The organism is Photorhabdus namnaonensis, from assembly GCF_001684335.1.
Lineage (GTDB): Bacteria > Pseudomonadota > Gammaproteobacteria > Enterobacterales > Enterobacteriaceae > Photorhabdus > Photorhabdus namnaonensis.
The window spans coordinates 340,306-430,496 of sequence record NZ_LOIC01000072.1; the positions used below are offsets into that span (position 1 = coordinate 340,306).

Sequence of the window (90,191 nt, forward strand, 5' to 3'; positions counted from 1 at the left end):
CTCTGCTTTTAACCAGCCATCCGATCCGCGGTTAACTTCAACATCCAGTTCCAAGTAGTTACGGTAATCCAGCAGCTCTTCACCGATGGTTTGCGGCAAGCGCTGCCCCATATCCACTTGCGGATTCAGACGCTGATAAAGTTTTGCCATTGCTTCCGAGAAGGTTAATCGCTGGCTGTTAAAGAGATCCTGATGCTGTTCTTGCTGTTCAGAAAGCACATCCAGCAATATCGCGTGGCTTTCACGCACATTGACATTCAACCGCACACCACGAACTTGTCCGAAAGAAACAGCTTGTAGCCCTTGGTTCAACATTCGGATTCGGTTCTGCTCGCGCTGAATGGTTTTGCGGATAATATTCGCCACACTTTTCGAGCTAATCGCTAATTTCTGCTCGCGGGCAGTCAGCTCTTCCGTCAAACGAGCCAGCTCGATTTCCATCTGTTCAATGGCATCAACCGGATCGTCAGTGCGGATAATATCTTGACGAATACGTTCACGCAGGTGCTGATAAACAGCAATGAAAAACTGAATTTTACGTTCAGGACATTTCGGATCTTCGGACAAACGCAGCGCATCGCGTAGATGTTCGTTATCAGACACCGCCAGACGTAACGCACCCAATGCCTTATCCGACATGGAACGTAATGCGCCACCCTCCATATACGCCAGTTCACGACGATGCAAGCGACGCTCAACGCCGTTATCTTTCACCATGCGCATTACCGCACACCAACCCGCTTTAGCCGAAACCACCTGTTCACGGATTTGATGGTAATCGCGTTCCAGTTTCCGCAGTTTTTTCTGCAAGCTTTCCATCTCCGCTTCACAAAAAGCGATCTGCTTCTCAAGCTGGTTGACTCTGGAACGGTTAGTACTGAGCGCTTCATGCAGTCGATCACGGCGCTCGCGAGCACGCATTTCTGCATTCGCATCCGCCTGAACACCAATCTCTTTCATCTCCTGATGCAGCTCTTTCAGCATATCTTGTTTGGTTTCGTAAGAGCTTTTCAGAGATGCCAGCACTTGGTTAAATTGGGAATATTGCGCTTGCTGTTGACGTAGTTGTTCGCGAGCGCGGCTGCGGTCCGATTCTGCATGTTCCAGACGCTGACGCAGTTTGTCATTCAGATCCGCATTTTCGTTGAGCATCCCGGCAGAATCACTGTAGCTAAAATGCGCATGGCGCTGTACCACTTCCACCAGCGCGAAAGCTCGTTGTTTAGCCTGATGCTGGCTCTGTTTAGCAGTTTCATAGTCCTGTTGCAACTGCTCATGCTGCTGTGGATCACTTTGCAGAACCGCAACCATCGGTTCTAACTTCGCCAGTGCCAAACCGTGTTGTTGCAGGAAACGAGCCGCTTCTTGCGCTTCATCCAACTCTTCGCGCACTTCTTCTACGCGATCGATTAAGGTTTCATCCAGCAATAACGTGACTTGAGGGATCAGACGATTTAATGCCGTCAGGCTCTCTTTAGCCTGAGTATATTGCTGGCGCTGCTGTTGAGTCTGCTCTTCAAATCGGGATAATTCACGCTCCAGTTCCGTGTGATTCTGCCTCAGTTCGCGGATTTCCGCTTCCGGATCGGTATCAAATGCAACAGAGAGGTGTTTACCCACAAACTGACTGAATGACTGATGCGCACGCTGGATTTTCTGCACATCAAAAGAGAGCGTGGCGTAACGTTCCGCCAAAGTGTCGCGCTCCAGACTCAAGGCTTCTAAACGATTTTCTCTAGCGGCACGACCAAACAACGGCAATTCAGGATAACGAGAATAACGCCATTGACGGTCGGAAGATTTGACCAGTACCGCATTAGTCTGCTCTTCGGCATTAAATACGCTGTCATCAAAGGATTGCGGATCACCTTCAATTAAATAGAGATCTTCCGGGCAATCTTCCAGCGTTTCAAGATGCGGACGCACCAAGGAAAGATCGGGCACCACAATGCCGTGGCGTGCGGGTCCATACAGGGCGGAGAAGTACGGCGCATCATCAATGGTGATATCGTCATAAATCTCTGACAACAAAACCCCGCCGAAACGTTCCGCTAACGCAATCATCCGGCTATCTTCCGCACCGCTTGGTTGACTGAGACGTTCAATCTGCTGTTCCAGATCACGTTTTTGCGCCGCAACTTCATCACGTTCTACCGTCGCTTCACGCTCGCGTTCAAGCAACTGCTGCATATATTCCGTCACGTCATTGCTGCTTGCCAGTGTCTCCCCACTCTGTTCGCACAGTTGATGCAGAGTATCCTGCGCAGCCAGCCAGACCGGAGCGCGAGCAGTTAATGATTGAATTTTCTGTTTCAGTTGTTCAAGCGCCTGACGCATCTCCATACGGCGTTCACCGCTTTCATTAACGCTTAGGCTCAGTGCTTCCTGACGGGCTTCAAGTTCATCCTGTAACCCTTCCAGATCTTCGGCCTGATATTGCCGCCCCTGACGTTTGCAAAATTCGTTTAGTAAACGCTCTGCATTTTGTTGGTTGTTTAGGCGCTGTTCCAGTTCAGACAATCGCATTCGCAATGGCTGCACCCGATCCGCCAGATGTTGCTGTGACGGCCAATCACGCAGTAATTCACGAGCATTCTGCCACGCTTCACTACGGCTGGTTTCGCCAACGATGTTTTTAACCAGTTGATACGCTTGTTCGAACTGATTATGCGCCGCGTCCGCAACACTTAATTTCTGTTCCAACGCCAACAGGGCTTCTGTCGCCTGCCGCTCTTTAGCCTGAAAAGTTTCCAACCATTTTTCCGCATTATCGGCGGAAAGATCCGGTAACCGGCAAAGTTCACGAGCACGTTCCAGCGCTTGTAGCGCTTGTTGATACTGAATTGCGCGGGTTTGCTGAACATCCAGCGCCTGCTGGTAATCCGCCAATTGGCTTTTCAGCTCATCGACTTCTTGTTCTGCCGCTTCTGCTCTGGCTTCATACTCAGCCTGTAGCTCTCCCGCTTCTTCAACAACCTCTGTCTGTTCTTCCAAACGGTAGGAAAGTTCTTCCAGATCCCCCTGATAACGATCGATTTTTTCCTGCTGACGCATGGCGGTTTGCACCAGATTCAGGTGGTCACTAGCGGCCTGATAATCCGTTTCTAAATCGTCAGAGGCGCCATTCTGCTCAGTCAGCTCCCGTGCTATCTCTACATGGCGATACTGCTCGGTTGCCAATTGCCTATGGCTGCCAAACAGTTCTCCACGTAATGCCAATGCTTGATCCAGATAGGTACGCCGCTCATTGGCATGGCGCATATAATCAGCGGAAACGTAAGAAGTTGCTTCGGTGATCAAATGTTTGAATAAATCGCGATCAGATTGAGTTACCCGGATAGCTTCCAGTGTTATTCGGTTTTCACGCAGCGCTGCTTCCATATCCTGAAATGCCTTGCGAACACCGCTGTTTTCCGGCAGCAAGTAATCGCGCAGGGAACGGGTAATGGCGCTGGAGATACCCCCGTACAGGGAAGCTTCGATCAGACGATAGAATTTACTGCGATCACTCGCTGAACGCAGGCGTTTAGGTATTACACCCAAATCAAACATCAGCGCATGATAATCGGTGATGGAGTTAAATTGTTTGAACTGCACGCCTTCCATTTCATCAAGGCGATCTTTTAGTTCATTGAGCGGCAATACACGCGCTTGTCTTTCACCAACATTCTCAGTCAGTAATTGAGTCGGCTGGATCGCGGTTGGCAAGCCTTGGATCATAAAAGCTTTGATATCAACTTTACGGTCACGCCCCGCGACTTGTTGCAACCTCACCCCAACGATGACCCGCTGATGCCGAGAGTTAATCACATCCAGCGTTGAATAACAGACCCCAGCACGCAACTTGCCGTGCAAACCTTTATCACGAGAACCGGAAGTAGCGCCAGCTTCGGTGGTGTTACGGAAATGCAACAAGGTTAAATCAGGGATCAGCGCGGTGACAAAAGCCGCCATCGTGGTGGATTTACCCGCCCCATTGCCGCCCGACAAGGTGGTTACTAATTCATCAAGATCAAATGTTCTGGCAAAAAAACCATTCCAGTTAACCAGCGTCAGTGAACGAAATTTACCGCGTTCAATCATGGTTGTTCATCTCCCGCATCTTCTGCTGAGTTATCCGGTGTTTCATCATTTTCACTATCATCAAGCGACAAGCCGCCTTCAACCGGCATTGCTTCACCGTCACGGATCATCCTCAGTTGGACTTCACGAGGATCGTCGCCACTGCGTACATCCGCACCAAAACGGAATACCGCCTCAGTGATGGTAAATTTATTACTGTCATTTGGTAGGATATAGACCATACCCAGACGACGCAGACGGTTTAGTGTCGTGCGCACTTTTTCCTGCAATTTCTGTTTATCTAAATCGGAACCGGAAGAACGCTGGTTGACAAACTTCATCAACTTGCCCTCATCGGCCAATGAGATCAGCTCTTCGTACAACTCTTGAACCGTAAAAATCCCCTGATTAGCCAAGCGTTCCGGGCTGAGATAGAGATAACAGAGGATTTTTCCCACCATCATATCCAACTCTGATAATACCGAGCGCGGGATCAAGGTCGTTGAACGGGGACGCAGATAGAAGAAGCCTTCTGGCGCACGGATCAACTCCACATTATAGCGGGCGTAAAATTCCTCCAATTGCTCCTGAAAATCCATCAGATAAGCATGGTTATCAAGATCATCTATCCCGATATGACGACCTGCACGAAGTTGGCTATCCAGTTCCGGGAAAAGTGAATTGGCTAACGCCTGTGCCAGTTTAACTGGCATAAATTGTTCAATATGTGTCGATGACATGTGCCTGTACCTTGGCTCCGTAATCATTAATCGCTAACCATTCCGCTGGCAACCCAGAGAAATCCGCTTCTGCCACACCCAATCGTACAGCCTGATCCACCAAAATACGCGCCACATCAAAGTGACGAGAGAGCGGATGCTGAGCAAGGTAATCCCTTAACACTGCACCTAAATCCAGTGGGCGCTGTTCCTGTCGATATATCAACAGCGCTTTTTCAATCATTTCTGCCAGCTGTTCGTTTATTTCACTGAATTCTTCATATTCCAGTTCTAATGGCAGTTCACCCGTCACCTCTTCATTGCGTAACGTCAATTCTTCGTCCCGCATATCGAACAAACGTTCGGCGTTAGCAATGGTGAGGGTCCACGGATTATCAAAATAGTGTTGAACTGATTGACGTAAGCGCTGAGAGAAAATCCGGTTTTTATCCATATCAATCGCAGTACGGATAAATTTGTGAACGTGACGATCATAGCCAATCCATAAATCAATCGCCTGCTGACCCCAACTGATAATACGGTCCAATTTGCTTTGCAGATCAAATACCAGTTTATCAACCAGTTCTGATCCGCCGCTGTCCATGTTGGCTTCCTGAATACGCAGCAAATTAGCCTGTAATTTATCTCCGGCCGCTTCTAGTGTGTCCTGGAGTTCCCGCAACGTACCTGATGTTTCGGATAACAGTTGCTCACAGTTGGCAATCGCTGCCTGCCAATCTTGATTCAGCAACGCCGCAATATCTTCTTTAACCGAGCTTTGCTGCTCGTCCATTACGCGCTGAGACATGTCGATGCTGTCGAATATTTCTGCGACAGAATATTTCAGCGGCGCAAAAACATTACGGTGCCAGTGAAATTCATCTCCCCCTTCTTCCGCCGCTTCCGCAGCCCGGTGCAACTCACTCGCCACCACCGAAAGTTGCATCGAAAGACGTAAGGTAGAAAATTCCCTCTGACGAATGTAGTAGTCACTGATACCCATCCCAAGCGGGGTTAAGCGATAAATTGCATTGCTCTCGGCCAATTCACTGGTAAAACGGTTAAGAATTTTCTGACGCACCATATCATTGATGGCATTGTTGGCCCGCACAGCGACAGATTCTGTGGTCTGCTCAAATCCTTTGCAAACTTCACGAAAGGCATCAACCAGCTCCCCTTCGCTCATCTCGCCATCCAGACGCTCACTGTTCAACACCGCGATGGCCATCAGAAAAGCCAACCTTTCTGCGGGCAGGGAGATGGAAAAATCGTTTTTCCTAGCCCAAGACACCAGTTCCGGGACAGTCTGGGAATATTCACTCATAATTTGTCCTCTAAACTGTTAAAGCTGGCCTGCGTGCCATGACATGAATGTAGCGCCCCAGGCTGATATAAGGCTCCTGTCGGCAATAACGCTGTTCCAATTCCAGCAACGCCGGAAAGTTTTCGCTCTGTAATTGGCGATTTTGCAAATAATCGTGAAAAACACGCACACCGGTTTTACCGGTAATCGTCATATTTAATTCATCAAGCCATTGATATACCTGTTCAGGCGCCAATGGATTCTGAGGCGATAATGAACGTTTTCTGCGACGTTGTATATTGGGCGTCGCCAAATGAAAATTACCTAAAATAGCATTACGCATCACCAAACCATTGACATTGTAAAACATTAAAGATAGAGCGCCACCCGGATTAATGATATTCATTAGCACTTCTATTACATATTTCTGATCGGTAATCCATTCCAGCACTGCATGAAATAATACCAAATCTACTGGCTGCTCTATATATTGGCTAATTTCCTGTACTGGGCTTTGTATGAATTGCATATTTTGGCTGACCCCTTTTTCTTCCGCGGCCAGCCTTGCCCGCTGGATCATCTCTTCTGATAAATCACACAATATCACTTGATGACCCAATGCAGCTAATTGACATGCCATATTTCCCTCACCACCACCCGCATCTAAAATACGCAGTGAACGCTGAGGTAATTGAACCAGTAATTCGCTGATATCCTGCCAGACAACGGCTTGCCTGATTTTACCTTTGGTTGTGCCGTAAATATTACGAGAGAATTTGTCTGCAATATCATCGAAATTGCGATCCCGCATGAAAAACTGCCTCACTAATGGAATAGATTTGATTTATCTGTTGAGATTTTATTACGCTGGCTGCTATTTTGGCACAGCATTCGTTGATATAACCACTTTTGACGACAAACTGTGAACCACATGGCTATAATTCAACCAAATTAAGGCAAATAAATGCAATTTCTATTTAAAAAGTACTTGGGTGCAATGGTAATGCCTCTGCCATTAATATTGCTAATTTCACTTGCTGCTTTATTACTGCTGTGGTTTACCCGTTGGCAAAAAACAGGAAAAACAGTTCTGACATTCAGTTGGCTCACGCTACTTTTGCTAAGTTTACAACCTGTTGCCGATAAGCTGCTGTTACCACTGGAATCGGTTTATGCTAAAAGCGCCACATCTGATCCCAATCAGATCAATCCACCGGTTGATTATATCGTCGTTCTTGGTGGCGGCTTCACTTATAACCCAAATTGGGCGCCCAGTTCAAACTTACTTAACAACAGCTTGCCGCGAGTAACAGAAGGCATTCGCTTATATCGCCTGAACCCCGGCTCTAAAATGGTCTTTACCGGTGGTAAAGGAACGACTACTAAAAGCAGCGCGGAAGTCGCCGCTATCGTAGCACAATCGCTCGGCGTGCCCGCAGAAGATACGATCGCACTGACAAAACCAATGGATACTGAGCAAGAAGCCAATGAGGTTGAGAAACTGATTGGTAAACAACCCTTTATTTTAGTGACTTCCGCCAATCATATGCAGCGAGCGATAACTTTCTTTCAACAGCATGGGTTAAACCCCATTCCCGGCCCGGCTAACCAATTAGCGATCACTTCACCATTACGCCCTTGGGAAAAATATCTGCCCTCGGCTTACTTTCTATCCCATTCAGAGCGGGTATGGTATGAAACTTTAGGCACCCTCTGGCAACGCATTAAACCTTCGAAAGATTTGGAACAGCCACAAAAATCAGAGCATTCTCAACCGAAATAATCCTAAAGCTACTTCTTGAAGTCAAAATGATGGAGAAACGAAAGCGCAATAGAAATAAATAGCAATAAATGAAGCGCTTTCGTTAATCCAAAAATAAATTCAAATTGCTAATCAGTCTCAGTAAACACTTTTCTGACTGCGACCAGATCTTCCAGGGTATCAACGCCTACTCCCGGCGTTTTTAATGCAATTCCCACATGAATTTTCTCGCCGTACCAAAGTACCCGCAGTTGTTCCAGCATTTCAATTTGCTCCAACGGGCTTGGCTCCCATTGTACATAACGACGGATAAAACCCGCACGGTAAGCATAAATACCAATATGACGCAGGAAATTATCCCCAATCGTTTCCCGCGATTGAATAAAACGGTCACGCTCCCAGGGAATGGTCGCTCTGGAGAAATAGAGCGCATAACCCTGTTTATCCATCACGACTTTCACTGTATTAGGGTTAAAAGCTTCCTGTGCATCATTAATCTGCACGGCCAATGTTGCCATTCCCGCTTTACAGCCCGCCAAATTTTCTGCAACCTGTTTAATAATCTCTTCGGGAATCAGTGGTTCATCACCCTGAACATTAACGATAATTTCATCATCGGCAAATTGATATTTATCGATAACCTCAGCTAACCGTTCAGTACCAGAATGGTGATTTTCGTTGGTTAAGCAAACCTCACCACCGGCAGCCACAACCGCGTCAACAACGTCATGATTATCTGTTGCTACAATGACGCGTTTAGCACCTGAACGCTTCGCCCGCTCCATGACGCGAATAACCATCGGTTTACCGTGAATATCCGCTAAAGGTTTACCGGGTAACCGGGTTGAAGCAAAGCGGGCTGGAATAATAACGGTGAACATGCCTTATTTTTCCTCATCCAGAGGTAATTCACGAGCTTCGTGATCTAACAGAACGGGAATACCATCACGTACAGGAAACGCAAGTCGATCCAACTTACAGATGAGTTCACAATTCTCTTTATCGTAGCTGAGTTTTCCGTTACATACAGGACAGGCAATAATTTCAAGTAAACGGTGATCCATACATCCTCCAATTATGGAGCTTTAATTTAGTGCAACTTAGTGCGGCCCAGAATAACATAAGCTTAGTATCATCGTTAACTCTTGTTATTTGATCTTTCGATCCCTTTCCCAACATCATCCTCTGAAAAACCAAGTAAGTTGATGAAAGTCCAAAACCATCTCGGTAGACATAATTGGCACAAACCCTAATTGCTAATAAATCATCAATATAGACAACAAACAAAAACCGGAGAGTAAACGCCGTCGTCAAAAATGACTCACTTCGCTACTCTCCGGGTTTTACCAAAGGAACGTTCAAAAAAACGATTACCTTTGTTTGCATATGGTTCAATGCTTCCTCTTTACCATTTAAAGAATGGCAATAAAATAGCTTGATTTTGATAGGGTTTCAGAATGCTATCACATCTGCTGCGGTTAAATCATAACCTTTGCGAATAATTGAAAATTCTACATCCTGCCCTTCTGTGAGTGACTTGTTTTTTGTATTAGCAATCGCTTTTCTATTGACGAATATGTCTTGTCCCCCATCCTGTGGAGAAATAAAACCATATCCTTTATGCTCATCAAACCATTTCACTCTACCCATCTTTAATTGTAATGTCATAATAACTCCCCCATTTATCCATCTCACAATAATTTAATTTATTGTTTTTGATGTTTTTTTACCCTTTATTCAATTTTCGAATAGAACCTCATCTCAGTTTCAATACCTTGACCTTGAAATACATTTCATTCGAGTAGTGCATCGTTTAAGTAACAGATACGAGCGAATATCCTACCAGAATCGTACATGTCTGAACCAAGAATACACAATAGTCGTTTATCCTTAATGGATAGTTTTAATATCAGTTAACAATGGCGAAAAATCAAATAAATCTGAAAAATTACTGAAATTGTACGAATTGTTGGCAAGGAGGGAACCGTTTTGGTAGGGAGCGGAAGGGCAATCTCCCTGTTGATTATCATCGGCTTACTGCCGGCTCACAAAGGCCGCTTTGATTAAAACATAAAATTTACTTAATATTTTTATTCATCTCCAATAACGAACAGATCTTGTTCAACATTATCTCTCCCTTTTCCTGAGGTAACCGAGCATCTACTGGTAAATACCACCAATTTAGCTGAGCAAAACTAAAACACTTAACCGCATCCTTTTCTGTCATCAGTAAATTCTGGTTGGTATCAGCCAGATGGCACAATTGATCTTGTGTGTACTGTTGATGGTCGGCAAATGCATACTCCTTTTGCAGGTCAGCGCCTAACTGTTGCAAGGTCGCAAAAAACCGTGGTGGATGCCCGATTCCAGCCATAGCAACAGCGTGAGGTATCAGATTCACTGCGCGTTTTTCACCACTAACCATATTTACCGCCAGTCCACCAGCCAAGGTCATGGATAACTCGCCCGACCAAGGCGTACCACCGTTGGTAATAATGGCATTAACTCGATTCAATCGCCCAGATAACTCACGCATTGGGCCAGCCGGAAGCCACCAACCATTACCAAAACGGCGCACACCATCAATAACCGCAATTTCAAAATCTCGCTGCAAAGCATAGTGCTGTAAACCATCGTCAGTCACGATAATATCCAATGGCGTATCCGCCAGTAATGCTTTCACTGCTTCAACCCGTCTTGGTGCAACTGCCACAGATGCGGCTGTTCGACGATGAATTAATACCGGTTCATCACCGGCCTGAGCCGTGGTGACATTTTCAGTCACCAACAGAGGATAATTTTCTGCTTTCCCCCCATAACCACGGGAAACAACACCAACCCGGTAACCTTTTTGCCGCAACCGCTCCACCAGCCAGATAACCACCGGCGTTTTACCATTACCGCCGGCAGTTAGATTACCCACGACCACAACAGGCACAGGCGCTTTCCAAGATTGACTCAAGCCTGTTTTATAACTCAACCACCGTAAGCCACTTATCAGCCCATAAAGGGCTGAAAAAGGTAATAACAGTAAATAAAGCCGTGAGCGGCCTGACCATATGCGCTCAATCATTGCCCAAATTGCATCCGATGTAGTTGTGAGTAAACACCATTTTGTTGCTCCAGCAAAGAGAGGTGATTACCTCGTTCAACAATATGCCCATCTTCAATCACCAGAATTTCATCCGCTTTTTCAATGGTTGAAAGACGATGTGCAATAACCAGCGAGGTTCTGTTTTTCTGCAATTCATCCAATGCCGCCTGAATTGCCCGTTCAGATTCCGTATCCAACGCCGAAGTTGCCTCATCAAGAATCAGCACCGGAGAATCACGCAATAAAGCACGCGCGATAGCAATACGCTGACGCTGACCACCGGAAAGCAATACGCCATTTTCACCGATCATGGTATCAAGGCCATTATCCAACTTCCTGATAAAATCCATTGCGTAAGCCATCTCAGCCGCCCTCTCAATCTCTTCACGGCTATATTGGTTTTCACTGGCATAAGCAATATTATTCGCTACCGTGTCATTAAATAAATGCACATTCTGCGATACCAGAGCAACCTGTCCACGCAAAGAAGAGAGCGTATATTCCCGTAAATCATGGTCATCAAGCAGAATACTACCTTCATTGACATCATAAAAACGGGTCAGCAAATTCGCTATTGTGGATTTACCCGAGCCAGAACGCCCAACTAAAGCAACAATTTTACCCGCCGGGATATGCATAGAAATGTTTTGTAGCGCCGGTAGCTCCTTGGTCGGGTAGCAAAAAGTCACATTACGGAATTCAATATTACCGTCCGCTTTTTTAAGCTCCAATTTGCCATCATCTTTTTCCTGTTCCATATCCAGAATAGCAAACAGAGTCTGGCAGGCCGCCATGCCCCGCTGGAATTGCGCATTAACATTCGTCAAAGATTTTAACGGACGCATCAGCGCAATCATTGATGAGAATACCACGGTAATTTTACCCGCAGTCAGTGTGTCCATAATCTCCGGAAAACTTGCCGCATAGAGAACAAAAGCCAAAGCAAATGAAGCAATAAGCTGAATAATCGGATCAGAAATTGAGGAAGCAGAAACCATCTTCATGCCTTGTTGACGCATATGGTTACTGACTTTATTAAAGCGCTCAGTCTCTACTTTCTGCCCGCCGAAAATGAGCACTTCTTTATGCCCTTTCAACATCTGCTCAGCGCTGGCAGTGACTTGCCCCATACTGTTCTGCATATTTTTACTAATATCACGAAATCGCTTCGATACCACGCGAATCACTAATGACACGATCGGCGCAATCACAATCAGGATCAGAGATAATTGCCAGCTATAGTAAAACATCAAAACAAACAGGCCGATAATGGATGCCCCTTCCCTGACCACAGTAATCAGCGCACTGGAAGAGGAGGAGGCCACCTGTTCAGAATCGTAAGTGATACGGGAAAGCAGAGTCCCTGTAGATTGCTGATCAAAAAATGATACCGGCATCCCCATCATATGGCTGAACAGATGACGACGCATCTGCATCACCACTTTACCGGAGACCCAAGAGATACAATAACTTGATACAAACCCGGATAGCCCTCGCATAATCATTAAAGCAATCACAATCAGCGGCATCCATTTCAGTACATCACTGCTTGCTTTGCCGAAACCTTCATCAAGTAAAGGCTTAAGCAATGAAAGCATTAACGTATCACCGGCAGCATTAAGGATCAGTGCAACCGCAGCAACTACCAGCCCAATCCTAAACGGAGAGATAATTGGCCATAGTCGGCGAAACGTCTGCCAGGTAGAAAGGTCTTTATCATTCATTATTGAGTTACCAACACAAAAGAAATAGCGGGTTATTCTACTCATGATCACCACGAATACCAAACCACTGATGATACCAACGTGACATAATTTGTTGCCTATAGCTCATCATTTCAACATGATCGCCATAAAAATAACCCGTTATCTGCCCGGATACTGCGGTACTACGCCATTCTGCCCCGGCTTTACGATAACGTCGCTGCACCTTAACCGAAGGGAGTCGCCACGGGCTATAACGTGCAACAGAGACCAATGCATATTGTGGTGAGACAGTATGAATAAAAGCGGCTGTAGATGACGTATTACTACCATGATGTGGAACTTGCAATATGGTCGATTTTAAATTCTCTTTTTCTATTCCCAATAGCTTATATTCCCCTTGTTTTTCCAGATCTCCGGTCAAAAGTAAGCTATGTTTGCCATCATCTACCCGAATGACACAGGATTCGTCATTGCCTGCATGTAATGATCTTACCGGCGGCCATAATACACGGAAGCTCAACCCTTGCCAGCGCCACTGTTCACCGCGTATACATGGAAGATGTCGCTGATTGATTAAAGAACTTCTCACAGCAATACCAGGATATTTTTGTTGTAAGAATTCCAATCCGCCCGTATGGTCGAGATGATTATGACTGATAATAATCTGCTCTGGCGTTAATCGATGCCAACGCAAATAAGGGACAATCACTCTTTCAGCCATACTGCCGGTTTCCCAACGATTACCGGTATCAAAAATCAGCGCTTTGCCATCTTTTTCAATGATAACCGCAAGCCCATGCCCAACATCCAACATAGAAAATCGCCACAGATATTCTTCGTTGCGCCTCAAATAGCAGAGCATTATCCCCAAAGCAATAACAATCAGTAACTTATATGATTGCCACCAAGCAAATCGCCAAATAATGACAACAAACCAACCAATAAACGTTATTAAGAAGGGAAAACGGCCAGTTTCACTCCATGACTGTTGCAAAACTGGCAAAGGAATTAAAGAGAAGGTTACAGAGTAATCGACTAATTGCCATAATAAAGCATGAATAAAGGAACAAAAATTGCTTATTAATGCCAGCATAATCAACGGAACAGTAATAAAAGAGATAATTGGCACCGCCCAGAAGTTAGCCAATAAAGCAGAAAAATTGACGCCATGAAATAATAATAGCTGGAGAGGAATAAGCATCAGCATCATACCCATCTGCATATATAACCCTCGCAACCATATCCATTTCCAACCATAACGAAATGGCTCAATCAACGGCGCCCAAAAGAACCAAAACATTAACGCCATCACAGCAAAGAAAGAGAGCCAAAAGCTATCAGAAAGCACAGTCAGGGGATCAAATAAGAGAATCATTGCGGCTGTCCACAATGCCCACTGCCAAGGGAAACAAAGAATATTTTTATAACGTAAATATAGCCAGAGCGTTAAACCTAGTAATGCACGAATAGCCGGAATGCCCCAACCCGATAACCAGACATAATTTATTGCCACTATCCAACCAGTAATCAATGGAAATCTGTGCCCTATCCAATGCACGGGAAAGAAGAGTTGTAATAATCTTGCCATCCACCAACCAAACATACTGGCAACGGTAATATGCAACCCGGAAATAGCCATAAGGTGAGCCGTACCTGTTTGTTGCAATAATAAATTATCCTCCTTACTTAACCACTGACGCTCACCGAATGCTAATGCCATCGCAATGCCACTATGCTTCAATTCACGAATATCCGGCGCAATATGAGTGACCAATCGCTGACGTAAGTTACATTCACCGTCAATTAATTCCGCTTGAATGACTTTCCCTGTTAAAGGTCGGCGGATAGCCAATGCCCTACGCTGGCTATCATATCCACCTTGATTTAGCTGACTATGAACCGGTCGCAATTTCATTTTCAACAGCCATTCTTGACCAGCACACAGAGATTCGGGCGAAATATCCCAAGAAGCGGAAACATGCAGTGGCGGAAAAACAACTCTGTTTTCATTCTCAATAATACGCAGGATAACCCTGCCTTTCTCTTCATTATCTAATGATAAGCTTTCAATAATAACCCGAGATAAATGCACTTTCTCACTAAAATAGGTTATCTGTTCAAGCAGATGATTTCCCTGCCAGCACCCAATAAGAAATGCCAGTAATGAAATTGAAACCATCCGGCAAAGACAAAATGGTAAGAATAAACAGAATAACGCCAGTAATAGCAATGCAATAATCTGCCATTTCTGTGGTAATTCAGGTAAAAAAAGCAAGGGTACAATACCGATAATAATAGCTATTGCAGCCTGATTCACGCTAATGACTGGTATAGGTTGTTTCCAATTTATCGTTATCTTATTTATCAAAACTGAAAACCACATCCTTATTCATCCTTACCCTTTTATTTTCCCAACAGAGTATTCTTTATTTTTTACCATACAGCCAGAAGCACAAGAAAAATTATCAAACACCTTCGCAGATTAATTCCAGGCTAACAATGTTTTCAAAAATATATGCGAACAGCTTCGCAAATACAGAAATTTCCACCTGACAATTACCTACCAAATGTTATATTGATAGCAAATGCAACATTGCAATACTGATATCAAATAAAATATTTCGTAAGGTTTCGTCCGCATTCCCATTACAGACATAAATAAACATTCCAAGCCATTAGAAACTCACGATAAGTTACATTATTCACTTATTATTATAATTAAATATCAAGTTCATTTTTGAAATTATTAACCAAGCCTATATACCCTATGGATTTCAAGATGCATCGCGGCGGCAAGGGAACGAATCCCCGGGAGCATAGGTAACTATGTGACCGGGGTGAGCGAGCGCAGCCAACAAAGAGGCAACTTGAAAGATGACGGGTATAAAACAATGAAAATCACTATTACCAGACATTACCTCAGCTATTGAACACTCAATTAATGAAACTACTTAAATGATTGTTCACTTCTTGTTTTGTGATTAAGGTCGCATTGATTAAATTTAAATAATATTAAATTAATATTTCCATTCTGTTTTTATATGGAAAACAATCAAAAAATCATGTTAAATACAATAAGGTGGTTTTTATGAAAAACAAAATAATTGTATCTGACTCTCTGCAAGAATATCATCTTACTAAATTATTTAATGATGAAGTGTTAGCAATCCATATAAAGAAATATGTTGATAGCTCTCTTGCAAACAAGCTCTCGGATTTTTTCCTCTCCCACGAAAATCTAGAATGTCATCCTCATGATTTGAAAAAAGGAGATGAAGTTGTTTTAGTTGATTACGGTGTTGATAGAATTGGTCCATCTTACAATACAACTTTTGGTAAATCCAAAGATAGCGATAGCTATAAAAAATACTTTGAAAATGCGTTACCCGCCATCAGAAACGTCAGAAATTTCTGTGCGCCAATGTTAGCCCCTTTCGATAAATTTCGTTTAGAATTGGATGAAATATGGTACGCCGGGGCCAGTATTGCCAACTTTGAAGGTAAAAAGATGCATGCAGGTATTGCCAGAGTGATGAACAGGCCAGAACGCTCTTTTATGGTTGAAAAGCAACCTCATTTTGATGGCCTTCAACAACAATCGGTCAATTTGTTGGGGCAATTCTCAGTGAATATCTATATAAGCATGCCTGCAACTGGAGGAGAGCTAGAGCTGTGGGATGTTCCTGAAATCCCCATTACTGAGTTAATAGAAGATAATGCAGAAAATGATTGGCGAGGTACGCTTCCGCCATCCGTCCTTATTAAACCAGAACAAGGAGATTTGATCATAATAAACACCAGAAAACCCCATGCTATTCGTAGTTTTCCCGAGGGGTGCAGAATATCATTACAAAGCTTCATTGGATTATCACTAAATAAACATCTTATGTTATGGAATTAATTATATGGTTGATGTAATCAGTACATTAGGAACATTTTTTCTTTTAGGATTGGGAGCTGCGGCTCCCGTTGGCCCTATAAATATCGAAATTATGCGTAGACACTTGAATATCAGTTGTCTTCACGCAGTGGTTTTTGGTTTAGGCGCCTGTTTTGCCGATATAATTTATTTGTTACTCTTAGGTTTTGGTATATTGCAATTGTTTTCCAATACTATTTTCATGCCTATTTTGGGTTTTTTAGGGGCATTAATGGTCATTTGGTTTGGTATTACCAGCTTCATAAATAAGAAAAATGAGGAAAATATCAATATCATCTCCAAACCCTATCATAGGCAATTTTTTGATGGTGTATTGTTAACACTATTAAATCCATACAATGTTATTTTTTGGCTGTCTGTCAGTGCACAACTCAACAACATTGCATCAAGTAAATATAGTTTAGCTATTGGCGCAACAGGAACAATTATTGGCGTTATTGTTTGGGTTGCCTTTATTAATACTGTGATATTCTTCTCCAGGAAAATGCTCAGTCACCGTGTTATCAAGTTTATTAATTACACCAGCGGTGTGGTTCTCATTATGCTTGGAATCTATTTCTTTTCATATTCAATAACATTATTTAATCTGAAATTTTCTTAAGTCAGGAAATGCTATGCCTGAGGGTCCAATAACGTTTAGTCAAACGAAATTTTGTGGGAATCCTTAGGCATTAATTCTAGAATTTGCTGATAAAGCCCCGGTAGAGCACTGTGGATCGTTTTCCAGACAATCTCAAGATCCACCTTGAAGTAGCCATGAGCCAAAGCGTTACGCATCTGGTAAGCAAACGACAATGGCAATTCAGGGTTAGCAATGGCGAAATCGGGATAATGTTTCCCAATGTTGTTACTGGCCTCGCCGATGATCTCGAAGTTGCGAATCACGGCATCCTGCACCAACCAGTTGTTAAGGAACGCCATTCGTCCATGTCTTCCGTATAGCTGTCGATACGCTTGATGGCTTCGAGGATGTGCGCCAGATAGTCGACAAGGCGCTGCTGATCACGGCTCATACAGGCACCGCCTCGGCAAGAACAACAGCCCTGAATTTCTCTGGTAGTGCCTTCGGGGTCAGCACATCCACTGGCACACCGAGCAGTTGCAACAACTCGTGCCGGATAGCGCCAATGTCAAAAAGAGTGGTTTCCGGCGTCGGGTCAATCAGGATGTCCAAGTCACTGTCCTCAGTGTCATCACCGTGTATAACAGACCCGAAAACACGGGCATTACGGGCTCGATGAGACTCCACTACGCGACGGATGGCCTCCCGATTAGCAGCTAAGGCTATTGATGGTTTCATGCCATTAACTCCACAACAAAATCTGGTTTCATAATATGGGGGTACTAAGGGGAAAGCAATACTAAGGCCCGCTTTCCATCCGTAATGTCGGTACCAAGTACCAGGCTGGTTATTCTTTAAAACCCAGTTTACCATTTCTGGCTCGCCATTCTTTTACTACTTTAAGCACACCTTCTGGGCTATCTTCAATGCCATCTTCAGGATAATACAATAAATCTGTACCTCCAGGATATTCTGAGACTCTCACAATATTGTTTACGATTGCATAGTGCTCTGCCTCAGAAGAATATTTCCCCTCGAAGATCATGCTAATTAATTCTAAAAACTCCGTTTCAGTATATTCTTCTAACTTACTTTTTAATTCCATCCTATTTTTCCTCTTTATTAGAATGAATTTCAATATGTCGCTTCGGAGTGATTACTCGCAGATTATCGAGTCCATAAACAGAGCCATCATCTTTAATAAACTGAACATGATGTATTTCATATTTTTGTCTACTACCTACTTGCTCTAACTTTGGTGAATAAGGAGACAAACCGTTTTTCATATCTTCTTGATTGGTTCTTTTAAGTTACTTAGACAACTCAGGATCATTACCAACCTCTTTCCAAAACGCCCTTCTGAAATCATCGAAGTTATTAAATGTCCTTCCTCGCAACTTATCCGCTATCTGACTGGGAATCGATGCGCCCATATCTTGTCCTGCAAGATTTAACCAGTTACCTTCAACTTTTTGTCCTCGACCAGTGACCACTCCCGGTTGATTTCGAGGGGTATTAAACATCACATAGATCGGTTTAATACCTAAATTGGCTGGAAATACCAGAATATAATCACGGAAATCCTTCTCTTCTGGTATGGGCAGCGATTCAATATCGCTACCCATTTTATCTGGAATCGGTAATACCGTTATCTGAGACGGAATAAACGGCTGTTCCTCATTCCCGGTATGCGGTGGAACCTTGAATTCCTATTCGTTTGGTGTCCATAGAATCGTTGACCGATTTTCTCCCGGTTCCCAGAACTCGTAATTACCGGTGGCCGGATTTAGTTTCATCATACGAACCGGCACTTTATCCAAGCCACTTTCCGGGCTGACGTGATACCCTTCAACTGTCATCCTGCCGCTTTTTTCATCTCTTATCCAGAGAAAACGAATACGGGTCGACGCTTTACCAAACTGTTCTGCAATTTCACTAAGATAATGAAGTTGATTGATGCTGGTAATTCCTCATGTTTTATAACACTTTTGACACATTTTTTTATCAAAAGCGAATATCACGCATAAATTTGAAACCAATGACGATATTGATTTTGCATGCAAGTGATTTCTGGGGACACAACGTCAAATTGACAGGATTATAGGGTAGGTTTTCTCAGTATAAAAATCAGCTCTTTTTATATGGGCCTTAATTAGATAAAAGTGCCGACCAAAAGGCCAGCACTTTATTATTGACCTAAAACAGCGCCGAAACTCTGTTTAGAATAAGCAATAACTTGTTATACCCGTCATCTTTCAAGCTGCCTCTTTGTTGGCTGCGCTCACTCACCCCGGTCACATAGTTACCTATGCTCCCGGGGATTCGCTCCCTTGCCGTCGTGATGCAACTTGGAATCCATAGGGTATATCTTCAAACTTAATCGTAAATATTCACGCGATCACGCAACTCTTTGCCAGGTTTAAAATGGGGAACGTATTTACCTTCCAGTTCCACTTTATCACCGGTTTTAGGGTTACGGCCTACGCGCGGAGCACGGTAGTGAAGAGAAAAACTGCCGAATCCGCGCACTTCTATACGTTCACCATCCGCCAATGTTATTGCCATATGGTCGAGTATTTCTTTCACTGCATCTTCAACGGTTTTGGCCGAAATATGAGATTGCTGGCCAGCAAGTCTTTCAATTAATTCAGACTTGGTCATGAGTACCTCCCTAAACTACCGCACCTGGATAACACTTACGTGTTATCCACCGTTATTCACTTGAATTATTCGCCTTTCGCTGCTTTGAAAGCTTCAGCCATTGCATTGTTTGCAAAGTTTGCGTCTTCTTGTTTGTTCACAGAAGCGATAGCGTCTTTTTCGTCAGCTTCGTCTTTCGCGCGAACAGACAGGTTGATAACGCGGTTTTTGCGATCAACACCAGTATATTTAGCTTCAACTGCATCACCTACGTTCAGAACCAGCGTTGCATCTTCAACACGGTCACGAGAAGCTTCTGATGCACGCAGGTAGCCTTCAACGCCGTCAGCCAATTCTACTGTCGCACCTTTAGCATCAACTGCGGTAACTTTACCAGTGACAATAGCACCTTTCTTGTTCACAGACAGGTAGTTATTGAATGGATCTTCCGCTAGTTGTTTGATGCCCAGAGAGATACGCTCACGCTCCGCATCTACTTGCAGAACAACAGCCGCGATTTCATCGCCTTTTTTGTATTCACGAACTGCTTCTTCTCCAGCAACATTCCAGGAGATGTCAGACAGGTGAACCAGGCCATCAATGCCGCCATCCAGACCAATGAAGATACCGAAGTCAGTAATAGACTTGATCTTACCTTCAACACGGTCATTTTTGTTGTGAGTTTCAGCAAACAGCTGCCACGGGTTAGCTTTACACTGTTTCAGACCCAGGGAGATACGACGACGTTCTTCGTCGATATCTAGAACCATAACTTCCACAACGTCACCAACGTTAACCACTTTGGATGGGTGGATGTTTTTGTTGGTCCAGTCCATTTCTGAAACGTGTACCAGACCTTCAACGCCTTCTTCGATTTCTACGAAGCAGCCGTAATCAGTCAGGTTAGTTACGCGGCCAGTCAGTTTAGTGCTTTCTGGATAACGCTTAGCGATTGCTACCCAAGGATCTTCGCCCAGTTGTTTCAGGCCCAAAGATACGCGGGTACGCTCACGGTCAAATTTCAGTACTTTAACTGCGATTTCATCGCCCACATTGACGATTTCACTTGGATGCTTAACGCGTTTCCAAGCCATATCAGTAATGTGCAGCAAGCCATCAACGCCGCCCAAATCAACAAATGCGCCGTAGTCAGTGAGGTTCTTAACGATACCTTTAACTTCCATACCTTCTTGCAGGTTTTCCAACAGTTGGTCACGTTCCGCACTGTTTTCAGATTCGATAACAGCACGACGAGAAACCACGACATTGTTGCGTTTCTGATCCAGTTTGATGACTTTAAACTCAAGCTCTTTACCTTCCAGGTGAGTTGTATCACGAACTGGACGAACATCAACCAGAGAACCAGGCAGGAATGCACGGATACCGTTCAGTTCAACAGTAAAGCCGCCTTTCACTTTGCCGTTGATGATGCCGGTAACAGTTTCTGCATCTTCGTAAGCTTTTTCCAGCATCAGCCACGCTTCATGGCGTTTTGCTTTCTCACGAGACAGAACAGTTTCACCGAAACCATCTTCAACAGCGTCTAGAGCAACATCAATTTCATCACCAACCTGGATTTCCAGCTCACCCTGAACATTTTTAAACTGTTCTACAGGAATAGCGGATTCTGATTTCAGACCTGCATCAACCAATACAACGTCTTTATCAATAGCAACAACGATGCCGCGAACGATAGCACCTGGACGAGTTTCAATAGATTGCAGGGATTCTTCAAAGAGTTGAGCAAAAGATTCTGTCATGTTAATGATCTTCAAGATTTTAATTTAACGTCCATTTAGCTTCCCGCCGAATGGGGTTGTTTTACATGCCCCGCTACGATTCCTGTAACAGGGTTTTTAGTTTGCGGAAAAATTCTCTACCCGCGTACCCAATTTTTAGTACATCGTCACCAATTATAAGCTAAAAACTTAAAATCGTTCAGGTAATTGAAAGAATTTTTTTCGCATAATTTAGCGCCCGGTCGATAACTTCCTCGATAGACATACTGGTTGAATCCAATATTAATGCATCTTCAGCCGGCGCTAATGGTGCAACTGCCCGGTTACGGTCACGGTAATCACGTTCCTGTATCTCGGACAAAAGACATTCAAAGTTAACACTAAAGCCTTTTTCCTGCAACTGTAGCATACGTCTGCGTGCGCGTTCTTCTGCGCTGGCATCAAGGAATATTTTCACTGGGGCATCAGAAAACACCACGGTTCCCATATCACGGCCATCAGCAATCAAGCCCGGTGCGACCCGAAAAGCACGCTGACGCCGCAACAAGGCTTCACGAACTCGTGGGAAAGCAGCCGCCTGCGAGGCAGTATTACCGACCATTTCGGTGCGGATCTCATTACTAACATCCTCGCCCTCAAGCATTACACTGAGCTTCCCCTTGCCAGGGACAAAACGTACATCAAGATTAGCAGCCAGAGGAACTAACGCATCTTCAGACTGGATATCCACCTGATGATGAATTGCGGCTAGCGCCAACACTCGATAAATAGCGCCTGAATCAAGCAGTTGCCAGCCTAAAGCCTCTGCCAATGCCTGGCATAACGTTCCTTTACCTGCACCGCTTGGCCCATCAACAGTTATTACTGGGGCTATCGCCACCATTATTGTTCTCCTTTAGCATGGCAAGTTCACACTTCACCAGATGCTGAATATTTACTCAATAAAATAATCAATATCTGCCGTTTATTATATGCACTCATAGAGTGAACGAAATAAGCGCATGCCATGTAGATAGATTTTGCTCAAAGAAATACGCTTTATTGAATCATAATAATCGATAATTATGACTTTCGCTGGCTTAATCTCTCCAATTGATCGAAATAATCGGGAAAAGTCTTTGCTGTACAACCTGGATCGAGAATGGTAACCGACGTATCGGACAGCGCCACCAACGAGAAACACATCGCCATTCTGTGATCATTATAGGTGCCAATTTCAGCAGGTAATAATATTGGCGGCGGTGTGATGCGAATGTAATCAACCCCCTCTTCCACCTCTGCACCGACTTTACGTAATTCAGTTGCCATCGCATGGAGCCGATCCGTCTCTTTTACCCGCCAGTTGTATATATTGCGAATGACGGTCTCCCCTGCCGCAAACAACGCCGTGGTTGCAATGGTCATAGCAGCATCAGGGATCTCATTCATATCCATATCAATGCCAGTAAGGGTGCCACGTTCACATTCAACAAAATCATCGCCCCAACGAATTTTCGCCCCCATTTTCTCCAGCACATTGGCAAATTTGGTATCCCCTTGCAGGCTATGTTTACCAATTCCGGTCACCCGCACAGTGCCACCTTTAATTGCTGCTGCCGCCAGAAAATAGGAAGCAGAAGAAGCATCACCTTCAACCAAATAGTGACCAGGAGAAACGTATTGCTGTCGGCCTTTAATATGGAAAATCTGATATTGCTCGTGATTTACACTAATACCAAAACTTTTCATTAATGCCAGAGTGATATCAATATAAGGTTTGGAAACCAATTCCCCTTGAATATAAATCTCAGAATCATTTTCTGCCAGTGGCGCAGCCATCAGCAATGCGGTCAGAAATTGGCTGGAAACACGACCATCTACCGTTACTTTGCCGCCGATAAAACCGCTTTTGATATGTAACGGTGGATAATTTTCCTGCTCCAGATAATCAATTTCCGCCCCCCCTTGACGCAACGCATCCACCAGGTGACCAATCGGGCGCTCTTTCATTCGGGGTTCACCAGTAAGAACAACGTCATTTTTGCCCAGGCACAACGCGGCGGTTAGGGGACGCATTGCCGTGCCGGCGTTACCCAGAAACAGTTCTACAGGCCCTTTATGGGTAATTAACCCACCAATACCATCAACTTCACAACAAGTACGATCATCAGATAAACGATAACTGACACCCAACGCAGCCAAAGCATTGAGCATATGGCGAATATCATCACTGTCCAACAAGTTAGTTAAGCAGGTAGTGCCTTTGGCAAAAGCCGCCAGTAATAGCGCACGGTTAGAAACACTTTTCGACCCTGGCAGGTTAATAGTTCCACTAATGGAGGAAATAGGTTGTAACATCAGGGATTGCATAAATAACAGGCTCTCCGATTCTCGATTACATTTAATTATAAGTGAGTCATTTTTACGTTCGAGGAAATATTTTTTACCTTGAATAGACCGGGAACCGTTGTTCCCGGTAATGGTTGGCAAATTAGCCGTTACGACGCTCAAAATCAGCCATAAAATCAACTAAAGCCTGAACCCCTTCTATCGGCATCGCATTATAAATAGAAGCACGCATACCGCCGGCAATCCGATGTCCTTTCAGTGCCTGCAACCCTTGAGCATCAGCCTCTGCCAGAAATTGGCTATCCAGTGAAGCATCAGTCATCTGGAACGGCACATTCATCAGGGAACGATTTTCAGGAGCAACCTGGTTGCGATAAAAATCACTGTTATCAATCGCGCTATAAAGCAGTTCAGCCTTAGCCTGATTACGCTTCGCCATCTCTTGTACCCCGCCTTGCTCTTTCAGCCATTTGAAGACCAATCCCGAGAGATACCAGGCAAACGTCGGCGGTGTGTTGAACATGGAGTCATTCTCCGCCAAAACAGCATAGTCAAAAATAGACGGGGTTTCTTTGCGGGCTTTGCCTAATAAATCTTCACGCACAATAACCAATGTGAGACCCGCAGGACCAATATTCTTCTGCGCTCCCGCATAAATCATACCGTAACGACCCACATCCAATGGTCGGGAAAGAATAGAAGAAGAGTAGTCGGCAATAATCACTTTATTATCATCAAAATCTGGCTGTTCATGAATGGCGATACCATCAATGGTTTCATTCGGGCAATAATGAACATAAGCCGCATCATCGCTTAATGACCATTCACGCATTGGTTTAACGCTTTTCAAGCCATTAATTTCGGTTTTGATATTAATCACATTCGGCGCACAGTATTTTTTGGCTTCTTTAACTGCACATGCAGCCCAATAACCGCCATCAATATAATCGGCTTTAACATTATCACCCAACAAGTTCATCGGAATAGCAGCAAATTGACCGCGGGCGCCACCATGACAGAACAATACTTTATAGTTTTCAGGCACTGATAATAGATCTCGCAAATCGTTTTCAGCCTCCTTTGCTACCGCGATAAACTCCTTACCACGGTGACTTATCTCCATAATTGAAGTCCCAATACCATTCCAGTTGCATAGCTCCTGTTCAGCTCTACGCAATACTTCAACCGGTAACATAGCGGGACCTGAACTGAAATTATATACCTGATTCATTTACCTCACCTTATTCTGACGAAATAACAATGATTGATAGCAATAAATAATCTGATATACCGGTTGTACCATTCCCATTTCATTGCTGCAATGGTTATTCAAACGTTGAACAAAACTATCGCAAAAATAGCCAATAAACTTGTTCATTCAGCGCTATTACAGGTGAACCACTTATTTTTTACCTTTTTTATCTACAGCTATGAGAGGAAGGAATAATGTGAATGGCGAATCGGGTAAAGCAATAAATCCATGATGTCGGTAAAATCGCACTGCATTATCATCTTTTGCATCAACAAGCAGCGCATAAGACGCAATTTCGGCACGAATGGTCCTCTCAATAGCATCAGCTAGCAATGCTCCACCGAGTCCCTGACTTCTAAATGCCTGATCAACGGCCAACCTCCCCATCCGTACTGCCGGCACTGTTGGGTATCGTGGCAATTTCTTAATAGTAGCCGTAGGGAGGTTGGTCAACTGGATACCGGCAGCAGCCAGAGTATAATATCCCGCGACCCGGTGATCATGAAGCGCAACAAAACAAGCTGCTACGCGGCGTCTAACATCCTGACCAACCTGTCTCTGAAAGTAACCATCTAGAAATTCTGAACCACTGTAGAACGAATCACGATCATGTTCTTCGTTGAGTTGCATAACATCAAACATCGTGGAGATCATTCTGATCGTAACAAAGAGCGGCGCCGTGCGAATGCACGTTCAAGCGCTGGAGTAGGTTCCGGTGGATTCAGCAATGCCTGCGCAAAACATTGCTGATCGGCCAGAGACAAACGAAGTACTTCTGACTGCTCAATTGCGCGCTGCGCGGCATCTTGTGCAGCAGACACAACAAAATCAGTCATAGTACGTCCTTGAATTTCAGCGGCCCGTTTAATCAGGGCATGTAGATCAGGATTCATTCGCGCCTCAAAACGCGCGGTGGAAGTAGCCATAATAGACCTCGACTAAAATTATCCGGCAAATTTCCGTACAAATAATATTTTAGCTACTTTTTGAGCAGAATGCTACCTTCAACTACTAGTTCTAATCAGTGCAGTCCCTTGCTTAATACAAACCAGATTACATTTAACATCCCTCACTCCAAATACTACAGGGCATAGAGCGCGGAACTCCGTCACCTGCTCACCCTATTGTTATCTCTGAATCACGAATCAATATTTCACAAACATCTCGTGAATTTTCACCGGATCACGTGTTTCAGTCAGCGCTAATTGTAATAGTACTCTGGCCTTTTGCGGATTCAGACGTTCAGCAGCGACAAAGCCATGCTTGCTATCATCCACTTCCGCATCCTGAGTAACATATCCGACCGGTACACGGCTTGCTCTGACAACCACAACTCCATCTTTAGCCGCTTGGGCCAAGGTATCGAAAATCGCCTTGTACATATTACCGTTGCCCACACCGGCGCTGACAATGCCTTGGTAACCATCTTTCAGCAGAGCTTTCGCCGGCAGATCAGACGCATTGGCGTAGTTATAAACAATGCCTACTTTCGGCAATTTATCGAGTTTACTGACATCAAAAATAGCCTGACTGGCTCTCGGTTTAGCGTCTGCGTAATAATTGACTTTGCCATTATGAACGAAGCCCTCAGCACCCGCATTAATTGGCTGGAATGCCTGAACTTCGGTGGTGCTCATTTTCACCACAGCGCGCCCACTGATAACCGCATCATTCATTGCCATCAACACACCACGTTTGGCTGATGCTTGATCACTGGCAACCACCACAGCGTTATACAGATTTAACGGGCCATCGGCGCCAAGCGCCGTAGATGGGCGCATCGCGCCAACCATGACTATCGGCTTCTGGCAGTGGGTAGTTAGATCGAGGAAGTAAGCGGTTTCTTCCATCGTGTCAGTACCGTGGGTGATAACAAAACCATCGGTTTTGTCACAATCAGCGTTGATTCTTTTCGCTAGCGTCAACCACACCTGATCATTCATATCCTGCGAACCAATACTAACTACCTGCTCACCTTTTAGGTTGGCGATATTTTTGATCTCAGGAACAGCATTGACTAATTCATCAATAGCAACTCTTCCAGCAACATAATTGGATTGGATTGTAGACTTACCGCCACCCGCAATCGTCCCTCCTGTCGCCAAAAGTGTAATATTTGGTAAAGCAAAAGCAGAACCACTAATTAATGCCAATAAACTGGCTAAAACTGTGTGTTTCATCTTTTTCATGCTTCTTCCTTAATAAAAAATATCCTGCTAGATTATGGATGATGATAACAATAAATCTGTGATACATACCAGACTTTAGCTACTGAAAAAAAACTCGTATGATGAGCGCCCCATAACAAGCACTCATAAGTGAATACCATGACGCAAACCTTTATTCCCGGCAAAGACGCCGCACTGGAAGACTCAATCAACCGTTTTCAACAAAAACTGCAACACCTTGGTTTTAATATTGAAGAAGCTTCATGGCTGAATCCGGTTCCCAATGTCTGGTCAGTTCATATCCGTGACCGCGATTGTCCTCTCTGTTTTACCAATGGCAAAGGCGCCAGCAAGAAAGCCGCTCTAGCATCTGCTTTAGGGGAGTATTTTGAACGCCTGTCAACCAACTATTTTTTTGCTGATTTCTATTTAGGAGAGGCTATCGCTAACGGTGATTTTGTCCATTATCCCAATGAAAAATGGTTTGCTTTACCGGACGATGATTCCTTACCAGAAGGCATTCTGGATGACCGGTTACGTAAATTTTATGATCCTGAGAATGACTTATGCGCAAGTCAGTTAGTTGATTTGCAATCAGATAATGAAGAGCGTGGTATCTGCTCACTGCCGTTTACTCGTCAATCTGATCATCATACCGTCTATATTCCGATGAATATTATTGGCAATCTTTATGTTTCCAATGGTATGTCAGCCGGCAATACTATGAATGAAGCCAGAGTTCAGGGACTATCTGAAGTTTTTGAACGCTATGTGAAAAATCGTATTATCGCCGAAGGCATCAGCCTGCCAGAAATTCCTCAGGAAGTAATGAATCTTTATCCTGGTGTTGTCGCTGCTGTCAACAAATTACAGGATGAAGGTTTCCCGCTCTATTGCTATGACGCCTCCCTCGGTGGGCAGTTCCCGGTTATTTGTGTAGTGCTGTTTAATCCTAATAACGGAACCTGTTTCGCCTCTTTTGGCGCGCACCCTGAATTTGGTGTGGCACTGGAACGTACTGTGACCGAATTATTACAAGGCCGCAGTTTAAAAGATTTGGATGTATTCAATGCGCCCACTTTCGATAATGAAGAAGTGGCAGAACATACCAATCTGGAGACTCACTTTATCGATTCAAGCGGTTTAATCAGTTGGGACTTGTTTAAACAAGATGCTGATTACGCGTTCACTGACTGGAATTTCAGCGGCACGACAGAAGAAGAGTTCACCACTTTGATGGAAATTTTCAAACAATTGGATGCCGAAGTTTATATTGCTGACTATGAGCATCTCGGTGTTTATGCCTGCCGCATTCTGGTTCCGGGGATGTCTGATATTTATCCTGTAGAAGATTTACATCTTGCTAATAATACGATGGGAACCCATCTTCGGGAAACTTTATTAGCATTACCGGATAGCCAATGGCCAGCCGAAGAATATCTGGCACTGATTGAACAATTAGATGAAGAAGGTTTGGACGATTTTACCCGTGTCCGTGAATTGCTTGGTATTGCGGTGGGTAAAGATAATGGCTGGAGCAATTTACGTGTCGGTGAATTGAAATCCATGTTGGCACTGGCTGGCGGTGATTTGGAACAGGCTTTAATTTGGATAGAGTGGACCCAAGATTTTAACGCCTCAGTCTTTACCTCCGAACGCGCTAATTATTATCGCTGTTTGCAAACATTGCTCTTACTTGCTCTGGAAGAGAATAAAGAGCCGACACAATATTATCAAGCATTCGTAAAAATGTACGGGCAAGATGCTGTCGAAGCAGCATCAGCAGCTATTTCTGGTGAACACTGTTTTTATGGCCTGTGGTCAGTTGATTCAGATTTAAAATCACTGCCCGCTCATCAGGCTTTATTAGCTGCTTATGAGAAACTGCAAAAAGCAAAACGCGATTTCTGGAACGAAAAATAGAATTGTAGAAAAGACAATTCATAATTAAAAGTAAAATTCAGGTTAAATTAAATTTATTCTCAACAACAAATAAACAACAATTTAGCCTGTAATTTTACTTATCAAACTTCCTACCAACAGATTAAATAAAAAAAATATAATAATTTTTAAAGTTTTTTTAATTTCATTAAAATCAATCAATTAACTAGAATTTTAACCATTTTTATTTCCCAAAACCGAGTCTACTCTCAGGGGATTATGATCTATATCAAGTTTCCCCCTTAAAGCCTTTGTTACTATCGTTACGTACCGTAACTTATTAATGATAAAGAGAATGTTGGTATGAAAGCTGACACCCCCTTTAACCTATTACCACCTGCGGTAATGACACAAATCGCCAATGACATTGGTATTTATAAAACGACTAAATCTGTCGCCATTACTTATCTGTCAGCAATAACTGCCGGGGTTTTTATTTCCATTGCATTTGTCTTTTATATTACCGCGACTACAGGAACCGTATCTGTCCCTTATGGACTGGCTAAATTAGTTGGCGGTATCTGTTTCTCCCTTGGATTAATGTTAGTTGTCGTGTGTGGCGCAGATTTATTTACTTCCACTGTGCTAACGATTATTGCCAAAGCAACTAGACGTATAACCTGGTATCAAATGATTAAAAACTGGATTAACGTTTATCTCGGTAATTTAATTGGCGCGTTATTTTTTGTCGCCATTATCTGGTTTGCCGGTCAATATCGTATTGCCGACGGATTGTGGGGCTTAAATGTCTTGCAAACAGCAAATTATAAAATGCATCATTCTTTTATTGAATCGCTATTTTTAGGCATTCTCGCCAATTTAATGGTTTGTCTCGCTGTTTGGATGAGTTATGCCGGACGTAGTTTAATGGACAAAATATTTGCCATGATTTTGCCAGTAAGCATGTTTGTTGCCAGCGGCTTTGAGCACAGTATTGCGAATATGTTTTTAATCCCGCTTGGTATTATTATTAAGTATTTCGCACCAACTGAATTCTGGATTAATGTGGGTGCGACACCTGAACAGTTTCCTCAACTCACCATTTCACACTTTATTACTGACAATTTAATTCCAGTTACTATTGGCAATATTATCGGCGGCGCCGTTTTGGTAGGTTTAACTTACTGGTCAATTTATCTGCGTAGTGGGCAAAAACATTAATTCGCTCCCTTATTTAGTTTCTCAAAAGTTCGATTATTATAAAGGTAGAAGTATCATGACTGAATTAAATAAAAAATTCTCTGTCGCATGGCAAGGTTTTAATCAGGGGGATTGGCAGAATGAAGTCAACATTCGTGACTTCATTCAAAGAAACTATACGCCATACGAGGGTGATGAATCTTTCCTGACAGGTTCGACAAAGGCGACCGATATCTTATGGGAAAAAGTCATGGAAGGTATCAAAATCGAAAACCGCACTTACGCACCGGTTGATTTTGATACTGATGTTGCTGCTACTATTACCTCCCACGATGCAGGTTACATCGAAAAAGATCTGGAAACTATTGTTGGCCTGCAAACGGAAACCCCATTAAAACGTGCGCTGATCCCATTTGGCGGCATCAAAATGGTGGAAGGCTCATGTAAAGTTTATGGTCGGGAACTCGATCCTAAATTGAAGCAGATTTTCACTGAATACCGCAAAACGCATAATCAGGGTGTTTTTGATGTTTACACGCCAGATATTCTGAAATGCCGAAAATCCGGGGTTCTGACCGGTTTACCTGATGCCTATGGCCGCGGTCGCATTATTGGGGATTACCGTCGCGTTGCGGTATACGGCATCGATTTCTTACGTGATGATAAATTAGCTCAGTTCAATTCATTGCAGGAAAAACTGGAAAACGGTGAAGATCTGGCAATGACGGTTCAATTGCGTGAAGAAATTACTGAACAGCACCGCGCTCTGGGCCAGATTAAAGAGATGGCGGCTAAATACGGCTATGATATTTCTAGCCCCGCCACTGACGCTAAGGAAGCGATACAGTGGACCTATTTCGCTTATTTGGCGGCGGTTAAATCTCAAAATGGCGCCGCGATGTCTTTTGGTCGCGTATCCAGTTTCCTGGATATTTACATCGAACGGGATCTGCAAGCAGGTAAGTTGACAGAAGTTGAAGCACAGGAATTGATCGACCATCTGGTGATGAAACTACGTATGGTGCGTTTCCTGCGTACCCCTGAATATGACGAACTGTTCTCCGGCGACCCAATCTGGGCAACAGAATCGTTGGCAGGTATGGGATTGGATGGCCGCACACTGGTGACTAAAAACAGCTTCCGTTTCCTGAATACCCTATACACGATGGGTCCATCCCCAGAACCCAACATGACCATCCTGTGGTCCGAAAAACTGCCAATAAATTTCAAAAAATTCGCGGCAAAAGTGTCTATCGACACCTCATCTTTACAGTATGAGAACGATGATCTGATGCGCCCCAACTTCAACAATGATGATTACGCTATTGCTTGTTGTGTCAGCCCGATGATTGTGGGTAAACAGATGCAATTCTTCGGCGCCCGCGCGAATCTGGCGAAAACCATGCTGTACGCTATTAACGGCGGTGTGGATGAAAAACTGAAAATGCAGGTTGGCCCGAAAGAAGAACCTATGAAAGATGCGGTGCTGGATTACGATAAAGTGATGGCCCGCATGGACCACTTTATGGATTGGCTGGCAAAACAGTATGTTACCGCATTAAACATCATTCACTATATGCATGATAAATATAGCTATGAAGCCGCACTGATGGCGCTGCACGACCGAGATGTTTACCGTACTATGGCCTGTGGCATTGCCGGTTTGTCCGTCGCCGCAGACTCGTTGTCTGCCATCAAATACGCCAAAGTGACACCGATCCGTGACGAAGATGGTTTAGCGGTTGACTTCAAGATTGAAGGTGAATATCCACAATTTGGTAACAATGACTCACGCGTCGATGATATTGCTTGTGATCTGGTTGAACGTTTCATGAAAAAAATCCAGAAACTGAATACTTATCGCAACGCGGTACCGACACAATCCGTTCTGACCATCACTTCTAACGTAGTATATGGTAAAAAAACCGGCAACACCCCTGACGGGCGTCGTGCCGGCGCGCCATTTGGACCTGGTGCCAATCCAATGCATGGTCGCGATCAAAAAGGCGCCGTCGCCTCTTTAACCTCTGTGGCTAAACTGCCCTTCGCCTATGCGAAAGACGGTATCTCTTACACCTTCTCTATCGTACCGAATGCGTTAGGAAAAGATGATGAAACACGCAAAACTAATTTGGCAGGTTTACTGGATGGTTATTTCCACCATGAAGCTGAAATTGAAGGTGGTCAACATCTGAACGTCAACGTGATGAACCGTGACATGCTGCTCGATGCGATGGAAGACCCGGAGAAATACCCTCAACTCACCATCCGGGTATCGGGTTATGCCGTGCGCTTCAACTCATTGACTAAAGAGCAACAACAAGATGTGATCACCCGTACCTTCACCCAATCTATGTAATAATTTATTAACAAAGGCCCTGAATTCTGGGGCCTCTATTCGCTTATCCTGCCAGTTTTGGAGCAAACCTGTTATGTCGGTACTTGGTCGTATCCACTCTTTCGAATCCTGTGGCACTGTTGATGGCCCCGGTATTCGGTTTATTGTCTTCTTTCAGGGCTGCCTGATGCGCTGCCTCTATTGCCATAACCGCGACACATGGGATACCCACGGCGGCAAAGACGTGACTGTTGAAGAGTTGATAAAAGAAGCGACAACCTATCGTCACTTTATGAACGCTTCCGGTGGAGGTGTTACTGCATCGGGTGGCGAAGCAGTTCTTCAAGCTGAATTTGCACGTGACTGGTTCCGAGCCTGTCGTGCCGAAGGTATTCATACTTGTCTTGATACTAATGGATTTGTCCGCCGCTATGGTCCGGTTATTGATGAATTGATGGATGCAACCGATCTCGTTATGCTCGATTTGAAGCAACTTAATGATGAAATCCATCAGAAATTAGTCGGTGTTTCAAATCATCGCACCTTGGAATTTGCCCGTTATTTGGCTAAACGTAACCAAAAAACCTGGATCCGTTACGTCGTGGTTCCAGGTTGGTCCGATGATAATGAATCTGTTCATAGGCTAGGTGAATTTACCCAAGATATGAAAAATATTGAAAAAATCGAGCTTCTGCCTTATCACGAACTCGGTAAACATAAATGGATTACTATGGGCGAGAAATATCAATTAGAAGGAGTGAAACCACCTGCAAAAGAGACAATAGAGAGAGTTAAAAATATTTTGGAAAGTTATGGTCATAAAGTTATGTATTAACTAGATTATTTAATTTCCATCTCTGAAATGACGTTTAAAAACAGAAGGAAAAACCGTCTTAAATATCGAACCCTAGCTTGCCAGGATCAAACAGTATGCACAAGTGGATTATAGTATTTTGGATGAAAGGGTTTATTAAAAATGGACTTCAAATTAAGCAAAGATCGTAATAGAAGCAGTGAATATTATTCAACAATGAGTGGTCTTGCAGCTAGGTTGGTAAATGAGTCAGCATTATCTTCAGCAAAATTTATTAAAGATAATATTTTAAGAATGAAATTTCAGAATGAAGTCAAATCATTCACTCATCACCAAATTGAAATTATTAATAGCTCATCATCCGACTCATTAAAACAGCAAGAGGTCGCCTCAGAAGATAAAGCTAATCACCCCATTTTTTCATTCCAGAAACGGCATTTTAAAGTTGCAATAACACCTTCATAATATCAATGGCTTTTAATCATTGCATTATGTGGCAAGTTCCCCAGTATCAGAATTTGTAAATTTTGATACCTTACAACAAATTGAGGTTTCGACGAAACAGAACGAGTCATGTTTCCACAAACAACTCACCTAATCGCGTTCCCCATGCTCTTAGAGTGTCATGTCGCCCCTATGAAGTTGTTTCAGTCTGATTTCAGCTTCGCCAGGCAAATGTAAAAGTCCCCTGTATAGCCATCATCCTGAATAAGAACAAAAATGCCGATCTTGAATATCGGCATTTTTCTGTGAAAGAGAAAATTAATTTAATGCTTTAACGCTTCAATTTTATCCCGGCTCAGTCCGGTACTGGTGACAATAATGTCCAGACTGACGCCATGCCGTAATAAGGCACAAGCCGTTTCCAGTTTACCTTCCTCCCTACCTTCAACTCGGCCTTCAACTCGACCTTCAGCTCTGCCCTCAACTCGACCTTCAGCTCTGCCCTCAACTCGACCCTCAGCTCGACCTTCCTTTCTACCTTCAGCTCGACCTTCTGTTCGACCTTCTGTTCGACCTTCTATTCGGCCTTGCTCGCGCCCTTTTTGTTCAAGCTGTTCTGCAATAGTCATCAACATCGTTTCATGCTCCGGAGATTGTTCAATCAGTTGATGGACAAATTGGGAGAGATCCGGCGTATGTCCATTCAGTAAAATATAGCGTAACACCACATTGCGCTGCTCGGTTGTATTATAACCCGCATTCAAGAGTTCCACCAATTGGAGAAGCCATTCCTGCATATCCCGGCAGCGAATATGTTTTTGCACCAGCTCCAGCAGGGCAACCCCTTTATGCGTCAGGATCTCTTCATCGCTGAGTACACTGACGTCCACCAACGGAAACGCCTGGCAGTATAAGCGGGCAGCCTGTTCGGGTAGCGTAAAACAATCCAGCCACCAGTTTGTGTAAGGATACGGCCGAACCTCCCCATGATAAAACAGCAGCGGCGCCACCAAAGGGAGTTCAGTATGACCTTTTTTCAGGTGAGCCTCCATAGCTGACATGGCATAATACATCAGCCGCCAGGCCATCAACGGGTCAGGGGTGGACTGATGTTCAATCAGACAATAGATATAGCCCTGTCCCCGAACCGTTTCAACCGAGTAGAGCACATCACTGTGCAGTTGACGTAAATGCCGGTCCACAAAACTGCCGGGTTCCAGTTTCAATGTGGCTAAATCACACAACGACTGGATCTCTTCGGGCAGATAAAGGGATAAAAATTCTCTGGCCGTTTCGGGCCGCGTTAAAAAATGTTTAAATAATGCATCATGATGAGGCCGTTGTTTTTCTTTCTTTACCACAATCGTTTCTCTGTCTTATCAGTTAGTCATCGCCACTTATTATCAAAGCTATAATCTCGCTGGAAAACCCGCAACCAAGTTACCAAAAACATCTTGCCATATTTTCTCAGGCAGGTCTTTACCGAGTGCATTAATATAAGAGCCTAAAGAATCAAATATCAGAAAAGAAAAAACGAGGAAACATTATATTCACAACAACGCTAATAATAATAAGCTTATCAAACATCGAAAAAAATCAAAGCATTAATTTATAGAAAAATAATTACATCATACTTTTCTTAAATGCAAAAATACATCCAGAAAATAAATAAAGAAATTAGTATTTTCATTGAAGAAAATTTATAATGAATTTTTCTAATAATCCTACGTCCTAAAACACGCTAAAAAAGTATCCTTACAAGTAAAAATAAACCTTGACTTATAATTTCAACTGTATACTTTTAGTACATAACGCTATGTTAAACTAAATTTCAAAGAAACAGGTTACTCATTATGGATGCTTTAGATGAATTTTACGAAAGAAATCCTTCGGCTAGAGGATACTTGGATAACAGTACCAATGAAGAAAGAAAACTCCTAAAAATTCAAATGGATAAACAAAATGAGTTGATGATGCTTATGAACCGAGTTGCCGATAAATATGTAAAATGGAGTCTGGCCAAAGACCATTTTATCGGTGAAGTCATGGCTTATTGCCAAGAAAACACATCAAAGATAAATACCGGGGAGATCTCAATCTCTGAAGCAATAGCTTTATTAGACGAAGAAATCCGATCATTAGAAGAGCAAGATTCAATGCTTTCTCAAAAGAGTGTAAGGCAAGCCATTGTTGTAAAGAAAAAGATAAACAGTGAAAATGCTAAAAGTAGGAATAATGAGACAGTTAATTTGATTGTCTCATGGATTGGATTTGTATCTGGCAGTATACAACTCATTGGTGGATTTCTTGCTATTGATAGCGGTGTTGGAGCAGCACTTGGAGCACCATTGATGGCTCATGGCTTCAATAATATTGTTGAAAGTGGTTATTATATCCTTTATCGCGAAAGCTATACTGGGCCAGTTAAATTCATCTATGAAGGGGTTGGAGAAAAAGTTTTTGGAATGGATAAGCGCAATGCTGATGTGGTATATACATCGGTTGATGTTGGTATGTCTATTAATGGTTTTTTTGGTTATAAGCTTGAACCAGACAATCAAAGATTATATCGGTATATAAATGCTGATCTGCTTATTGGCTTAAAACGACGAGGTATAGAAACGATGAATTACAAAGAGATAGCTTTAGAGATTTTCGGTGACGCAAATACCATTTTTGGGCAATATAGATCATATTGAAGGAAGATATAGAATGATAGACTATTTATATATTATTTTTTCTTTACTTGCACTCTATCCATTATATTGTGCTTTTAAGAAACTTTTAATTCCCTATGATGTTTACATTAACCTTTTAGCTATATTACTTATGATGGCGTCTAATATTTTTCATCTAAATGTTGCCTATACTGGTCAAATTCCATTTCTTAGTGTATCCACATCAGATAATGATTTTATGCTATACACTTCTTTTATACTATCTTTCTTGTGTACCATTACATTTATGATCGCATGCGGCAAACATTATAGGAAAAACAAATGGTAATTTTGCCGGTAAAATAGTGTTATTTTACCGGAAAATAAATTAATAAACGCGATCATCCCAAATACTATAAGCACTTGTCCCTGCTATATGATGAGTCCATGTGATACTCTTATAACGTAAAGATATCGTTTCCTGCGGCTGTGCGCCAGCATGTGTTATCGAATGGGGGTGATAAACAGCTAAATCAACTATCGTCGCCTCAATTACCTTTATAGTGTAATACAATTCCTGAATCCCGAATTGACTCGCTCTGTAAATATCAAAGATACCGTCCAATATTTCATTTTCTGACATCGCTATTCCCAAAAGCGGTGACGATTTATCAACAGGCTTTTTAAATGTTATCGGATGGTGCCTGGCATACTGATCCCAAGTTAAAGAGTGATTAAGGTTATATATGAATATCTGATCTTTACGATCTAACTGACCTTTATTTCCTATTGAATCTATCGATGAACAACCTGCCGATATCAATCCCTGCTTACGGCCCTTTAAGGTTAAATAGATTAAATCTGACATATGTGCTCCTTCTTAACGTTAAAATGCCAACTACTAACTATTAGTAGAGATTTCCATTCTACAGAAAAAAACACCCGATGGAATTAAAATTATTCCGATCATATGGGTTAGAAGTTAATTAAATTCAGCCATCAGTTAACATTGAAACACTTTGTTACAATTATTATCAATTTGATACAACTAAAAACAATTAGCAACAATTTGTAGGAAATTATTTATATTTTCTGGTCGTCACTTATATTTAACACTTGTTGAATAATGGAATTAATATAATATGTTTACCTAATCTCTCAATCTGACTGCATCTTCCGAGGTGCAGCCAAAAAAGCGATTTAAAATATTATGAATCAACAAACTTAATTGGAAAATTATATGGACAATAAAAATCTAAACTCAAACTCCAATGTTATGCCTGACGACAGTCAGGAAATATTTATTCCTGATGGTCAGTCCCTCAATAGCACAGAAGGTGTGAAATGGATTGGTCAAGCATGGCAACTCGCCAAGGATAAATGGGGCATGTGGATACTACTCTATATTATCTATTCTATATGTATAGCTGGTTTCGTGCTTATACCTTTTATTGGAATATTTGCAGGGCTTTTGAACCCAGTATTTATCGGCGGTATAATTGCTGTGTGCGAAAAACAGAGAACTACCGGAGAATTCGAACTGGGGCTGTTATTCAACGGATTCCAGAAAAACTTTGCGTCACTGCTCGGCGTTGGCGCTTTAACGCTTGGTATCATACTCCTCGGTGTTATCGCACTGTTTATTGGCGGTGGTAGTGCCGTACTTCATATCCTATTAGCCGTTCAGCATGGTGAAATCTCAGCCGAAATGCTTGAAAATGGCCTATCTTCATTACTTCTTAGTCTCTTTATTCTGATGGTTTTCTTAATTGTGAATGCCGCATTGACTTGGTTTGCGCCAGCACTAATTGTCATCCATAATCTGAAATTTGATGCTGCCATATCAATGAGTTTAGCCGCAGTGAGAAAGAATCTATTACCCGGTTTATTATTCTTTATCACCTCCGCGATCATCTTCATAATCTCGATAATGACTTTTGGTTTAGGTTTTCTCATCTCTATACCAATACTTTTAGTTAGTTATTACTCCTCTTATCGCAGCATTTTTATCGGTAAGGAGAAATCATCAACATTTTAATCGGCTAAAAGATATTTAGGTTGGCAAGCCTCGCTATTTAAAACGAGGTTTGTTTTTTTATGATGGGAAAACTCCTGCCATTTTTCCCTCTTAACCCCGTTTGATTGCCATTATAGGTTGAATTTTTACCTCAAAGCATCAACCATTTAAGGATCATTTAAAACGAGTAAAAAAATCCAAAGTTATACTCATATTGGAAGAAAAAACATCAGGAAAAACAAGGTTTAAATTGATTAATAAAGTGGCAAAATGATAAATCCCGCATTAAGTAAACTTGCTTAAACAAAAGATTTTACATAGTCGTAATACGCTTTCGAAAAATCAGATAAATCATTAAAATGGGCCAGAAAACCCTTAGATTAACCAGATTAACCGCAAAAAATAAAAAATTTTGACAATATTAAAAACTATTAAAGAAATGGGCCTTGATTTTAATATCATTAATGCCAGATTTTAAAAAAGTACAGGCGCTAAAAACAGCCTATTCCCCGTCGTGTTTAATGCATTTATCGACGATTTTATCCCCCCGATCATTTTACATTTATTTAAACTGCCATAACCATTTAAAAGCACGAACACAGAGAGATTAAGGTTTTTATGTGGCAGGAATATTTAACTATAGTGCAATTTTTTATAAAGGTAGTTAATTACACTTAATCTAAATCTATTAACCATTAATAAAGAACTGAAAAGAAATCAGCATACAAAGGAATATTACCCAAATAGATTGATATTAAGGTGTTTTCTCGCCACTATTTTATGCAGAAAACCATAAAAATAACCTAATAAAAAACGGATAAAACGGTTAATGTGTCTGGATTTAAGCCCTGAAAAAGAAAGGGATTATTCGAGAAAACATAAAGGTATATTTTTATATCATCATGCTATTTACTGGTTGATTTATCAAGATAAGGTAAAGGTAAAGGTAAAACAGAACCAGTAAAGATAAAAAAAGTATGATTAATGTTGGTTAAACGTAAAACATGATGTTTAATAGTGATTAAATTTAATAAAAAGCGGATGTTAAAAGTGGTAAAAAATGGTTAAAACCTTATGCCAATTAAAATCTAAGATTAAAACAACGGTTTTTAATAACAGCGTAAAACCTTCCCTTGATAAAGCTTATCAGTGAAAATAAAAACTGATTTATTAATGCTTATACAACCCAGAAAATAAGGATGTGAATAGGTTAATTAAACAATCTGTTTTTCCAAAAGAAACGATTTTGATAGCGCTTTCAACCACAAGAGTAAATTTTTTCATAACTAGTTAAATAATCGATAATGAAAAACCGGCATTGAAAATATAGATATTAATTAAGTTCTATAAAATAACATTCAATATATTACAGAGATAGCTTAGTTATTTAAGTAATAATAAAACCATTTTATCAAGTTAAAAAACAAACAGCGAAATATTGCTTATAAATCTACCACTTTATTGGATAATTACTCCTATTTAGTACTTGTTGGTTAATAAAATTAATATAATATAATTACCAGCTTTTTACGTCCGACCGTGACTTTCAAAGTACAGACAGAAAAAGCAATTGAATAAATTACAAATCAATAATTAAATTGGAATAATACATGGATAATAAGAACCTAAATTTTAATTCCAACACTATATCCAACAATCAGGAGGTATTTATTCCTGATGGTCAGTCCCTCAGTAGCACAGAAGGTGTGAAATGGATTGGTCAATCATGGTGGCTCGTCAGAAATAAGTTAAGTATATGGATACTACTCGGTATTATTTATTGCATCATTACAATAGCTATCCAATTTATTCCTTTCCTTGGGATACTTTATGGAATTTTTAGTTCAGTATTTCTTGGCGGTATTATTACCATGTGTGAAAAACAAAGAACGACTGGGCAATTCAAACTAGGATTGTTATTCAGCGGATTTCAGAAAAACTTTGCATCACTGCTTGGCGTTGGTGCTTTATCGTTTGGCATTATGTTCCTTAGCATTATCACAATGCTTATTATCGGCGGTAGTACAATGGATCAGATATTGTTAGATAGCCAAGATGGTGAGATCCCTGTTGATATATCCGAAAATGATCTCTCTTCATTATACCTTGGTGCTTTTGTTCTGATTATTTTTAACATCTTTGCTACTGCTTTAACCTGGTTTGCACCAGCATTAATCGTTATTCATAATTTGAAATTTGGTGCTGCCGTGTCAATGAGCCTGGAAGCTGTGGAAAAAAACCTACTGCCCGGTTTATTATTCTTCATCACCTTGACAGTCATTTTCATAATCTCGGTAATGACTTTGGGTTTAGGTTTTCTAATCTCTATACCGGTATTTATTGTTAGCTATTATTCCTCCTACCGCAGCATTTTTATCAATACGAATAAATCATCCACATTTTAATTATCTAAAAAACACATCTACTATTTGCTGAAAGTAATCACTTTATTTTCAGCAAATCATAACGAAGACAAAAAAGCGCTATTTAACCTTGAAATCATTGAGAAACCCTACTATTTCAAACAAAGTTTGTTTTTTTATGATGAGAAAACTCCTGCCATTTTCCCGATTAAACCTGATTTATTTACACTTTCACCCCAGAACATAAAGCAAATGCTTTTTAGCACTCTTTTCACAAAAAACAGGTAAAAGCGTTAACCATGAAAGGTAAAAAACAGTGATTAAGGATTTTTTAAAATGGATAAAAAATCCGATGCTATACTGATATTAGAAGAGAAAACATCAGGAAAAACGGGATTTAAATTGATTAACAAAGTGGTAAAACGTCAGATAATTACGTTAATAAAACTTGTTTAAACAGAGGATTTTGCACGGTTATAAGAAGTTTTTTAAAAACCATGACCTTAATGCATTTATCAGCGATTTTTACATTTAACTAACCTACCATGATCATTTAAAAGCACAAATATAAAGGGGTTAAAACTTTTATACAAAAAACGGATTTAATTAAATATACGTATCCTGTTACTCATAGCATTATTATGTGGCGTTTATTATGCAATAACCGCGATATCTTAAATACTCAACATTAAACTTAATACAAAGCAGGTATCAAGCGTGGTAAAAACAACCGTTAAAACCTTATACCGATTAAAATCAGAAGTTAAAACAATGGTTTTTAATAACAGGTTTAAAATCAGTCTATAATAAAGCTATCGGTGAAAAATGAAAAACAAAAATTGAATTTATTAATGCTTATATCCCATGAAGAAGGATCATCAGGATGTAAATAGGTTAACCATTCCCAAAACAACCAACTTTAATGATGTTTTCAACCACAAGAGCAAATTTTTTTATAAACCAGTTAAATAATCTATGATGGAAAATCGGCATTGAAATATAAATATTAATTAATTTCCATGATAGAAACCGCAATATATTACATAGATAGCTTAGTTATTTAGGTAAGTATAAAACCACTTGAACAAGTTAAAACACATTGCTTGTAAATTCACCACACCCATTAGGTAATTACTCCTATTTAGTACTTGTTGATTAATAAATTTAATATATTATACTTGCCAGCTTTTTACGGCTGACTGTAACTTTGAAAACTCAGACAGAAAAAGCGATTTAATAAATTACAAGTTAATAATGAAATTGGAAAATACATGGATAATCAGAGCCTAAATTTTAATTCCAACACTATACCCAACAATCAAGAGGTATTTATCCCTGGTGGTCAATCCCTCAGTAGCACAGAAGGTATGGAATGGATTAGTCAAGCATGGAGTCTCGTCAAACGTAAATTGGGTATGTGGATACTACTTAGTATCATTTATTTCATTATCATATCTGGTTTACAGCTTATTCCTTTCCTTGGGATATTTGCAGGGATTTTAGGTTCAGTACTGGCCGGAGGCATTATTGCTCTGTGTGAAAAACAGAGAACTACCGGAGAATTTGAATTCGGGCTGTTATTCAGCGGATTTCAGAAAAACTTTGCGTCACTACTTGGCGTTGGTGCTTTATCGTTTGGTATTATGATCCTTGGTATCATAGCAATGTTTATTACCGGCGGTAGTGCAGTGATTAATATCTTCTTAGCTAGTCAATATGGTGAAATTCCTATTGACATATTCCTGGGTGATTTGTCCCCATTATTTCTTAGTTTCTTTATTCTGTTCATCTTCAGCATTATTGCTGCTGCTTTAACCTGGTTTGCACCAGCGTTAATTGTTCTTCATAATTTGAAATTTGGTGCTGCCGTATCAATGAGCCTGGAGGTAGTGAAGAAGAATTTATTGCCCGGTTTATTATTCTTTAGTATCTTTGGGTTAATGATGGTACTTTCTATAGTGACTTTAGGCTTGGGCCTTTTAGTCTCTATACCCATATATTTCGCCAGTTATTATTCCTCTTACCGTAGCATTTTTATCGGTAAAGAGAAATCATCGACTTTAGTTAATTAAAAGATAAAGATACATCTATTATTTACTGAATCCAGTAATTTTATTTTCAGTAAATTTATAATTAATTAAATAGACAGCAAAAAGCGCCAAATCTGGCGCTTTTCATTAATATAATAATTAACCAATATATTCCAAACCACCCATATATGGACGCAATACTTCGGGAATTTCAATGCGACCATCGGCTTGCTGATAGTTTTCCATAATGGCAACCAGAGTACGGCCAACTGCCAAACCAGAGCCATTCAGGGTATGAAGTAATTGAGTTTTCTTATCCTCTTTACCGCGGAAACGTGCTTGCATACGACGCGCCTGGAAATCCCACATGTTAGAGCAGGAGGAGATTTCGCGATATGTGTTCTGAGCCGGTAACCATACTTCCAAATCATAAGTTTTACATGCGCTAAAACCCATATCACCAGTACACAATAAGACTTTACGATAGGGCAGATTCAGTAATTGCAGTACTTTCTCTGCGTGACCTGTCAACGATTCCAGTGCATTCATTGATTCATCAGGATGAACAATCTGAACCAGTTCAACTTTATCAAACTGGTGCATCCGGATCAGACCACGGGTGTCACGACCATAAGACCCCGCTTCTGAACGAAAACAAGGAGTATGAGCAGTCATTTTCAGCGGCAGTTCACTTTCATCCAGAATGTCACCACGAACCAAGTTGGTTATCGGAACTTCAGCGGTCGGAATCAACGCATAATAACTTTCCGCCTCTTCTTCCAACGGTTTGGTATGGAAAAGGTCTTCACCAAATTTCGGCAATTGGCCCGTACCATATAAGGTTTCATGGTTAACCAGATAGGGAACATAAGTTTCCAAATAGCCATGCTGTTCTGTGTGGAGGTTTAGCATAAATTGCGCTAAAGCCCGATGCAAACGAGCAATTTGCCCTTTCATCACCACAAAACGCGAACCCGTTAATTTAACCGCGGCGGCAAAGTCCAGACCATTGGTCAATTCACCTAATGAAACATGATCTTGAATTTCAAAATCATATTTACGTGGCTCACCCCAACGGCTCACTTCCAAATTATCGTTCTCATCTTTACCTACCGGTACAGAGTCATCTGGAATGTTAGGGATACTTAAGGCCACATCGCGGATTTCAGCTTGAAGTTTTTCCAGTTCGGATTTCGCTGTATCCAACTTTTCACCTAACTGGTTCACTTCCTGACGCAGTGGATCAATATCTTCACCACGGGCTTTTGCCGCACCAATAGCTTTCGATCGGGAATTACGTTCTGCTTGCAGGGTTTCAGTTTCAACTTGTAAAACTTTACGGCGCTCTTCTTGTTTGCGCAGCGTATCCACGTCAAGGGTATATCCCCTGCGAGCCAGTTTTTCGGCGACTGCGCCTAGCTCATTACGCAGTATGTTTGGATCGAGCATGCTAGTCCTGTGCTTGTCGTTATTAAGTTATACCCGCTATCTTTCAAGTTGCCTCTTTGTTGGCTGCACTCACTCACCCCGGTCACATAGTTATCTATGCTCCCGGGGATTCGCTCCCTTGCCGTCGCGATGCATCTTGAAATCCATAGGGTATAGATGATATGAATAAGCCCACACAAGTTGATGGGCCATAAGGTATTTTTACCCGTCAACCTTACCGCAACAATAACGTTAGCGATAGCGTTTTATCGGGCTATTTTGATCCTGTTCAGCAAGCCAGGCGAGTTTATCGCCTATTTTACTTTCTAACCCTCGGTTAGCCGGATGATAATAACGGGTTTCCCGCATCTCAGGTGGAAAATAAACTTCACCCGCCGCGTAAGCATTAAGTTCGTCATGAGCATAACGATATTCTTCGCCAAGCCCCATCCCTTTCATCAATGTTGTCGGCGCATTGCGCAAATGGACGGGAACATCATAATCAGGTTTTTCCTTCGCATCAGCCATCGCTGCTTTAAATGCGGTATAAACCGCGTTACTTTTCGGCGCACAGGCAAGGTAAACAATAGCTTGAGCAATCGCTCTTTCACCTTCTGCCGGCCCAACACGCGTAAAACAATCCCACGCCGCAGTGGCTACCTGCATTCCCCGAGGATCGGCATTACCAACATCTTCGGAAGCAATAGCCAATAAGCGGCGGGCAACATATAACGGATCACCACCGGCGGTAATGATCCGGGCATACCAATAAAGCGCTGCGTCAGGCGCAGAACCACGTATAGATTTATGCAGAGCCGAAATCAAATCGTAATAACGATCACCTTTATTATCAAAACGAGCGCTTCGCTCTCCACTGACCTCTTTCAATAGCGCCGGTGTCAAAATCCTCTCTCCCTGAGCATTGGTTTCTGCCATATCCGCCATCATTTCCAGCAAATTCAATGAATGACGGGCATCGCCGGAAACCAGCTCGGCAATCATGTGACGGGTATTTTCAGGCAAAATGATATTCTGACCGTGATAACCGCGCTCTTGATCATTCATTGCTTGATCAAGTACCTGCTCAATCTCTTCTGTTGTCAATGACTTAAGCAAATAGACCCGTGCCCGTGAAAGTAATGCGGAATTCAATTCAAAAGAGGGGTTTTCTGTTGTCGCACCGATAAAGGTGATCGTGCCATCTTCAATGTGTGGCAGAAAAGCATCCTGTTGGCTTTTGTTAAAACGATGTACTTCATCAACAAACAGGATAGTTCTACACCCTGCATTCCGGTTCTGACGCGCCTTTTCAATCGATTCACGTATCTCTTTGATGCCGGAAGCGACCGCAGATATCCGTTCAACATCAGCCTGAGCATAATGACCAATAATTTCAGCTAATGTTGTTTTGCCCGTCCCCGGCGGCCCCCATAAAATCATGGAGTGAAGTTGTCCAGCCCGGATAGCTCTTGGAAGTGGTTTTCCTTCTGCCAGTAAATGCTGCTGGCCGATATATTGCTCTAATGTCATTGGCCGCATACGCGCGGCCAACGGCTGGAATTCATTTTGTGAAAAATCGAGTGACAGGTTGTTCACTTAAACCTCACTGGCGCTGATCATCCAGCGTAACGCCTTTCGGTAGCGTAAAACTGAACTTTGCCACATCCACATGGGTATTTTGCTGCCCTTTTAATTGATAAGCACTCTTTTGTCCATCCTGTTCTATGGCAGAAAATTTTTGGATAGCGCCATCCGTCGTGACAGTAATCGAGAAGCGTTTCAGATTGCCAGCGACATTATTCGGCGTCAGTTCAAAATCATTCCCTTGCTGGCTAATTTTATATTGGGACCAATCTTTAGCATCGTTACGAGTAATTAACATAAACGGCGTATTACCTGTGGCATCTTTCAACCAATTGGCCGTTACCTGCTCAACAAACGGATTATAAAACCACAACGTTTTACCATCCGATACCAAGACGCTTTCATCAGGTGATGTCATATGCCAGTTAAATAGGTTTGGACGCTTAACCCACAATTGCCCTTCACCTTCCTGAATTGTCGCCCCATCATCACTGGTGACTGTCTGAGTAAAGCTGGCATGAAAACTGTTTACTTTACCCAAACGATCCTGCAAATTCTGGCTGGCATCTGCCCATGCCGCATTGATACTCATGCCAGCCATTAAACAACCAATCAATATCAGCTTTTTCATGTAAGAGATACCTTTCTCAGCGTTATTACTTCTTTCTCAACGTTATTACTTCAAGTGATTTATTATCAGAGTCTTCAACGTTCAATATTCACTATCAGCACTCATGTGGCGGCGGGGCCAATACTTCACGATTACCATTATGACCAGGAGCACTGACAATCTGTTGCGCCTCCATCTGTTCCACAATACGCGCCGCTCGGTTATAACCAATACGGAATTGACGCTGGACACCAGAAATCGAAACTCGGCGTTTTTCCGTCACGAATTGAACCGCTTGATCAAACAGGGCATCCAGCTCTTCATCACTATCAAGACCTAAGCCGCCTTCAGCATCATCACCACCACTGAGAATGCTGTCAATATACTCTGGACGACCACGAGCTTTCCAATCACTCACCACTTCATGAACTTCCTGATCCCGAACAAATGCACCATGAACACGCACCGGAATCGAGGAGTTTGGCGCCAGATAAAGCATATCCCCCATGCCCAACAGGGATTCAGCACCGCCTTGATCAAGGATGGTGCGGGAATCAATTTTGCTGGAAACTGTAAAGGCAATACGCGTCGGAATATTCGCTTTAATCAGACCGGTAATTATATCGACCGATGGACGCTGAGTCGCCAGAACCAGATGGATACCGGCAGCACGCGCTTTCTGTGCTAATCGGGCAATCAGCTCTTCAACTTTTTTACCGACAGTCATCATTAAGTCAGCAAATTCATCGACCATGACAACGATGTATGGCTCTTTTTTCAGTACTGGATGAGTAATATCCATGCTGTCACCGGGCTTCCAGAATGGGTGAGGGATTGGGCGCCCCATCTCTTCTGCCTGTTTAACCTTTTCGTTATAACCCGCGAGGTTACGCACCCCTAATGCGGACATCAGTTTATAACGGCGCTCCATTTCACTAACGCACCAGCGCAGTGCATTAGCAGCATCTTTCATATCGGTAACAACTTCGGTTAGCAGGTGCGGAATACCCTCATAAACCGATAGCTCCAACATTTTCGGATCAATCATAATAAAGCGCACATCCTCTGGTTTTGCTTTATAGAGGATGCTGAGGATCATGGCGTTGACGCCAACAGATTTACCCGAACCGGTTGTACCCGCCACCAGCAAGTGCGGCATTTTACCTAAATCAGCGACAACCGGCTGACCGCCAATATCTTTACCCAACACAATGGTTAGCGGCGATGGATTATCGCGGAATTTTTCACAATCCAATACCTCACGCAAATAGACCGTCTGACGTTTTTTATTCGGCAATTCCAAACCAACATAAGGTTTACCCGGAATCACTTCAACAATACGCACAGCGACCGCGGATAGAGAACGTGCTAAGTCTCTTGATAAATTGGAAATACGTGCTGCTTTAACACCCGGAGCCAAATCCAGTTCAAACCGGGTAATTACCGGACCGGGTGAGAAACCCACGACATCAGCTTTAACTCGATAATCACTCAGACGCGCTTCAATCAAACGGGACGTTTGCTCAAGGGCAAACATATCAACGGGTTCTTCTTCTGCTAAAGGACTGGTTAGCAGTTCGAGCGAAGGCATTGGTGTCGTTGGTTTTGGCAACGGTTGATCGTTACGAACCAAAAACGGATGAAATAAGCTATTTTGCTGCGCAGTATTGTGTACAGGCGCTGACGCAAAAGCAATTTCTGTGGGCCGTTCTGATTGATTTTTCGGCGCGGGTTGAACAGAAGGCATAAACAGCGGCTCTGTTGGCTCCTTTTCAACTAAATCTTCAACCGGCGAGAAGTTATTTAAAATCGATAAACTCTCCAGAGCCGAGAGCTCTTTTTTCTCCTGGTGACTTTGCTCCTGATAACGTTTATGTTGCGACTGCTCAACTGTCTGTTTAACAATCACTGTCGCGGCTTGAGCCCGTTCTTCCACCAAAGGCCGATTTTCCGGCTCAAATAGATTCTGTCTTATTTGAGGATGGTGGATTGGAGCCTGTTTTTCTGTATCCGTCGTAATACGATAACGCTCGCGCTGTTGCTCAAGAAACTGCTGACGCAACAACGCTTCTTGTTGTTTATCAGCCTCAATATCGCCATCCAATCCATCTACTTGCTGTTCTGCCTCCTCTTCACGCTGCTGTTCTGCAAGACGTTGTGAAGGAACTTTGATGCCATACAATTCACGGCGGGTTGGAATACGGACAGGATTAGGACGAGGCAGTTCTGGCCCGATTCCTTGTTTAACCTGAGAGTTACCTGTTATAACCGTTGCGGCGGTTGCTGCTATAACACTTTTTTGCTCTGTATTTTTTGGTTCTGTTTCAGGCATAAAAGTGAAAGCATCACTGCTGTTTTGGCTATTTCCGACGGATTCAAATGCTGGCGTCCCTTGACGGTTAGATTCAGATATAGGTTCAAAATGGTACTCAGCAGGAATTTCAAATGTGTAACGAACAGGTTCGTCGTTATTATTCTTTTCACTCTCTTCCACTAATGTCTGAGACTGTTCAATATCATCAGATCTATTGACCAGAATTTCAGGTTCAGCATCAATATCAGCCATATTAATGGTAGGAATATCCGTTGGCTGCTCTTGTTCGATTTCTGTTTTCACTGATTCTGGTTCATCCAGTTCAGTTTTTGCTAACTCTGCGGCTGAAGGTGCTGTAAATAGCACATCATCATGATCAATATCAGCCGCTGTGAATTCAGGTTCTGTTTTATCATAGGCGAGATCTTCCCGCACAATAGCCGTTTCATCGTATGGCGTATATTCTTGTTCATTACGGCTGCGGTTGGTAATAAATCCTATTGCCCCCAGAATCACTGCCCCTGTTTTTTCAGCAATAGTTAACCATGACCAGCCCGTAAATAGCGTAAACCCAATCGCCCAAATACACAGCAAAACTAAAGTCGCGCCCAATTCATTAAACCACGGCAACATTGCGCTGCTAAACAGACTGCCAATAATCCCGCCGGAAGCAAAGTAATGGAGATCATCAACGTTCAGTGCCGCTAATCCACATGAAGTTAAGACAATTGCCAATGCTCCAATAACGCGCAAAGCCAGCGCGAAGAAATCGACATATTCTCTGTCATCATGTTGCCTAAAAGCAGTCCAACAACCCAATATCATCACCGGGGGAATGGCATAAGCTAGAATACCAAACGCGGAAAACAGCGTATCGGCCAACCACGCACCAACCCCTCCTCCCAAATTATGTACCGGCTCGTGCCAAGCAGTCTGAGACCAACTGGGATCAGAAGGATTAAAACTGACAAGCGCGACCATCAGATAAGCCGCTAGGATGACAATAACAAGCAACACAGCTTCTAACAGCCTGCGTCCACTATTCAGTCTCTTTAACTTAATATTTTTATCTTCTGTATATTCCTGGCTCAAGAAAGGCTCTCCAGGTTTCCTGTTGATTTAACGGAACAACGCCGAGATAGCTCAGCGTTGAAACTGTATGCATAAACAGGAGTGTACCTAAGTTTTTCCAGTTTTGCACCTGTACATTTTTGGTAAGATTTTAGCGCGTCTTAATGACCAGACGGTTGCTTTGCTTAACTTCTTCCATTACAACATATGTGCGGGTGTCATTAACACCTGGCAAACGCAATAAAGTTTCGCCCAGCAACTTACGGTAAGCTGACATGTCTGGTACGCGGGTTTTTAACAGATAGTCGAAATCACCGGAAACCAAGTGACATTCTTGAATCTCTTCCAATTTTTGTACCGCAGCATTGAATTGTTCAAAAACATCTGGAGCACCACGGTTTAAAGTAATTTCAACAAATACCAGCAAAGATGCATCCAAATAGTGAGGATTCAGCAATGCCGTGTATCCAGTAATAAACCCTTGACGTTCCAGACGACGAACACGCTCCAGACACGGGGTTGGAGACAAACCTACCCGTTTGGACAGTTCTACGTTAGAAATTCGCCCATCTTTTTGTAGCTCATTTAGGATATTACGATCTATGCGATCAAGATCTTTTCCCGGACGTTTTTTATTATCTATCATCTTGTTGATCTCTCTTTATTTTCCTACACCCATAACATTTTCCCCTATCTCTCTGAGTTTGAGTTGGAAAAGATGTCTTAAAGTTAAAGCCTCGCTCTATCAGCGTAAAGCAACTCACAGGCCATTTTTTTAATGCTACACAAAAGAGGATTATCCGCATGTCGATTTTTATGGAAACGAATTTAGCGAGGTGGATAATTATCTCTTACAGTGATGTTTTCGCAAATGCACAGCCGATTGTCAAAGTAAATGAGCAAAAATCAGAACAACCTGTGGAACAAATTTTCAGTTAATCGTTTCGATAGTCTACCATTAATTGAAAACGAACAAATGAAATACAAACAGCACTAAAAGAACACTTTTCTCAGGTTAAAGTCATTATTAGTTAATATCTATCGGTAAAATCGTTAGTAACATGAGTCTTTTAGCTTTTTTTACCCTCCTATTTCTCCTACAATCGCTCGATATTCGATTAAGTGATAAATGGAAATGAGGTATTCATGAGCGCCGCCAAACACCACAAACTCATTATTCTTGGCTCCGGTCCAGCAGGCTATACCGCCGCGGTTTACGCTGCCCGCGCAAATTTAAATCCGGTTCTTATTACCGGGGTTGAAAGAGGCGGTCAGTTGACAACAACCACCGAGGTCGAAAACTGGCCTGGTGATCCTGACGGTCTGACCGGCCCAGGGTTAATGGAACGCATGCATCAACATGCTGAAAAATTCCAAACCGAAATCATTTCTGACCATATTCAAAAAGTTGATCTGCAAAACCGGCCTTTACGCCTTTATGGTGATGAACAAGAATATACCTGTGACGCACTGATTATCGCAACAGGCGCTTCTGCCCGTTATTTAGGTTTACCTTCTGAAGAGGCATTCAAAGGACGTGGTATTTCAGCCTGTGCAACCTGTGATGGTTTCTTTTACCGTAACCAGAAAGTCGCCGTTGTCGGCGGCGGTAACACCGCCGTCGAAGAAGCCTTATATCTGGCGAATATCGCAGCAGAAGTTCACCTAATTCATCGCCGTGATACTTTCCGTTCAGAGAAGATCCTAATCGGTCGCCTGATGGATAAAGTAAAAAATGGCAATATCATCCTGCACACCGATCGTATTCTGGATGAAGTACTCGGTGATGATATGGGCGTTACCGGTGTTCGCCTACGCGATACCAAAAGTGACGCTACAGAAGAATTAGCAGTTACCGGCACATTCATTGCTATCGGCCATACTCCCAATACCGCTATCTTTGAAGGCCAATTAGATCTGGATAATGGTTACATCAAAGTTCAATCCGGTTTGCAGGGTAACGCCACTCAGACTTCAATTCCCGGTGTATTCGCCGCCGGTGACGTTATGGACCATACCTACCGTCAGGCAATTACATCCGCCGGTACAGGTTGTATGGCCGCCCTTGACGCAGAACGTTTCCTAGACGGGCTAGCCGCTAAATAAACTCTTTTTCTTTCAAGGCGCTATTTCGGTAGCGCCTTTTAACATGTAACATATCGGCAGGATGCTGATACATAGGATATGTCCAGCCTTTTGGTACACCATTACCCTCACCTGCTAGATTAGAATTTTTTTCTATGGACAAAACAAGACAGTACGAATTGGTTCGCTGGCTGAAACAGCAAAGCGCCCCGGCCCAACGTTGGCTCCGCCTGTCCATGTTACTCGGCTTAATCAGTGGATTGTTGATTATCACTCAAGCCTGGTTACTTGCCTCAATTCTGCAAGCTTTAATCATGGATAACCTTCCACGCGAGCACATCTCGAATGAATTTTGGTTGTTAGCAGCCACCTTTGCTCTACGGGCAATCATCAGCGCTATTCGGGAACGGATCGGTTTTATCTGTGGCAAGGTCGTACGTCAGAAAATCCGCGCTATGGTATTGGATAAGCTGGAACAACTTGGCCCGGCGTGGGTTAAAGGCAAACCTGCCGGTAGCTGGGCGACCATTATCCTTGAGCAGATAGAAGATATGCAGGATTATTACTCCCGCTATCTGCCGCAGATGTCTCTTGCCGTCATGATCCCTATTCTTATCCTGATCACCCTATTCCCTGTTAACTGGGCTGCCGGGCTAATTTTATTCGCGACGGCTCCGCTAATTCCCCTGTTTATGGCACTGGTCGGTTTAGGCGCCGCAGACGCTAATCGGCGTAATTTTGTCGCACTAGGCCGGTTAAGCGGTAATTTCTTGGATCGGCTACGCGGGCTGGAAACGCTGCGCCTGTTTTATCGCGGCAATGCAGAAACACAACAAATCAGCGAATCCACCGAAAACTTCCGTCGCAGGACGATGGAAGTACTGAGATTAGCATTCCTTTCTTCCGCGGTGCTGGAATTTTTTGCTGCCATTTCTATTGCCATTGTCGCTGTCTATTTCGGTTTCTCCTATCTGGGGGAACTTAATTTTGGCAGTTACGGGATGGGCATTACCCTGTTTGCCGGTTTTCTGGTGTTAACCCTCGCGCCGGAATTTTTCCAACCATTGCGCGATCTGGGCACTTACTATCACGCCAAAGCACAGGCGGTCGGCGCCGCAGAAGCATTAGTGACTTTATTGAGCAGTGATGGCGAACATGAACCTACCGGTGGTGATAATACACTAAATCCTCAAGATTCATTGACCATCATTGCTAATAATCTGGAAATTCTGGCCCATGATGGCAACCGGCTCGCTGGCCCGTTGAATTTTACTATAGAGAAAAATCAGCGGGCGGCATTAGTTGGCCCAAGCGGAGCAGGTAAAAGCTCCCTCTTGAATTTACTGTTAGGGTTCCTGCCCTATCGTGGCTCAATACAAATTAATGGCGCTGAGCTGCGTGAGTTGGATCTACAGAGATGGCGTAACCAACTGAGTTGGGTTGGACAAAATCCACATCTGCCTGAACAGACTTTGCTTGATAATATTCGTCTGAACCAACCTAATGCCAATCAACAACAAATCCATCAGGTTATGGAGCAAGCATACGTTACCGAATTCATTCATGATTTACCCGATGGGCTGAATACTATCATCGGTGATAATGCAGCACGATTATCCGTTGGTCAGGCCCAACGTATCGCTGTTGCCCGTGCTCTATTAAAACCCTGCCAATTATTATTACTGGATGAGCCTGCCGCCAGTCTGGATGCGCATAGCGAACAACGGGTTATGGAAACACTCAATCAGGCATCTCATCATCAGACGACCCTGTTAGTTACCCACCAATTGGAAGAAACACTGGAATATGATCAGATTTGGGTCATGGAAAAGGGGTTAATCATTGAACAGGGAGATTACCAGACGCTAAGTCAATCTCAAGGGGTGTTCACCCGTCTGTTATCCCATCGAAGTGAGGAGCTGTAGTTATGCGGGTATTGCTTCCTTTTCTAGCGCTCTATCGCCGTCATTGGTTTCTTATCAGTTTAGGTATGGTTCTGGCCATTGTTACGCTGCTCGCCAGTATCAGTTTACTGACCCTCTCTGGCTGGTTCCTTGCAGGCGCAGCACTAGCAGGTTTTGCCGGTTATACATTCAACTATATGCTACCGGCCGCAGGTGTCCGTGGCTCTGCCATTCTTCGAACTGCCGGGCGCTATGCTGAACGGTTGGTTAGCCATGACGCCACTTTTCGGGTATTGGCACATTTACGAGTTTTTGCCTTTCAGAAAATTTTGCCGCTTTCGCCAGGAGGAATGGCTCGTTTTCGTCAGGGCGAATTATTAAACCGGTTAGTCGCTGACGTTGAAACATTGGATCACCTCTATTTACGGGTGATTTCACCGATATTATCAGCTTTTATCGTTATTATAGTTCTCACTTTCGGTCTTAGTTTTCTGGATCTTACATTAGCCTATACTCTTGGCGGTATTATGCTGGCGCTGTTGATCCTGCTGCCATTGGTATTCTATAACGCAGGTAAATCCGTCGGCCGCGATCTAACTATTCTGCGTGGTCAATACCGCGCCCAACTCACAGCGGCGTTACAAGGGCAGGCTGAATTGATGGTATTTGGTGCTGTTGGTCGTTTCCGTAAGTCAATGGCTGATATTGAGTCACGTTGGTTAAGACGTCAACAACAGCAAGCCAATCTGACCGGTTTGTCACAGGCAATCATGATTTTCGCCACCGGTATGACTGTCACATTGATCTTATGGCTGGCAGCTAACGGCGTGGGAGGCAACAACCAACCAGGGGCATTAATCGCACTGTTTGTCTTCTGTTCTCTTGCCGCGTTTGAAAGCTTGGGGCCTGTCACGGCCGCATTCCAACATCTAGGGCAAGTCATTACCTCTGCAACCCATGTTTCTCAATTGATGCAACAAGAACCGGAAGTCACATTTCCTACATCAGGGCCGGAAAGTTCAGCACAAGCCAATATTGATATCAAAAATATCAGTTTCACCTATCCTGATCAGCCAATAGCCGTCCTGAAAAATGTTTCTCTCTCCCTGAAAGCGGGAGAACATATCGCGCTGTTAGGCAAAACCGGTTGTGGTAAATCCACCTTGCTACAAGTAATGACCCGAGCCTGGGATATTGATTCAGGCACAATCTGTCTGAATCAATATCCCATTACTGATTATGACGAATCCACTCTGCGCAGTATGATATCGGTTGTTCCACAACGTGTGCATGTGTTCAGTCATACTTTGCGCCAAAATTTATTACTGGCAAAACCAAACGCAGCCGATAATGAACTGGAAACTGTGCTGAAACAGGTAGGTTTAAACAATCTACTGGAGACCGACGAGGGGCTAAACTGCTGGATGGGCGAAGGTGGTCGTCAGTTGTCTGGTGGTGAACAACGCCGCTTGGGAATTGCCAGAGCGTTATTACACTCGGCGCCGCTGATGTTGCTGGATGAACCTACTGAAGGGCTGGATGCGGACACTGAACAGCAAATTCTGTCTCTACTGCGTCAACATTGTCAGCATAAGTCGTTGATTATCGTCACCCACCGTCTGTACGGACTTGATCATATGGATCGTATTTACGTCATGGATGGCGGTACCATCATTGAACAAGGGCAACATGATGAATTACTGACCCAGCAAGGTCGCTATTATCAATTTCATCAACGGCAACATCAGATTCGTCTTGAACCGGAGCAGTAACACACGATGCCAATAATTCAACTGAATGATGATTCATATGATTTCCCTCACCCGAAAGAAGCATTAACGGAACCTAATGGTCTACTGGCGGTAGGAGGGGATTTATCCGCTAAACGATTAAATGCAGCTTACCATCAAGGCATTTTCCCTTGGTTTTTACCCAGTGAAGTGCCACTTTGGTGGTCTCCCGATCCACGTGCGGTAATCATTCCCGGTGAATTGCATATCGGCCGAACATTACGTCGGTTTCTGCGCAATGACCCATACCGTATTACGGTGAATCATGCCTTTGAACAGGTGGTCTATTTCTGCGCTCAACGGCAGGAAGGAACATGGATAGGCAGGGATATCCAACAAGGTTATCAAAAATTACATCAAACAGGACAAGCGCATTCAATAGAAGTCTGGCACAATGAGCGGATTGTTGGTGGCTTGTACGGTGTCAGCGTTGGCACACTATTCTGTGGTGAGTCTATGTTTAGCAGAATGGAAAATGCATCCAAATGTGCGCTTATTGCTTTCTATCACCATTTTCTGCGACACGGTGGTGAACTACTGGACTGCCAAGTGCTTAACCATCACACAGCGTCATTAGGCGCAAAAGAGATCTCCAGAGAAGAATTTATTCAGTATCTTTATCAATTCAGAAATCAGTCACTAAGACCCGGTTGCTGGTCACAACAAGTACTGGAATTATAATCAACATTTGACCGATTCATGTTGATGATAATGTAAATATCACCATGCACCATTTGCAAAATAACGGGTTAAAATACAACATTCCTTTACATAATGAGGGTTTTTCGGCATTATCTTGCCCGTTAAAAACGATGGTTATTAAACTTAGAGGATTAGATGGCCAAAGAAGACAATATTGAAATGCAAGGTACCGTGCTAGACACGCTACCAAACACTATGTTCCGCGTTGAATTAGAAAACGGGCACGTAGTCACTGCTCACATCTCAGGTAAAATGCGTAAAAACTACATCCGCATCCTGACAGGCGACAAGGTTACAGTTGAGCTGACCCCATATGACCTGAGCAAAGGCCGTATCGTCTTCCGTAGCCGCTGATTCATTACCGTTTATCAGGTATTACACCACAGGTAGCAACTTTGTATCTAACAACGTTGTATTCACCTGTGGTGTCGCTCTTTATTAGTGCACTACATCTTCCGGCTTCTGCTTATAAGCACTGCTGAAATCGTAGGTCAGTATGCGTTTTACCTTATCTAGACCAATACTTACTGAGCCACCGTGAACTAATGAGCCGAACAGAAGTTCATTTGCCAACGGTTTTTTCAAGCTATCCTGAATAACCCGCGCCATTGGTCGAGCACCCATTGCTTTATCATAGCCTTTGTCACATAACCATTGACGAGCATCCGCACTGACCTCCAGCGAAACGCCTTTGTCATCCAATTGTGCTTGCAGGGCGACAATGAACTTATCAACTACCTGTTGAATAACCTCGATAGAAAGCGTATTAAACCAGATGATGCCATCAAGACGGTTACGGAATTCCGGTGTAAACACTTTCTTAATCTCTTCCATTGCATCAGAACTGTTATCCTGCTGCTTAAATCCAATGGACTTGCGCTGTGTTTCACGTACTCCCGCATTCGTTGTCATGACTAAAATGACGTTACGAAAATCCGCTTTGCGGCCGTTATTATCAGTCAGAGTACCGTTATCCATGACTTGCAATAACAGGTTAAATACATCCGGATGTGCTTTTTCAATCTCATCAAGCAGCAATACTGAATGAGGATGTTTAATCACAGCATCTGTAAGCAATCCTCCCTGATCAAAACCAACATATCCCGGCGGCGCGCCAATTAAACGGCTTACTGTATGGCGCTCCATATATTCTGACATATCAAAACGCAATAATTTGATATTCAGCACCTTAGCAAGCTGTACGGTGACTTCCGTTTTCCCCACGCCTGTCGGACCTGCAAGCAGGAAAGAACCCACCGGTTTATTATCCTGCCCCAACCCTGCACGACTCATCTTAATGGCCTCGGTCAATGCCGCAATCGCAGTATCCTGACCAAATACCAACATTCTCAGCCGCTCATCCAGTGTTCTTAGGACATCTTTATCACTGGCAGAAACAGTTTTTTCAGGGATACGAGCAATCCGGGCAACGACGAATTCAATATCCGACACATTAATCGTTTTTTTACGGCGACTAACCGGCACCAGACGGGTACGCGCCCCAGCTTCATCAATTACATCGATCGCCTTATCCGGCAAGTGGCGATCAGTAATGTATTTCACTGATAAATCAACCGCAGCGCGGATCGCTTTAGTGGTATAACGTACATCATGGTGCGCCTCATATTTTGGCCGCAACCCTTTAATAATCTGTACCGTCTCTTCGGGTGAAGGCTCAACAATATCAATCTTCTGAAAACGACGCGCTAACGCCCGATCTTTTTCAAAAATATTACTGAACTCATGATAGGTCGTAGAACCAATTACTCTGATACGTCCACTAGATAACAATGGCTTAATCAGATTAGCCGCATCGACCTGCCCCCCTGACGCGGCGCCCGCACCGATAATGGTATGAATTTCATCTATAAATAGAATACTTTTCTTATCCTGCTCAAGGGTTTTTAACAATGCTTTGAAGCGCTTCTCAAAATCACCACGATATTTAGTTCCCGCCAGCAATGAACCAATATCCAGCGAATAAATCGTACAATCAGCCATCACCTCCGGTACATCTTTTTGCACAATCCTCCATGCCAACCCTTCTGCAATGGCGGTTTTACCGACCCCCGACTCCCCAACTAATAATGGGTTGTTTTTCCGACGACGACACAACACCTGGATTGTTCTTTCCAACTCATCCTGACGGCCAATCAATGGATCAATCTGCCCTCTTTGAGCGAGTTGATTCAGATTAGTTGTGAAATTTTCCAATCGATCCTCGCCTGTAGGGTGCTCTTCAGCAGATTGCGAGCCTGTCTCCTGATGATCCGATTCAGTGTCCTCTTTTTGCGTTCCGTGAGAAATGAAATTAACCACATCCAGACGACTAACATCATGTTTACGCAACAAATAGGCAGCTTGAGACTCCTGTTCGCTAAAGATAGCCACCAGCACATTAGCACCAGAAACTTCTGAACGCCCAGAAGATTGAACATGAAATACCGCGCGCTGAAGAACACGTTGAAAACTCAACGTCGGCTGAGTCTCCCGCTCATCATTTTCAGGTAACAACGGTGTCGTTTGTGAAATAAAATTCTCCAGCTCCTTACGCAATTGAGCCAGATTGACCTTGCAGGCTTCCAATGCTTCACGCGCTGATGAATTACTTAACAACGCCAGCAATAGGTGCTCCACAGTCATAAACTCGTGTCTGTTATCCCGTGCTTTAGCAAAGGCAATATTAAGACTAAGTTCAAGCTCTTGGTTGAGCATAGGCACCTCCCCCTAAAATCAGTATACCTGGTCAGATTTTTTCCAGCGTACAAAGTAATGGATGCCCGTGCTCCCTGGCATACATATTTACCTGAGCCGCTTTAGTTTCTGCCACTTCAGCAGTATAAACCCCACAAACAGCCTTCCCTTGATAGTGGACATCCAACATTAACTGCGTTGCCCGTTCAATATCATAAGAAAAGAACTTTCGTAATACGTCAACTACAAACTCCATCGGAGTGTAATCATCATTGTTAAGAATGACCTGATACATTGATGGTGGCAGCAATTTTTGCTGTCGTTCATCCTTAACGGATTCCTTACTTTTCAAACTATTATGATACTCGTTCATTATTTTCCCAACAGGATTAATTCCAATACCAGCCACTGCCAGCAAATAAATTATGTTGTCATTTATCTTATCATTCTCTGGGCAACTCCTTTTACCACAGACTATTCCCCTATGAAAACTCGGCATAAAAGTGAATGAACGAAACTCATATCGTTATCTATATCAAACTTTAGTCATTCAAAACAACCAGACATTTGTTCTGTGCTTGACGAGAATTTGATTTTTACTACAGTATGTTTTGTGAACAAACATAGATAATGTCACTGATTACATGTGATTGTTTACAACTGTTATATTAATGGCTCATCTCAACCGAAATTATTAAACGAGGGATGTAGAAGTATGGAGACAGGCACTGTTAAGTGGTTCAATAATGCGAAGGGCTTTGGGTTTATTTGCCCGGCAAGCGGCGGAGAAGATATATTCGCTCATTACTCAACCATTCAGATGGACGGTTACCGGACGCTAAAAGCGGGCCAGAAGGTGAATTTCAGCGTTCACCAAGGCCCAAAGGGAAATCATGCCAGTATTATTGTTCCCCTTGAAAACGAACCCAAAGGCTAAATAGCCTGGCCTGTGGGTCATAACCAGGTATTATTCACACGCCGCTGGTCATTGCCTGCGGCGTAACACTATTTCATTTCCGCTTATTCTCTTGCCAACGCTTCTATCGGATCAAGTCGAGCAGCATTACGGGCAGGTAGAAACCCAAATATCACGCCAATGGCGGTAGAACAGGCGAAAGCGCTGAGTAAGGCTATCGGCTGGAAGACAAAATGCCAACCAGGCAGCGCCAGTTGAGCAATTAATGCAATCGTATAAGAGAGTACAATGCCCAAAACACCACCAACCAGACAAACCAAAATAGCCTCTATCAGAAACTGCTGCATCACATCACTGGTTCTGGCACCTACTGCCATACGGATACCGATCTCTCTTGTACGTTCAGTCACCGAAACTAACATAATATTCATCACGCCAATACCGCCAACTATCAGTGAAATTACCGCCACCATCGTCAAAAACAGTTGTAAAGTATGGGCCGTTTTTTCCGCCGCTTTTACCATCATATCCACGTTATAGGTGAAAACATCCTTTTTGCCGTGGCGCAAAGTGAGCAACTGAACAATCTTCTTTTCTATATCCTTAGAGTTATAACCATCCTTTATTCTGACAGTAATTGAATCCAGATAATTTCGGTTCATCAGACGGCTGGTCATCGTGCTATGAGGCAACCAGACATGTAATGATTTGCCACTGCCAAATGTAGCTCTCTTATCAGATATCACTCCCACAATTGTGGCCGGCATATTACCCACCAGGATCACCTCCCCAATCACATTTTTCTGGTGAGGAAACAGCTTACGCTGAGTATTGTCATCAATAACCACAACTTGCCCCTGACGGCGTATCATATCCAATGAGAACCCCATTCCCTGGGAAAAGCGCAGAGCATAAACTTGAAAAAACTCATCACCAACGCCAGTCACTCTCGAAGCAACATCAATGTTCCCTTTACGAAGGCGCATTTGTCCCTCAATTTCCGGTGAAACAGCCAAAATATAGGGCTGCGCTTTAATCGCATCTGAATCCTCTATTTTCAGCGCTTGCATATTGACCGGATCATCAAGGCCAAAATCTTCTCCCGGATAAATATCAATAGTGTTGGTCGCGATCTCTTTAATATCGGATAACACCGATGCCCTAGCCGCATCTCCGATAACCAAAATAGTCACGACAGAAGCAATACCAATAATAATCCCCAACATGGTCAGTAAAGTTCGCATCTTGTTGGCAACCATCGCCCGCCATGCCATGAATAAAGCTTCATTAAACCGCCCAAAGGTCTGGCGTATCGACGATATTTTTGATGTTAATAACGGGGCTTTAGTGACTTTTCTACTCACTTGTGTGCCGGAGTCACTCATAATATGGCCATCTTTGATCTCAATAATCCTCTGTGCCTGCGCCGCAATTTTTGGATCATGAGTGACAATAATGACGGTATGCCCTTGTTCACACAGTTGTTTGAGAATTGCCATCACCTCTTCGCCAGAATGGCTATCCAACGCTCCGGTTGGTTCATCAGCCAAAATGACCTGACCGCCATTCATCAACGCCCTGGCGATACTGACCCTCTGCTGCTGTCCGCCTGAGAGCTGCCCTGGCTGATAGTCAATTCGCTCTTCAAGCCCTAAACGACCAAGCAACTCTATCGCTCTCTGACGACGTGCGGCTTTAGCGGCTCCCGCGTAAATAGCGGGAATTTCCACATTCTGTTCAGCGGTTAAATGAGTCAGTAAATGATAACGTTGAAAAATAAAGCCAAAATGTTCCCGTCTCAGCGCTGCTAGTTCATCATTATTTAGTTCAGCAACATCCTGTCCCGCGACCCGGTATTCACCGTTACTGGGTTTATCAAGACAACCAAGAATATTCATCAGCGTCGATTTACCCGAGCCTGACGCGCCGATAATCGCAACCATCTCACCGGCGTAAATAGACAAGGTAACATCATCCAGTACTTTTACCTGTTGCTCACCCGCGGGATAACTGCGTTCTATACCTTTCAGCTCAAGTAATGCATTCATTCCTCATCCCCTGCTGCATCACTAAGACCTGTAATCACCTGCTCATGCTCTTTCAGACCAGACAGAATTTGTACATTCACATCATTACGCACGCCAATGGTCACTTCTCGTTTCTCTTGTTTATCTCCATTCAGGATATTCACCTCATAACGGGTTGGCGTAATCTGTTTACCCAAAGCAGAGATCGGGATCATCAACACATCACGATGGGAATCGAGTTGAATTTTCACCTGAGCGGTCATTTGCAAACGCAAAAGTTGCTGAGGATTAGCCACCTCAAAACGGGCATAGAAGAAAATCGCATCATTAATCTTTTCCGGCGTCGGCAAAATATCTTTCAACACCCCTGGAAAATTTTTATCCGGGGCGCCTAATACAGTAAAAGAAGCCTTCTGACCCGGTTTCAGGTAAATAATATCCGCCTCTGAGACTTCCGCTTTTACCAACATCGTGCCCAGATCAGCCAATGTCAGAATGGTCGGGGCTTCCTGTGCCGCAATAACTGTTTGCCCCTGAAGCGTTTTGATATTGACAACGACACCATCCATTGGCGCTGTAATCCGGGTATATTGCAAACTAGTCTCAGCAGTATCGAGGCTGGCCTGATTTTTACTGATTTGCGCCAATAAAGTTTCTACCTTAGCTCTTTTCACTTCAACGTCCGTTTTAGCCTGATCCAATTCCTGGAGTGAAACCGCTTGCACTCTTGCCAGATCGTTCTGACGCTGTAATGTCAGCCGCGCCAATTCCAATTGCGCCCTGGCTTCTATCAGAGAAGCCCTCAATTCTTGGATTGTGGCTTCAACTTCTTTGACCTGGTTTTGCGCTGGCTTAGGATCAATCAATGCCAATAACTGGCCTTCCTTCACTTTATCACCCACTTCAACATACAAATTCTGCAACTGACCACTTACCTGTGCGCCAACATCTACTTTTCTAACCGCATCCAATTTTCCTGTTGCCAGTACGTTTTTATCCAAATCACCTTTAATAACTGGGACTGTCTGATATTTAACCGCCTCTGATCCATGCAGAAAATACCCCAGAATCAATGTGATAACTGCCACAATAGCTAACAACACAACCCATCGACGTTTCGAACGAATAAAATTCATTTAAATATCACCATATTAAGCATTGGATTTAAATAAATAGTAAAAACTTATTTCTTGCAATACCACGAAAACCAGGGATTTCGACTCATTCTAGCTAGATACTGTTCTCTTTACGTTTTATACACATTAAAAGTTATTAATAACACCCCCACCCTAAGAATAAAAAATTCTTTGAGCAACAGCATACTTCTCTCTATCCTGACTATTCTCTTAATGTAAAAAAATTGTTATCTTTTACTTTTATAGTCTTTACAACCGATTTTTATACTAGATTTGGATAAAAAGACATTAACTGTTTTACAGGATGTTAATTATGTACTCTGGGCTGCTGATCATTCTTTTGCCGTTAACGCTAGGCTATCTTATCCATTTGAATAATAAAGCATTATTAAATGCTATTCATCGCCTTCTTAACGCGATGGTCTATGTCATTCTGTTTTTAATGGGAACCAGCCTGGCTTTGTTGGACGATTTAGGCCGTAACCTCTTCTCTATCTTTCAATACGCGATGACATTTTTTTTATGTATTTTTACAGCTAATATGCTAGCACTATTCCTTCTTGAAAAATGCGATCCTTGGGTTATTAGTCCACATAAACAAGAAAAGCCCCCTTCCCGTTTGCATATGATTTTTGAATCACTGAAATTATGTGGTGTGCTGATTTTAGGTTTCCTATTTGGACTCGCTGGCTGGTCATGGCTGCATTTCTCCAATCACGCCAGTGAAATTGCTTTAATCGTTTTACTGTTACTTGTCGGTATTCAATTACGTAACAGCGGTATGAACCTGAAACAAATATTGCTGAACCGCCGAGGTATGATTATTGCAATTATTGTCGCGACCAGTGCACTTGCCGGCGGTGCGATTGCGGCACTTATCCTTGGGCTGCCAGTGAAAACAGGTTTAGCATTGGCTTCCGGCTACGGCTGGTATTCCCTGTCTGGTATCTTACTTTCTGATGCTTACGGGCCGGTAATCGGCAGTGCCGCATTCTTTAATGACCTGGCGCGTGAGCTAGCAGTAATTATGCTAATTCCTGTTTTTATCGACCGATATCGCTCAAGCGTACTAGGGTTAAGCGGTGCGACTTCTATGGATTTCACCTTGCCGATATTACAACGGTGTGGTGGAGTCAGTATCGTCCCGGCAGCGATAGTCCACGGTTTTGTGCTGAGTTTGCTAGCGCCCTTACTGATGGCATTCTTTACTTAACCAGAATTTGAGCCACAATTAATACTTGATGTCATAAATAACGGTTCGGACGTTTCATCTTTCTTCAATATGGCAATAGAATAAATAAGCGTTTGTTGACAAATCACACAAGGAGAGAATAGAACACGTTAATTAGGCATGTAATTGAAATATCAATTAATAATATCCTGTACATAAGGTGTTGCATAATTATGCTAACGAGTTTAGCATCGCACTAAACTACTGACTATTCAGAACTAAAGCATGAGTATTCAATTAAAAAACATTGATTGTTATTACGGTGCCCATCAAGCACTGTTTGATATTAATCTTGAGTGTTCTCCAGGGGAAACGATGGTTTTGCTAGGGCCAAGTGGCGCGGGTAAAAGTACGTTGTTGCGAGTATTAAACCTGCTGGAAATACCACGATCCGGCCAGTTACATATTGCTAATCATCAATTCAATTTCGATCAAACGCCAGGAACAAAGGAGATTCGTTCTCTACGCCAGAATGTAGGTATGGTCTTTCAGCAATATCACTTATGGCCGCATCTTACTGTTATGGATAACCTAATCGAAGCACCCTGTCGCGTGTTGAATTTATCCAAACAGCGGGCACAGGAAAAAGCGAATAAGCTCCTCTCCCGTTTGCGCTTAGATGATTTTGCCGGCCGCTTCCCACAACATTTATCTGGAGGACAACAACAACGGGTTGCTATCGCACGGGCATTAATGATGGAACCCCAAGTTTTATTATTTGATGAACCAACCGCAGCACTGGACCCAGAAATCACAGCACAAGTTGTTAACATCATCCATGAATTATCTGCAACGGGCATTACACAGATTATCGTTACCCATGAAGTGGAAATCGCCCGCAAGGCCGCAAGCCGTGTCGTATATATGGAAAACGGCCGCATTGTAGAACAAGGTGATACCAGCCACTTTACCCAACCACAAACCAAAGCCTTTGCTAATTATCTATCACACTAACTATTAATAGGATATAGCGATGAAAAAACTACTTTTTGCAGCCCTCTTAGGCACAGTAACTTTATCTGCAACCGCCACGGAAAAAGAGACTATTCGTTTTGCCACAGAAGCCACTTATCCTCCGTTTGAGTACATCGATGCAAATAATAAAATTCAGGGTTTTGATGTCGATCTGGCCAACGCTCTCTGTGAGAAAATTAATGCAACATGTACCTTCACTAACCAATCCTTTGACAGCTTGATCCCCAGTCTGAAATTCCGTCGCTTCGACGCTTTAGCCGCCGGTATTGATATCACTCCTGAGCGCCAAAAGCAGGTTGATTTTACTAACACTTATTACGACAACTCAGCGGTTTTTATTTCCGTTAAAGGTAAAGTCTCCAGCGTCGCAGAGCTGAAAGGCAAACTTGTGGGTATCCAGAATGGGACAACTCACCAGAAGTATCTGATGGAACAACGAAAAGAGATTAAAACCGTTCCTTATGACAGCTATCAAAATGCGATTCTAGATCTAAAAAACGGCCGTCTGGACGCCGTTTTCGGTGATACTGCCGTTGTTAACGAGTGGCTGAAAAAGAATGAAAATTTAAATACCATCGGTAACAAAGTCACCGACAAAAATTACTTTGGTATCGGTTTAGGTATTGCTGTTCGTAAGGGTAACAAAGAGCTACAAGATAAGCTGAATAAAGCTCTCGCTGACATTAAACGAGATGGTACTTATGACATCATCTATAAAAAATGGTTTAAATAAGTCGCTGAATCTCCATGAATGAATTTCAATCTCTAACAAGCGCCGCCGGCATCACCGTCGGCCTTGCCGTGTCTGCATTAGTGCTTGGTCTGATTTTAGCCATGCTATTTGCCGCCTGGGAATCAGCCCGTTGGAAACCCTTCGCCATACTTGGCACCTGCTGGGTCACTCTGTTCAGAGGATTGCCGGAAATTTTAGTCGTGCTGTTCGTCTACTTTGGCGCGTCACAACTTCTCATGACACTGGCTGATGGTTTTGATGTTTATCTTATCTTCTGGCATCCCAGGATTCAGATAGATATTCAAGACTTTTATGTTAGCCCATTTCTTTGTGGTGTCATTGCACTTTCCCTGCTCTACTCCGCCTATGCATCCCAGACACTCCGTGGTGCGATAAAAGCCATTCCTGTCGGCCAATGGGAAGCCGGTCACGCATTAGGTCTTGGTCGCGCTGAAATATTTTTCCGCCTGATCATGCCCCAGATGTGGCGACATGCTCTACCAGGGCTAGGCAACCAGTGGTTAGTTTTGTTGAAAGATACCGCGCTAGTATCGCTTATCAGTGTGAATGATCTGATGCAACAAACCAAAAGTATCGCCACACGCACTCAGGAGCCTTTCACTTGGTATATGATTGTGGCGCTGATCTATCTGGCTATCACTCTACTCAGTCAATTTATTCTAAAAAAAATTGAGATACGCTCCACTCGCTTTGATCGGAGTGTTTCCTGATGCTTGAGTATATTCAACAGATTTTGCCGGGGCTGACAACCAGTCTGAGCCTGACCGTTACAACGCTTTTTGTTGCGTTCATGATGTCCGTTCTGTTCACTATGGTTCTGACCATGAAATTGCCGGTACTGACACAACTGGTAAAAACCTACATTACTCTGTTCACCGGTACGCCTTTGCTGGTGCAGTTCTTTCTGATTTATTACGGACCTGGGCAATTTCCAGCTATAAAAGCGTATCCGTGGCTTTGGCAATTACTGTCTGAGCCTTGGTTGTGCGCAATGGTAACGCTAGCGCTTAACAGCGCGGCATATTCTACTCTGCTATTCTATGGCGCAGTAAAAGCCATTCCTGCCGGTCAGTGGCAATCCTGTCAAGCGTTGGGCATGTCTAAAGCACAATCTATGTGGATCCTACTGCCCTATGCTTTTAAACGAGCGTTATCTTCCTATTCCAACGAAGTTGTATTGATTTTCAAGAGTACTTCTCTCGCAAGTACAATTACTCTGTTGGAAGTCATGGGATACAGTCAGCTTCTATTTGGCCGTAATTATGATGTGATGGTTTTTATCGCCGCAGGGATAATTTATCTATGTGTTAACGGCATCCTGACTTTGCTGATGCGGATGATTGAACGCCGTGCACTCGCTTTTGAGCGCCATAACTAAACGGGATGGGCGGTTCTTATAGAACCCCCATTCCCCACATATTCTTTCGTTATTTAATCGTAACTTAACCTCAATAACGTTAAAACTTCATAATGCTCGGTATGGGGAAACATATCAAACAACTGTGTCTTTTCTACACGATAGTTGGCTAGTGCCGCAATATCTTTCGCCATTGTCTGAGCGTTACAGCTTGAATAAAGAATATAATCCGGCGCCATTTTACTAAGATAATCGCACAACGCTTTACCAATTCCCCGACGAGGTGGGTTTACCAAAACCAATTGCGGAATTTGCTCTTTCGCCACGGCGAAATTTGTCGAATCCAAAGCTTGAAACTCAATATTTTCCAAACCCAGTATTTTTGCCGAATCACGGGCACAATCAATGGCTTCGGGGCTAATTTCGATTCCGGTTAAACAGGTGTTTTTATCTGCGCAATGCAGACCAAAACCCCCAACACCACAGAATAGATCCCACATGCTACTGATTTTCAATTCACGAACCCAACGCCCTGCTGTTGCATACAATTCAGAAGCCATTTTCGGGTTAGTCTGGAAAAAGCTATGGGGACGGATGTAAAGAGGAATGCCATTGAACTGTTCCTTAAGCGCTTTTTGCTCAGTAAATAGGATCTCTTTTTCTCCCTCTAAGATCGCCATATGGATCGGCTGAATATTAGCAGAGATTACCGTAAGCTGCGGCAATTGCTCACGCAACCGAGGTAAGGCACGCTCCAATTGAGCAATCTTCGTTTCAGAACGCAGTACAAAACGCAACATCACTTCACCGCTATAACGGCTTTCTGTCAGCAACAAATATTTCAGTTCACCCCGCTTACGAACAACGTTATACGGCGTCAACCCGGCATAAGCAATGAACGATTTAACAACATCGAATACAGGCTGAAAATGCGCTGGATAGAGGGGACAATTACACAGATCAACCGCCGTGCCATCACGATGCAACATACCTAGTAATGGGCGTTCTACACTGCCGCTGACGACCATTTTAGCTTTATTACGAAAGGCGCCTGGTTGGCTGGCGATTGGAGGTAACCATTGATTCACAAAGGTTTGAGATAATAACTGTTTTAGATTCTGCTGTTTATCTTCTAACTGCTGAGAATAGGGTTTTTCAAGCCACTGACAAGAGTGACAATGCCCCGCAGAATAATGCGTACATTGCATTGTAGGATGACCATGTTGGAAATATTAGTGCAAAGTAAAAGTCGGCGCCTTAGCAGAAACTTGTGCTTCTTCTTCCTCTTCAATGTCTCCCTCAATTTCGATATCACGATTAATATACAGCAAGTTATTACTGTGAATTTCAAAAATCACACCTGCAATCTGCTCTTCGCTTTGTTGCAAGAAATGAGAAAACTGAGAAAAAGTCAGCCCGGCTGAAATAAGGAAAGATTGACACACCACCAATTTCGGTAAATTTTCATCCTGAATATCAAGAAAAGCCTTGATTGTCAGGGAACTGGCATTAATCTGGCTTAGATTAGCCATCAGAGGAATAATGGCGGTTGGTTTAACTTCAGCCAATGCAGAAAACAAGATTACATTGTCTAACAAATCAATTTTAGCATCAAATAAACCATCAATATTCTGCATATGAGGTAGATGCAGCGCTTGGCATGAATCGCACTCAAAGTAGGAAATTTTGAGCTGATCCAACCACTCACGCAATACCGATAAGTCAGGAATGACAAGTGAACTCATCTAACAACCCCATACAACGGAAAATGAAAAAGCGCTATAGCTTACGAAATAATTCTTTATCGCGCTATCACCAATAACTGATAAATTATTTTTATCTACCGTTATCACTACCTTCTGCCTTATTTTTACTCTCTTTTTTATGATCAATTCCCAGAAAAGAGAGACCACACACTGCACGCCAAATGATATTAACCGCGGCAGGAACCAAACAACCCATTACCCGTTATCTTTCAAGTTGCCTCTTTGTTGGCTACACTCGCTCACCCCAGTCACATAGTTTGCTATGCTCCCGGGGATTCACTCTCTTGCCGTCGCGATGCACCTTGAAATCCATAGGGTATATGCCGGTGAAAATCATAACAACATGTGCTTCCGGCGTCATTAGTAAATCTGTTAAGACAACAATATCATTAATAGTCAAATATGCTAGGAGCAAGCCGCTAATGCCGACAATTTCTAGCAGGATAACCTGTTTTGGCATATCTGCCAATGAACTCATACTGCCTTGATGACTTTTCATCACACCCTCTTTAATAACCTGACGCTGCATTATACTACCGGAAACTCTGTTACCAAAATTGGTATGCTGAATTAAAACAAAAGGCAATTTCTGCTTTTTTTTACAGATCTATGCAGGCATAGTAGCGCTCAAATAAGCATGAACAACACATCAAACCGCATTATTTTAATATAACCAAGAGGAGTTTATATGTTTACTGTGATTTTCGGTCGTCCTGGCTGCCCATACTGTGTCCGCGCGAAAGAACTGGCGGAACGACTGAAAGAACAATGTGATGACTTTAACTTCCGTTATGTTGATATTCACGCAGAAGGTATTACTAAAGCCGATCTGGAAAAAACGGTTGGTAAACCCGTAGAAACTGTGCCACAGATTTTCGTTGACGAGCAACATATTGGTGGCTGCACAGACTTCGAAGCATACGTGAAAGAACACCAACTGCTCAATAATCGAACTTCCCTTTCTACTTTAGTTGCGGTAAAAACCGCCGTTGATCATTAGCCACAGGGACTCGGTTGATTTGTGCAAAAAATGTTATTTTCATCAAATTGAAAAAAAATCTGATTTTTTTTCTTATCACGAAGAACTTTCTTGCCAAGTCGTAGTCTGAGTTAATGCCACTGCTTTTCTTTGATATCCCAATATTGAGGAACCCGATAGTCATCCATTTTGGTTTAAGGCTATCGGGTTTTTTTATCGTTTAAAAAATATACGGCCATAAACACATAACCGATTCTACCGGTGATCAAACTATCAACCACTTATACTATCACTTCGGTAACCCAAAGGTTATCGTCATATATATCAATGAATTGCTTAGTTTTTATCATGACTAGCTCCAGATGTTTCCTTAACGTAAATATAAACCAAACATAAATAACACCAACAATTAAGACAATTACGCTTTACTCACAAGTCGGCCAACTTTACTCTCTTGCGTCCGACTATCGTGATGTACATAAGTGACTATATGTGAGGCCCGATTTGTTAGAACAAATAAATCATGATCTGTTTATTTTTTTCAATGCTACACCTGAATCATCACCAGCCATGATTGCGATGGCGGTGTTCATTGCAAAATATCTGGTTCTTATCTTCCCTCTAACATTAGTTAGTTTTTGGTTCTGGGGTTCAGAGCGTACTCTCCCTTATCATCGGGTCGTCGTCAGTAAAACCACCATTGCATTCTGTTTTGCCATGCTGATCTCATTCTGTATCGGTTTACTCTGCCCTCACGACCGCCCTTTCGCAGAAGGTTTTGGTTACAACTTTCTTCCTCACGCGCCAACAACCTCATTCCCAAGCCATCATGGAACATTCGTCTTCACATTCGCTTTATCTTTTTTATTCTGGTATAGGGTTTGGCCGGGCTTATGTATGATGGCTATCGCACTGGCTATCGCATGGTCCAGAGTCTATTTAGGCGTTCATTGGCCGATGGATATGGTCGGAGCATTTATCGTCAGCCTAATGGGATGCACTTTTGCGCAAATAATATGGAGCCTGTCTGGCGAAAATTTACAAAAAAGATTGAACAGCCTGTACCAACGTTGCTGCGCTTTTCCTATCCGCAAAGGCTGGATAAAAAGCTAGTAACATAAATACAATTTAGTGACTCGAGATAAATAAACCCTATTTCAATCAAGGTCTTTTTATTAGAAATTATTGGTTACATTTTACATTCCAAAATGAACATGAGTTAACCAGCAGAGGAATATTCTGTATCCTATTTAACATTTATTTGCGCTTAAATTCAGCGCAACGATTTTCATATAAATCAATAAATCTGTATAAATCACTATGTAAATAGATATATAACGAAGGAGATTATTAAAACTTGATCAAAGGATAGTGAGTACCTCTTTCATGCATATTATTGATGCCACTAATCCATTATCCTGGTTTTATATATATCTTTCACAAAGATACAAACATGACATCAGAGATAGCTATTTTTTAAATTCGGTAACAAATTGATATTTATCAATTTATTAACCATCCCCTCTATTTGCCATTTTTATTCATTAATATGTAAACAAATGGATGGGGAATAACAAAAACATAAGATAATAATGAGAGTTGAGTAATAGGAAAATTGAGGTTATAATTTGACCTCATTAAAATTCGCAATATTTAGGCAACAATTACACTAAATCTCGCAACATGATGACTTTTCGGGATATATTCCGCATTTGAGACTATGATCACGGTACTATTCACTAAAAATCGCTATCTTGCCGCTATCAAAAGTCTGGTCTTAAAATTTCTAGACTTTCTTTCAAAAAAGAAAGTAAAGCGAAAATTTTGGCTTGTTAATTTAAAGTCCAATTTTCGACCAAGATGTTAATGTGGTAATAAGAACGTTTAAATAAACACCAAAGATATTTAAAAATTTTATTTTTATAAAGAAAGAGTTAGGCCACATGTATTTGCATTTATTGCATACTTGCGGCATTGTAATTTCGTTTTTTAATTTACCGCGTTATTCTCGGAGATAACTATGGATATGACTCAAACAGGTACAATCGCATCGCAGGCGACCAGCCCAAGCGATTATAAAACCTGGCGTAAATCAGATACAGTATGGATGCTTGGCTTATACGGTACCGCGATTGGCGCCGGTGTATTATTTTTACCCATCAACGCGGGTATCGGTGGTCTGCTACCTCTTCTGGTGATGGCGCTACTAGCTTTTCCAATGACTTTCTTCGCCCATCGCGGGATGTGCCGTTTCGTTCTATCAGGTAAAAATCCTGGTGAAGATATTACCGAAGTCGTAGAAGAGCACTTTGGCAGCCTGGCAGGCAAACTTATCACCCTGCTCTACTTCTTCGCAATCTACCCGATTCTGTTGGTTTACAGCGTTGCTATTACCAACACCGTAGACAGCTTTATTGTTCACCAATTACATCTGCCATCACCTCCTCGTGCCCTGCTGGCTCTGATCCTGATTATCGGTATAATGGCCATCGTCCGTTTCGGCGAACAGGCTATTGTTAAGGCAATGAGTGTGCTGGTATTCCCATTTGTCGCCGTTTTGATGCTGCTGGCGTTCTATCTGATCCCTCACTGGAACACCGCAATCTTTGAAAACATCACCGTCTCTGCATCAAGTGCAAGTCATGGGCTGCTTATTACGCTATGGCTGGCGATCCCGGTAATGGTATTCTCCTTCAACCACTCGCCAATTATCTCGGCGTTTGCCGTGGCAAAACGTGAAGAATATGGTGTAAACGCTGAAAAAAAATGCTCCCGCATCCTGGCATACGCCCATATCATGATGGTTGTCACCGTGATGTTCTTCGTATTTAGCTGCGTATTGAGCCTGTCTCCAGAAAATCTGGCAGAAGCCAAAGCACAAAATATTTCTATCCTCTCTTATCTGGCTAACCACTTTAATACGCCAGTGATTGCCTACATTGCTCCGTTTATTGCATTCATAGCCATTACCAAATCTTTCCTTGGTCATTATCTGGGAGCGCGTGAAGGCTTTAATGGTATGGTTATTAAGACATTGCGTGACCAAGGCAAAACTATTGAGCCTAAAAAGCTGAATCGTATCACGTCCACTTTCATGTTGGTCACAACTTGGATTGTCGCGACTCTGAACCCAAGTATTTTGGAAATGATCGAAAGATTGGGTGGCCCTGTTATCGCAATGTTGCTGTTCATTATGCCAATGTATGCAATCCGCAAAGTTCCTGCAATGCGCAAATATGGCGGCAAGCTAAGTAACCTATTTGTTATCTTTATGGGATTAGTTGCTATCTCTGCGGTCCTCTATTCACTGTTTGCATAGATAAACACGACTTGGTTGCTGTTCTCTTTAAACGAACAGCAACCAAATAATGATATGAGCTAACCGACGGAAAAATTTAAGCTTCCCTCCACTTCACCCAATCCCCTTGCTGTTCATCATATTGCCACAAATCGTCCTCGTTAAAATATCCACGTTCATCTATTGGCACCCCGTGCTCTTCTTCTTCGTCCCATTGTTGCCGCAACTTATCTGTCAGGATATAAGGCGTCTTGGTCGCAATCTCCCCGGTAAAAGGAAACCTATTGCCTGTCTCTTCAAGACGGATAAACCTAGCATCGGTAGGAATATTAGAGATCACTATTGCCTTGGTTGTTGAAGGAAAGAGAATATAGCCGTTAATCAACGGGAAATATCGTGGCAAACCCGGTTTATACGGTGGTGGAATGATATCAACGGCGTTCCACATAAGATGATAATCTAACCCCTCATCGTTATTAGGCCCCATTGGATAACCTTGGTAAAAATAACGATTATGAACGGAATAATTACCCGTCAATACATATGCAATATAAAAATAGTAACTAATCAGATCGACTTCTTCTGTTCTGAACGTACCGAATATTGAATGTAAAGGAAATGTTCCCATACCGCCAAGGAGACCAAGAACTTCATACTGTTCATCATGACCATATTGATCAATATATTTCCCAGTCCTGATTTTCGACACCTGTATATCGGTCAAAATATTATCTCGTCCATTACTTGGGTTGAATCTATATCGACCATAAAGAAAGTGCAAACTATCTTCATAAATGTAAGTAAATTGCTCCTGATTAAGCATGCGGAGAAGATTAGGCTTATCCGTCCATCGCTTGTCAGCACTTAAATTATTGCGATTTCCGAAACGGATAGAAAGCGCTAACGGATCAAGATATGACATATAATCACCTTTTCATCATAGAACAATGAGCCTATACGCCCATTAGAAAACGATAATTATTTTTCCAACAACAGTTCAACACTATATTGTCATGTCAGTTTATCACTGCCTCCCCATAATTATCTTAAATGTATTACTGCTAAAGCACTAAATACCTGTATTAACTTTCTATCCAAAATAAGCAATCTACATCTATATTCAATAGAATAATGAATTCTAATTATTTTATTTCTAATAACATTCTTCTATTGACAAATAGAAAATTACCCCAAAACAATTTAGCCTTAATATTGAAATAGTTATTTGCATGGCTATTTTATTTACTATTTAGTTTTTTAAAGAATAGACCAATACTTCATAAAGAAAAGTTTTTTTTATAAAAAACACACACAATATCTCATTTACATTAATATTTATATAAATTTCAAACAAATAAATTAACCATATTTATTTACAACAATCAAAAATATAATTTAAATTTTTAATTACCAAACTAATCATTCAAAACAAATAAATTACCAATAAAATTTTAATTTAATCTAATTATATGAAACATAAAAAATCCCAATTATTTTATATTTCTCCCGTTGACAATTTACTTTCTATTTTTAGCAATATAACTCTATTTATCAATTAATTACATTATTTTTTCAAATTTATTTGACAACCTATAAATGGCACCTATAGTTATATGTGTTAGAGAAAATGTTATATGCCAATTAAAAATGTTAACTGTCCTATATTTTTAGTGCGAAAAAAATTTCTTATGTAGATTGCTTTTATAGTAGAAGTACCAACCACCTTATATTTCTCAAACAAACGGTTTTCCGTTAATTATTCAGAGACAATATAAGTCATTTATTAATTAATTTATATTTTGGAGTTTATATTATGATTAACGACATGCATCCTTCTTTGATTAAAGATAAAGATATGGTAGATGACGTAATGTTACGTTGCTGTAAAATCATTGCAATGAAAGTTATGCCAGACAAAGTTATGCAAGTCATGGTGACTGTATTAATGCTTGATGGCACATCTGAAGAAATGCTTTTAAAATGGAATCTGCTAGATAATAGAGGCATGGCGATTTATAAAGTCCTGATGGAAGCACTTTGTGGGAAGAAAGATGTGAAAATAGGAACCGTAGGAAAAGTTGGTCCTCTCGGTTGCGATTATATTAATTGCGTAGAAATCTCTATGTAAAATAATCGCCTGTGAAATGCTTGAGCCAAATAATATATTCCTAATAGAAATTCAATCTGATTGAGGCGATTTAATTAATCGCAACATACAGTACGATTGTGATAGGAGTTTGGCACAACATTTCTCTGGTATAATGAAGCTGATTCTTATAACAGCACATTCTACCCTATTTAAGGCAGAGCGTAATATTAATGCTCTGCCTGCCTAGTTGTATTTAATATAAAAACAAAATCTCACAAAAATAACATAAAACAAATTCTCAACAAATCAAAAGTAATTAACCTAGATATCTATTTAACACAGACAATATCAATATATTATTATCAAAATTTAATTTCGTTAGAAAACATTTCTTATAAAAACCACTTTTAGGATAGAACACAACCCCCACTCAATCTTTAAAAAACAAGGCATAGCAATATCCCATTATTGTACAATGTGAATAATTAACAGCATATGTAATTACATCAATAACATTCTCAATATATAATTATTAATAAAACATCATACACTCAGGCACTACTAACATTAAAATAGGTCCAAATTAATTAATTTCAAACATTTCAGTTATATATATCTATGCGAAATATTATAGGATAATAATAATTTCATAATGTTTTATCTGAATATTAGCTAGAAAACGGAAATTTAAACTATTCACTACATACTGGCTGTTCGTTTCAATGCCTACAGCTTATTTATTACCCACACTTTATTAATAAGAACATCCTGCATAAATAATCCCTACTAGAACAGATTGTTAATTTCAACGACACGAAATAAATATCAATATTATTTTTTGATTAGAGTGATACCTTTGATTATTATAACCATTTAGAGGAAATATATTATTGGCAACATTTTAACAGCATTAATAATTATATAACACAGATAAACTTTTAGTATAGATTACAATTACCAATTATCTTATATTTCTTCGGCGGACAAATTACTGTTCTGCACATTTTAGTAAAAAATTCTATTGTTCAATTATATTAAATTAAAAGGTTAACACGATGAACTATGCAAATCCTTCTTCTAATGAAGCGGTAACAGAAAATAAACCTGAAAACACTTCTCCAACTCCTAATTACTATTTCGCTGTTGGTACAGTAACTTCAGTTCAGGCTGCACCTGATCAAAACCAATTGCAAGTGACTGTAACTATGCAATTCCCTAACGGCAAATTTAACTATCTGTTATGGTGGAATGCGCAGGACTACAGAGGTGCTGCACTGTATCATCTTCTTCTGAACGCTTGTAGTAATAACAAACGTGTAAATATAACTTCTTCATCAGCGGTTTCTCCTGGTGGTTACAATTATATCTACAACGCAACACTGTTGGCTTCTTAATATAAAGTCATAAATTGCTAAATAGCTGCGCCTAACTCCCTATTGCTACAATAGAAATTGAGTGTAGTATTTCTCTGGTAGAACAAAGTTGATGTTGAGTAAAATCTAACAGTATTTTCTACCAGAGATTCCCTTCTCCAGGCAGAACCTTAATCACAAGATTCTGCCTGTTCTCGCAATACCGTTTTAAATTCACGATAATTAATAAATAATATTTTATTTCAATAATGCCATTTCGGTGTCATTAATCTATATTCAATGAATTTAAAAATCATTTCAAATAGACAATAATAGACCTAAAATTAACCCTAATAAATTTATTGATCATATATTTAACACACCCAATAACAACATATTAAAACAATTATATTAAATCTATTTCTGAACATGGATATTTTCATTTTTTACAAATTAATTTCCTGTCTAATATTACCTATAAAATAATAAAAACCCAATTAAAACCCATTTTCTTGACAAATATCAATAATGCTTACTACTATTTTTAATGCTTGAATATCTATTTTTCTCTCACTCATTTCTCTTCATAATAGGTGATAAAATGTCAGAAGAAAGCCAACGTATTAAAAAGCCATCCTCAGGTTATGCAACAGATTATTTCTACGATGGAGCATGGCATAGAGCCGTCAAATTTGTTGAGGGCAGTGTTGAATTTTTTGATGTTTATGATGTTATCTTTGAGGGGATTACTTACCAGTCTCCACCGATCTTAGTTTCTGAGAATCTCATTGTTGTTCCCATAGCAAAAGATGAAGTCGCCTGGAACAGTAAAATAGAAATATACGGTGCTATTGGCACTGGAGAAAGTGAAAAGATTTTTTCTGACGGTGATGCTGTCCGACCTTTTGCTGGTGAACTTGATGTTTCAAATCATCAGGAGCCTCTCGTTATTTTCGGCGGAGGCAATGTTAGTCGTTTTCCCAACTACACAGCCAGTGTCAATGGGGTTGAATATGGTGGTTTGATTATAGATCCAGAAAAGAATTCAATATCCTTATTGCGCCCCATTGAAGATGGAAAACTGATGGTATTTGGTAAAACTGAAACGGGTAAAAATGTCATTGTCTTTGAAATAGAAACTGAAGGTGAAAATAAACCGCTTAATGGATGGGTAGAGTTTCATGACGTAGCAACCTGTATTCTATTCAGAAGTGGCGATTTAACAGGATTCGCTAATAGCTATGAACTCCGATATGAAGGAACATCAACCCGCAATTATCGAGGTTTATCACCTACGCATATTCGCTACGAAAATATTGGCCATCATGTTAGAACTGAAGTTGAATTATGGGCTTACTGGCAAGATAAACCTGATGGTGTCTTGTTATTCAAAGGCCGGTACAACGGCTCTGCTGTAAAAAACAACAAACGTTGCTCTCTGGATGAAAAAAAATAAGTGTAAAACGTGCGCGGCAAAATGCCGCGCCCTAAGCAAGGCAGAATATAACTCCACCCAACCTGCCGCATAAACCACACATTGACTTCAAATCAACCAAAAATCGCCTTAAACCAACCACTCACTTTCATCACAATCAAATCCCAAATGCGACTAAAAAAGCCACCTTCCTCCACCGCCTCTTTAACTACCAAAGGACGTTGTTCAATCACCTTATCCCCTAATTGGAAATTAATCACACCGACAACCTGATTTTTCATCAAAGGCGCTGTCAATGGCGTCTGATCTAACGTGTAACTGGCTTTCAAATTTTTTAGCTGCCCACGAGGAATGGTGATTGCCACATCTTTTTCCACGCCAAGAGCAACATCTGAACGATCTCCATACCAAACCTTTTCTGAAACAAACGGTTCGTTAGCTTTAATGGGCGTCACTGTTTCATAAAAACGGAGTCCCCATGCAAGTAATTTTTCACTTTCGGCGAAACGAACCCGATCACCTGGCGCACCTAGCACAACAGAAATCAGCCGCATAGGTCCTTCTGTCGCTGAAGCAACCAGGTTATAACCCGCGCCGCTGGTATATCCTGTTTTCACACCATCAACATTCATATTCTTATTCGATAACAATCGGTTACGGTTAGGCTGTTGGATTTTATTAAAGGTGAATGTTTTCTCTTTATGCAAGGCATACTCATCAGGAACATCACGGATCATGGCCTGACTCAATATCGCCATATCACGCGCAGTACTGAATTGGCCCTCAGCATCCAATCCATGAACCGTGCGAAAATGGGTGTTAGTCAACCCAAGTGCTTTTGCATAATTATTCATCAGACTAACAAATACATCCTGACTACCCGCCACATAATCAGCTAAAGCAATGCTGGCATCATTGCCAGACTGAATAACAACGCCACGATTCAAATCGATTACTTTTACCCTATCACCGGGTTTAAGAAACATGAGAGAAGAACCTTTCAATATGGGATTACCCGTCGCCCAAGCATCCTTTCCCACAGTAACGATATCTTCCGGCGTGATTTTTCCCGCTTTTATCGCCTGACCGACAACATAACTGGTCATAATTTTTGTCAGACTGGCTGGATCGAGCCGCTCATCGGGATTACCCGCCGCCAAAATTTTACCGCTGTTATAATCCATTAACACATAAGCTCTAGCGTCCACTGGTGGAACGACAGGTTCATCCGATGCATAAACACTGGCACCTACCATTGATGCTACTGTCAGCACCGCAATAACACATTTCATCGTCATCGCCAGACTTTTCTTCATTATTGTTCCCCTCTACTTAATAAGAAAAAATGTCAAATTCTTATTAATATAAAATGTTGTACGACAATAAACCAACATAAACAGTGTAAAGATTGTGCTGATCACTGGTTTTCATTTAATCTAATAAAGCGTTATTGGTAGTAAACAACAGACTTTATTATTATCCCAATTCAAGGAGAAGCCCATGCTGACCATTTGGGGCCGTAAAAACTCTTCCAATGTAAAAAAAGTGCTCTGGTGTCTGAAAGAACTCGATGTGCCGTATAATCAGGTAGATATTGGTGGTAAATTTGGCAAACTGGACGACCCGCAATATCTGAAAATGAATCCGAATGGGCAAATCCCCTGTTTGCAAGAAGATAATTTTGTCCTGTGGGAATCTAATGCAATCGTTCGTTATCTTGCAGCGAAATTTGGTAAAGATATGCTTTATCCGCAAGATCTACAGGAAAGGGCAAATGCAGATAAATGGATGGATTGGGTTGGTTCACATCTGTTTCCTCATATCAAACAACTCGTGATAGGTTTCGTTCGTACACCGGAAGCAGAGCGGGATCAAAAACAAATAGAACAAACTCTGACTGAAATCGAAAAACTGATGAAAGTGCTCGATAACACCCTGGCAGAACAGAAATATCTTTCTGGCGATAAATTTGGTATGGCTGATATTGCATTAGGACCCATGATTTATCCTTGGCTTAACATCCCAATCAAACGTCCATCTCTGCCAAATATTGAACGCTGGTATCAATTAATGGCAGAAAGACCAGCGTTCAAAGAAATTGTCATGATTGAATTAAGTTGAGAAAAATCAGCTCATTGGCATCCATTTAGGATCGGGATATTGATACTTAAATCCTAACTCCTGGCAAATACGGCTGCCATCAACAATTCTGCTACGCACCTGAGTTTCTTCTCTAGAAAACTCAGGTGGAACTAAATCAAGCTGATTACTGGCCTTAGGATAAAATTCAGCTTTGGTTGGGTGAACAGGCGCACATAAATTATAAACATACCCACCATCACTCCTCTGAACTAATAAGTTAATGGCTGAAATCACATCATCCTGATGAACTAAATTGACCGGCTGATTCCCCCCTTTAACTGCCTTTTTGCCCGCCAGAAAACGCCCGGCATGACGACCATTGCCTACTAAACCAGCTAAACGCAAAATATCAACGGAAATATTTGGCAGTTTGTGTAACCAATTCTCTAATTCAACCAATGCTTGAGCGGAAGATGTTTCAGGGCAAAAAGGCGAATCTTCATTGAGATTACCCGCAACAAAGCCATAAACAGAAGTAGAACTGGTGAAAATAATCCTTGGCACAGAGTATGAGAGAGCCGTATCAACAATTAACTGAACTGCCTTAACATAGTTATAACTGCCCCCCGCAGTGTGACTTGCCGGTAAAGTGATGATCATCACATCGGCTACCATCAGTTGCTCTAAATCATCAAGAGCACAATTGATCTGAGGTTCCAGTTGTAACAAATAACATTCGATACCAGACATACGTGCTGCCTCTACACCATCTGGCGTCGTTTTACTGCCAACAACTTGCATACCACTGCGACTCAATGCCTTGGCTAATGGCATCCCCAACCACCCCAGACCGATAATGGAAACTTTTTTCATCACCACTCCTTATATGCCTGATATTATTTTGATTATGCAAATAATTCGAACATTAAGCCACTGTTATTATTGGTCCTGTATCTCTCTCATAGAAAACAATATTTCGAATAAAAACAAAACATTATTACAATATAAATTGATTGTTAAAAAAATAGATTGCTTTTAGGTCGTCAAATCGTATAGGTTGAATGGCGAGCAAAAAATTTAACCTCTGCTGGTCAATGAATAAAAACAGCCGGCAGCAAACAGTCGCCAATAGCAATAATAAATAAAGAGAAACCATTATGATCCGCATTCAATTTAACCATTACCACCATCATCATCCTGATTAGTCTTTCAGGCGGTTGTGTGCCGGAAGACGTTTAGCGGGTCTTCCGGTGGCATGAATGCGATGAAAACCCTCGGAAGAATCCTTCCGAGGGTTTTTTTTATGTTTACGATTTTAAGTGGGGATAAAAATGTTAGATAAATCACGTTTACGTATCGCAATGCAGAAATCAGGCCGATTAAGCGAAGATTCACGAAAATTACTGGCTCGCTGTGGTATTAAAATCAATCTGCAACAACAGCGCCTAATTGCATTCGCAGAGAATATGCCAATTGATATCTTGCGAGTACGTGATGACGATATTCCAGGGCTGGTTATGGACGGCGTTGTCGATCTGGGTATTATCGGTGAAAACGTGCTGGAAGAAGAGCTATTAAACCGCCGCGCTCAAGGAGAAGATCCACGTTATTTCACTTTACGCCGCCTTGATTTCGGCACCTGCCGCCTTTCATTGGCCGCGCCTCTAGACTACAACTATACCGGCGTCGAGTGTTTACAAAATGCCCGTATCGCAACCTCTTACCCTCACCTGCTAAAACGTTATCTCGATCAGAAAAAAATCCACTTTAAATCCTGTCTGCTAAATGGCTCAGTTGAAGTTGCCCCGCGCGCCGGGTTAGCAGACGCTATCTGCGATCTGGTTTCAACTGGCGCGACACTGGAAGCGAATGGCCTGCGGGAAGTAGAAATCATCTACCGTTCCAAAGCCTGCCTTATTCAACGTGATGGTGAAATGCCTGCCGATAAACAGCAATTGATTGAGAAACTGTTGACCCGCATTCAAGGGGTGATTCAGGCCCGTGAATCCAAATACATCATGTTGCACGCACCAAGTGCAAAACTGGAAGAAGTAATTGCCCTGCTACCAGGGGTAGAACGACCAACGATTCTACCGCTGGCGGGGGATCAGAACCGCGTTGCCATGCACATGGTAAGCAGTGAAACACTATTTTGGGAAACGATGGAGAAACTTAAATCCCTTGGCGCCAGCTCCATTTTAGTATTGCCAATTGAAAAGATGATGGAGTAAACGAAAATGACTAGCCGTTTCGATACTCTGATCCATTGGCAGGAATGCCATGATGAACAGCAAAGCGCTTTACTGACACGCCCTGCTATTTCAGCTTCCGAAAAAATCTCCCGTACAGTGGAGCAAATTCTGAATGCGGTAAAAGAGTACGGCGATCACACTCTGCGTGAATTCAGCCGCTGTTTCGACAAAATAGTTATTGAAAATATCCGTATTTCGCCGGAAGAGATCGCCGCCGCGGAAAACAGCCTGAATGACGACATTAAACAGGCAATGCAACAGGCAATGAATAATATCCGCGTCTTCCACGAAGCACAGAAACCGATAAAGGTCAAAGTAGAAACCCAACCCGGGGTCTATTGTCAACAAGTCACACGGCCTATTGATTCTGTCGGGCTCTATATTCCCGGCGGTTCCGCGCCATTACTTTCTACCGTTTTGATGCTCGGAACACCTGCTCAAATAGCGGGTTGCCATAAAGTTGTACTTTGTTCACCACCCCCAATCGCCAATGAAATTCTCTATGCGGCCACACTGTGTGGGATTACGGAAATATTCCAGGTTGGTGGCGCTCAAGCCATTGCCGCTATGGCATTTGGAACAGAATCCGTACCCAAAGTAGATAAGATTTTTGGTCCAGGTAACGCTTATGTTACCGAAGCCAAAAAACAAGTTAGTCAGCGTGTAGATGGCGCAGCTATTGATATGCCTGCTGGCCCATCGGAATTGCTTATTATCGCCGATGCGGGAGCAAACTCCGTCTTTGTGGCTGCCGATTTACTCTCACAAGCAGAACATGGCCCTGACTCACAAGTGATATTGGCTACACCTGATGAAACATTAGCCAGAAAAGTGATAGCGGAAATCGAAAAACAGCTTATTCTACTTCCTCGCAACCAGATTGCCGCCAAAGCATTAACACACAGCCGGATTATTGTGACAAAAAGCCTGCGACAGTGCGTAGAAATCAGTAACCGCTATGGCCCAGAACACCTGATTATCCAAACCCGTCAACCAGAACAACTGGTTGAAAAAATCACTAACGCCGGTTCCATTTTCCTCGGTGACTGGTCGCCGGAATCTGCGGGAGATTATGCATCAGGAACCAATCACGTACTACCAACTTATGGCTACACCTCAACCTATTCCAGCCTTGGTCTGGCAGATTTCCTAAAACGTATGACGATCCAGCAACTGACGCCGCAAGGGCTACTGAACCTATCTCAGACCATTGAAACACTGGCGCAAGCAGAACAACTGACCGCCCATAAAAATGCCGTCGCTTTACGTGTGGCTGCGCTAAATATTGCAGATAAGGAGTGAACATGAATAACATTTTTGATGCCAATCTGTTGGCACGAGAAAATATCCGCAAATTAACACCTTATATGTCTGCTCGCCGCCTTGGCGGCAATGGCGATGTTTGGTTGAATGCCAATGAATATCCACTAGCCCCTGATTTTCAATGCACGGAGCAAACATTAAACCGTTATCCTAACTGCCAGCCAGCCTCGGTTATCCGTCGTTATGCCGCCTATGCCGGCTTACAACCGGAGCAAGTACTAGCCTGTCGGGGTGCTGATGAAGCCATTGAACTTCTCATCCGCGTATTTTGTGAACCCGGACAAGACGCGGTTCTGTTCTGCCCTCCAACTTATGGTATGTACAGTGTCAGCGCTGAAACTTTTGGTGTCGAACAAAAGAAAATTGCCACACTGGAAAATTGGCAACTGGATATCGACGCGATCGAAAATAACCTCGACCGGGTAAAATTAATCTATATCTGTAGCCCTAATAACCCAACAGGAAACTCAATTAATCCTGATTCATTGCGTAAAATTCTGGAACTGACCGCCAATCGTGCAATTGTCACTATCGATGAAGCATATATTGAATTTTGCCCGGAAAATAATATCGCAAGCTGGCTAAAAAACTATCCAAATTTAGTCATTTTGCGAACCCTCTCGAAAGCTTTTGCTTTAGCCGGTCTGCGCTGTGGATTTACTCTCGCGTCTGTGGATATCATCACTCTGTTGTTAAAAGTGATTGCGCCTTACCCGCTTTCTACTCCCGTTGCGGATATCGCAGCGCAGGCACTGACAGCAAAAGGCATCGCCATTATGCAAAAACGCGTCATTGAGACCAGGAAGAACCGCGATTATTTGCAACAAGCCTTGAATAAATTGGCTATTGTTGAAAAAGTATTTCCCAGTGAAACCAACTATATATTGGTGAAATTCTATGACGCAGAAACTGTTTTCAAAACATTATGGTATCAGGGCATTATCCTGCGCGATCAGCGCAAACAACCCGGTTTAGAAGGTTGTCTGCGGATCACCATCGGCAACCGTAAAGAGTGTGAGCAAGTGGTTGAAGCCATCAGCAACCTTTCCACTATAAATGAACAACCAAAGGAGATAACAAACTGATGAACCAGAAACTCCTTTTTATTGATCGGGATGGTACGCTGATCACTGAGCCGCCAACAGATTTTCAAGTTGATCGTCTGGATAAACTGGCACTGGAAACCGGGGTTATTCCCGCGCTGCTTACCCTGCAAAAATCAGGGTTCAGGCTGATTATGATCACCAATCAGGATGGTCTTGGCACAGACAGTTTCCCATTAGAACAGTTTGAACCGCCACATAACCTGATGATGCAGATTTTCAGTTCTCAAGGCATCCATTTTGATGAAGTTTTAATCTGCCCTCACAAACCAGAAGAGCATTGTCATTGCCGTAAGCCAGAAATCAAACTCGTGGAAAAATATCTGGCAGAAGGCTTGATGGATACCGCTAACAGCTATGTAATCGGCGATCGAGAAACCGATCTGCGACTGGCAAAAAATATGGGCATTCAGGGATTACGCTATCATCCGAAAAACCTTGGCTGGTCCACCATCAGTGAACAACTAACCCGTCAAGATCGTTACGCTCACATTCAACGTGTCACTAAAGAGACATCCATCAACATTGACGTTTGGCTTGATCGTGAAAGCGGCAGCGATATCAATACCGGCGTCGGGTTCTTTGACCATATGTTAGATCAGATTGCCACCCACGGTGGTTTCCGCATGCATGTTCAGGTTAACGGCGATCTCTGTATTGATGATCACCATACCGTTGAGGATACCGGTCTGGCATTGGGAGAAGCATTGAAGCTGGCTTTAGGAGATAAACGAGGCATCTGCCGCTTTGGTTTTGTGTTGCCAATGGATGAATGCCTTGCCCGCTGTGCTCTCGATATTTCCGGTCGCCCTCATCTGGAATATAAAGCTGAATTCAAACACCAACGAGTGGGTGATCTGAGTACTGAAATGATTGAACACTTCTTTCGTTCACTCTCTTATGCAATGGCCTGTACACTGCATCTGAAAACGAAAGGCAGCAATGATCATCACAGAGCAGAAAGCCTGTTTAAAGCCTTTGGCCGAACACTACGTCAGGCGATTCGGGTAGAAGGCGATACATTGCCTAGTTCCAAAGGGGTTCTGTGATGAAAGTCGTCATTATCGATACTGGCTGCGCCAACTTGTCATCGGTATTTTATGCCATCCGAAAACTAGGCTATCAACCTCAAATCAGCCAGGAAGCAGCGACGATCCTGGCAGCAGATAAATTACTTTTGCCTGGCGTCGGCACTGCCAACGCCGCAATGGATCAATTGAAACAACGGGAACTTATACCGTTAATTAAAGTACTCAGCCAACCTGTGTTAGGTATTTGCCTTGGCATGCAGCTCTTCGCTGCCACCAGCGAAGAAAGCGACAATGTTACAGGTGATAATATCACTCTACTCGAAATTATTGATTCCCCCGTCCAAAAAATGGCTACTCATGGGCTTCCATTGCCACACATGGGCTGGAATCAAGTTCTGCCAAAAGCCGGACTCCCGCTATTCCGTGGTATTGAAAACAATGCCTATTTCTATTTTGTCCATAGCTACGCGATCCCGCTGAATACCTACACCATCGCACAAACTGAATATGGCAATACTTTCAGCAGTGCAATCGCCAAAGATAACTTCTTTGGCGTGCAGTTTCACCCTGAACGTTCCGGTGCTGCCGGAGCCAGACTATTAAAGAATTTTCTGGAGATGTAAGCACAATGATCATACCCGCATTAGATTTGATTGACGGCAAAGTGGTACGGTTACATCAGGGAGATTATGCTCAGCAACGGGATTATAAACACGATCCTCTGTCCCACTTTCAGCAATATGAACAACTGGGAGCAAAACGACTCCATCTGGTCGATCTGGCTGGCGCTAAAGATCCATCCGCCCGCCAGCTCCCTTTACTACGCAAATTACTTGCTGCGGTTTCTATACCTGTTCAAGTTGGCGGCGGCATCCGTACAGAAGAAGATGTGAAAACATTGCTTGATGCAGGCGCCAACCGGATCGTAATTGGCTCTATCGCCATAAAACAACCGGCGCTAGTTACCCAATGGTTTAAACGTTATGGTGCGGAAAATATTGTGCTGGCGCTGGATGTCCGTATCAATGATACAGGCATGAAACAAGTTGCCATCAATGGCTGGCGAGAGAATTCCTCTGTCACACTGGAGCAGGTTATTGAGCAATATCTGCCCTTCGGGTTGAAATATGTACTGTGTACGGACATCTCCCGCGATGGCACGCTAAATGGTTCAAATGTCGAATTATATCGGGCAATTTGCCAATACTATCCACAAATCGCGTTTCAAGCTTCGGGTGGCATAGGCACATTAAATGACATCGCTTCTCTGCCTGCCAGTGGTGTGGCGGGGGTTATTATTGGTCGTGCGTTACTTGATGAGAAATTTACCCTGACGGAGGCAATTCAATGCTGGCAAAACGCATAATTCCTTGTCTTGATGTTCGTGATGGACAAGTGGTTAAAGGTGTTCAATTTCGCAATCACGAAACTATCGGCGATATTGTGCCACTCGCTCAACGTTATGTGGAGGAAGGGGCAGATGAACTGGTTTTCTACGATATCACCGCCTCATCTGATGGACGGGTAGTCGACAAAAGTTGGGTCGCCAAAGTTGCGGAAGTGATCGATATTCCTTTTTGCGTTGCCGGTGGAATTAAAACCGTCGAAGACGCAGGGCAAATCCTCTCATTTGGGGCGGATAAAATCTCTATCAACTCCCCTGCCCTGGCTGATCCTACCTTAATTACCCGTTTAGCAGACCGTTATGGCGTTCAATGCATCGTCGTAGGGATTGATACCTGGTTTGATGAAAGTACTGGCCGCTATCAGGTTTATCAGTTTACCGGTGACGAAAAACGCACAAAGGCCACTCAATGGCAAACCCTCGATTGGGTAAAAGAAGCGCAACGCCGTGGTGCGGGTGAAATCGTACTCAATATGATGAATCAGGATGGTGTCCGCAATGGCTACGATCTGACTCAACTAAAACAAGTACGCGACGTTTGCCATGTCCCTCTCATTGCCTCTGGCGGCGCAGGCGCGCCAGAACATTTTCTTGATGCCTTTAAACAGGCAAATGTCGATGGCGCACTAGCGGCGTCTGTATTCCATAAACACATTATCAACATTGGTGAATTAAAACAGTACCTTTCACAACAAGACGTGGAGATAAGAACTTGCTGACCGCACAACAAATCGAAAAACTAGATTGGGAAAAAGTCGCCTATATGATGCCGGTTATTGTGCAACATGCTATATCCGGCGATGTCCTAATGATGGGCTATATGAATAAAGAAGCCCTGAATATCACTATCAATTCAGGCAAAATTACTTTCTTTTCCCGTAGTAAACAACGTTTGTGGACCAAAGGTGAAAGTTCCGGCCACTTTCTTAATTTGGTCAATATCTATCCTGATTGTGACAATGATACCCTGTTGGCACTCGCAGACCCAATCGGCCCTACCTGCCACTTTGGTACACACAGTTGCTTTGCTCCGGCACAAACTGAATGGGGATTTCTCTATCAGCTTGAAAAATTGCTGGCAAGTCGCAAAACAGCCGACCCTGACCACTCATACACCGCAAAATTATATGCCAGCGGTACGAAACGAATCGCTCAGAAAGTGGGTGAAGAAGGAGTAGAAACTGCTTTAGCAGCGGTAGCTAATAACAGAGAAGAGCTAACAAATGAAGCAGCCGACCTGATGTATCACCTGATAGTTTTATTACAAGATCAAAATTTAGATCTTAGTTGCGTCATTCGCCGACTACGGGAAAGATGAGCCAGAGGCCAGGTTAATTTCAGGTTTTTATCCCGTCAATACAATTTATTTTCCACTAACACCAGCTTCACCATTGAAAAACAACTTCATCCCAAAATAGCCGATTTGCGAATCGGCTGTTACTTTCAGACACAGCCCATTAATAGGCTTGTGGGGAGACAATTAATTCCGCATTAAATAAAAAAATAGGTATTTGGCCGAATGGTTTTTTAAAATTTATATGATTTCATTTAAATACAACCTTCTCAGTAAGAAAAGGTTTCATTCAAATAGGATTTGAGTTACTAACCTGAATTCTGGATAAATTATTGAACTAAGTACCTGTTTTATGATCAAAAGTTTCACCGCCAAAAACCGATCTTATTTAAAAAATAGATTTGTATGGTATTGGTGCGAAATGGCACGAGAATCACATCGAAAGTGGTGTATATGCGGATTACCACCTGCATGATGGAAATACAAATACCTTTAATGATAAAAAATAAACCTACTCTGTTAATTTAGATAAACGTTTTGCAATTTCCCAGTACAATAATCTGCTTTTGTTCGTCGAAGTACTATATTAAAGATAAAACCATTCAGATCAATCGTAATGAACTTTACATTTATTACAGCAAAGAATTAGATGCGATTAACCGGCTAAAATATTAACTCAATATCAAGAGATAAATAAGATGAATAATAAGTATAAATTAATTTTTTTGGCGATTGGCAGTGCTCTATTGACCGGATGTGCCATTCAATCCAGTCATGATAAAGCGGATACTGTCGATGTTCGTGTCCTGGCGATGAATGACTTTCATGGCGCACTGAAAGCACCGGGGCCCAACAAGCCAGGTGGCATTGAACAGATGTCCACGCTAATCAAGAAATTGAAGAAAGAACAACGTGACTGCTCCCCGCCGTAAAAACGGCGAGGCTTCCCACTTCTCAGGCCGCCACCGTCTTTATGACGGATTTACGCTGGCCTCCGTGGGCAGAGACGACGAGTCCCGCCGCCTGTAATTCTGTTATGCCCTTGCGCTCGATGTTGAGCGCCGCATTGATATCGCGGTCATGTTCGACTCGACAGAAAGGACATGGCCAGCTCCGCTTATGCAGCGGCAGTTCTGGCATTTTGTAACCGCAACAGTGACAGGTTTTCGAACTGGCGAACCACTG

At 42.4% G+C, this 90,191-nt stretch carries 80 protein-coding genes, 3 pseudogenes and 1 other annotated feature; of the genes and pseudogenes, 40 read left to right on the forward strand and 43 right to left on the reverse strand.

All coding sequences use genetic code 11. The features are described 5' to 3' along the window. The 4 genes from mukB to cmoM form a co-directional block, all read right to left on the reverse strand. On the reverse strand, window positions 1–4,083 hold a 4,083-nt coding region (gene mukB / locus Phpb_RS13920; RefSeq protein WP_240492552.1), incomplete at its 3' end, for a chromosome partition protein MukB. After that, window positions 4,080–4,802 carry a chromosome partition protein MukE gene (gene mukE / locus Phpb_RS13925; RefSeq protein WP_065390851.1) on the reverse strand — a complete coding sequence of 241 codons (723 nt, stop codon included), beginning with the start codon at window positions 4,800–4,802 and terminating at the stop codon, window positions 4,080–4,082. The genes mukB and mukE, both read right to left, overlap by 4 nt. Then, window positions 4,783–6,105, reverse strand: a complete 1,323-nt coding sequence (gene mukF, locus Phpb_RS13930; protein ID WP_065390852.1) for a chromosome partition protein MukF — start codon at window positions 6,103–6,105, stop codon at window positions 4,783–4,785. Before mukF ends, mukE begins: the two co-directional genes overlap by 20 nt. A 10-nt stretch (window positions 6,106–6,115) precedes the next feature. Further along, a complete protein-coding gene (gene cmoM, locus Phpb_RS13935; RefSeq protein WP_065390853.1) occupies window positions 6,116–6,895 on the reverse strand; it encodes a tRNA uridine 5-oxyacetic acid(34) methyltransferase CmoM in 780 nt (259 codons plus the stop codon). A gap of 153 nt (window positions 6,896–7,048) precedes the next feature. Between cmoM and elyC the strand changes: the two genes are divergently transcribed. Continuing rightward, entirely contained in the window at window positions 7,049–7,867 is an 819-nt protein-coding gene (elyC, locus tag Phpb_RS13940; RefSeq protein WP_065390854.1) for an envelope biogenesis factor ElyC, read from the forward strand. A 107-nt stretch (window positions 7,868–7,974) separates the two neighbouring features. Here elyC and kdsB read toward each other — a convergent pair whose 3' ends face one another. The 6 genes from kdsB to Phpb_RS13970 all read right to left on the reverse strand — a co-directional run bounded on the left by kdsB (window position 7,975) and on the right by Phpb_RS13970 (window position 15,029). Beyond that, window positions 7,975–8,727 (reverse strand): 3-deoxy-manno-octulosonate cytidylyltransferase, encoded by a 753-nt coding sequence (kdsB, locus tag Phpb_RS13945; RefSeq protein ID WP_065390855.1) that lies wholly within the window; start codon window positions 8,725–8,727, stop codon window positions 7,975–7,977. 3 nt (window positions 8,728–8,730) lie between these two features. After that, window positions 8,731–8,910: a Trm112 family protein gene (locus tag Phpb_RS13950; RefSeq protein ID WP_046396097.1), complete on the reverse strand. Its 180-nt coding sequence runs from the start codon at window positions 8,908–8,910 to the stop codon at window positions 8,731–8,733. A gap of 388 nt (window positions 8,911–9,298) precedes the next feature. After that, window positions 9,299–9,514, reverse strand: coding sequence for a cold-shock protein (locus Phpb_RS13955; RefSeq protein ID WP_036781154.1), 216 nt, complete (start codon window positions 9,512–9,514; stop codon window positions 9,299–9,301). A 409-nt stretch (window positions 9,515–9,923) separates the two neighbouring features. Then, window positions 9,924–10,919 carry a tetraacyldisaccharide 4'-kinase gene (lpxK, locus tag Phpb_RS13960; protein ID WP_065390856.1) on the reverse strand — a complete coding sequence of 332 codons (996 nt, stop codon included), beginning with the start codon at window positions 10,917–10,919 and terminating at the stop codon, window positions 9,924–9,926. Continuing rightward, window positions 10,916–12,667 carry a lipid A ABC transporter ATP-binding protein/permease MsbA gene (gene msbA / locus Phpb_RS13965; RefSeq protein WP_036807707.1) on the reverse strand — a complete coding sequence of 584 codons (1,752 nt, stop codon included), beginning with the start codon at window positions 12,665–12,667 and terminating at the stop codon, window positions 10,916–10,918. Before msbA ends, lpxK begins: the two co-directional genes overlap by 4 nt. 34 nt (window positions 12,668–12,701) lie before the next feature. Further along, window positions 12,702–15,029: a ComEC family protein gene (locus tag Phpb_RS13970; RefSeq protein ID WP_065390857.1), complete on the reverse strand. Its 2,328-nt coding sequence runs from the start codon at window positions 15,027–15,029 to the stop codon at window positions 12,702–12,704. A 705-nt stretch (window positions 15,030–15,734) separates the two neighbouring features. Between Phpb_RS13970 and Phpb_RS13975 the strand changes: the two genes are divergently transcribed. Both Phpb_RS13975 and Phpb_RS13980 read left to right on the forward strand, forming a co-directional pair. Continuing rightward, the gene (locus tag Phpb_RS13975) at window positions 15,735–16,547 is read left to right on the forward strand and encodes a 2OG-Fe(II) oxygenase (RefSeq protein ID WP_065390858.1); all 813 of its coding nucleotides are present in this window, start codon (window positions 15,735–15,737) and stop codon (window positions 16,545–16,547) included. A 4-nt stretch (window positions 16,548–16,551) separates the two neighbouring features. Continuing rightward, entirely contained in the window at window positions 16,552–17,187 is a 636-nt protein-coding gene (locus tag Phpb_RS13980) for a LysE family translocator (RefSeq protein WP_065390859.1), read from the forward strand. Between the two features lie 35 nt (window positions 17,188–17,222). On the opposite strand, the gene Phpb_RS13985 is transcribed toward Phpb_RS13980, so the two are convergent. From Phpb_RS13985 to ansB, 14 genes and pseudogenes are all read right to left on the reverse strand, one after another. Further along, window positions 17,223–17,507 carry a HepT-like ribonuclease domain-containing protein gene (locus Phpb_RS13985; RefSeq protein ID WP_205634781.1) on the reverse strand — a complete coding sequence of 95 codons (285 nt, stop codon included), beginning with the start codon at window positions 17,505–17,507 and terminating at the stop codon, window positions 17,223–17,225. Next, a complete protein-coding gene (locus Phpb_RS27260) occupies window positions 17,468–17,599 on the reverse strand; it encodes a ribonuclease HepT family protein (RefSeq protein WP_276204275.1) in 132 nt (43 codons plus the stop codon). Before Phpb_RS27260 ends, Phpb_RS13985 begins: the two co-directional genes overlap by 40 nt. Beyond that, complete coding sequence (locus Phpb_RS13990; RefSeq protein WP_240492553.1) at window positions 17,596–18,021, reverse strand: nucleotidyltransferase family protein; 426 nt, start codon at window positions 18,019–18,021, stop codon at window positions 17,596–17,598. Before Phpb_RS13990 ends, Phpb_RS27260 begins: the two co-directional genes overlap by 4 nt. After that, a complete protein-coding gene (locus Phpb_RS13995) occupies window positions 17,996–18,253 on the reverse strand; it encodes a bacteriocin immunity protein (RefSeq protein ID WP_065390860.1) in 258 nt (85 codons plus the stop codon). Before Phpb_RS13995 ends, Phpb_RS13990 begins: the two co-directional genes overlap by 26 nt. A gap of 1 nt (window position 18,254) precedes the next feature. Continuing rightward, a pseudogene (locus Phpb_RS27560) lies at window positions 18,255–18,671 on the reverse strand (HNH endonuclease). Continuing rightward, window positions 18,657–19,094, reverse strand: a pseudogene (locus Phpb_RS27565) (S-type pyocin domain-containing protein); the annotation flags it as partial. The pseudogenes Phpb_RS27565 and Phpb_RS27560, both read right to left, overlap by 15 nt. Before the next feature lie 430 nt (window positions 19,095–19,524). Beyond that, complete coding sequence (gene ihfB, locus Phpb_RS14010; RefSeq protein WP_011145915.1) at window positions 19,525–19,809, reverse strand: integration host factor subunit beta; 285 nt, start codon at window positions 19,807–19,809, stop codon at window positions 19,525–19,527. Window positions 19,810–19,874: 65 nt separating this feature from the next. Further along, window positions 19,875–21,548 carry a 30S ribosomal protein S1 gene (gene rpsA / locus Phpb_RS14015; RefSeq protein ID WP_065390862.1) on the reverse strand — a complete coding sequence of 558 codons (1,674 nt, stop codon included), beginning with the start codon at window positions 21,546–21,548 and terminating at the stop codon, window positions 19,875–19,877. Between the two features lie 178 nt (window positions 21,549–21,726). After that, complete coding sequence (gene cmk, locus Phpb_RS14020) at window positions 21,727–22,410, reverse strand: (d)CMP kinase (RefSeq protein WP_065390863.1); 684 nt, start codon at window positions 22,408–22,410, stop codon at window positions 21,727–21,729. 179 nt (window positions 22,411–22,589) lie between these two features. After that, on the reverse strand, window positions 22,590–23,876 hold the full coding sequence (gene aroA / locus Phpb_RS14025) for a 3-phosphoshikimate 1-carboxyvinyltransferase (RefSeq protein WP_065390926.1): 1,287 nt from the start codon (window positions 23,874–23,876) through the stop codon (window positions 22,590–22,592). A 121-nt stretch (window positions 23,877–23,997) separates the two neighbouring features. Beyond that, entirely contained in the window at window positions 23,998–25,086 is a 1,089-nt protein-coding gene (gene serC, locus Phpb_RS14030) for a 3-phosphoserine/phosphohydroxythreonine transaminase (protein WP_065390864.1), read from the reverse strand. 171 nt (window positions 25,087–25,257) lie between these two features. Continuing rightward, window positions 25,258–25,749, reverse strand: coding sequence for a GNAT family N-acetyltransferase (locus Phpb_RS14035; RefSeq protein WP_205634782.1), 492 nt, complete (start codon window positions 25,747–25,749; stop codon window positions 25,258–25,260). 8 nt (window positions 25,750–25,757) lie between these two features. Beyond that, entirely contained in the window at window positions 25,758–26,033 is a 276-nt protein-coding gene (locus Phpb_RS14040; protein ID WP_065390866.1) for a type II toxin-antitoxin system TacA family antitoxin, read from the reverse strand. A gap of 219 nt (window positions 26,034–26,252) precedes the next feature. Then, on the reverse strand, window positions 26,253–27,296 hold the full coding sequence (gene ansB, locus Phpb_RS14045; RefSeq protein WP_065390867.1) for an L-asparaginase 2: 1,044 nt from the start codon (window positions 27,294–27,296) through the stop codon (window positions 26,253–26,255). Between the two features lie 138 nt (window positions 27,297–27,434). Here ansB and ycaO point away from each other — a divergent pair, with 138 nt between their 5' ends. The 5 genes from ycaO (at window position 27,435) to Phpb_RS14070 (ending at window position 33,973) form a co-directional block, all read left to right on the forward strand. Next, entirely contained in the window at window positions 27,435–29,198 is a 1,764-nt protein-coding gene (gene ycaO, locus Phpb_RS14050) for a 30S ribosomal protein S12 methylthiotransferase accessory factor YcaO (RefSeq protein ID WP_065390868.1), read from the forward strand. A 321-nt stretch (window positions 29,199–29,519) separates the two neighbouring features. Then, a complete protein-coding gene (focA, locus tag Phpb_RS14055; RefSeq protein ID WP_065390869.1) occupies window positions 29,520–30,377 on the forward strand; it encodes a formate transporter FocA in 858 nt (285 codons plus the stop codon). Between the two features lie 55 nt (window positions 30,378–30,432). Continuing rightward, the gene (gene pflB / locus Phpb_RS14060; RefSeq protein ID WP_065390870.1) at window positions 30,433–32,715 is read left to right on the forward strand and encodes a formate C-acetyltransferase; all 2,283 of its coding nucleotides are present in this window, start codon (window positions 30,433–30,435) and stop codon (window positions 32,713–32,715) included. 73 nt (window positions 32,716–32,788) lie between these two features. Beyond that, window positions 32,789–33,529, forward strand: a complete 741-nt coding sequence (gene pflA, locus Phpb_RS14065; protein ID WP_065390871.1) for a pyruvate formate lyase 1-activating protein — start codon at window positions 32,789–32,791, stop codon at window positions 33,527–33,529. A 141-nt stretch (window positions 33,530–33,670) separates the two neighbouring features. Beyond that, the gene (locus tag Phpb_RS14070; RefSeq protein WP_065390872.1) at window positions 33,671–33,973 is read left to right on the forward strand and encodes a hypothetical protein; all 303 of its coding nucleotides are present in this window, start codon (window positions 33,671–33,673) and stop codon (window positions 33,971–33,973) included. Window positions 33,974–34,275: 302 nt separating this feature from the next. On the opposite strand, the gene Phpb_RS14075 is transcribed toward Phpb_RS14070, so the two are convergent. After that, window positions 34,276–35,313 (reverse strand): Rpn family recombination-promoting nuclease/putative transposase, encoded by a 1,038-nt coding sequence (locus Phpb_RS14075; protein ID WP_065390873.1) that lies wholly within the window; start codon window positions 35,311–35,313, stop codon window positions 34,276–34,278. Window positions 35,314–35,805: 492 nt separating this feature from the next. Between Phpb_RS14075 and Phpb_RS14080 the strand changes: the two genes are divergently transcribed. Continuing rightward, a complete protein-coding gene (locus Phpb_RS14080; protein WP_065390874.1) occupies window positions 35,806–36,651 on the forward strand; it encodes a DUF4225 domain-containing protein in 846 nt (281 codons plus the stop codon). A gap of 346 nt (window positions 36,652–36,997) precedes the next feature. Here Phpb_RS14080 and Phpb_RS14090 read toward each other — a convergent pair whose 3' ends face one another. Continuing rightward, entirely contained in the window at window positions 36,998–37,477 is a 480-nt protein-coding gene (locus Phpb_RS14090) for an Hcp family type VI secretion system effector (RefSeq protein ID WP_065390875.1), read from the reverse strand. A 372-nt stretch (window positions 37,478–37,849) separates the two neighbouring features. Here Phpb_RS14090 and Phpb_RS14095 point away from each other — a divergent pair, with 372 nt between their 5' ends. The 3 genes from Phpb_RS14095 (at window position 37,850) to Phpb_RS14105 (ending at window position 43,061) form a co-directional block, all read left to right on the forward strand. Then, entirely contained in the window at window positions 37,850–38,647 is a 798-nt protein-coding gene (locus Phpb_RS14095; protein WP_065390876.1) for a BPSS1780 family membrane protein, read from the forward strand. Window positions 38,648–40,236: 1,589 nt separating this feature from the next. Next, on the forward strand, window positions 40,237–41,031 hold the full coding sequence (locus tag Phpb_RS14100; RefSeq protein WP_065390877.1) for a BPSS1780 family membrane protein: 795 nt from the start codon (window positions 40,237–40,239) through the stop codon (window positions 41,029–41,031). Window positions 41,032–42,260: 1,229 nt separating this feature from the next. After that, on the forward strand, window positions 42,261–43,061 hold the full coding sequence (locus Phpb_RS14105) for a BPSS1780 family membrane protein (protein WP_065390878.1): 801 nt from the start codon (window positions 42,261–42,263) through the stop codon (window positions 43,059–43,061). A gap of 117 nt (window positions 43,062–43,178) precedes the next feature. On the opposite strand, the gene serS is transcribed toward Phpb_RS14105, so the two are convergent. The 5 genes from serS to lrp form a co-directional block, all read right to left on the reverse strand. Further along, on the reverse strand, window positions 43,179–44,468 hold the full coding sequence (gene serS / locus Phpb_RS14110; protein WP_065390879.1) for a serine--tRNA ligase: 1,290 nt from the start codon (window positions 44,466–44,468) through the stop codon (window positions 43,179–43,181). 231 nt (window positions 44,469–44,699) lie between these two features. Next, a complete protein-coding gene (locus Phpb_RS14115) occupies window positions 44,700–46,043 on the reverse strand; it encodes a replication-associated recombination protein A (RefSeq protein WP_065390880.1) in 1,344 nt (447 codons plus the stop codon). A gap of 7 nt (window positions 46,044–46,050) precedes the next feature. Further along, the gene (lolA, locus tag Phpb_RS14120) at window positions 46,051–46,662 is read right to left on the reverse strand and encodes an outer membrane lipoprotein periplasmic chaperone LolA (protein ID WP_065390881.1); all 612 of its coding nucleotides are present in this window, start codon (window positions 46,660–46,662) and stop codon (window positions 46,051–46,053) included. 94 nt (window positions 46,663–46,756) lie between these two features. Beyond that, window positions 46,757–50,047: a DNA translocase FtsK 4TM domain-containing protein gene (locus tag Phpb_RS14125; protein WP_065390882.1), complete on the reverse strand. Its 3,291-nt coding sequence runs from the start codon at window positions 50,045–50,047 to the stop codon at window positions 46,757–46,759. A 130-nt stretch (window positions 50,048–50,177) separates the two neighbouring features. Continuing rightward, complete coding sequence (gene lrp / locus Phpb_RS14130) at window positions 50,178–50,672, reverse strand: leucine-responsive transcriptional regulator Lrp (RefSeq protein ID WP_011145896.1); 495 nt, start codon at window positions 50,670–50,672, stop codon at window positions 50,178–50,180. 500 nt (window positions 50,673–51,172) lie between these two features. Between lrp and trxB the strand changes: the two genes are divergently transcribed. From trxB to infA, 5 genes are all read left to right on the forward strand, one after another. Continuing rightward, window positions 51,173–52,132, forward strand: a complete 960-nt coding sequence (trxB, locus tag Phpb_RS14135; protein ID WP_065390883.1) for a thioredoxin-disulfide reductase — start codon at window positions 51,173–51,175, stop codon at window positions 52,130–52,132. Window positions 52,133–52,266: 134 nt separating this feature from the next. Continuing rightward, the gene (gene cydD, locus Phpb_RS14140; protein WP_065390884.1) at window positions 52,267–54,036 is read left to right on the forward strand and encodes a heme ABC transporter permease/ATP-binding protein CydD; all 1,770 of its coding nucleotides are present in this window, start codon (window positions 52,267–52,269) and stop codon (window positions 54,034–54,036) included. A 2-nt stretch (window positions 54,037–54,038) separates the two neighbouring features. Then, window positions 54,039–55,787, forward strand: a complete 1,749-nt coding sequence (gene cydC / locus Phpb_RS14145; protein WP_065390885.1) for a heme ABC transporter ATP-binding protein/permease CydC — start codon at window positions 54,039–54,041, stop codon at window positions 55,785–55,787. Window positions 55,788–55,793: 6 nt separating this feature from the next. Next, a complete protein-coding gene (gene aat / locus Phpb_RS14150; RefSeq protein ID WP_065390886.1) occupies window positions 55,794–56,486 on the forward strand; it encodes a leucyl/phenylalanyl-tRNA--protein transferase in 693 nt (230 codons plus the stop codon). Between the two features lie 156 nt (window positions 56,487–56,642). Beyond that, window positions 56,643–56,861 carry a translation initiation factor IF-1 gene (gene infA, locus Phpb_RS14155; protein ID WP_002211347.1) on the forward strand — a complete coding sequence of 73 codons (219 nt, stop codon included), beginning with the start codon at window positions 56,643–56,645 and terminating at the stop codon, window positions 56,859–56,861. Between the two features lie 84 nt (window positions 56,862–56,945). On the opposite strand, the gene clpA is transcribed toward infA, so the two are convergent. Then, complete coding sequence (gene clpA, locus Phpb_RS14160; RefSeq protein WP_065390887.1) at window positions 56,946–59,222, reverse strand: ATP-dependent Clp protease ATP-binding subunit ClpA; 2,277 nt, start codon at window positions 59,220–59,222, stop codon at window positions 56,946–56,948. Window positions 59,223–59,253: 31 nt separating this feature from the next. Then, window positions 59,254–59,574: an ATP-dependent Clp protease adapter ClpS gene (gene clpS, locus Phpb_RS14165; protein ID WP_065390927.1), complete on the reverse strand. Its 321-nt coding sequence runs from the start codon at window positions 59,572–59,574 to the stop codon at window positions 59,254–59,256. Between the two features lie 342 nt (window positions 59,575–59,916). Between clpS and cspD the strand changes: the two genes are divergently transcribed. Further along, complete coding sequence (gene cspD, locus Phpb_RS14170) at window positions 59,917–60,138, forward strand: cold shock-like protein CspD (protein ID WP_036814644.1); 222 nt, start codon at window positions 59,917–59,919, stop codon at window positions 60,136–60,138. 83 nt (window positions 60,139–60,221) lie between these two features. On the opposite strand, the gene macB is transcribed toward cspD, so the two are convergent. Together macB and macA are read right to left on the reverse strand one after the other, a co-directional pair. Then, window positions 60,222–62,165, reverse strand: coding sequence for a macrolide ABC transporter ATP-binding protein/permease MacB (gene macB, locus Phpb_RS14175; protein WP_065390888.1), 1,944 nt, complete (start codon window positions 62,163–62,165; stop codon window positions 60,222–60,224). Beyond that, the gene (macA, locus tag Phpb_RS14180; protein WP_065390889.1) at window positions 62,162–63,280 is read right to left on the reverse strand and encodes a macrolide transporter subunit MacA; all 1,119 of its coding nucleotides are present in this window, start codon (window positions 63,278–63,280) and stop codon (window positions 62,162–62,164) included. Before macA ends, macB begins: the two co-directional genes overlap by 4 nt. Window positions 63,281–63,593: 313 nt before the next feature. Here macA and Phpb_RS14185 point away from each other — a divergent pair, with 313 nt between their 5' ends. The 5 genes from Phpb_RS14185 (at window position 63,594) to artM (ending at window position 67,618) form a co-directional block, all read left to right on the forward strand. Beyond that, on the forward strand, window positions 63,594–64,493 hold the full coding sequence (locus Phpb_RS14185) for a LysO family transporter (RefSeq protein WP_065390890.1): 900 nt from the start codon (window positions 63,594–63,596) through the stop codon (window positions 64,491–64,493). 243 nt (window positions 64,494–64,736) lie between these two features. Further along, on the forward strand, window positions 64,737–65,465 hold the full coding sequence (gene artP, locus Phpb_RS14190) for an arginine ABC transporter ATP-binding protein ArtP (protein WP_065390891.1): 729 nt from the start codon (window positions 64,737–64,739) through the stop codon (window positions 65,463–65,465). A gap of 19 nt (window positions 65,466–65,484) precedes the next feature. After that, window positions 65,485–66,219 carry an arginine ABC transporter substrate-binding protein gene (gene artJ, locus Phpb_RS14195; protein ID WP_046395491.1) on the forward strand — a complete coding sequence of 245 codons (735 nt, stop codon included), beginning with the start codon at window positions 65,485–65,487 and terminating at the stop codon, window positions 66,217–66,219. A gap of 14 nt (window positions 66,220–66,233) precedes the next feature. Then, window positions 66,234–66,950 carry an arginine ABC transporter permease ArtQ gene (gene artQ / locus Phpb_RS14200; protein ID WP_065390892.1) on the forward strand — a complete coding sequence of 239 codons (717 nt, stop codon included), beginning with the start codon at window positions 66,234–66,236 and terminating at the stop codon, window positions 66,948–66,950. Further along, complete coding sequence (gene artM / locus Phpb_RS14205) at window positions 66,950–67,618, forward strand: arginine ABC transporter permease ArtM (RefSeq protein WP_065390893.1); 669 nt, start codon at window positions 66,950–66,952, stop codon at window positions 67,616–67,618. The genes artQ and artM overlap by 1 nt, the downstream gene beginning before the upstream one ends. A 53-nt stretch (window positions 67,619–67,671) precedes the next feature. Here the strand turns inward: artM and rlmC are convergent, their stop codons facing one another. From rlmC to Phpb_RS26910, 4 genes and pseudogenes are all read right to left on the reverse strand, one after another. Further along, window positions 67,672–68,805, reverse strand: a complete 1,134-nt coding sequence (gene rlmC, locus Phpb_RS14210) for a 23S rRNA (uracil(747)-C(5))-methyltransferase RlmC (RefSeq protein ID WP_065390894.1) — start codon at window positions 68,803–68,805, stop codon at window positions 67,672–67,674. A gap of 24 nt (window positions 68,806–68,829) precedes the next feature. Next, on the reverse strand, window positions 68,830–69,342 hold the full coding sequence (locus Phpb_RS14215) for a type III secretion system chaperone family protein (RefSeq protein ID WP_065390895.1): 513 nt from the start codon (window positions 69,340–69,342) through the stop codon (window positions 68,830–68,832). A gap of 91 nt (window positions 69,343–69,433) precedes the next feature. Further along, window positions 69,434–69,556: pseudogene (locus Phpb_RS27675) on the reverse strand (YbjC family protein); the annotation flags it as partial. 36 nt (window positions 69,557–69,592) lie between these two features. Next, window positions 69,593–69,949 (reverse strand): YbjC family protein, encoded by a 357-nt coding sequence (locus Phpb_RS26910; protein WP_240492554.1) that lies wholly within the window; start codon window positions 69,947–69,949, stop codon window positions 69,593–69,595. A 102-nt stretch (window positions 69,950–70,051) separates the two neighbouring features. Here Phpb_RS26910 and Phpb_RS14225 point away from each other — a divergent pair, with 102 nt between their 5' ends. The 3 genes from Phpb_RS14225 (at window position 70,052) to Phpb_RS14235 (ending at window position 73,661) form a co-directional block, all read left to right on the forward strand. Next, window positions 70,052–70,363, forward strand: coding sequence for a GrxA family glutaredoxin (locus Phpb_RS14225; protein WP_065390896.1), 312 nt, complete (start codon window positions 70,052–70,054; stop codon window positions 70,361–70,363). 483 nt (window positions 70,364–70,846) lie between these two features. After that, window positions 70,847–71,455, forward strand: coding sequence for an undecaprenyl-diphosphate phosphatase (gene ybjG, locus Phpb_RS14230; protein ID WP_065390928.1), 609 nt, complete (start codon window positions 70,847–70,849; stop codon window positions 71,453–71,455). 907 nt (window positions 71,456–72,362) lie between these two features. Next, window positions 72,363–73,661, forward strand: a complete 1,299-nt coding sequence (locus tag Phpb_RS14235; protein WP_065390897.1) for an HAAAP family serine/threonine permease — start codon at window positions 72,363–72,365, stop codon at window positions 73,659–73,661. Between the two features lie 76 nt (window positions 73,662–73,737). On the opposite strand, the gene Phpb_RS14240 is transcribed toward Phpb_RS14235, so the two are convergent. Next, window positions 73,738–74,562 carry a hypothetical protein gene (locus Phpb_RS14240; RefSeq protein WP_065390898.1) on the reverse strand — a complete coding sequence of 275 codons (825 nt, stop codon included), beginning with the start codon at window positions 74,560–74,562 and terminating at the stop codon, window positions 73,738–73,740. Between the two features lie 891 nt (window positions 74,563–75,453). On the opposite strand from Phpb_RS14240, the gene Phpb_RS14245 reads away from it, so the two are divergent. The 3 genes from Phpb_RS14245 (at window position 75,454) to Phpb_RS14255 (ending at window position 78,537) form a co-directional block, all read left to right on the forward strand. Continuing rightward, on the forward strand, window positions 75,454–75,768 hold the full coding sequence (locus Phpb_RS14245) for a Cro/Cl family transcriptional regulator (RefSeq protein WP_065390899.1): 315 nt from the start codon (window positions 75,454–75,456) through the stop codon (window positions 75,766–75,768). Window positions 75,769–76,784: 1,016 nt separating this feature from the next. Continuing rightward, a complete protein-coding gene (locus Phpb_RS14250; RefSeq protein ID WP_046395500.1) occupies window positions 76,785–77,123 on the forward strand; it encodes a hypothetical protein in 339 nt (112 codons plus the stop codon). A gap of 559 nt (window positions 77,124–77,682) precedes the next feature. Next, entirely contained in the window at window positions 77,683–78,537 is an 855-nt protein-coding gene (locus Phpb_RS14255; RefSeq protein WP_065390900.1) for a hypothetical protein, read from the forward strand. A gap of 92 nt (window positions 78,538–78,629) precedes the next feature. Here the strand turns inward: Phpb_RS14255 and Phpb_RS14260 are convergent, their stop codons facing one another. Further along, window positions 78,630–79,814: a serine hydrolase gene (locus Phpb_RS14260; RefSeq protein WP_065390929.1), complete on the reverse strand. Its 1,185-nt coding sequence runs from the start codon at window positions 79,812–79,814 to the stop codon at window positions 78,630–78,632. Between the two features lie 202 nt (window positions 79,815–80,016). On the opposite strand from Phpb_RS14260, the gene Phpb_RS14265 reads away from it, so the two are divergent. Then, window positions 80,017–80,637, forward strand: coding sequence for a glutathione S-transferase family protein (locus Phpb_RS14265; protein ID WP_065390901.1), 621 nt, complete (start codon window positions 80,017–80,019; stop codon window positions 80,635–80,637). Between the two features lie 6 nt (window positions 80,638–80,643). Here the strand turns inward: Phpb_RS14265 and Phpb_RS14270 are convergent, their stop codons facing one another. Further along, window positions 80,644–81,471: an SDR family oxidoreductase gene (locus Phpb_RS14270; RefSeq protein ID WP_065390902.1), complete on the reverse strand. Its 828-nt coding sequence runs from the start codon at window positions 81,469–81,471 to the stop codon at window positions 80,644–80,646. A gap of 284 nt (window positions 81,472–81,755) precedes the next feature. Here Phpb_RS14270 and hisL point away from each other — a divergent pair, with 284 nt between their 5' ends. The 10 genes from hisL (at window position 81,756) to Phpb_RS14315 (ending at window position 89,938) form a co-directional block, all read left to right on the forward strand. Beyond that, window positions 81,756–81,803: a his operon leader peptide gene (gene hisL / locus Phpb_RS24955; protein WP_109396654.1), complete on the forward strand. Its 48-nt coding sequence runs from the start codon at window positions 81,756–81,758 to the stop codon at window positions 81,801–81,803. After that, window positions 81,779–81,901 (forward strand) — a sequence feature (His leader region). It overlaps the preceding gene by 25 nt. 28 nt (window positions 81,902–81,929) lie before the next feature. Then, the gene (gene hisG / locus Phpb_RS14275; protein ID WP_065390903.1) at window positions 81,930–82,829 is read left to right on the forward strand and encodes an ATP phosphoribosyltransferase; all 900 of its coding nucleotides are present in this window, start codon (window positions 81,930–81,932) and stop codon (window positions 82,827–82,829) included. A 6-nt stretch (window positions 82,830–82,835) separates the two neighbouring features. Further along, the gene (gene hisD / locus Phpb_RS14280; RefSeq protein ID WP_065390904.1) at window positions 82,836–84,152 is read left to right on the forward strand and encodes a histidinol dehydrogenase; all 1,317 of its coding nucleotides are present in this window, start codon (window positions 82,836–82,838) and stop codon (window positions 84,150–84,152) included. Window positions 84,153–84,154: 2 nt separating this feature from the next. Next, on the forward strand, window positions 84,155–85,258 hold the full coding sequence (hisC, locus tag Phpb_RS14285) for a histidinol-phosphate transaminase (protein WP_065390905.1): 1,104 nt from the start codon (window positions 84,155–84,157) through the stop codon (window positions 85,256–85,258). Then, window positions 85,258–86,325: a bifunctional histidinol-phosphatase/imidazoleglycerol-phosphate dehydratase HisB gene (hisB, locus tag Phpb_RS14290; RefSeq protein ID WP_065390906.1), complete on the forward strand. Its 1,068-nt coding sequence runs from the start codon at window positions 85,258–85,260 to the stop codon at window positions 86,323–86,325. The genes hisC and hisB overlap by 1 nt, the downstream gene beginning before the upstream one ends. Further along, window positions 86,325–86,930: an imidazole glycerol phosphate synthase subunit HisH gene (gene hisH, locus Phpb_RS14295; protein ID WP_065390907.1), complete on the forward strand. Its 606-nt coding sequence runs from the start codon at window positions 86,325–86,327 to the stop codon at window positions 86,928–86,930. The genes hisB and hisH overlap by 1 nt, the downstream gene beginning before the upstream one ends. A gap of 5 nt (window positions 86,931–86,935) precedes the next feature. Then, window positions 86,936–87,673, forward strand: coding sequence for a 1-(5-phosphoribosyl)-5-[(5-phosphoribosylamino)methylideneamino]imidazole-4-carboxamide isomerase (gene hisA / locus Phpb_RS14300; RefSeq protein ID WP_065390908.1), 738 nt, complete (start codon window positions 86,936–86,938; stop codon window positions 87,671–87,673). Then, the gene (gene hisF, locus Phpb_RS14305; RefSeq protein ID WP_065390909.1) at window positions 87,655–88,431 is read left to right on the forward strand and encodes an imidazole glycerol phosphate synthase subunit HisF; all 777 of its coding nucleotides are present in this window, start codon (window positions 87,655–87,657) and stop codon (window positions 88,429–88,431) included. The genes hisA and hisF overlap by 19 nt, the downstream gene beginning before the upstream one ends. Further along, on the forward strand, window positions 88,425–89,030 hold the full coding sequence (gene hisIE, locus Phpb_RS14310; RefSeq protein ID WP_065390910.1) for a bifunctional phosphoribosyl-AMP cyclohydrolase/phosphoribosyl-ATP diphosphatase HisIE: 606 nt from the start codon (window positions 88,425–88,427) through the stop codon (window positions 89,028–89,030). Before hisF ends, hisIE begins: the two co-directional genes overlap by 7 nt. Window positions 89,031–89,704: 674 nt before the next feature. Continuing rightward, on the forward strand, window positions 89,705–89,938 hold the full coding sequence (locus Phpb_RS14315; protein WP_065390911.1) for a hypothetical protein: 234 nt from the start codon (window positions 89,705–89,707) through the stop codon (window positions 89,936–89,938). A gap of 22 nt (window positions 89,939–89,960) precedes the next feature. Here the strand turns inward: Phpb_RS14315 and Phpb_RS14320 are convergent. Next, the coding region (locus tag Phpb_RS14320; protein ID WP_165603297.1) for a zinc ribbon domain-containing protein at window positions 89,961–90,191 on the reverse strand (231 nt) is incomplete at its 5' end.

Bases quoted from the DNA above. Each gene is read 5' to 3' on its own strand.
- clpA (WP_065390887.1), bottom strand. From the start codon at position 59,222: ATGCTCAACCAAGAGCTTGAACTTAGTCTTAATATTGCCTTTGCTAAA.
- ihfB (WP_011145915.1), bottom strand. From the start codon at position 19,809: ATGACCAAGTCTGAATTAATTGAAAGACTTGCTGGCCAGCAATCTCAT.
- Phpb_RS13975 (WP_065390858.1), top strand. From the start codon at position 15,735: ATGAAAAACAAAATAATTGTATCTGACTCTCTGCAAGAATATCATCTT.
- Phpb_RS14105 (WP_065390878.1), top strand. From the start codon at position 42,261: ATGGATAATCAGAGCCTAAATTTTAATTCCAACACTATACCCAACAAT.
- pflA (WP_065390871.1), top strand. From the start codon at position 32,789: ATGTCGGTACTTGGTCGTATCCACTCTTTCGAATCCTGTGGCACTGTT.
- mukF (WP_065390852.1), bottom strand. From the start codon at position 6,105: ATGAGTGAATATTCCCAGACTGTCCCGGAACTGGTGTCTTGGGCTAGG.
- Phpb_RS13970 (WP_065390857.1), bottom strand. From the start codon at position 15,029: ATGTGGTTTTCAGTTTTGATAAATAAGATAACGATAAATTGGAAACAA.
- Phpb_RS14185 (WP_065390890.1), top strand. From the start codon at position 63,594: ATGTACTCTGGGCTGCTGATCATTCTTTTGCCGTTAACGCTAGGCTAT.
- Phpb_RS14095 (WP_065390876.1), top strand. From the start codon at position 37,850: ATGGACAATAAAAATCTAAACTCAAACTCCAATGTTATGCCTGACGAC.
- artP (WP_065390891.1), top strand. From the start codon at position 64,737: ATGAGTATTCAATTAAAAAACATTGATTGTTATTACGGTGCCCATCAA.
- Phpb_RS14265 (WP_065390901.1), top strand. From the start codon at position 80,017: ATGCTGACCATTTGGGGCCGTAAAAACTCTTCCAATGTAAAAAAAGTG.
- hisF (WP_065390909.1), top strand. From the start codon at position 87,655: ATGCTGGCAAAACGCATAATTCCTTGTCTTGATGTTCGTGATGGACAA.
- clpS (WP_065390927.1), bottom strand. From the start codon at position 59,574: ATGAACGAGTATCATAATAGTTTGAAAAGTAAGGAATCCGTTAAGGAT.
- Phpb_RS13990 (WP_240492553.1), bottom strand. From the start codon at position 18,021: ATGGTAAACTGGGTTTTAAAGAATAACCAGCCTGGTACTTGGTACCGA.
- infA (WP_002211347.1), top strand. From the start codon at position 56,643: ATGGCCAAAGAAGACAATATTGAAATGCAAGGTACCGTGCTAGACACG.
- lpxK (WP_065390856.1), bottom strand. From the start codon at position 10,919: ATGATTGAGCGCATATGGTCAGGCCGCTCACGGCTTTATTTACTGTTA.
- Phpb_RS14070 (WP_065390872.1), top strand. From the start codon at position 33,671: ATGGACTTCAAATTAAGCAAAGATCGTAATAGAAGCAGTGAATATTAT.
- macB (WP_065390888.1), bottom strand. From the start codon at position 62,165: ATGAATGCATTACTTGAGCTGAAAGGTATAGAACGCAGTTATCCCGCG.
- Phpb_RS14250 (WP_046395500.1), top strand. From the start codon at position 76,785: ATGAACTATGCAAATCCTTCTTCTAATGAAGCGGTAACAGAAAATAAA.
- Phpb_RS14035 (WP_205634782.1), bottom strand. From the start codon at position 25,749: ATGTTTGATGTTATGCAACTCAACGAAGAACATGATCGTGATTCGTTC.
- Phpb_RS13995 (WP_065390860.1), bottom strand. From the start codon at position 18,253: ATGGAATTAAAAAGTAAGTTAGAAGAATATACTGAAACGGAGTTTTTA.
- focA (WP_065390869.1), top strand. From the start codon at position 29,520: ATGAAAGCTGACACCCCCTTTAACCTATTACCACCTGCGGTAATGACA.
- rpsA (WP_065390862.1), bottom strand. From the start codon at position 21,548: ATGACAGAATCTTTTGCTCAACTCTTTGAAGAATCCCTGCAATCTATT.
- aat (WP_065390886.1), top strand. From the start codon at position 55,794: ATGCCAATAATTCAACTGAATGATGATTCATATGATTTCCCTCACCCG.
- Phpb_RS14090 (WP_065390875.1), bottom strand. From the start codon at position 37,477: ATGTCAGATTTAATCTATTTAACCTTAAAGGGCCGTAAGCAGGGATTG.
- cydD (WP_065390884.1), top strand. From the start codon at position 52,267: ATGGACAAAACAAGACAGTACGAATTGGTTCGCTGGCTGAAACAGCAA.
- Phpb_RS14040 (WP_065390866.1), bottom strand. From the start codon at position 26,033: ATGGCTACTTCCACCGCGCGTTTTGAGGCGCGAATGAATCCTGATCTA.
- aroA (WP_065390926.1), bottom strand. From the start codon at position 23,876: ATGCAATCCCTGATGTTACAACCTATTTCCTCCATTAGTGGAACTATT.
- Phpb_RS14315 (WP_065390911.1), top strand. From the start codon at position 89,705: ATGAATAATAAGTATAAATTAATTTTTTTGGCGATTGGCAGTGCTCTA.
- Phpb_RS14240 (WP_065390898.1), bottom strand. From the start codon at position 74,562: ATGTCATATCTTGATCCGTTAGCGCTTTCTATCCGTTTCGGAAATCGC.
- hisD (WP_065390904.1), top strand. From the start codon at position 82,836: ATGACTAGCCGTTTCGATACTCTGATCCATTGGCAGGAATGCCATGAT.
- Phpb_RS13950 (WP_046396097.1), bottom strand. From the start codon at position 8,910: ATGGATCACCGTTTACTTGAAATTATTGCCTGTCCTGTATGTAACGGA.
- cmoM (WP_065390853.1), bottom strand. From the start codon at position 6,895: ATGCGGGATCGCAATTTCGATGATATTGCAGACAAATTCTCTCGTAAT.
- cspD (WP_036814644.1), top strand. From the start codon at position 59,917: ATGGAGACAGGCACTGTTAAGTGGTTCAATAATGCGAAGGGCTTTGGG.
- Phpb_RS14225 (WP_065390896.1), top strand. From the start codon at position 70,052: ATGTTTACTGTGATTTTCGGTCGTCCTGGCTGCCCATACTGTGTCCGC.
- Phpb_RS14080 (WP_065390874.1), top strand. From the start codon at position 35,806: ATGGATGCTTTAGATGAATTTTACGAAAGAAATCCTTCGGCTAGAGGA.
- elyC (WP_065390854.1), top strand. From the start codon at position 7,049: ATGCAATTTCTATTTAAAAAGTACTTGGGTGCAATGGTAATGCCTCTG.
- cmk (WP_065390863.1), bottom strand. From the start codon at position 22,410: ATGGTGGCGATAGCCCCAGTAATAACTGTTGATGGGCCAAGCGGTGCA.
- Phpb_RS14270 (WP_065390902.1), bottom strand. From the start codon at position 81,471: ATGAAAAAAGTTTCCATTATCGGTCTGGGGTGGTTGGGGATGCCATTA.
- lolA (WP_065390881.1), bottom strand. From the start codon at position 46,662: ATGAAAAAGCTGATATTGATTGGTTGTTTAATGGCTGGCATGAGTATC.
- ansB (WP_065390867.1), bottom strand. From the start codon at position 27,296: ATGAAAAAGATGAAACACACAGTTTTAGCCAGTTTATTGGCATTAATT.
- rlmC (WP_065390894.1), bottom strand. From the start codon at position 68,805: ATGCAATGTACGCATTATTCTGCGGGGCATTGTCACTCTTGTCAGTGG.
- hisB (WP_065390906.1), top strand. From the start codon at position 85,258: ATGAACCAGAAACTCCTTTTTATTGATCGGGATGGTACGCTGATCACT.
- ycaO (WP_065390868.1), top strand. From the start codon at position 27,435: ATGACGCAAACCTTTATTCCCGGCAAAGACGCCGCACTGGAAGACTCA.
- hisA (WP_065390908.1), top strand. From the start codon at position 86,936: ATGATCATACCCGCATTAGATTTGATTGACGGCAAAGTGGTACGGTTA.
- pflB (WP_065390870.1), top strand. From the start codon at position 30,433: ATGACTGAATTAAATAAAAAATTCTCTGTCGCATGGCAAGGTTTTAAT.
- Phpb_RS27260 (WP_276204275.1), bottom strand. From the start codon at position 17,599: ATGAGCCGTGATCAGCAGCGCCTTGTCGACTATCTGGCGCACATCCTC.
- Phpb_RS14215 (WP_065390895.1), bottom strand. From the start codon at position 69,342: ATGAGTTCACTTGTCATTCCTGACTTATCGGTATTGCGTGAGTGGTTG.
- hisC (WP_065390905.1), top strand. From the start codon at position 84,155: ATGAATAACATTTTTGATGCCAATCTGTTGGCACGAGAAAATATCCGC.
- trxB (WP_065390883.1), top strand. From the start codon at position 51,173: ATGAGCGCCGCCAAACACCACAAACTCATTATTCTTGGCTCCGGTCCA.
- Phpb_RS13955 (WP_036781154.1), bottom strand. From the start codon at position 9,514: ATGACATTACAATTAAAGATGGGTAGAGTGAAATGGTTTGATGAGCAT.
- hisG (WP_065390903.1), top strand. From the start codon at position 81,930: ATGTTAGATAAATCACGTTTACGTATCGCAATGCAGAAATCAGGCCGA.
- mukE (WP_065390851.1), bottom strand. From the start codon at position 4,802: ATGTCATCGACACATATTGAACAATTTATGCCAGTTAAACTGGCACAG.
- hisH (WP_065390907.1), top strand. From the start codon at position 86,325: ATGAAAGTCGTCATTATCGATACTGGCTGCGCCAACTTGTCATCGGTA.
- artM (WP_065390893.1), top strand. From the start codon at position 66,950: ATGCTTGAGTATATTCAACAGATTTTGCCGGGGCTGACAACCAGTCTG.
- Phpb_RS14235 (WP_065390897.1), top strand. From the start codon at position 72,363: ATGGATATGACTCAAACAGGTACAATCGCATCGCAGGCGACCAGCCCA.
- macA (WP_065390889.1), bottom strand. From the start codon at position 63,280: ATGAATTTTATTCGTTCGAAACGTCGATGGGTTGTGTTGTTAGCTATT.
- serS (WP_065390879.1), bottom strand. From the start codon at position 44,468: ATGCTCGATCCAAACATACTGCGTAATGAGCTAGGCGCAGTCGCCGAA.
- Phpb_RS13985 (WP_205634781.1), bottom strand. From the start codon at position 17,507: ATGGCGTTCCTTAACAACTGGTTGGTGCAGGATGCCGTGATTCGCAAC.
- Phpb_RS14100 (WP_065390877.1), top strand. From the start codon at position 40,237: ATGGATAATAAGAACCTAAATTTTAATTCCAACACTATATCCAACAAT.
- Phpb_RS14260 (WP_065390929.1), bottom strand. From the start codon at position 79,814: ATGACGATGAAATGTGTTATTGCGGTGCTGACAGTAGCATCAATGGTA.
- lrp (WP_011145896.1), bottom strand. From the start codon at position 50,672: ATGATAGATAATAAAAAACGTCCGGGAAAAGATCTTGATCGCATAGAT.
- kdsB (WP_065390855.1), bottom strand. From the start codon at position 8,727: ATGTTCACCGTTATTATTCCAGCCCGCTTTGCTTCAACCCGGTTACCC.
- serC (WP_065390864.1), bottom strand. From the start codon at position 25,086: ATGAATCAGGTATATAATTTCAGTTCAGGTCCCGCTATGTTACCGGTT.
- Phpb_RS14245 (WP_065390899.1), top strand. From the start codon at position 75,454: ATGATTAACGACATGCATCCTTCTTTGATTAAAGATAAAGATATGGTA.
- Phpb_RS14255 (WP_065390900.1), top strand. From the start codon at position 77,683: ATGTCAGAAGAAAGCCAACGTATTAAAAAGCCATCCTCAGGTTATGCA.
- artQ (WP_065390892.1), top strand. From the start codon at position 66,234: ATGAATGAATTTCAATCTCTAACAAGCGCCGCCGGCATCACCGTCGGC.
- Phpb_RS13980 (WP_065390859.1), top strand. From the start codon at position 16,552: ATGGTTGATGTAATCAGTACATTAGGAACATTTTTTCTTTTAGGATTG.
- cydC (WP_065390885.1), top strand. From the start codon at position 54,039: ATGCGGGTATTGCTTCCTTTTCTAGCGCTCTATCGCCGTCATTGGTTT.
- artJ (WP_046395491.1), top strand. From the start codon at position 65,485: ATGAAAAAACTACTTTTTGCAGCCCTCTTAGGCACAGTAACTTTATCT.